At 73.1% G+C, this 89,630-nt stretch carries 88 protein-coding genes and 1 pseudogene; 49 read left to right on the top strand and 40 right to left on the bottom strand.

The window, feature by feature from the left end:
• The 3 genes from C3486_RS12945 to C3486_RS12935 form a co-directional block, all read left to right on the top strand.
• Positions 1 to 427 (top strand): ABC transporter ATP-binding protein (locus tag C3486_RS12945; RefSeq protein ID WP_146074992.1); only part of this gene is annotated, 427 nt, incomplete at its 5' end.
• A gap of 413 nt (positions 428 to 840) precedes the next feature.
• Positions 841 to 1,626 carry a metalloregulator ArsR/SmtB family transcription factor gene (locus tag C3486_RS12940; protein WP_103832789.1) on the top strand — a complete coding sequence of 262 codons (786 nt, stop codon included), beginning with the start codon at positions 841 to 843 and terminating at the stop codon, positions 1,624 to 1,626.
• Between the two features lie 121 nt (positions 1,627 to 1,747).
• Positions 1,748 to 2,380: a flavin reductase family protein gene (locus tag C3486_RS12935; protein ID WP_103832788.1), complete on the top strand. Its 633-nt coding sequence runs from the start codon at positions 1,748 to 1,750 to the stop codon at positions 2,378 to 2,380.
• A gap of 239 nt (positions 2,381 to 2,619) precedes the next feature.
• Here C3486_RS12935 and C3486_RS12930 read toward each other — a convergent pair whose 3' ends face one another.
• From C3486_RS12930 to C3486_RS12915, 4 genes are all read right to left on the bottom strand, one after another.
• Positions 2,620 to 2,838 carry a DUF2277 domain-containing protein gene (locus tag C3486_RS12930; RefSeq protein ID WP_103832787.1) on the bottom strand — a complete coding sequence of 73 codons (219 nt, stop codon included), beginning with the start codon at positions 2,836 to 2,838 and terminating at the stop codon, positions 2,620 to 2,622.
• 171 nt (positions 2,839 to 3,009) lie between these two features.
• A complete protein-coding gene (locus C3486_RS12925) occupies positions 3,010 to 3,195 on the bottom strand; it encodes a hypothetical protein (RefSeq protein ID WP_103832786.1) in 186 nt (61 codons plus the stop codon).
• Between the two features lie 135 nt (positions 3,196 to 3,330).
• A complete protein-coding gene (locus C3486_RS12920; protein WP_103832785.1) occupies positions 3,331 to 3,912 on the bottom strand; it encodes a sugar O-acetyltransferase in 582 nt (193 codons plus the stop codon).
• Between the two features lie 316 nt (positions 3,913 to 4,228).
• The gene (locus tag C3486_RS12915; protein WP_258052744.1) at positions 4,229 to 5,599 is read right to left on the bottom strand and encodes an MFS transporter; all 1,371 of its coding nucleotides are present in this window, start codon (positions 5,597 to 5,599) and stop codon (positions 4,229 to 4,231) included.
• A 181-nt stretch (positions 5,600 to 5,780) separates the two neighbouring features.
• Between C3486_RS12915 and C3486_RS12910 the strand changes: the two genes are divergently transcribed.
• The gene (locus tag C3486_RS12910; RefSeq protein WP_103832784.1) at positions 5,781 to 6,413 is read left to right on the top strand and encodes a CGNR zinc finger domain-containing protein; all 633 of its coding nucleotides are present in this window, start codon (positions 5,781 to 5,783) and stop codon (positions 6,411 to 6,413) included.
• 87 nt (positions 6,414 to 6,500) lie between these two features.
• Here the strand turns inward: C3486_RS12910 and C3486_RS12905 are convergent, their stop codons facing one another.
• From C3486_RS12905 to C3486_RS12895, 3 genes are all read right to left on the bottom strand, one after another.
• On the bottom strand, positions 6,501 to 7,373 hold the full coding sequence (locus C3486_RS12905) for an undecaprenyl-diphosphate phosphatase (RefSeq protein ID WP_103832783.1): 873 nt from the start codon (positions 7,371 to 7,373) through the stop codon (positions 6,501 to 6,503).
• 951 nt (positions 7,374 to 8,324) lie between these two features.
• A complete protein-coding gene (locus tag C3486_RS12900) occupies positions 8,325 to 8,912 on the bottom strand; it encodes a flavoprotein (protein ID WP_103832800.1) in 588 nt (195 codons plus the stop codon).
• Positions 8,913 to 9,103: 191 nt separating this feature from the next.
• Entirely contained in the window at positions 9,104 to 10,381 is a 1,278-nt protein-coding gene (locus C3486_RS12895) for a helix-turn-helix domain-containing protein (protein ID WP_103832782.1), read from the bottom strand.
• A 172-nt stretch (positions 10,382 to 10,553) separates the two neighbouring features.
• Between C3486_RS12895 and C3486_RS12890 the strand changes: the two genes are divergently transcribed.
• A complete protein-coding gene (locus C3486_RS12890; protein WP_103832781.1) occupies positions 10,554 to 11,024 on the top strand; it encodes an ATP-binding protein in 471 nt (156 codons plus the stop codon).
• Positions 11,025 to 11,530: 506 nt separating this feature from the next.
• Here C3486_RS12890 and C3486_RS12885 read toward each other — a convergent pair.
• On the bottom strand, positions 11,531 to 12,241 hold the full coding sequence (locus tag C3486_RS12885) for a TVP38/TMEM64 family protein (protein WP_103832780.1): 711 nt from the start codon (positions 12,239 to 12,241) through the stop codon (positions 11,531 to 11,533).
• 206 nt (positions 12,242 to 12,447) lie between these two features.
• Here C3486_RS12885 and C3486_RS37245 point away from each other — a divergent pair, with 206 nt between their 5' ends.
• The 4 genes from C3486_RS37245 (at position 12,448) to C3486_RS12870 (ending at position 16,554) form a co-directional block, all read left to right on the top strand.
• Positions 12,448 to 12,591, top strand: a complete 144-nt coding sequence (locus C3486_RS37245) for a hypothetical protein (RefSeq protein WP_181138526.1) — start codon at positions 12,448 to 12,450, stop codon at positions 12,589 to 12,591.
• Between the two features lie 143 nt (positions 12,592 to 12,734).
• Positions 12,735 to 13,982: an elongation factor Tu gene (gene tuf / locus C3486_RS12880; protein ID WP_374936857.1), complete on the top strand. Its 1,248-nt coding sequence runs from the start codon at positions 12,735 to 12,737 to the stop codon at positions 13,980 to 13,982.
• Positions 13,983 to 14,438: 456 nt separating this feature from the next.
• The gene (locus C3486_RS12875; protein ID WP_103832779.1) at positions 14,439 to 15,341 is read left to right on the top strand and encodes a patatin-like phospholipase family protein; all 903 of its coding nucleotides are present in this window, start codon (positions 14,439 to 14,441) and stop codon (positions 15,339 to 15,341) included.
• Positions 15,342 to 15,663: 322 nt separating this feature from the next.
• Positions 15,664 to 16,554, top strand: a complete 891-nt coding sequence (locus C3486_RS12870) for a spermidine synthase (protein ID WP_258052743.1) — start codon at positions 15,664 to 15,666, stop codon at positions 16,552 to 16,554.
• Positions 16,555 to 16,648: 94 nt separating this feature from the next.
• Here C3486_RS12870 and C3486_RS12865 read toward each other — a convergent pair whose 3' ends face one another.
• Together C3486_RS12865 and C3486_RS12860 are read right to left on the bottom strand one after the other, a co-directional pair.
• Positions 16,649 to 17,992 (bottom strand): MFS transporter, encoded by a 1,344-nt coding sequence (locus tag C3486_RS12865; RefSeq protein ID WP_103832797.1) that lies wholly within the window; start codon positions 17,990 to 17,992, stop codon positions 16,649 to 16,651.
• A gap of 86 nt (positions 17,993 to 18,078) precedes the next feature.
• Positions 18,079 to 19,104, bottom strand: a complete 1,026-nt coding sequence (locus C3486_RS12860) for a hypothetical protein (protein WP_103832778.1) — start codon at positions 19,102 to 19,104, stop codon at positions 18,079 to 18,081.
• Between the two features lie 117 nt (positions 19,105 to 19,221).
• Here C3486_RS12860 and C3486_RS12855 point away from each other — a divergent pair, with 117 nt between their 5' ends.
• The 3 genes from C3486_RS12855 (at position 19,222) to C3486_RS12845 (ending at position 21,359) form a co-directional block, all read left to right on the top strand.
• A complete protein-coding gene (locus C3486_RS12855; protein WP_103832777.1) occupies positions 19,222 to 19,677 on the top strand; it encodes a DUF4442 domain-containing protein in 456 nt (151 codons plus the stop codon).
• 319 nt (positions 19,678 to 19,996) lie between these two features.
• Positions 19,997 to 20,665 carry a DedA family protein gene (locus tag C3486_RS12850; protein WP_103832776.1) on the top strand — a complete coding sequence of 223 codons (669 nt, stop codon included), beginning with the start codon at positions 19,997 to 19,999 and terminating at the stop codon, positions 20,663 to 20,665.
• 154 nt (positions 20,666 to 20,819) lie between these two features.
• Positions 20,820 to 21,359, top strand: coding sequence for a gamma carbonic anhydrase family protein (locus C3486_RS12845; RefSeq protein WP_103832775.1), 540 nt, complete (start codon positions 20,820 to 20,822; stop codon positions 21,357 to 21,359).
• 176 nt (positions 21,360 to 21,535) lie between these two features.
• On the opposite strand, the gene C3486_RS12840 is transcribed toward C3486_RS12845, so the two are convergent.
• Positions 21,536 to 21,955, bottom strand: a complete 420-nt coding sequence (locus C3486_RS12840; protein WP_103832774.1) for a PPOX class F420-dependent oxidoreductase — start codon at positions 21,953 to 21,955, stop codon at positions 21,536 to 21,538.
• A gap of 356 nt (positions 21,956 to 22,311) precedes the next feature.
• On the opposite strand from C3486_RS12840, the gene C3486_RS12835 reads away from it, so the two are divergent.
• Positions 22,312 to 23,106, top strand: a complete 795-nt coding sequence (locus tag C3486_RS12835) for a DapH/DapD/GlmU-related protein (protein WP_103832773.1) — start codon at positions 22,312 to 22,314, stop codon at positions 23,104 to 23,106.
• Here C3486_RS12835 and C3486_RS12830 read toward each other — a convergent pair.
• On the bottom strand, positions 23,062 to 23,931 hold the full coding sequence (locus C3486_RS12830; RefSeq protein WP_103832772.1) for an EamA family transporter: 870 nt from the start codon (positions 23,929 to 23,931) through the stop codon (positions 23,062 to 23,064). The genes C3486_RS12835 and C3486_RS12830 overlap by 45 nt on opposite strands.
• 122 nt (positions 23,932 to 24,053) lie before the next feature.
• On the opposite strand from C3486_RS12830, the gene C3486_RS12825 reads away from it, so the two are divergent.
• Both C3486_RS12825 and C3486_RS12820 read left to right on the top strand, forming a co-directional pair.
• The gene (locus C3486_RS12825) at positions 24,054 to 24,626 is read left to right on the top strand and encodes a helix-turn-helix domain-containing protein (protein WP_103832771.1); all 573 of its coding nucleotides are present in this window, start codon (positions 24,054 to 24,056) and stop codon (positions 24,624 to 24,626) included.
• 182 nt (positions 24,627 to 24,808) lie between these two features.
• Positions 24,809 to 25,360, top strand: coding sequence for a YbaK/EbsC family protein (locus tag C3486_RS12820; RefSeq protein WP_103832770.1), 552 nt, complete (start codon positions 24,809 to 24,811; stop codon positions 25,358 to 25,360).
• A 67-nt stretch (positions 25,361 to 25,427) separates the two neighbouring features.
• Here the strand turns inward: C3486_RS12820 and C3486_RS12815 are convergent, their stop codons facing one another.
• Together C3486_RS12815 and C3486_RS12810 are read right to left on the bottom strand one after the other, a co-directional pair.
• Positions 25,428 to 26,675, bottom strand: coding sequence for a 4-hydroxybenzoate 3-monooxygenase (locus C3486_RS12815; protein ID WP_103832769.1), 1,248 nt, complete (start codon positions 26,673 to 26,675; stop codon positions 25,428 to 25,430).
• Between the two features lie 111 nt (positions 26,676 to 26,786).
• Positions 26,787 to 27,422 carry a GNAT family N-acetyltransferase gene (locus tag C3486_RS12810; RefSeq protein WP_103832768.1) on the bottom strand — a complete coding sequence of 212 codons (636 nt, stop codon included), beginning with the start codon at positions 27,420 to 27,422 and terminating at the stop codon, positions 26,787 to 26,789.
• A 173-nt stretch (positions 27,423 to 27,595) separates the two neighbouring features.
• Here C3486_RS12810 and C3486_RS12805 point away from each other — a divergent pair, with 173 nt between their 5' ends.
• Together C3486_RS12805 and C3486_RS12800 are read left to right on the top strand one after the other, a co-directional pair.
• Positions 27,596 to 27,808: a hypothetical protein gene (locus C3486_RS12805; protein ID WP_181138524.1), complete on the top strand. Its 213-nt coding sequence runs from the start codon at positions 27,596 to 27,598 to the stop codon at positions 27,806 to 27,808.
• 25 nt (positions 27,809 to 27,833) lie between these two features.
• Entirely contained in the window at positions 27,834 to 28,037 is a 204-nt protein-coding gene (locus C3486_RS12800; protein WP_103832766.1) for a hypothetical protein, read from the top strand.
• 30 nt (positions 28,038 to 28,067) lie between these two features.
• Here C3486_RS12800 and C3486_RS12795 read toward each other — a convergent pair whose 3' ends face one another.
• On the bottom strand, positions 28,068 to 28,475 hold the full coding sequence (locus tag C3486_RS12795; protein WP_103832765.1) for a CoA-binding protein: 408 nt from the start codon (positions 28,473 to 28,475) through the stop codon (positions 28,068 to 28,070).
• A gap of 86 nt (positions 28,476 to 28,561) precedes the next feature.
• On the opposite strand from C3486_RS12795, the gene C3486_RS12790 reads away from it, so the two are divergent.
• From C3486_RS12790 to C3486_RS12755, 8 genes and pseudogenes are all read left to right on the top strand, one after another.
• A complete protein-coding gene (locus tag C3486_RS12790) occupies positions 28,562 to 29,752 on the top strand; it encodes a Gfo/Idh/MocA family protein (protein ID WP_219822217.1) in 1,191 nt (396 codons plus the stop codon).
• The gene (locus C3486_RS12785; protein ID WP_103832796.1) at positions 29,749 to 30,528 is read left to right on the top strand and encodes an SDR family oxidoreductase; all 780 of its coding nucleotides are present in this window, start codon (positions 29,749 to 29,751) and stop codon (positions 30,526 to 30,528) included. The genes C3486_RS12790 and C3486_RS12785 overlap by 4 nt, the downstream gene beginning before the upstream one ends.
• Before the next feature lie 176 nt (positions 30,529 to 30,704).
• Entirely contained in the window at positions 30,705 to 31,430 is a 726-nt protein-coding gene (locus tag C3486_RS12780; protein ID WP_103832763.1) for a TetR/AcrR family transcriptional regulator, read from the top strand.
• Positions 31,431 to 31,463: 33 nt separating this feature from the next.
• Complete coding sequence (locus C3486_RS12775) at positions 31,464 to 32,759, top strand: cytochrome P450 (RefSeq protein ID WP_103832762.1); 1,296 nt, start codon at positions 31,464 to 31,466, stop codon at positions 32,757 to 32,759.
• Between the two features lie 139 nt (positions 32,760 to 32,898).
• Positions 32,899 to 33,599: pseudogene (locus tag C3486_RS12770) on the top strand (ferritin-like domain-containing protein); the annotation flags it as partial.
• A gap of 150 nt (positions 33,600 to 33,749) precedes the next feature.
• Complete coding sequence (locus C3486_RS12765) at positions 33,750 to 34,409, top strand: YigZ family protein (RefSeq protein ID WP_103832761.1); 660 nt, start codon at positions 33,750 to 33,752, stop codon at positions 34,407 to 34,409.
• Between the two features lie 127 nt (positions 34,410 to 34,536).
• Positions 34,537 to 34,749 carry a hypothetical protein gene (locus C3486_RS12760; RefSeq protein ID WP_103832760.1) on the top strand — a complete coding sequence of 71 codons (213 nt, stop codon included), beginning with the start codon at positions 34,537 to 34,539 and terminating at the stop codon, positions 34,747 to 34,749.
• 21 nt (positions 34,750 to 34,770) lie between these two features.
• The gene (locus C3486_RS12755) at positions 34,771 to 35,268 is read left to right on the top strand and encodes a DUF6328 family protein (protein WP_103832759.1); all 498 of its coding nucleotides are present in this window, start codon (positions 34,771 to 34,773) and stop codon (positions 35,266 to 35,268) included.
• A gap of 24 nt (positions 35,269 to 35,292) precedes the next feature.
• Here the strand turns inward: C3486_RS12755 and C3486_RS12750 are convergent, their stop codons facing one another.
• Positions 35,293 to 36,819 carry a M81 family metallopeptidase gene (locus C3486_RS12750; protein ID WP_103832758.1) on the bottom strand — a complete coding sequence of 509 codons (1,527 nt, stop codon included), beginning with the start codon at positions 36,817 to 36,819 and terminating at the stop codon, positions 35,293 to 35,295.
• 51 nt (positions 36,820 to 36,870) lie between these two features.
• Positions 36,871 to 38,019, bottom strand: a complete 1,149-nt coding sequence (locus C3486_RS12745) for an ROK family transcriptional regulator (protein WP_103832757.1) — start codon at positions 38,017 to 38,019, stop codon at positions 36,871 to 36,873.
• A gap of 179 nt (positions 38,020 to 38,198) precedes the next feature.
• On the opposite strand from C3486_RS12745, the gene C3486_RS12740 reads away from it, so the two are divergent.
• The 5 genes from C3486_RS12740 to C3486_RS12720 all read left to right on the top strand — a co-directional run bounded on the left by C3486_RS12740 (position 38,199) and on the right by C3486_RS12720 (position 44,997).
• Positions 38,199 to 40,025 (top strand): peptide ABC transporter substrate-binding protein, encoded by a 1,827-nt coding sequence (locus tag C3486_RS12740; protein ID WP_103832756.1) that lies wholly within the window; start codon positions 38,199 to 38,201, stop codon positions 40,023 to 40,025.
• A complete protein-coding gene (locus C3486_RS12735) occupies positions 40,022 to 40,972 on the top strand; it encodes an ABC transporter permease (protein ID WP_103832755.1) in 951 nt (316 codons plus the stop codon). The genes C3486_RS12740 and C3486_RS12735 overlap by 4 nt, the downstream gene beginning before the upstream one ends.
• Positions 40,969 to 41,871, top strand: coding sequence for an ABC transporter permease (locus C3486_RS12730; RefSeq protein WP_219822216.1), 903 nt, complete (start codon positions 40,969 to 40,971; stop codon positions 41,869 to 41,871). Before C3486_RS12735 ends, C3486_RS12730 begins: the two co-directional genes overlap by 4 nt.
• A 9-nt stretch (positions 41,872 to 41,880) precedes the next feature.
• Positions 41,881 to 43,971 carry an ABC transporter ATP-binding protein gene (locus C3486_RS12725; RefSeq protein WP_103832754.1) on the top strand — a complete coding sequence of 697 codons (2,091 nt, stop codon included), beginning with the start codon at positions 41,881 to 41,883 and terminating at the stop codon, positions 43,969 to 43,971.
• A gap of 249 nt (positions 43,972 to 44,220) precedes the next feature.
• Positions 44,221 to 44,997: a VOC family protein gene (locus C3486_RS12720; RefSeq protein ID WP_103832753.1), complete on the top strand. Its 777-nt coding sequence runs from the start codon at positions 44,221 to 44,223 to the stop codon at positions 44,995 to 44,997.
• A 59-nt stretch (positions 44,998 to 45,056) separates the two neighbouring features.
• Here the strand turns inward: C3486_RS12720 and C3486_RS12715 are convergent, their stop codons facing one another.
• On the bottom strand, positions 45,057 to 46,538 hold the full coding sequence (locus C3486_RS12715) for an aminotransferase class I/II-fold pyridoxal phosphate-dependent enzyme (protein ID WP_103832752.1): 1,482 nt from the start codon (positions 46,536 to 46,538) through the stop codon (positions 45,057 to 45,059).
• Between the two features lie 105 nt (positions 46,539 to 46,643).
• On the opposite strand from C3486_RS12715, the gene C3486_RS12710 reads away from it, so the two are divergent.
• Positions 46,644 to 47,309, top strand: a complete 666-nt coding sequence (locus tag C3486_RS12710; RefSeq protein WP_103832751.1) for a hypothetical protein — start codon at positions 46,644 to 46,646, stop codon at positions 47,307 to 47,309.
• Here C3486_RS12710 and C3486_RS12705 read toward each other — a convergent pair.
• Entirely contained in the window at positions 47,292 to 47,732 is a 441-nt protein-coding gene (locus C3486_RS12705) for an Lrp/AsnC family transcriptional regulator (protein WP_103832750.1), read from the bottom strand. The two genes, C3486_RS12710 and C3486_RS12705, sit on opposite strands and share 18 nt — an antisense overlap.
• Before the next feature lie 163 nt (positions 47,733 to 47,895).
• Between C3486_RS12705 and C3486_RS12700 the strand changes: the two genes are divergently transcribed.
• A complete protein-coding gene (locus C3486_RS12700) occupies positions 47,896 to 51,417 on the top strand; it encodes an indolepyruvate ferredoxin oxidoreductase family protein (protein ID WP_258052742.1) in 3,522 nt (1,173 codons plus the stop codon).
• Entirely contained in the window at positions 51,414 to 52,556 is a 1,143-nt protein-coding gene (locus C3486_RS12695) for an acyl-CoA dehydrogenase family protein (protein ID WP_103832748.1), read from the top strand. The genes C3486_RS12700 and C3486_RS12695 overlap by 4 nt, the downstream gene beginning before the upstream one ends.
• A 12-nt stretch (positions 52,557 to 52,568) precedes the next feature.
• On the opposite strand, the gene C3486_RS12690 is transcribed toward C3486_RS12695, so the two are convergent.
• Positions 52,569 to 52,796 carry a hypothetical protein gene (locus C3486_RS12690; RefSeq protein ID WP_103832794.1) on the bottom strand — a complete coding sequence of 76 codons (228 nt, stop codon included), beginning with the start codon at positions 52,794 to 52,796 and terminating at the stop codon, positions 52,569 to 52,571.
• A gap of 199 nt (positions 52,797 to 52,995) precedes the next feature.
• Between C3486_RS12690 and C3486_RS12685 the strand changes: the two genes are divergently transcribed.
• From C3486_RS12685 to C3486_RS12670, 4 genes are all read left to right on the top strand, one after another.
• A complete protein-coding gene (locus C3486_RS12685; RefSeq protein ID WP_374936859.1) occupies positions 52,996 to 54,384 on the top strand; it encodes an FAD-binding oxidoreductase in 1,389 nt (462 codons plus the stop codon).
• A 178-nt stretch (positions 54,385 to 54,562) separates the two neighbouring features.
• A complete protein-coding gene (locus tag C3486_RS12680) occupies positions 54,563 to 55,924 on the top strand; it encodes a serine/threonine-protein kinase (protein WP_103832746.1) in 1,362 nt (453 codons plus the stop codon).
• Positions 55,925 to 56,082: 158 nt separating this feature from the next.
• Positions 56,083 to 57,246, top strand: coding sequence for an exonuclease SbcCD subunit D (locus tag C3486_RS12675; protein WP_103832745.1), 1,164 nt, complete (start codon positions 56,083 to 56,085; stop codon positions 57,244 to 57,246).
• Entirely contained in the window at positions 57,243 to 60,338 is a 3,096-nt protein-coding gene (locus C3486_RS12670; protein WP_103832744.1) for an AAA family ATPase, read from the top strand. The genes C3486_RS12675 and C3486_RS12670 overlap by 4 nt, the downstream gene beginning before the upstream one ends.
• 6 nt (positions 60,339 to 60,344) lie before the next feature.
• Here C3486_RS12670 and C3486_RS12665 read toward each other — a convergent pair whose 3' ends face one another.
• Positions 60,345 to 60,986 (bottom strand): CatB-related O-acetyltransferase, encoded by a 642-nt coding sequence (locus C3486_RS12665; RefSeq protein ID WP_103832743.1) that lies wholly within the window; start codon positions 60,984 to 60,986, stop codon positions 60,345 to 60,347.
• Between the two features lie 86 nt (positions 60,987 to 61,072).
• Between C3486_RS12665 and C3486_RS12660 the strand changes: the two genes are divergently transcribed.
• Entirely contained in the window at positions 61,073 to 61,939 is an 867-nt protein-coding gene (locus C3486_RS12660) for an SDR family oxidoreductase (protein WP_103832742.1), read from the top strand.
• Here the strand turns inward: C3486_RS12660 and C3486_RS37985 are convergent.
• From C3486_RS37985 to C3486_RS12630, 6 genes are all read right to left on the bottom strand, one after another.
• Entirely contained in the window at positions 61,908 to 63,089 is a 1,182-nt protein-coding gene (locus C3486_RS37985) for a GNAT family N-acetyltransferase (RefSeq protein WP_258052741.1), read from the bottom strand. The genes C3486_RS12660 and C3486_RS37985 overlap by 32 nt on opposite strands.
• Before the next feature lie 57 nt (positions 63,090 to 63,146).
• The gene (locus C3486_RS12650) at positions 63,147 to 64,859 is read right to left on the bottom strand and encodes a DUF885 domain-containing protein (RefSeq protein WP_103832741.1); all 1,713 of its coding nucleotides are present in this window, start codon (positions 64,857 to 64,859) and stop codon (positions 63,147 to 63,149) included.
• 130 nt (positions 64,860 to 64,989) lie between these two features.
• Positions 64,990 to 66,423, bottom strand: coding sequence for an amino acid permease (locus C3486_RS12645; RefSeq protein WP_103832740.1), 1,434 nt, complete (start codon positions 66,421 to 66,423; stop codon positions 64,990 to 64,992).
• A gap of 284 nt (positions 66,424 to 66,707) precedes the next feature.
• Positions 66,708 to 67,424 (bottom strand): CatB-related O-acetyltransferase, encoded by a 717-nt coding sequence (locus C3486_RS12640; protein WP_103832739.1) that lies wholly within the window; start codon positions 67,422 to 67,424, stop codon positions 66,708 to 66,710.
• 95 nt (positions 67,425 to 67,519) lie between these two features.
• A complete protein-coding gene (locus tag C3486_RS12635; protein ID WP_103832738.1) occupies positions 67,520 to 68,773 on the bottom strand; it encodes an alginate lyase family protein in 1,254 nt (417 codons plus the stop codon).
• A gap of 134 nt (positions 68,774 to 68,907) precedes the next feature.
• Positions 68,908 to 70,341: an MFS transporter gene (locus C3486_RS12630; protein ID WP_219822215.1), complete on the bottom strand. Its 1,434-nt coding sequence runs from the start codon at positions 70,339 to 70,341 to the stop codon at positions 68,908 to 68,910.
• A gap of 65 nt (positions 70,342 to 70,406) precedes the next feature.
• Here C3486_RS12630 and C3486_RS12625 point away from each other — a divergent pair, with 65 nt between their 5' ends.
• The gene (locus C3486_RS12625) at positions 70,407 to 71,228 is read left to right on the top strand and encodes a helix-turn-helix transcriptional regulator (RefSeq protein ID WP_103832737.1); all 822 of its coding nucleotides are present in this window, start codon (positions 70,407 to 70,409) and stop codon (positions 71,226 to 71,228) included.
• Between the two features lie 76 nt (positions 71,229 to 71,304).
• On the opposite strand, the gene C3486_RS12620 is transcribed toward C3486_RS12625, so the two are convergent.
• The 3 genes from C3486_RS12620 to C3486_RS12610 form a co-directional block, all read right to left on the bottom strand.
• Positions 71,305 to 71,637: a DUF3140 domain-containing protein gene (locus C3486_RS12620; protein WP_219822214.1), complete on the bottom strand. Its 333-nt coding sequence runs from the start codon at positions 71,635 to 71,637 to the stop codon at positions 71,305 to 71,307.
• A 114-nt stretch (positions 71,638 to 71,751) separates the two neighbouring features.
• The gene (locus C3486_RS12615; protein WP_103832736.1) at positions 71,752 to 72,156 is read right to left on the bottom strand and encodes a nitroreductase family deazaflavin-dependent oxidoreductase; all 405 of its coding nucleotides are present in this window, start codon (positions 72,154 to 72,156) and stop codon (positions 71,752 to 71,754) included.
• Positions 72,157 to 72,298: 142 nt separating this feature from the next.
• A complete protein-coding gene (locus C3486_RS12610; protein WP_103832735.1) occupies positions 72,299 to 73,126 on the bottom strand; it encodes an SDR family oxidoreductase in 828 nt (275 codons plus the stop codon).
• Between the two features lie 298 nt (positions 73,127 to 73,424).
• Here C3486_RS12610 and C3486_RS12605 point away from each other — a divergent pair, with 298 nt between their 5' ends.
• Positions 73,425 to 73,766, top strand: a complete 342-nt coding sequence (locus C3486_RS12605; RefSeq protein WP_374936858.1) for a hypothetical protein — start codon at positions 73,425 to 73,427, stop codon at positions 73,764 to 73,766.
• A 155-nt stretch (positions 73,767 to 73,921) separates the two neighbouring features.
• Positions 73,922 to 74,173 carry a hypothetical protein gene (locus C3486_RS12600; RefSeq protein ID WP_103832733.1) on the top strand — a complete coding sequence of 84 codons (252 nt, stop codon included), beginning with the start codon at positions 73,922 to 73,924 and terminating at the stop codon, positions 74,171 to 74,173.
• Between the two features lie 75 nt (positions 74,174 to 74,248).
• Here the strand turns inward: C3486_RS12600 and C3486_RS12595 are convergent, their stop codons facing one another.
• The 3 genes from C3486_RS12595 to C3486_RS12585 form a co-directional block, all read right to left on the bottom strand.
• The gene (locus C3486_RS12595; RefSeq protein ID WP_103832732.1) at positions 74,249 to 74,473 is read right to left on the bottom strand and encodes a non-oxidative hydroxyarylic acid decarboxylases subunit D; all 225 of its coding nucleotides are present in this window, start codon (positions 74,471 to 74,473) and stop codon (positions 74,249 to 74,251) included.
• Between the two features lie 79 nt (positions 74,474 to 74,552).
• Positions 74,553 to 75,977 carry a non-oxidative hydroxyarylic acid decarboxylases subunit C gene (locus tag C3486_RS12590; RefSeq protein ID WP_103832731.1) on the bottom strand — a complete coding sequence of 475 codons (1,425 nt, stop codon included), beginning with the start codon at positions 75,975 to 75,977 and terminating at the stop codon, positions 74,553 to 74,555.
• A gap of 46 nt (positions 75,978 to 76,023) precedes the next feature.
• Positions 76,024 to 76,602: a non-oxidative hydroxyarylic acid decarboxylases subunit B gene (locus tag C3486_RS12585; RefSeq protein WP_103832730.1), complete on the bottom strand. Its 579-nt coding sequence runs from the start codon at positions 76,600 to 76,602 to the stop codon at positions 76,024 to 76,026.
• Between the two features lie 99 nt (positions 76,603 to 76,701).
• On the opposite strand from C3486_RS12585, the gene C3486_RS12580 reads away from it, so the two are divergent.
• Both C3486_RS12580 and C3486_RS12575 read left to right on the top strand, forming a co-directional pair.
• Complete coding sequence (locus tag C3486_RS12580; RefSeq protein WP_258052740.1) at positions 76,702 to 77,604, top strand: AraC family transcriptional regulator; 903 nt, start codon at positions 76,702 to 76,704, stop codon at positions 77,602 to 77,604.
• A 113-nt stretch (positions 77,605 to 77,717) separates the two neighbouring features.
• A complete protein-coding gene (locus tag C3486_RS12575; RefSeq protein WP_146074991.1) occupies positions 77,718 to 77,951 on the top strand; it encodes a hypothetical protein in 234 nt (77 codons plus the stop codon).
• 96 nt (positions 77,952 to 78,047) lie between these two features.
• On the opposite strand, the gene C3486_RS12570 is transcribed toward C3486_RS12575, so the two are convergent.
• Positions 78,048 to 79,280 carry an FAD-dependent monooxygenase gene (locus tag C3486_RS12570; protein ID WP_103832728.1) on the bottom strand — a complete coding sequence of 411 codons (1,233 nt, stop codon included), beginning with the start codon at positions 79,278 to 79,280 and terminating at the stop codon, positions 78,048 to 78,050.
• Positions 79,281 to 79,373: 93 nt separating this feature from the next.
• On the opposite strand from C3486_RS12570, the gene C3486_RS12565 reads away from it, so the two are divergent.
• A complete protein-coding gene (locus C3486_RS12565; RefSeq protein ID WP_103832727.1) occupies positions 79,374 to 79,943 on the top strand; it encodes a TetR/AcrR family transcriptional regulator in 570 nt (189 codons plus the stop codon).
• A gap of 18 nt (positions 79,944 to 79,961) precedes the next feature.
• Here the strand turns inward: C3486_RS12565 and C3486_RS12560 are convergent, their stop codons facing one another.
• A complete protein-coding gene (locus C3486_RS12560) occupies positions 79,962 to 80,933 on the bottom strand; it encodes a YafY family protein (RefSeq protein ID WP_103832726.1) in 972 nt (323 codons plus the stop codon).
• Between the two features lie 100 nt (positions 80,934 to 81,033).
• Here C3486_RS12560 and C3486_RS12555 point away from each other — a divergent pair, with 100 nt between their 5' ends.
• Positions 81,034 to 81,441, top strand: coding sequence for a DUF3224 domain-containing protein (locus C3486_RS12555; protein WP_103832725.1), 408 nt, complete (start codon positions 81,034 to 81,036; stop codon positions 81,439 to 81,441).
• A gap of 87 nt (positions 81,442 to 81,528) precedes the next feature.
• Here the strand turns inward: C3486_RS12555 and C3486_RS38765 are convergent, their stop codons facing one another.
• A complete protein-coding gene (locus C3486_RS38765) occupies positions 81,529 to 81,606 on the bottom strand; it encodes a 50S ribosomal protein bL37 (protein ID WP_370443954.1) in 78 nt (25 codons plus the stop codon).
• Positions 81,607 to 81,886: 280 nt separating this feature from the next.
• Between C3486_RS38765 and C3486_RS12550 the strand changes: the two genes are divergently transcribed.
• The 3 genes from C3486_RS12550 (at position 81,887) to C3486_RS12540 (ending at position 83,467) form a co-directional block, all read left to right on the top strand.
• Positions 81,887 to 82,243, top strand: coding sequence for a hypothetical protein (locus C3486_RS12550; RefSeq protein WP_146074990.1), 357 nt, complete (start codon positions 81,887 to 81,889; stop codon positions 82,241 to 82,243).
• A gap of 278 nt (positions 82,244 to 82,521) precedes the next feature.
• Complete coding sequence (locus C3486_RS12545) at positions 82,522 to 83,205, top strand: TNT domain-containing protein (protein ID WP_103832723.1); 684 nt, start codon at positions 82,522 to 82,524, stop codon at positions 83,203 to 83,205.
• A 28-nt stretch (positions 83,206 to 83,233) separates the two neighbouring features.
• Complete coding sequence (locus C3486_RS12540; RefSeq protein ID WP_103832722.1) at positions 83,234 to 83,467, top strand: hypothetical protein; 234 nt, start codon at positions 83,234 to 83,236, stop codon at positions 83,465 to 83,467.
• A 44-nt stretch (positions 83,468 to 83,511) separates the two neighbouring features.
• Here the strand turns inward: C3486_RS12540 and C3486_RS12535 are convergent, their stop codons facing one another.
• The 4 genes from C3486_RS12535 to C3486_RS12520 are packed head-to-tail and all read right to left on the bottom strand — an operon-like array spanning position 83,512 to position 88,243.
• Complete coding sequence (locus tag C3486_RS12535) at positions 83,512 to 85,029, bottom strand: GH1 family beta-glucosidase (RefSeq protein ID WP_103832721.1); 1,518 nt, start codon at positions 85,027 to 85,029, stop codon at positions 83,512 to 83,514.
• Positions 85,026 to 85,958: a carbohydrate ABC transporter permease gene (locus tag C3486_RS12530; RefSeq protein WP_103832720.1), complete on the bottom strand. Its 933-nt coding sequence runs from the start codon at positions 85,956 to 85,958 to the stop codon at positions 85,026 to 85,028. The genes C3486_RS12535 and C3486_RS12530 overlap by 4 nt, the downstream gene beginning before the upstream one ends.
• Positions 85,955 to 86,923: a carbohydrate ABC transporter permease gene (locus C3486_RS12525; RefSeq protein WP_103832719.1), complete on the bottom strand. Its 969-nt coding sequence runs from the start codon at positions 86,921 to 86,923 to the stop codon at positions 85,955 to 85,957. The genes C3486_RS12530 and C3486_RS12525 overlap by 4 nt, the downstream gene beginning before the upstream one ends.
• Before the next feature lie 27 nt (positions 86,924 to 86,950).
• Positions 86,951 to 88,243 carry an ABC transporter substrate-binding protein gene (locus C3486_RS12520; RefSeq protein WP_181138523.1) on the bottom strand — a complete coding sequence of 431 codons (1,293 nt, stop codon included), beginning with the start codon at positions 88,241 to 88,243 and terminating at the stop codon, positions 86,951 to 86,953.
• 264 nt (positions 88,244 to 88,507) lie between these two features.
• Between C3486_RS12520 and C3486_RS12515 the strand changes: the two genes are divergently transcribed.
• Complete coding sequence (locus tag C3486_RS12515) at positions 88,508 to 89,524, top strand: LacI family DNA-binding transcriptional regulator (RefSeq protein ID WP_103832717.1); 1,017 nt, start codon at positions 88,508 to 88,510, stop codon at positions 89,522 to 89,524.
• The last annotated feature ends 106 nt before the right edge of the window (positions 89,525 to 89,630 follow it).

Here is an 89,630-nt window from a genome sequence, read left to right as displayed (position 1 = left end):
ATGCTACCTGCGGCCGGACGCCACGGAAGAGGAGCTGGCCGCCACCCTCGACGCGCTGGACCTGCACCGGCTGGTGGACGGACTCGGCGGGCCGTCGGCGCCCGTGGACCCGCACCGCCTCTCCCTGGGCGAGCGCCAGCTCCTCGCCCTCGCCCGCGCCCACCTCTCCCCGGCCCCGCTGCTTCTCCTCGACGAAGCGACCTGTCATCTGTCCCCGCGCGAGGAGGACCGCGCGGAGGCAGCGCTGGCCGCGCGGCCGGGCACACTGATCGTGGTGGCCCACCGGCTCTCCTCGGCCCGTCGCGCCGACCGCGTGCTGATACTGGACGGCACTCGGCCCACGCTCGGCACTCACGACGAGCTGCTGATCCGCTCCCCGCTCTACCGCGACCTGGTCGGGGTGTGGCACGGCGGCACGGTCCGCTGAACACCAGAAGCCGGCCCGCGCGAAGTCGTCGGTTGCCCGGACCGGCCGGCCGCAGTCGGCGGGGCACAGGACGATCGGGGTGACGGACGGGACGCGGTGACGGACGGGCTACCGCCGAGGGCCGTGCCGTTCGTCGCCGTGCACACAGCGGACGAGGTGGCGGCGCCGAGCAGGGCGATGTCCCGCGCCGTGCGCGGTGGCTCGTCGCGGCGCTTCCCACCGGCGGTAGGCCGCTCGTCATGCGGAGGAGTGAGTGATCTCCGCATCGACCCGGAAATGCAGGCCGTCGTACTGCCCCCGTGCCCGTGCCCGTGCTCGTGCCCGTTGCCCGTTGACCGAGTGCGTGCGGCTTTCTGCCCGCTTTGACATGCAACCAAATGGTTGCCATTCTGATGGTGAGGGGGTTGGATGGCATGGACGAGGTGTTCAAAGCGCTCGCGGACGCGAGCCGCAGGCGGCTGCTGGACCGGCTGAACGAGCGGAACGGGCAGAGTCTGCGCGAGCTCTCCGCGGGGCTGGAGATGACCAGACAGGCGGTGTCCAAGCACCTGGCGATCCTGGAGGCGGCGGGCCTGGTCACGGCCGTCCGGCGTGGCCGGGAGAGGCTCCACTACCTCAACCCCGTACCCATCCATGAGATCGCCGACCGCTGGATCGGCCAGTACGAGCGAGGCCGGATGACCGCGCTCAGCAACCTGAAGCACGCCCTGGAAGGAACGGCGATGACCAAGCCCGAGTACGTCTACACGATCTACATCCACACCACGCCCGAGAAGCTCTGGGAGGGACTGACCAGCCCGGAGTTCCTGAAGCAGTACCACGGCGGCTGGGCGCCCTCCTCCGACTGGAAGGTCGGCTCGAAGGTGCTGTGGCCGGTCGAGGACGGGGGTGAGCCGCAGGACCTCGGGCAGGTCGTCACCGAGTCGGAGCCCGGCAAGCGGCTGGCCTACACCTGGCACACGCTGCAGCCGATGCACCAGGAGATGTTCGGCATGAGCGACGCGGAGTTCGCCGAGGCGGCCAAGGAACGCTCGAAGGTCGCCTTCGACATCGAGCCGGCCGAGGATCCGGAGCTGGGCGTGAAGCTGACCATCACCCACGACGGCTTCACGTCGGCCGACTCCAAGATGCTCGAGGGCGTCAGCGGCGGCTGGACCATGATGATGTCGGAGCTGAAGACGATTCTGGAGAGGGCCTGAGCCGCTTTCCGGTAGGCCGCTGTCAGCGGAGCGGCCATCGCTGTCTGCCGAGAACAGGGGCTGGGCGATGCCGCCGAGCTGCGGTTAGCCTGCCGGGCTGCCTGTGGGGATACTGGCGATCATGCGTATCGAGATCGATCCCCAGAAGGTGTCCCGCAACGACTTCTACCGGCTGCTGACGGCGACGGTGGTGCCGCGGCCGATCGCGTGGGTCTCCACGATCGCGGCGGACGGCGGCGCCGCGAACCTGGCCCCGCATTCGTTCTTCACCATTTCCGCCGTTTCGCCGCCGGTCGTGCAGTTCACGTCGGTGGGGCGGAAGGACTCGCTGCTGAACGTCGAAGCGAGCGGAGAGTTCGTCGTCAACCTCGCGCCCGAGGAGCTGTTCGAGCAGATCAACGACACGGCGACGGACTTTCCGCACGGCGTGAGCGAGTTCGACGCGGTGGGCATCGCCACGGAGCCGAGCCGGTTCGTGAAGCCGCCGCGCGTTGCCGCCTCGCCCGTGGCGCTGGAGTGCGAGCTGCACAGCACGCTCCGGATCGGTGACTCCACGATCGTCTTCGGGCGGGTCGTGCACGCGGCGGTGTCCGAGGACGTCATGACGGACGGGCACCCCGACATTCACCGGCTGCGCCCCCTCTCCCGGCTGGGCAAGGACGAGTGGGGAACGGTGGGGGAGGTCCGGGAGATCTCCCGCATCCGGTACGCGGACTGGGAAGGGCCTTCGGGGGCGGAGAGCGCGGGTAACTGAACTCAGCGGCTCGCCGGTAGTGGGCGCCTGCGGGGCTGGCCTTGCGGCCGGTGGAGGGTGGTGGTTGCCGTAGCCGGTCGGGCGGCGACCGGGGCGACCGGCTGCTCGCCTCGTCGCCCGCGCGCACGTCGCACGTCGCACGCCAAGATCACCGTCTTCTCGGAGCACGGCCAGCCCCGAGTGATCACCTGTCGGTGCAGACGGTGCTGGAGGGATAGCGGACCGGAGTCAGGGCGAAGTCAGGACGACGTGCGGCCTCGTACGTGGAGGCCCGCGAGGAGGTCGCTGGTCGCGGCGGTGATCGCCTCAACGGCCTGGTCGAACACCTCGCGGTTGTGCGCGGCGGGCGCACGGAACCCGGAGACCTTGCGTACGTACTGCAAGGCCGCCGCGCGGATGTCCTCCTGTGTCACGTCGGGGGTGGTCGGCGGGCGGAGAGTCTTGATGCTGCGGCACATGAGGCCAGTCTGCCTCGCCGTACGGCCGGACGCGCGGCACGGCTTGCGGCACGCATGTACGGCGTGCCCCTCGTGATCGGCGCTGTCCCGCCTCCCCTCCGACGTCGCTTCGCCTCACCTGCCGACTCGCCTCGCTTCGCCTCCCGACCCTTGCCTTGTTTCGTCCTCCGCTCAGGCCGCCGTGACGACCTCGTCCCGCATCGCCGACGTCCAGTCCGCGAGCAGGCGGGCGTACTCCGCGCGGTCCTCAGGCGTCCAGGCACAGCCCCGCCGAGCCTGGACGAAGCTCCGTATGGAGTCGTTCACTTCGGCGGCAGAAGGGCGGACTTGGCCCGGAAGAGGCTGAGTTGCGGACATGAGACACATAGTAGGGGGAGGCACTGACAATCGGCCGAGAGTTATGGCCCGCCACCCCAGCCACTCCTGTCTGACCTGCTCGGTTGCGTCGCGACGTTCCACGCTCCCGTCGCGGCGGCGCCGTCGGTCTCGTGCTTACTGCGGCTCGTCCAGCTTGCGCAGCACGCGGGCGGGGTTGCCGACCGCGAGAACGCCCGCCGGCAGGTCCTTGGTGACCACCGAACCGGCCCCCACCACGGTGTTCTCGCCGATGGTCACGCCGGGGCAGACGATCACCCCGCCACCGAGCCAGACGTTGTCGCCGATGGTGATCGGTACCGCCTTCTCCCAGCCGGCCCGGCGGCGCTCCGCGTCCAGTTCATGGGTCGGGGTGAGGAGTTGCACGTTGGGTCCGATCTGCACGTGCGCGCCGATGGTGATGGGCGCGGCGTCCAGGAAGACCGCCCCGAAGTTGATGAACGTGCCGGAGCCGATGCTGATCAGGTACCCGAAGTCGCAGTGGAAGGGCGGCCGGATCCGTACGTCCGCGCCCACCGAGCCGAGCAGTTGACGCAGCAGCGCGTCCCGCCGGGCCGGGTCGTACGTGCCGGGCGTGTGTCCGCCGGCGGCGTTGAAGGCCGCGCAGAGTTCGATACGGCGCTCGGTGTCCGCGAGGAGTTCGGGATCGTCGGCGATGTACCAGTCACCGGCCAGCATGCGGTCCTTGTTCTCGCCCACGGTGCTCCTTCGAGGTCGGAGGTCGGTTCGGTTGGTGTGGTCGGTGCAGTCGGCCCGGCCGGCTCGGTCGTTCCGGTCGGTTCGGTCGTTCCGGCCGGCTCGGGTGGTCACGGTTCCCGAGCGGGGCCGGGCCGTCAAGGAACGCGGGAGGGCGCTGTGTTCACTCGTACGGGCGAATTGCTTGCGGTCGGCGGGAGGGAAGCGCAGGTGAGCGGGACGGGCCGGGTGAGCGGAAACGGTCCGTCGCTGATCGGCCGACGGCGATTGTCAGTGGCCCCCGCTACGGTGAGCAATGTTCCTATCCGAGCTGCTGGCGCTACTCGGACCGGCCCCGCTCCCTGACAGCGCGGGGAGCGGGGCCACCAGGGACGAACGATTTCCGAGCCGGGCGGGCGTGCGCTCGGACGACGGCGTACAACAGGGCAGCAGACAGCTGGAGGGCAGCGATGATCAGGAGGAGGACCGGGGCGGTCAGCGCGGTCGCCGCGCCGGTCAGCGCCGCCCCGCAGGCCGCCGCGGAAATCTTCAGCCCCGCTCCCAGCGTGAAGACCTGGGCGCGGACCGACGGGGGTGCGTGGTCGGCGCGAATACGCAAGGTGGCGCTCAGCAGCGGGCCGTCGAACAGCCCTGCCACCGTGAAGAGCAGCGCGCTCGCCGTGAAGGAGGGCAGCGCGGCCGCGGCAGCGAGGGCGAGGCCGGTGCCGACCAGGCCGTAGGCGACGAGACGCCGCGGCGGCACGGCCGACTTCCGCCGGGCGAGGAACAGGGACCCGGCCAGGGCGCCGATCGCGAAGACGGTCATCAGCAGGCCGCCGCCCTCGGGGTGCCCTCGGCGTTCGGCGAGCAGTACTGCCGTGGTGGTCAGGCCGCCGACACCGACGAAGGCGAGCGACGTCGCAGCGGTGATGGCGCGTAGCTCGGGGATGAGCCACAGCGCTGCGACGCCGGTGGTGAGGGCCGGGCTCCGGCGTCCGTCCGGTGACGGCGGTGATTGGTCGCGGGGTGGCCGGGCTGGACAGGGCGGTTGGGACGCTGAGGTGGTACTGGACTGACGTCTTGGTGCCGGTGCCGGTGCCGGTCCTGACTCTGGTCCTGGTGACAGTGCCGGGGACGGGCGGCTCTTGCGAGGCGTACGGGATGGGCGTGGCAGGGGGAGGGCGGTGGTCAGGCTCGCGGCGGTTGCAGCCGTCGCGGCGAGGAGGAGCGTCGCGGTAACGGGGGAGGAGGTGGTGGCCAGCAGGCTCACGACGGCCGGGCCGGTCACCGATGCCGCGTTGTACACGGCGGCGTCGAGTGCGTACGCACGGGACCGTGCGCCGTCGTCGGGTGCCAAGGTGGCGACGAGGCTCGACAGGCCGCCGGACACGACCGGTCCGCAGCTTCCGCCGACGAGGGCGATCGCGAGCGCCAGGGGGCCCGGTGCCCGGCCGACCGTGAGCGCCAGCCCGCCGATCGCCAGGGCGAAGCCGGCCAGCGCGCCGACGTAGAAGAGGCGGGGGCTCCGCATCCGGGCCGCGAGGGCACCGGTCAGTGGTGCGGCGAGGGCGTGAGGTGCCAACCATGCGGTGAGGAGGAAGGCGCCGTGGGCCGCGCTTCCCGTGCGTTGCAGGGTGAGGAGGACGAGCGCTACGGCCATGCCCTCCTCGGCCAGCCGCGCGCCGAACGCGGTCATCAGGTACAGCCGCACGCCACTGCCCCCTGTCCACCTGCCTACTTACCTGGCTGCCCGTCCGCCCGCCTGCTTGGCCGGCTTGCGAGTGGCTGATGCGGCGACCAGGAGGGTAACGGCTTACACGGTAATGCCGTTACGGTAACAGGGTTCGATGAGGAGTGGATGGCTGCAGACCAGGAAAGGCGGCGGGAGGCGCATGGGTGCGGAGGAAGGGCGTGGGTTTCGGCCCGCGCATCGGCTGCTGGAGCTGGCCAATGCCGTACGTGAGGATCCGGACCTGCCGCGTGCGGAGCTGGCTGCACTGCTCGCCCGGCACGGGGAGTCCGCGGAGGACCTGTCCGAGGAGGCCTTTTCGGAGGGCGATGCGGAGGAGCTGCGGGGCGCGGTCGGGCGGTTGATCGACATCCTGGCCGCGTCACCGAATGACGACGGATCGGATGGCGACGCGGGTGCTGATCGGGCGGCTTTGGCGATCAATGCGTTGCTGGAGGAGTGCGGGGCGCGGCCTCGGCTGTCGCGGCACGGCGGGCACGTCTGGCACCTGCACGTGGATCGCGGAGACGACGCCTCGTGGGCCGAGTGGTTCACGGCGACCAGTGCGCTCGCGCTGGCGCAGATCTTCTCCGAGCACGGCCGGCCGGCCTGGGGCGAGTGCACGGCTGTCGGCTGCAGGCGCCTGTATCTGTCGACCGGGCCCGGTTCGCCCCGCCGGTTCTGCTCCACGGCGTGCGCGACGCGTACGCGAGTGGCCGCGCACCGCCGTCGTAAGAAGGCTGAGAAGGGCGGGGGAGCGAGGACGCTGAACGGCCCCGGTCCGTTGCGTCCGTGAGGGGATGCGCTGGTCCGGGGCGTGAGAGGCGCGGAGGGCGCGGCGGTCGGGCGCCGTCGGACGGCGACCGCGCCGTGGTGTTCGGTGTCAGCCCGCCGATTCGCCGGCGTGCGGGCTGAGGACGCCCATTCCGACCAGTACGAACAGGGCTGCGCCCAGCAGGACGCGGTAGATGACGAAGGGCATGAAGGACTTCGTGGTGATGAACTTCATGAACCATGCGATGACCGCATAGCCGACGACGAAGGCGATGAGCGTCGCGAAGATCGTCGGGGGCCAGGAGACGTGGCCCTCGCCGGCGTCCTTCAGCTCGAAGACGCCGGAGGCCAGTACCGCGGGGATCGCGAGCAGGAAGGAGTACCGCGCAGCGGCCTCTCGTGTGTACCCCATGAACAGACCGCCGCTGATCGTGGCGCCCGAGCGCGAGACGCCCGGGATCAGGGCCATCGCCTGGCAGAAGCCGAAGAGCAGGCCGTCCTTGACGCCGAGGTCGGTGAGCGTCTTGCGCTGCTTGGCGGCGCGGTGCCGGCCGCCGCTCTCGTCGCGCGCCGCCAGGCGGTCGGCGAAGCCGAGGACGATGCCCAGCACGATGAGGGTGGTGGCGATCAGGCGGAGGTCGCGGAACGGGCCCTCGATCGCGTCCTTGAGCGTGATGCCGAGGACGCCGATCGGGATGGAGCCGACGATCACCAGCCAGCCCATCTGGGCGTCGTGGTCCTGACGCATCTCCTTGTTCACGAGGGAGCGGCCCCAGGCCGAGATGATCCGGACGATGTCCTTCCGGAAGTAGATCAGTACGGCAGCCTCGGTACCGATCTGTGTGATCGCGGTGAACGCGGCGCCGGGGTCGTGCCAGCCGGCGAAGGCCGCGGTCAGGCGCAGATGCGCACTGGACGAGATCGGAAGGAATTCGGTCAGACCTTGGACAAGCCCAAGGATGAATGATTCAAACCAAGACATGGGTTGTACGCCATCCGGAAGGTGATCGTGCCGTGACCGGCGAGTGTGCAGGCCGGCGGGGAATTCGGGGTGGCGGCCGTCATGCGTGCGGCCGCGGTGCGTGCCGGTTCAGGGGAGTAGTGAGTCGTGGTGGTGGTCGTCGTCCTCGGGCTGGCCTTTGCTGCTCGCTGGACTGATGACGCATCAGGCGGCCTGGGCGCGCAGCGCGGGACGCGGGGCGCGTGCGCGTGCAGACGCACGTGCGGGTCACTGATGGCACAACTGGTGTCCGGGTGGCTCGTGGGCGGGGTGCGGCGCGATCTTGCGCCGATCGTAAGGCAGCGTAGCGTCCCGAAGTGACAGGCAGGAGATCGGCCCGGTCGAGGCCACCGGGACCTCGGGCGGGGTGCCTCGCAGGCCACCGTTTGGCGTGCGTCCCGGGCCACCTCCGGGGCCGGCCAGAGGGCCGACCCGGGAGGTGGGCCGGGGCGCGGACGGGGCGCGGACGGGGCGCGGACGGGGACGCGGCCCGTGCATGGCCGGTGCGGGACCGACGAGTGCGGAGGCGGCCCCCCCCGAGTACGGAGGCCCCTGAGCGCGGAGGCCCCCGAGCGCGGAGGGCTGCCGAGCACCGGGGCCCCGAGCACCGAGGACCGCCGTCCATGGGCCCCGAGCACGGAGCTTGGCCGAGTACGCAGGGCCGGCAGGTACGCGGGGCCGCCAGTCATGCACGGCCGTCAGTCATGCACGGCCGTCAGTCATGCGAGGCGCGAGTCAAGGCGCCCGTTACGCACGGCCTCCGGATATGCAGGGCCGCCGGGTATGCATGCCCGACGAGTACCGTGCCGGGCAGTGACTACCGTCCGTCGCCGTCCTGCCGGCCCCGCCGTCCTGCCGGCCCCCACCGTCCTACTGGCCCCCGCTGTCCTGCCGACCCCACCGTCCTGCCGGCCCCGGCCCGTTCCCGCGGACCTAGCGCCGTTCCAGCACCGGGGCCAGGAGGTCGAGGGCCTGTTCCCAGCGGAAGCGGCGGCGGCCGCCGCCCGTGCGGGGCGGGTGCGGGACGTAGTCGCCGAGCAGGACGCCCATGCGGCGCAGCCGGGCCAGGCTCTGGGCGTACGCGGGATGCGCGGCCTGGGCGGCGTTCAGGTAGGGGAGCGCCGCGGTGGGGGTACCGAAGCCGTGCGCCTCGCAGAGGATGCCCAGTGCGAGGGTGTCGGCGATGCCCTGCGCCCACTTGTTGATCGTGTTGAACGTCGCAGGGGCGACCGCGATCGCGTCGGCGGGCGGCAGCGGACGCGGCTCGCCCGGCACGCGCCAGGCGGACCGTACGGGATATCCGGTCAGCGCCTCGATGGCGGCGGTGTCCACGCACTCCCGGCCGCGTGGCGTCGCGATGACGCCGACGCGCCAGGTGCGTTGCTGCGCGTTCCTGATCAGCTTGCCCACGTCGTTGGCGATGCCAGCGGCGCAGAGGACGACGTACAGGAACGGCTTCCGGTCCGTCCCCGTTCCCGTCCTCGTCTCCCTGCTCACCGGCGTCCCCGTGCCCGTGCCCATTTCCGCGTCCGCTTCCGCGTCCTTGTCCGTGACCGCGGCCGAGAGGGGCGGGGCGGCGCAGCCCGTCGCCGGCCCACTCACGCCGCGTGCGGCCGTGCCGCTGCCGTTCCCCCTGCCGTTACCGCTGCCGCTGTCACTGCTGTCCTTGCCTCCTTCGTCACTGGAACCCCTTCCGCCGCTGTCCTGTCCGGTCACGCCGGTGCTCCCAGGCGGCGACTGAACTGGTGCAGCTCGGGGAGGGCGCGGTGGCGGTCGCGGGCGGCCATGTCGGCGACCATCTCGCGTACCGCGGGCCGGCGGATGTCCTGGGACGCGCAGCGCTCCGCGATCCGCAGCGCCTGGAACGCGTCGGCGAGCTTGCTCTGCTGGCTGTACGCGCGGGCCACGTCCACCCACAGGCCGGCGCGGCGCTCCGGTACGGGGATGGGCCGGCGCATGAGGGGGCGCGCGGCCTCCAGCGCCTGCCCCGCATCGCCGAGCGAGACGGACGCGCTGACGGTGTGCAGTTCCACGTTCGTGGGGCTGAAGTTGGCCCAGGCGTCCGGCTGGTCCTGGGAGACGAACCGGGCGACCTCGCGCGCCTCGCCGAGCAGTTCGCGGGTCGCCGCCCGGTCGCCGCTGCTGCTGGCCGCGGTGACGCCGCGCAGCAACATCAGCCCGACGGCGGCCAGATACTGCTTGGAGCGCTTGTCGTAGGAGCCGCAGAGCTGGTCGGCGGTGTGGCGGACGATCGCGACGGCCTGCGAGGCGTGCTTCTCGCGTACCAGGACGTGGGCGTGGACGCGGACGCTCGACGCGAGCACCACGGGGTCGCCCGAGCGCTCGGCCTCGGCCATCGCGCGGCCGACCGCGAGCCAGGCGTTCCCGTGGTCGCTCTGCTTGAGCAGCAGCCCGGCCGCCGTCTGGTACGCGGTGGCAAGCAGGCCGGAAAGCAGCGAAACCTCGGCCGATTTGTGGTCGGCGGCGTTCCGGAGGTCGGCGATGACGTCGGGGAGCGTGCCCTCCAGCTCCTTGTAGCTGCAGGTGCAGAACAGCCGGCGGACGTTGGCCACCCGGTCCTTCAGTTCCGCGAGTTTCAGCACCGGCCTGGTGGACTCCTTGCCCGGGCCGGGGAGTAGCGAACGGACCAGGTCGTCGTGGGCGACGGGGGCCGGTACGTCGGGCGCGGCGAGCGCAGCGATGCTCGCGGCGAGGAAGGTGCGGCGGTACATGTCTTCTGCCTCAGGGTCGGTGGTGCTTGCATCCGGGGAGGCAGCGAGGCCAAGACTGTCCAGCGGAATACCGAGTACCTGTGCGACTTCGCGCAGCAAGCGGGTGTCCTCGGTGCCCCGGCCGCCTTCCAGGCGGCTCACCTTCGACTGGTGATAGCCAAGGGCCTTGGCGACATCCGCTTGCGAGAGCTTCTTCAGCACTCGCGCCCGGCGGATCACCTCGCCCAGCCGCTTCGCTTCACTTTGTGCGTCGACCATGTGTGCCACGGCCCCTTTGCCGTCGCCGATCCTGACTGTTGAACCGAGCGTAATGAAACCATAATCGAGAGTGATGCAACTCCTGCATAATTCATGCAGCGGCGACGTCCGTTCTGGCCAGGAGGTCGCATCTTTGCTTGCCTGAGTTGCCCACTCAGTCAGGAGGCCACTCATGCAAGCGCACGGGCTCAGCTTCTCCGTGCCTGGTACGCCCGCCGCCGCAGCAGCAGCGCGGCGCCGGGTAATGAGCGACTTACGGAGCTGGAGCGTGCAGTTCGACGCCCAGTCACTCCATAACGTCGAACTGGTAACCAGCGAATTGATCACCAACGCGGTCCAGCACGCGGGGGGTGACGACGTCACCGTCAGCGCCCGGTTGCACGGCGAGGCCCTGCTGATCGAGGTGCGCGACGCCAGTACGGAGTTGCCGAGTGCGGGCCTCGCGGACCTGGACGACGAGGGCGGGCGCGGGCTGTTCCTCGTAGCGGCGCTCTCCATCGACCACGGTGCCGAGCGGACGCCGACGGGCAAGCGGTGCTGGGCGGAGATCGCGGTCAACCGGTCAGCGCCTACGGCCGCTTCGCCGGGCGGCGGCTCCTCGACGCAGCTGGCCGGTGCCCGGGTCCCGCTGCGCTGCGTCTGAGGAAGCGGTGGAGGGCGCACCGAGACGGCGGTGGAGGGGCCGGCCGGCGGGACGCGGGCCGTAAAGGGGAATGGCTCGTACCGCGTCGGCAATTGACCGGAACTGAATGGGGATTCATGAGATCCGTTCGGTAACGGTCATGGATGACGGGATTGCTGACTCATTGCGGCGGCGGCCTTCACGGATTGCCGAACGTGAGGCGTTGCCGCCGACCGGAATGGGTGGTGACAGTCGGCGTGCGGTATTCGGCGTGATATTCGAAGGTGCATGGTCATCTGCATCGACAATTGCACTCACCCGTGCTTATGAAGGTGCGGACGTCGATGCGAATGCAAGTGCAGATTCCCGTGCGTGCGGTCCCGGTCGCGGTGGCACGGGGACGGGTGCGACCCAGAGACCGACCGATGCGACCCGGAGGCCGGCCGATGCGACCCGGAGGCCGGCCGGTGCAGAGGACAGGCCGACCGGTGCAGAGCGCGGACCGGCCGATGGAGAGGGCAGGGGCGTCAGGCGTCCGAACTGCCGCGCAGCGCGCCCCGCTTGCACCACGCCACGACGACGGCCGCCAGCCCCGTGACGGCGATGAAGCCCATCGAGATCAGGAACGCGGGCGAGGTGGGGGTGGACGCCTGGGCGCCGGCCACGACGTACGCGGCGGTGTTCGGGATGCTGCCCAGCGCGGTCGCGAGCAGGAACGCGGGCCACCGCATACGGGACACGGCGGCGCAGTAGTTCGTGGCCGCGAAGGGCAGGCCGGGGAACAGCCGGATGGCCAGCATGGAGCGGAAGCCGTACCGGCTCAGCTGGCGGTCGGCCGCGGTCAGCCAGCGGGCACGCAGCAGCGGCCGGAGCGCGTCCTGCCCCAGCAGCCGGCCGAGCCCGAAGGCGAGCCCCGAGCCGAGCACCGTGCCCAGCAGCGCCGCCGGCGTGCCGATCTGGGCGCCGAAGAGGGCGCCCGCCGCGGCGTTGAGCACGGGGCGGGGCACGAACGCCGTGGTGCACAGGCCGTAGGCGACCGTGAAGAGCACCACGGCCGTGCCGCCGGACAGTTCTGGCGGCCACCCGTGCGCGAGCATCCGCTGCGGCTGCCATACGAGCATGGCGGTCGCGGCGCACGCGAGCAGGACGACGAGCAGGCCCAGGCGGGACCACGGCGACAGGAGAAGCCGCGTACAGCGCACGGCGAAGGCGTCGGGCGGGGTAGCGGGATCGAGCATCAGGGGAGCGTAACCGAAGCGGGTGTCAGAACGGTGTAATAAGTGTGTACGCGGAACCGTACGTGAGGGAAGTGCGGCGGAACCGGTGCCGTAGCCCGGCCTGCCCTGCCCAAGCCTCCCAGCCCGCACCGGCCCATGACGGCCCCTCGGTCCGCCGCGCCGTAAATCGGTCGACGTGCGCCCGTCAGCGCGCGATCCTTTGTGCCATGACCCGGTTCGCCTTCCTCGCGCTCAGGTCCGCCGTCGCGGACCCGCCGAAGGCTGCCGTCCTCTCCGTCGTTTCCTCCCTCGCTGCCGCCGAGCCCGCTGCGGCCACTGCCTGCGCCGCACTGGACGGCGTCCGAAGCTGACCCTTCCCGGATCGTCCGGCGGGCCCCGCAGGGGGAGGGTCGGCCAGGCCAAGGGGGTCCGTACGGCGGCCGAGCCGCCGTCTCACCGCAGCACCGCGCCACGCAGCGCCGTCATGCCTGCCCGGGCGCGAGGAGACCACACCATGTCCCGTACCCCTGCCCACACCCACGCGCACGGCCGGGTGCCCGGCGGCAAGCCGGCCTACCTGCGGACGAAGCCGCACCTCAACATCGGCACGATCGGCCATGTCGACCACGGCAAGACCACCCTGACCGCCGCCCTCACCAAGGTCCTCAGCGAGCGCGGCGGCGGTACGTACGTGCCGTTCGACCGCATCGACCGGGCCCCGGAGGAGAGCGCCCGCGGCATCACCATCAACATCGCGCACGTCGAGTACGAGACGAGCACCCGGCACTACGCGCACGTGGACATGCCCGGCCACGCCGACTTCATCAAGAACATGGTCACCGGCGCAGCCCAGCTCGACGGCGCGATCCTCGTCGTCTCCGCGCTCGACGGGGTCATGCCGCAGACCGGCGAGCACGTCCTGCTGGCCCGTCAGGTCGGGGTACGCCACCTCGTCGTCGCCCTCAACAAGGCGGACGCCGGGGACCCCGAGCTCACCGACCTGGTGGAGCTGGAGGTCCGCGAGCTGCTGTCCGCGCACGGGTACGACGGCGAGCACGTACCGGTCGTCCGGGTCTCCGGGCTGCGCGCCCTGGAGGGCGACCCGCGCTGGACCGCGGCCATCGAGGCGCTGCTGGACGCGGTGGACACGTATGTGCCGGTTCCCGAGCGCTACGTGGACGCGCCGTTCCTCCTCCCGGTGGAGAACGTCCTGACGATCACCGGGCGGGGCACGGTCGTCACCGGCGCCGTCGAGCGGGGCAGCGTACGCACCGGCGACCGGGTGGAGATCGTGAGCCCGGCGGGCGCGGGCACGGTCACCGTGGTCACCGGCCTGGAGACGTTCGGCAAGCCGATGGAGCACGCGGAGGCGGGCGACAACGTGGCGCTGCTGCTCCGCGGCGTGGCCCGCGACGCGGTCCGCCGCGGCCAGGTGGTCGCCGCGCCGGGCAGCGTCACCCCGTACCGCGCGTTCACCGCCGACGTGTACGTGCTGTCCGCGGAGGAGGGCGGCCGCCGGACGCCGCTGTCGACGGGGTACCGGCCGCAGTTCTACCTCCGCACGGACGACGTGGTCGGCGAGCTGGACCTCGGGGAGCGCGGTACCGCCCGCCCCGGGGAGACGGTCGGCGTCACCGTACGGCTGGGCCGCGGCGTTCCCGTGGAGCCGGGCCTCGGCTTCGCCATCCGCGAGGGCGGCCGCACGGTGGGCGCCGGAACGGTCCGCGGCGTGGTGACGACCGAGCCGGACCCGGTGGGCTAGGGCTCGGACAGGGGCGCGGGACGGTTCGGGGGCGCCGGAACGGTTCGGGGGTGCCGGGAGCCGTCCCGGCGCCCCCTCGTGCACTGCCGCGAGGGCGGTCTCCGGACGCCTCCGCGTCCCCCTCGATGCCTGCCCCTCGACGCGTTCCGCTCGTGCGTGCACACGTGCAGCTGCACACCCCTGTTCACGTGCAGTTTCTTGTGCGCGAGCGTGGATTTCCCGGAGTGCGGGCCGGGTCCGTTTGGGGCCTGTCGGTGGCGCGTTCCCGATGGAAGACTGCACGACCGGCGGACCCTTGGAGTACTCCGAGTACTTGGAGTACATGGAGTACTCGCTCGGAGTGCTCGTAGCGCTCGGAGTACTCGGAGTGCTCGGCGTGTGCGGAGTACTTGGCATACGGGTCACGCCGGGGCATCGAGCAATGTCGGACCATCGACGAACGGGAGAGCGGCACGCATGGCGGGTACGGCGTTGGTGCTGGGCGGTGGCGGGCTGACGGGCATCGGCTGGGAGATCGGAATGCTCGCCGGACTGGCCGATGCGGGGGTGAACCTCTGCACGGCCGACGTCGTCATCGGCACGTCAGCGGGGTCCCTGGTCGGCGCGCATCTCACCTCCGGGCAGCTGACGTTGGAGGAACTGTACGAGCGGCAGCTGGCCGGCCCCTCGGGCGGCCCGTCGGTCGGTGCATCCGCAGGCGCCGTCGGCATCGCACAGGGCGGGGGCGCGCCGGCCCGGATGGGCGCCTTGTCGATGGCACGGTTCGCGGCCATCGCGCTGCGGTCGCGGGACGCGGTGACCTTCGGCGCGCGGATGGGCCGGCTGGCGCTGGCCGCCCGTACGGGGCCGGAGAACACCCAGCGCGCGGTCATCGCCGGGCGGTTGCTCTCGCAGGAGTGGCCGGCCAGGCGGCTGATGATCACGGCGGTGGACGCGTACTCGGGGGAGCGCAGCGTCTTCGACGGCGGCAGCGGCGTGAAGCTCGCCGACGCGGTCGCCGCGAGCTGCGCGGTGCCCGGCGTCTGGCCGCCGGTGACGATCGGGGACCGGCGGTGGATCGACGGCGGCGTCCACTCGTGCGCGAACGTCGACCTGGCCGCGGGGTACGGACGCGTCGTCGTGATCGCCCCGATGGCGTCGGGCGGCGGGCCCGTCGCCACGCCCCGCTCGCAGGCGGAACGGCTCGCGGCGGAGGGCGCCGAGGTCCTGGTCATCACCCCGGACCGGGCCGCGCGGGCCGCCTTCGGGCGCAACGTCCTGGACCCGTCCAAGCGCGCCGCCGCGGCCCGCGCCGGCCGCATCCAGGCCGCCGCCCATGCGGCGGACGCGGCCCGGGTGTGGAGCGGGACAGGGGAATGAGGGGGGCAGGGGGATGAGGTGGGCCCGGCGAGCCGGGCAGCGAGCCCAGGGCGGCGAGCTGGGCGGCGCGCCGGATGACGCCGGGGGCAAGCCGGGTGACGCGTCGGACGGCAAACCGGGTGACGGTCCATGGCTCACCAGCCGCAGACGAAGGTGCAATCGCCGACGCAGGCGGAAGGCCGGTTGCGCAGGCGGAAGGCCGGTTGCGCAGGCGGAAGGCCGGTGGCGCGGTCGGCAGATGCCGGGCTCCTCGCGGCCGAACTCCCGGTATGGCGGGCGGCGGACGGCAGGAGGGCCGCCCCGCGCACCGCACAATAGGACGGTGGCAGACCTGAACGACGCTCCGCCGGCCGCCGGCGATCCGATACCCGCCTTCCCCGTGCCCGTCACGCGGGAAGTGGACTGCGGCACGGCCAAGTTGCTGCCGGACGTGGACCGGCCGCGTGCCGTGCTGCTGACCGTGGACGGTGCTCCGCAGTCGTATGTGGACCTGGACGAGCCCACGTACCTGGAGTTCGAGTACGCCCGCCGGATCGCGCACGTCCTGGACGCGCTGGCGGCGCCCGGCGACCCGCTGGACGCGCTGCACCTCGGTGGCGGCGCGCTGGCACTGCCGCGCTACCTCGCCGCGACCCGGCCCGCCTCCCGGCAACAGGTGATCGAGGCCGACCGCGGCCTGCTCGACCTCGTACGCGAACACCTCCCGCTGCCACCGGACAGCGGCATCGAGGTGCACGCCGCCGACGCCCGTACGGCGCTGGAAGCGGCACCCGAGGCGTCCGTCGACGTCGTCGTGGCGGACGTCTTCGGCGGGTCACGGGTGCCGGCACACCTGACCTCGGCGGAGTACGCAGGTGCCGCGGCGCGTGCGCTGCGCCCCGGAGGCTGCTACGTGGCGAACCTGGCCGACAGCGCGCCCTTCACCTTCCTCCGCGGCCAGCTCGCCAACTACGCGGCCGTGTTCGACCGGCTCTGCCTGATCGCGGAGCCGTCGATGCTGCGCGGCCGGCGGTTCGGCAACGCCGTCCTGGTGGCGTCCCAGGAGGAGCTGCCGCTGGCCGAGATCGCCCGGCGGGTGGCGGCCGACGCCTTCCCCGCCCGGGTCGAACACGGCCCGCGGCTGCGCCAGCTGATCGGCGACGCGCAGCTGGTGCGGGACGTGGACGCGGTCCCCTCGCCCGAACCGCCGACGGGCGCGTTCAGCGTGGGCTGAGGTGCGGGGGAGGCGGCCGCTGACCAGAGTGGGCTGAGGCGCAGGACGAGGGGGCGGACGCCTCCCGTCGGCCGTGGCTTCCCGGCGCGCAGCCTCAGCGCGGAGTGATGTCGTCCGTCGCGGCGGAGCCCGGGAGGCCGGTCACCGGGACCTGGCCGGGCGCCTCGGCCGAAGCATGATCGGTACCGGCACCGGTACCGGCGGCCGCGGAGTCCGTCGGCGCCGCCTCCGTACGCCGCGTCAGCCGCCGTACGTCCCGTACGCACAGCACGGCCGCCGTCAGCAGCGCGATCAGTGCCGAGCACGCCCACAGTGCGGTCGTGCGGCCGATGAGGTCCTGCACCGGCCCCGCCAGGGCCGTGGCCAGCGGGACCATGGCGAGCGAGCCGAGCCAGTCGTACGACGAGACCCGGGAGAACTTCTCCTCCGGGATCTCCTGATGCAGCGCCATCATCCACGTCACCGCGAACACCTCGACCGAGATGCCCGCGACGAACATCACGCCCGTCAGCGCCCCGGCCGGCACCGGAACGGCCAGCGCGGCGGACGGCAGGGCCAGCGGAAAGACGCACAGCGCGCCCACGCGCAGCAGGTACCGCGGCTTGTACCGGGTCATCAGCAGCGCGCCGACGACCGTCCCCGCGCCGAACGCCGCCAGCGCCAGACCCCACGGACCCGGCCCGCCCAGGTGCTCACGCGCGACCAGCGGTCCGTACACCGCCTCGGCGGCCGCCACGACCGCGTTGACGATGGCGAACTGCAGGACGATCGACCACAGCCACGGCCGCGAGATCACCTCCCGCCAGCCGTCCCGGAGGTCGGCGATCAGGCCGTGCCCCGGTTCCCGCGGCGGCACGTCCCGTACGTCGAGGAACGCGCGCAACAGCCCGGCCAGCGCGAACGCGACGGCGTCCACCGCCAGCACCCAGCCGGGACCGACCGCGGCGATCAGCGCGCCGCCCAGCGCGGCACCGCCGATGTTCGCGCCGTTCATGCCCATACGGAAGACGGCGAAGGCGCGCCCCGAATGCGCGCCGGAAACGCTGGCCAGCACCATGCCCTCGGCCGCCGGCGCGAAGAACGCCTGGCCCGTGCCGCCGAGCGCCGACAGCAGCGCCATCTGCCAGAGCCGGGGCTCCCCGCCGAGCACCAGCAGCGCGAAGACGCCCTGGGACACACAGTTCAGTACGTTGGCGGCGACCATCACGCGGTGCCGCGGCAGCCGGTCGGCGATCGCCCCTCCGATGAGGAGGAAGATCACCAGAGGGACCGTACGGGCCGCTGCGACCAGCCCGACGTCGGTCGCCGAGCCGCCGGCTCCGAGCACGGCGAACGCCGCCGCGATCAGGGCCCCGGAACTTCCGAGACCGGTGACCACGGCGGCGGCCGTCAGCAGCGTGTAATTGCGCCCCGCCCACGCGGGGCGCTCCATCTTCATCACAACAGCATCGCGTTCTTGCCCGGAGGCGTCACTTCATTTCCCGAGGCGTCACTTCATGCGTCGGGCGGACGGCCCGGCGCCCGTCAGTCGAGCGGCCGGAGGGAGCTCATGATCTTCTTGATCGTGGCCTCGTCGAGCTCACCCTTGACGTCCTTCGCCGCGTAGAGGACCCACGTCGCGTACTCGCCGGTGGTGTCGGTGTACGTGACCGCGTACGCCTTGCCGTCCGAGTCGCACTTGTCGTCCTTCTTCACGCCGGTCACGGTCGCCGTGGACAGCTTGCCGGTGATGCCGTGATCGCTCTTGAAGGGCTTGGCCTTGGTGCCCTTGAACGTGCCGGTCTTCTTCTGGTCGTAACCGGCCCAGACCCAGTTCAGCGCCTCGTTCTGGGCGGCCTCGGCCTGGCTCTTGGCGCCCTGGGCGCCCTTCACGCCGGTGCCGGCCAGCGACGTGGTCGACTCACCGCCGCCCTTCTGCTTGATCGTGCACCATTCTTCCTTGTAGTAGGCCGGTGCCGTCATCGAGATGAGGGTCTTGGGGAAGCCGGACTTGTCCTTCTCGTCCTGGAACCCGGTGTAGGTGTCGGCCGAGGTGGTCTTCCAGTCCTTGGTCGGGACGTCGAACGCCACGTGCCGCTTGGAGTTGACCACCGTCTGCCAGCCCTTGATGACCGGCTGGTCGGGCGCGTCCGGGTCGCCGCCGGGCCCGCCGCCCGTGCTCCCGCTGCTCGCCGGCTCGGACGGCTCGGCGGTGGCCGGCTGGGACCGGGTGGGCTTCGGGTCGCCCTTGGCCACGGCCTTCTTGTCGTCCTTGAGGACGAAGACGCCGGTGACCACGGCGGCCGCCACGACCGCGACCGCCGCGACGATGGCGATCGTCACGGTGGTCTTCTTCTCGTTGTTGCCGCCGCCCTTGGGCGGCTGCGGCCCGCCCGGCCCCTGCCACTGCGGCTGCGTCGGGTACCCCTGGTAGGGGTTGGGCTGCTGGTAACCCGGCTGCTGATAACCCTGCTGCTGGTACGGATTCGGTTGCTGGTACCCCGGCTGCTGATAAGGGTTCTGGTCCTGCGGGTTCTGCTCGCCCCCGGGCGGCTGCTGTCCTGGCCACATGGGCGCTAACGATAAAGGGCCGAGGTGGGAGGTGTCACAGCTGCCCCGGAGAGCGTGACACAACCCTGACGTTCACAGTCCTTCACAGCGGAAGCTACTCGTAGGTAACATGACGCCATGTCCTCCGAGACCATGCCGACGATCGGCGAGATGATGGCGGCCTCCGTGCCGATGGCCCGCACCCTGAACCTGGAGTTCGCCGAGACCACCGCCGAGCGCGCCGTGGTCCGGCTGCCCGACCAGGCCGAGTACCACAACCACGTCGGCGGCCCGCACGCCGGCGCGATGTTCACGCTCGCCGAGTCCGCGAGCGGCGCGATCGTGATGGCGGCGTTCGGCAGCCAGCTCTCCCGCGCCGTGCCGCTCGCCGTGCGCGCGGAGATCGGTTACAAGAAGCTGGCGATGGGGCCGGTCACCGCCACCGCCGAGCTGGGCCGGCCGGTCGACGAGGTGATCGCCGAGCTGGACGAGGGCAAGCGCCCCGAGTTCCCGGTGAACGTCGCGATCACCCGCGAGGACGGCGCGGTCACCGGCGAGATGACGATCATCTGGACCCTCCGCCCCAACAGCTGAGAAACGGCTGACGCGACGCGCACGGCCGGCTCGACCGAGACCCCGCCCGGCTCAGCTCGGCTGAGCCCGGCGCTCGGCCGAGCCGGCCGTTGTCGTTGTCCTGGCCGTGCCGGTCAGGTAATTCACGGCGAGCGCGGGCAACTAATGGGCCCCACGTTGCGTCCCACCATCTGAATGAACAGCGGCTGACCATTGCCGATCGCTCCGCGCGACGGCTGCGGCCGTGACCAGCAAATCGAGTACGCTTTTTCGACGTGCGGTTTCGCGCGTCAGGGGGCGGCCCGCGCGGCGGGCCCGTTACGAGGTGGAGGAAGGCGCGTTGCACGTCCAGGAGTGGCTCGAGTCCGTACCAGCGGTGAGCGTCTATCTCCTGGTGGGGGTGGTCATCGGGGTGGAGAGCCTGGGCATCCCGCTGCCGGGCGAGATCGTGCTCGTCAGCGCCTCGTTGCTGGCCGCGACCCAGGACCACATCAACCCGTTCGTGCTGGGCGCGTGCGCGACGGTCGGCGCGATCGTCGGCGACTCCATCGGGTATCTCATCGGCCGCAAGGGCGGGCAGCCGCTGCTGGACTGGGCCGGGCGGAAGTTCCCGCGCCACTTCGGGCCCGAGCACGTCGCGATGGCCGAGGAGAAGTTCGACAAGTGGGGTATGTGGGCGGTCTTCTTCGGCCGCTTCATCGCGCTGCTGCGGATCTTCGCCGGGCCGCTGTCGGGTGTGCTGCGCATGCCGTACTGGAAGTTCCTGATCGCCAACGTGCTGGGCGGCATCGTCTGGGCGGGCGGCACCACCGCGCTGATCTACAGCGTGGGCATCGTGGCCGAGCCCTGGCTGAAGCGCTTCTCCTGGCTGGGTCTGCTCGCCGCCGTCCTCTTCGGCCTCGGCTCGCTGGTCGTCATGAAGCGCCGGGCCGCGAAGGCCGCCGCCGCGCATGACGAGCAGCAGGCGGCGAAGGACGAGCAGAAAACGGCGACGGCGGCCGCCGAGTAGTGACATGACTCGGGGGCGGCGGGGCCATCGCCATGACGGCCCCGCCGCCCCCTCTTTGTGATCTTCGCCCCAGCGGGCCGGCTTCCCTCCGTGCGTCGCCTACGGTGCTGTCGTCGTCACGACCGTGGCGACCGGATCTTGCGAGGAGACGGTGATGGCGGGACAGGCATTGATTTCCGGGGTCGGCGGGCCGGAGCCGAAGATCGCTCCCGAGGCGTTCACCGCCCCCACCTCCGTCGTGCTGGGCGAGGTGACCATGGCTCCCGGTTCGAGCGTCTGGTACCAGACCGTGCTGCGGGCCGACGGCGGCCCGATCGTCCTCGGTGCGGACAGCAACATCCAGGACAACTGCACCGTGCACGTCGACCCCGGCTTCCCGGTGACGGTCGGCGAGCGGGTGTCGGTCGGGCACAACGCGGTACTGCACGGCTGCATCATCGAGGACGACGTCCTGGTCGGCATGGGCGCCACGGTCCTGAACGGTGCCCGGATCGGCGCCGGTTCCCTGGTCGCCGCGCAGGCGCTGGTCCCGCAGGGGATGCAGGTACCGCCCGGCTCGCTGGTCGCCGGCGTACCGGCCAAGGTCAAGCGTGAGCTGACCGACGAAGAGCGCGAGTCGATCAGGCTCAACGCCGAGGTGTACGTCGACCTCGCCACCCGCCACAAGGAAACCGTGCAGCGGGGCGACGCGTGAGGCGCGGCTGACCCGCAGCGGGTACGGATCCGCGCGCCGAGGGGGCGGCGGCCGCGTCCCGGGCGCAGTCGAGGACCGCGTTCGGCCCCCGCCGCTTCTCCGCTTCCCCGTACCCCCAGGTCCCTTCGGCTTCGGCGTACGCCGAGGAGACCTGAGGGGGGCACGGCATGCCGCGATCAGCCCGGCTGGCTGTTGTCCTTGAGCGTGCCCCAGCCGTGCCAGCGGTCGATCTCGATCCAGGCGCTGACCCGCTTGCGGTCCCGCTGCGGGTACTCCTTGCCCATGTAGTGCTGGGCCAGCCGGTCGATGTCGGCCAGGCCCTCGTCGTCACGCAGTTCGGTGACGCGCCCGATGATGCTGATGTGGGTGTACCAGCTGCTCTCGTCCAGCACGGTGAGGGTGACCCGCGGGTCCTTGCGCACATGGTTCAGCCGCTTGCGGCCCTCGTCCATGTTGACCAGCACCCGGCCGTCGTCCCAGAGGTACCAGGTGGCCGTGGACACCGGCTGGCCGTCGGACCGGAGAGTGGTGATGACGGCCGGATTCGGCTTCTTCAGCATCTCGACAGCGGCCTCGGGAAGCGGCGGGTTCGACATGGACTCTTCTCCTTCTCGTTGTGCTTGTCCCCACGTCGTACGGTCCGGTCACCGGAACCGGCCCCGCACGGAGCGCCGTACGGACGGGTAACCGGACCGGACCACGCGACGCACCTGCACCGTGCCACATCCCGGCCGCCGCATCCCGTACCGACCCCCGCGAGCTTCGCCCAATGGCCTGCCGACACCCTGGCGAGCCCTGCCGTACGGCCTGTCGGCCCTCTTCCCCCGGAAACCCTCTCTCCGGGCGCGCTCCCGGCCCGGGACGGCCGGCGTGACCGTCACCGGGGGCCGTGGGGTGAAGATCACAGGACGCGGCGGGGTGCGGTCGGCTTACTGGTGAGTACGGTAAGCGGGTGCGTGCGAAGAAGAACGTGTTCTCATCCGTCGGGGCCTGGCGGCGCCGGGCCGCGTCCTGGGCCGTGCACCGGGGCACGCGCTGGGTGCGGGAGGCCGGCGCGGTGACCGCCGAGCGTCCCGGTCCCTACCGCTTCCGCCGGATCGGAGACGGTACCCGGCTGGCGTTCCCGCAGGGCACGGTCTTCGGCGAGCAGTGGATCGAGCTCGGTGAACACTGCATCATCGGCGAGCAGGTCACGCTGACCGCCGGGATGATGCCGGGCCTCGACCTCGGCCCGGAGTCCGTACTGCGGCTGGGCAACGGAGTCGTGCTCGGCCGCGGCAGCCATGTCGTCGCCTCGCAGACCGTCACCATCGGCGACGAGGTCTACTGCGGCCCGTACGTCTACGTCACCAGCGACAACCATTCGTACGACGATCCGGCGCAGCCCGTGGGCAAGCAGTGGCCGCGGACCGCGCCCGTCGAGATCGGCACCGGTTCCTGGCTGGGTGCGGGCGCGGTGATCCTGCCGGGTGCGCGACTGGGGCGGAACGTCGTGGTCGCGGCGGGCGCGGTGGTCCGCGGCGAGGTGCCCGACCACGCCGTCGTGGCAGGGGCGCCCGCCAAGGTCGTCCGCACCTGGGACCCGGCGGCGGGCTGGCAGCCGCCGCTGCGTACGCCGCCGCCGGTGCCGATTCCCGAGGGCGTCACCCCCGAGCAGTTGCTCGCGCTCGCCGAGTGGGAGGCGGCGGCGCAGGTTCCGGCGTCAGCCGCTGGCGGCGAGCAGCGCCGAACCCGCGAGGGCCAGTGAGGCGCCTGCCGTCTGGACGGCGCGCAGCCGCTCCTTGAGCAGACCCATCGCGGCGACCGCGGTGACGACGGGGTAGAGCGAGGCGAGCACGGCGGCGACGGTGACGGGCCCGCTCTGCGTGGCGAGCGCGTACGTACCGTTGGCCGCGACATCGGCGATGCCGACGAACGCCAGCGCCGGGAGGGCGGCGCGGACGGCGGCCATGCCGCCTTCGGGCAGCGCGGGCGTGCCGCGCCGGGTGGCCGCGAAGAGGGCGGCGCCGCCGACCAGGACGTTGCACAGGCGCTGCACGAACAGGGCGAGGAACAGGCCGGTCACGGACGTGGACGCCGCCGAGATGAAGGCCATCACCGCGCCGAAGCCGAAGGCCGCGACGAGGGTGAGGAGGATCGCCTCGCGGGTGACGGAGCCGCCGCCGCGCTGCGGCCCGCCGGCCAGCACGACCCCGATGACGGCCACGATCATGCCCGCGACCTGCGTCGGTCCGGGGCGCTCGCCGAGGGCGAAGCCGACGCCGAGCGGTACGAGCACGGTGCCGAGCGAGGCGAGGGGCGAGACCACGCCCATCGGGCCGAGCGCGAGCGCGCGGTAGAAGCAGAGCATCGCCGCCGGGCCGACGACGCCGGCCGCGACGGCGAACCACAGCCGCGGCTCCGCCGTGTGCCAGGCGCCGGTGGCGACGACGATCACGCCGAGCACGGCCGCGGCGATCGTCTGGGAGACCACCACGACGGTCAGCGCCCGCATGCGTCGGGTGAGCAGTCCCCCGCCGAAGTCGGCGGCTCCCCACAGAAGACTGGTGGCCAGCGCGAATATCGCGGTCATGGTGTGCGCCTCGCAAGTACAGTGTGCTGAACGATGGAGTGCAGCAGAGAGTAGTACAGCAAGCTGTACTGTGGAATCGAATATATTGGTCGGCCTGGCTGCCGGACTGGACTGGATGGAACGTGACGGATCTCGATCAGCTCACGCAGTCGCTCGCGCGCAACGTCAAGCACTGGCGCAACGACAGGGGCTACACGCTCGACGCCCTGGCCGCCCGTGCGGGCGTGAGCCGCGGCATGATCATTCAGATCGAGCAGGCCCGGACGAACCCGAGCGTGGGGACGACCGTGAAGATCGCCGACGCGCTCGGGGTCAGCATCACCACGCTCCTCGAGTACGACCAGGGGCCGCAGGTTCGCATGGTCGCGCCCGGCGACGCCGTACGGATGTGGTCGACCGAGGCCGGCAGTTACACGTCGCTGCTCGTCGGCACGGAGGCGCCCGGCCCGTTCGAGCTGTGGGACTGGCGGCTGATGCCGGGGGAGCGCAGCGAGTCCGATCCCCATCCGTCGGGGACGCAGGAGCTGCTTCATGTGCGCACGGGCGAGCTGACGCTCGTGCTGGACGGCGTCGAGCATGCCGTACCGGCGGGCGGCTCGGCCACGTTCGAGGCCTCGGCCCCGCACGCGTACTGCAACAACGGTACGGAGACGGTGGAGATGACGATGGCGGTGGCCGTTCCGCCGGGACGCTGAACGCGTGGGCGCGTAAGTCCGTGAGCCCGTGCGTCCGTGCGTCCGTGCGTCCGTGCGTCCGTGCGTCTCTGAGTCCGAGCGTCGAGACAGCCGTCAAACAGGCCGACGACCCTGTTAGCTTGACGGGTATGCCGACATCAGAGCCTTCTCCCGCGCCCTCCTCGTCGTCCACGGCCACGCCCATGGACGCCTTCGAAGACGTGCGGCCGGCCGTCGAGTGCCTGGAGCTGCTGCCCGAGCCCGTCGCCGCCGCGCTCCGCGACTGGCAGGGGCCGGTGGACGTCCAGCAGCTGTTCCACGTGGACACCGACCCGGCCATCGCCGACACCGCGCTGCTCGTCGAGCACTACGGTTCCTGGCTGCTCGAACAGTCGGCGAACTGTGTGGTGGTGGCGGGCAAGCGCGGGGACACCGTCACGCTCGCCGGCTGCGTCGTACTCTCCACCACCCGCGTGGACGTGAACGGTGTGGTGCGGCGTGAGCTCGGTGCGCGCAAGGCGTCGTTCGCGCCCATGGACACCGCGGTCGGACGCAGTGGCATGGAGTACGGCGGCATCACCCCCATCGGGCTGCCCGCCGACTGGCCGCTGCTGGTGGACGCGGCCGTCGCCGATACGCCGTACGTGCTGATCGGAAGCGGTGCCCGGCGCGGCAAGCTCATCGTGCCGGGGAAGGCGCTCGCGTCGCTGCCGGGCGCGCGTGTCCTGGAGGGGCTGGGACGCGCGGCGGGCTGACGCGCGAATGCGGGGGCGGGGCCGACGCCCCCGGCCCGGCGCCCGCTCAGCGCCCCGGAGCACCCCCTCACAGCACCTCAACGTCCGTTCGTGAGCCCAGGTACGTTTCGCCGAAGGCCTCGGCTGCCGCGTCCGAGGTGAAGAGTCGCCGCAGTCGGGCGGCTGCCGTGCCCGCGCGGAACGGGTCGCCGGACGAGGCGCCGTGCATCACCTCGGACAGCCACTGGGAGAACTCCTGGTACTGCCAGACCTTCTCCAGGCAGGCGGCCGAGTAGCCGCCGAGCGCGCTCTCGTCCCCCTTCACGCAGGCCGCGACGAGCGCCCTGGCGAGCAGCAGCGCGTCGTGGATCGCCAGGTTCATGCCCTTGGCGGCGATCGGGGCGACCAGGTGGGCCGATTCGCCCGCCAGGTACAGCCGGCCGTAACCCATCGGCTCGACCACGTAGTTGTGCATGTCCAGGACCGTCTTCTCGATGATCCGGCCCTCGGTGACCGGCTGGGCACCGGTCGCCGCGAGACGCGTGCGCAGCTCGCTCCAGATCCGGTCGTGCGGCCAGTTCGCCGGGTCGTCGCCCGGCGGGCACTCCAGGTAGTAGCGGGTGACCTCGGGGGTGCGGGCCATATGGGCGCTGAAACCCCGTTCGTGCAGCCCGAAGACGACACCCTCGGCGGACGGCGGGGCCTCCGCGAGCAGCGCGAGCCAGCCGATGCCGTAGTCCAGCCGGGAGATGCGGAGTTCATCGACGGGTATCGCGGCGCGTGCCACGCTGCGCGCGCCGTCACAACCGGCTATGTAAGTGCACTCGATGCGGTGCCGTACGCCCGTCTCCGGGTCGGTGTACGAGACGGAGGGCCGGTCGGTGTCGATGCCGGCGGGGCGTACGTCCCGTACGCCGAAGCGGATGTCGCCGCCGGCCGCGTCCGCGTACGCGGCCACCAGGTCGGTCACCAACAGCGGCTGCGGATAGACGAAGTGGCTCTGCCCGGAGAACCGGCCCGGCTCCACCACGTGCCGCCGACCGTCCCAGCGGAACTCGAACGTCCGCTGCCGCTCGGCCCGTTCCAGCAGTCCGCCGGCCAGACCGTGCCGGTCCAGCGCGCGGACGGCCCACTCCTCGATGAACCCGGCACGCGGCCGCCGCTCGATGAACTCCCGGCTCTCCGCCTCCAGTACGACGCAGCCGACGCCGGCGGCGTGCAGGACGTTCGCGAGCGTCAGCCCGGCGGGGCCGGCGCCGATGACGACGACGGAGGTGCGGTGTGTCGCGTCGGCGCCAGGGGCGGGGGAGGAGGCGGGGGCGGCGGCGTCGGCCACGGCGGCGGTTCCCTTCGTGCGGGGACAGAACCGGGTGCAGTGTATGGCCGAAGTCCCAGGTCAGGAGGTGGGGGTGGGGGCCGTGTGCCGTTTGTCGCGGGCGAAGGACCGCTATGCGCCGGTGTGTTCCGCGGGGGCGGGACGGCCGGTGTGTTCCGTGGCGGTGGGGCGGCCGGTGGGTTCCGGTGCCGGGCGGCGGAACGTGCGGGCGTCGAGGGAGAGCGCGGTCGAGTGCTCGGTGAAGCCGAGGCTGCGGTACAGCGCCTCCGCCTCGTCCGTTGCGTGCAGGTCGACACGGGACACGCCCTGGGCGGCCAGCCAGTCCAGCAGTGCTTCGGTGGTCGCGCGGGCGTAGCCGCGTCCGCGGTACTCCGGGTCGGTGCACACGTTGAAGATGAAGGCGAACCGGCCCGTGGGGTGCTGCGGTGCGGGGAGCCGCTGCTCGACGGTGCCCACGGCGCAGGCGGCGAGCCGGCGGGCCGTTCCGCTCCCCGCAGTGCCGACGTCGGCCATTCCGTCGTCGGCCGTTCCGTCGTGCGTCGCGGTGTCGCCCGCCGCACTGTCGGCGTCGATGACGAAGGCGCCCAGTACGGGATCGGGGCCCGACAGCTGCCGGCGGGCCACCTTCGTGGCTTCCGCTTCCCAGGCTCCCGGCCGGTCCGTGCCGTCCATCGCCGCGAACATCAGCCGACGCAGCCGTACCAGTTCCTCGGCGTCCTCGGGGCCCGCCTGTCGTATCTCGACCATGGCCGGACGCTAGCGCACGGGCGACGCCGCCGGTGCGGAATTTCCGTGGCTGGGCCATGTACCGGGGAGCAGTGGCCCGACCACGTACCGGGGGAGTCGTGGCCCGTTAGCGGCTTTTTGGTCGTTTTGGGAGGCTGGGAGAGGACAACCGGTTCAGTGGAGGTGTGAACATCATGCCCGAACCAGGCAGCAAGAAGTTCGACAGGCGGCGGGCACAGCTCCGCCGGGAAGCCGAGGACCAGGGGATTCCCGACAAGCACGCGAACGAGGACGCCAAGGAGCGGCTGGAGGACGATCCGCACTGGCAGACCCACGGCCCACGGACCGAGCGCGGGCTGGGCCCGAAGGGGCAGCGCAACGAGCGCGACGACCAGCACGAATCGTGAAGCGTGAGCGACCGAGGAGGACTCCGTGAGCAGCAAGAACCCGCAGTCGAACGAACTCCGCCGGAGCGGCAAGAGCGCCGCCGTCCAGGACGCGGCCGAGGCCAAGGCGAACTCCGACCGCAAGGTCGGCCCCGGCGGCGCCGAGCACGCGCACGGCACCGACAAGGGGAAGAAGGGCGGCGGCCCGGGCGGCGGAGTGCCGGCCGACCAGCGCCCCGACCACCCGTAGCCACTGCGGCCACTTCGGTGGCCGCCCCGGTCAGCCCAGCCGGGGAATCTCGATCGCGGGGCAGCGGTCCATGACCATGTCCAGCCCGGCGGCGCGCGTCCGGTCGTACGCGGCCTCGTCGACGACGCCGAGCTGGAACCAGACGGCCTTGGCGCCGATGGCCACGGCCTCGTCGGCGACCTGCCCCGCCAGCGCGCTGTTCACGAAGACGTCGACCACGTCGACCTCGAAGGGAATGGCGTCGAGGGAGGGATAACCCTGCTCCCCGTGCACCGTCTCGGCCTTCGGGTGCACGGGGACGATCCGCTTGCCGAACCGCTGCAGCACGTCCGCGACGCCGTACGCGGCACGCTGCTGGTTCGAGGACAGTCCCACCACGGCCCAGGTGTCGCCGAGTTCCGTCAGGATCTTGCGGATGGTCGCGGGATCGCCGTACATCGATTCAGCCTCCTGTGATGTTCCTGCTCCCCACGGTATGCCCCCGGCCGGGCCCGGCGCGGTGCAGGCCCGCAGGGTGCGGGGAAATGTGGTTGCGGCGGTGCGGGACGGCCCGAAAGGGTGGCACGGTGAGAGTCGGTGTCGTGGGATTGCGACGGGGGCTCCAGCTCGCGGTCTGGTGCCGCCGGCTGGGGATCGAGGTGGCCGCGGTGTGCGACATCGTGGCCGAGCGGCGCGCGGCGGGGCGGGAGGCGTTCCCGCGGGCGTTCGTGGCCGCGCGCTGGGAGGAGTTGCTGGAGCAGCCCCTGGACGCGGTGGTCCTCGCCCATGACTTCGATGCCCACGCACCGCCCGCCGTGGCCTTCCTGGAGCGTGGGGTGCACGTGCTCTCCGAGACCGCGGCCTGCGTGGACGCGGCGGAGGGCCGCGAGCTGATCGCGGCCGCTGAACGCTCGCGGGCGACGTACTCCTTCGCCGAGAACTACGTGGCGCACCCGCACGTCCGCCTCCTGCGGCAGGCGGCCGACGCCGGTGAGCTGGGCCGGATCAGCCTGATCGAGGCGGATTACCTGCACGGCATGGCGCCGTCGGCGGTGCAGGAGCTGACCGGTGACCCCGCGCACTGGCGCGGCCGGATCGCGGCGACCGCCTACTGCACCCATACGCTCTCTCCCGTCCTCGCCCTCACCGGCGCGTGGCCCGTCGAGGTCACGGCGTTCCCGGTGGACCTGGCCGAGGCCCGTGGCGCCGTCGTCATGGCGGTGCGCCTGTCCAGCGGTGCGCTGGCCCTCACCCGGCACGGCTTCCTCCAGGGCGAGCCGGACAGCCACTGGAGCTGGGTGTCCGTACGGGGCACCCGCGCGCTGGCCGAATCGGTGCGCGCGCCGGGCGACCGGGCCTGGTCGGTACGGGTCAGGACCGAGGCATGGGCCGCGTCGGACGGCCGCCCGCACGAGGTGGAACGCACCCCGCCGGCCCTGGTCCTGGAAGGGGAGGGAGCGGCCGTCGCGCGGGGCGAGGAGGGCACCGCGCTGATCCTGCGGGCGTTCCGGGAGACGGTGGAGCTGGGCACGGAGCCACTGGTCGGCGTGCGGCAGGCCGTCGCGGCCTCGCTGGTCGGCACGGCGGGGGCCGAGTCCCTGCGGAACGGCTCCCGGCCGGTACCACTGCCCGACTTCTCGGGCGGCGAGGTGCCGGCCCGAGGGGACGTCGAGCGGAGCGGCGGCGCGTACGCCCCGTGTGCCGGACCGTCGCCCGGGGCACAGTGCCCACCATGAACACCGCAGATCGTGACAGTGGACAGCAGGCCCTGAGCGGGAGTGTCGCGCTGGTGACCGGCGCCTCCAGCGGGATCGGGGCAGCGACGGCGCTGGCCCTCGCGGAGCAGGGGTGCGCCCTCGCCCTGGTCGCCCGCCGGGCCGAACGGCTGGCGGAACTGGCCGCGCGGATCGGGAAGACGGGCGGCCACGAACCGCTCGTCCTCGGCGCCGACCTGAGCGAGGCCGACCGGGCCGAGCGCGTCGTGGCCGAGGCCGTCGGCCACTTCGGGCGGCTGGACGTGCTGGTCAACAACGCCGGGTACGGGGCGCGCAGCCGGTTCGAGGACAGCGATCCCGAGGACTGGGACCGCATGCTCGACCTGAACGTGAAGGCGCTGCTGCGGATGTCGCACGCCGCGCTGCCGCACCTGCTGCGCGCGGCGGCTGACGGCCCGCGCGGCGTCGCCGACCTGGTGAACGTCAGCTCGGTCGCCGGCCGCGTGCCGCGCAAGGACAACAGCGTCTACTCGGCGAGCAAGCACGCGGTGTGCAGCTTCAGCGAGGCACTGCGGCAGGAGGTGACCGGCCGCGGCGTACGGGTCGGGCTGGTCGAGCCGGGGGTGGTGGTGACGGAGATGACCGCCGGCAGTCAGGCGTCCTCGGCCCGCGGGCTGCCGCGGGAGGACTGGCTGGTGGCGGAGGACATCGCGCGGTGCGTCGGCTTCATGGTGACGCAGCCGGCCCACATGGCCGTCAACGAGATCACGGTACGGCCCACTGCCCAGGAGCACTGAGCACAGAGCACAGCCCACCGCCCAGGAGCACTGAGCGCTTCCCATCCGGTACTCCGGCGCGCCCCCGGCGGGCGGTGCGCCTGGCCGGAAACCGCCTTACGGCGCCCCCTCGGCAGTCCTACTTTGACTCCGTGACCAGATGTCGAAATTGGTCACGAAGTCAGAGAGGGGGACGTGTGGAGCGCGGTGAGCGGATTCTGGAAGCGGCGGGGGAGCTGCTGGTCGCCTGGGGGTACCGGCGCGTCACCATCGATGAGATCGCCCGCCGTGCGGGGGTCGGCAAGGGCACGGTCTACCTGCACTGGAAGACCAAGGACGCGCTCTTCCTGGCCGTCGTCCTGCGCTCCAAGCTCCGCAGCCATCACGCCCAGCTCGCCCGCATGCGCGCCGAGCCGCTGGACGTACTGCCCAGCCGCCTGATGAGCGGCGCCTACCAGGACTTCCTGAAGGACCCCGTGCTGCGCGCGCTGTACCACGACGACACCGACGTCCTCGGCCGGTTCACCGACATCGCCAAGAAGGAGCTGGCCGAGCTCTCCGCGTACAGCGACGAGGTGGTGCGCCGCTACCTCGAAGTGCTGCGCGCGCACGGACTGGTCCGCACGGACATGACCGTCGAGCAGCAGCAGTACGCGCTGCTGGCGACGGCCTCCGGGTTCTTCCTGTCCGAAGCCCTGCTCCACGACCGGGCCCCGCAGAGCGCGGCGGAACGGTCCCGCATTCTCGCCCGTACGGTCCGGGGCGCGCTGGAGACCTCAGCCGCCGGCCCCGGTCCGGACGACGGTCCGGCGACGGCCCGCACCCGCGAGGCCGCTGCCGCCGCCGCGGCGCAGGTCATCCCCCTCTACGAGCGTCTCGCGGAGCTCAGCGAGCGGGAGATGGGCCGGCAGCTGCGGCAGTGACGTTCCGCCCCCACGACCTGGAGGAAGCGCACGATGACCGAAGCACCCGCCACCCCGCCCGCGCCGTTCGCCGCACACGTCGGCAAGCACCCGGGCGAGCCGAACGTCGCCGACCCCGCGCTCCTCGCCGACCCCTTCGGCGGCTACGGCGCGCTGCGCGAGCAGGGCCCCCTCGTCCGCGGCCGCTTCATGGACGACTCGCCCGTCTGGTTCGTGACCCGCTTCGAGGAGGTGCGCGCGATCCTGCGGGACCAGCGGTTCGTGAACAACCCGGCGGCCGCTGCGGCCGGCGGGACGGGCCAGGACCCGCTGACCCGGCTGCTGGACATGCTGGGCATGCCCGAGCACCTGCACGTCTACATGCGCGGCTCCATCCTCAACAACGACGCGCCCGACCACACCCGGCTGCGCCGCCTGGTCTCCCGCGCCTTCACGGCACGCAGGATCAACGACCTGCGGCCGCGGGTCGAGCAGATAGCCGAAGAGCTGCTGTCCCGGCTCCCCGAGCACACCGAGGACGGCGTCGTCGACCTCCTGCCGCACTTCGCGTACCCGCTGCCGATCACCGTCATCTGCGAGCTGGTCGGCATCGCCGAGGAGGACCGGCCGCAGTGGCGGGCCTGGGGCGCCGACCTCGTCACGATGGAGCCGGAGCGGCTGGCCAGGACGTTCCCCGCCATGATCGAGCACATACACGAGCTGGTCGGGCAGCGGCGCGGTGCGCTCACCGACGACCTCCTCAGCGAGCTGATCCGCGCCCACGACGAGGACGGCGACCGGCTCAGCGACGTCGAGATGGTCACCATGATCCTCACCCTGGTCCTGGCCGGACACGAGACCACCGCACACCTCATCACCAACGGCACGGCAGCGCTGCTCACCCACCCCGGCCAGCTGGCCCTGCTGCGCAAGGACCCGGCGCTGCTGCCGTCCGCCGTCCACGAGCTGATGCGCTGGGCCGGCCCTGTGCACATGACCCAGCTGCGGTACGCGGCGGAGGACGTCGAGATCGCCGGGACCCGCATCCGCAAGGGCGAGGCCGTGCAGCTGCTGCTGGTCGCCGCCAACCGCGACCCCCGCCACTACACCGACCCCGAACGGCTCGACCTGACCCGCCACCCCGCGGGGCGCGCCGAGGACCACGTCGGCTTCGGCCACGGCATGCACTACTGCCTGGGCGCCTCGCTCGCCCGCCAGGAGGGCGAGGTCGCGTTCGGCCGGCTGTTCGCGCGGTATCCGGGGCTGTCCCTGGCCGTCGACCCGGACGACCTGCAGCGCGCGGCGATGCCTGGGAGCTGGCGGCTGACCGCGCTGCCGGTGCGCCTGTAGCCGGGCCGTACGGCCCACGGGCCTGAAGTCGGCACACTCCCGGACGGCTGGTGCATCGGGTACTACTGTGGCGCCTGATGCACCAGCGCCGGGGGACGGGCGGGCCGGTGCGGCGGATACGGGAACGGGGGACCGGCCGATGGGGACCAGCGAATTCGCCGAGTGGAGACGGCACTTCGAGGCGGAGGCGGAGTGGCGGCGGCGCACCGGGCGACCCGGGACTGGGGCCGGGGCGCCCGGGCGCCGGAGTCCGTATGGCGCAGCCTCCAGCGCTTCCAGGTGGGCGAGAACGGCGACGGCGCCAACCTGATCGGCAAGGCCGACGCGGCGCGCGACGCCGCATACGCCGCCGCGGTACGGCTGTTCGTCGCCGAGGAGCAGAACCACGCACGGCTGCTGGCCCGCCTGCTCGCCGCCGGAGGCAGGCCGACCCTCACGACGTGCTGGAGCGACCGGGTCTTCGTCCGGCTGCGGCGGCTGCTCGGACTCCGTACCGAACTGCTGGTCCTGATGGTCGCCGAACTGGTGGCCGTGCGGTACTACACGGCGGTGCGGGACGGCGCGAAGGACCCGCTGGTCGCCGAGGTCGCGGGCCGGATACTGGCCGACGAGCGGCGGCACATCCCGTTCCACTGCCGGCGGCTGCGCGCCTCGCTGCGGGAGCTGCCCGGGCGGCCGCTGAGGGCGCTGACGATGGCGGGCTGGCGCGCGCTGATGCTCGGCGCGACGGCGTTCGTGGCGCTGGACCACGGTGCCGCGCTGCGCCGCCTGGGCGTACGGCGGTCCCGTTTCGTCGCCGAGGCGATGGCGCTGACCGGCCCGGTCGTGGCCGACGTGCTCGACGGGACGCGGCCGCTGCCCGTCCCGCCCGCGGGCCGGGGCCCGGCAGGCACCGCGGGCGGCGGCGCGCCGGCTGCCGGCACCGGTCACCGGCGCCCGGTCGCGGGCGCCGCGGGGAGCGGCGGTCCGGCCGGCGATTAGGGTGGCGGGATGCAGGAGCAGTACCGCACCCTCGCCGCTGAAGGCGTCCACGAGATCGAGATCAACAAGTCTCGCTTCATCTGCGCGCTCGCGCCGGTGGCGACCGAGGCCGAGGCGCAGGAGTTCATCGCGCGCATCCGCAAGGAGCACCCCACCGCCCGGCACAACTGCTTCGCGTACGTCCTGGGCGCCGACGGCGAGATTCAGAAGGCGAGCGACGACGGCGAGCCGGGCGGCACGGCGGGCGTCCCGATGCTCCAGATGCTGGTCCGGCGCGAGATGCGGTACGTCGTCGCCGTCGTCACCCGCTACTTCGGCGGCATCAAGCTCGGCGCGGGCGGCCTGATCAGGGCGTACGGCGGCGTGGTCGGGGAGGCCCTGGACACGCTGGGCACCGTCACCCGGCGCCGCTTCCGGCTGGCCACCGTCACCGTCGACCACCAGCGCGCCGGCAAGGTCGAGAACGACCTGCGGGCCACCGGGCGGGACGTCCGCGACGTCCGCTACGCCGAGGCCGTCACCATCGAGATCGGCCTCCCCGAGGGCGAGATCCCGGCCTTCCGCGCCTGGCTCGCCGACGCCACCGCCGGCACGGCCGTACTGGAGCTGGGCGGCGAGGCGTACGGCGCCGGCCAGCCGTCCGGCGGCCCCGGAGGCCGTCCTGATTGAGCCCCGTGGTGCGGGGTAACCGGTCACAGACGGGGCGAGCGGTGACGTCCGTTTGCGCTGTGGTCATCGGCTGCCGTCCGCACGGCGCCGGTGGCCGGTACCGCCACCCATGCGTGAAGGAGGTGCGATGACCAGCACCGCTGCACCGAATTCCGGCTACGGGCCCGCGCCCGGGTCCGCCCCGCGCGATCCCCAGCCCGTACCGCGCGACCCCGACCCGCCCGAGGAGACGCCCGAAGAACCGGAGCCCGCCACTCCAGGACCCGCGGGGCCCGACGCGCCCCCGGAAGAACAGCCGGAGACCCCGCCCGGCACCCCGGCGCCGGAGCCGCCCGACTGACCGACCACCGCGGAGGGACCGATGAGCGACCTGGCGCGCGGCAGGCACGAGACGGCCGAGGAACGCGCGGACCGGCGGTGGGGAGAGCTGCTCCAGGAGCTGCGCGTCGCACAGACCGGCGTCCAGATCCTCTTCGGTTTCCTGCTCACCGTCGTCTTCCAGCCCGGCTTCGAGAAGCTGGACGGCCCCGGCCGGCACATCTACGTCGCCACCGTCGTGCTGGGCGCCGCCACGACCGGCGCGCTCGTCGGCCCGGTCTCGCTGCACCGCCTGGTCACGGGGCGCCGGCTCAAGCCGCAGACCGTGACCTGGGCCTCCCGGCTCACCGTCCTCGGACTGGTGCTGCTGCTGTGCACCATGGCGTCGGCCATGCTGCTCATCATGCGCGTGGCACTGCGCGGCAGCGGCGCGCTGTGGCTCGTCGCCGGGATGCTCCTGTGGTTCGTCCTCTGCTGGTTCGTGCTGCCCCTGTACGCGCGCCACCGCGCCGCCCGGGACGACGGCGGCGGCGATTCCTGACCGCCGCGCGCCTTCGGCCCCCTCTTACCGCAGCAGGACCGGCGTGAGGTCCGGGTCCTCGAAGCCCTCGTCGTCGAAGGGGTAGAGGGGCCGCTCGACGCGGTGGTGGCCCAGCCGCAGCAGGTCCTGGTCGACACCGCCGGGCGTCAGGGCCAGCAGCCAGTCGGCGGCCATCTCGTACAGCTCCGGCTCCAGATAGCCGATCTTCACCACGACCAGGTCGTACGCCGTCGGATCGAGCGTGCCGAAGTCGGCACGGGTGTGGAACGGCGTGCGGCGCTCGGTCAGCACGACGGTGACCCCGCCGCGGGTCACGGCAGCGCGCCGGCCACCGCCCTCGTACGCCGGATTGCCCCGCGGCGCGCCGCCCGGCGCGGCACCCGGGTCCTCCAACGCCGTGACCGTGCCGGTCAGTTCGTACGGCGTGGCGTGCGGCCCGGTGCCCGCGCTGAAGCGGCCGCCCACCGACAGCGTCACCTCCGCACCCACGCCCGCCGCGAAGCACGCCGCGACCGCGTCCGGATCGGTGATCCCCGGGTGCAGCGCGGTGGCCCGGCCGCTCGCCAGGTCCTCGTTCGCGAGCAGCCGGCCGAGCATGTACGCGAGGTCACCGGCCCCGCCCGCCGTCGGATTGTCACCGGAGTCGCTGATCAGGAACGGGCGCGCCGCCGAGGCCACGGCGCGCCGGACGCAGCCGTCCGCGTCGTCGGTGGGACCGACGAAGACGAAGTCGCGGCGGACGTCCCAGTACTGCCGGGCGAGCGACCCGGCCTGGTCGAGGGCGAGGTCCGGATCGTCGGCGGTCACCACGACGGCCGCCCGGCAGCGGGGCTCGTCGGCCCAGGCGTAGCCGACCCAGACCGCCGCGTCCACGACGCCGTCCAGCGCCTCGACCGCGGCGAGCCGCCCGTACAGGGACCGTGCGGGCTCCAGCCGGGTGCTGGTCTTCTCGCCCGGCAGCAGCACGGGGACCTGCACCCACGCGCGGTGCGGGCGGCCGAGGCCGGCCGTGAGCCGTTCGACGAGCTTGCGTGCCGCGCGCTCGCGGGTCTCCCAGGCGTCCTCGTGCGGGGCGAGGCGGTGCGCGGTGAGCAGGTCCAGCGGCTCGGCGAAGGCGCGGGAGACATTGCCGTGCAGGTCCATCGCCGCGGAGATCAGCGCGTCCGGGCCGAGCGCGGCGCGGACGGCGGCCGTCAGGTCGGCCTCGGCGTCGTCCAGACCGGTCACGCTCATCGCGCCGTGGATGTCGTAGACCAGCCCGTCGAGCGGTTCCGCCTCCCGGATACGGTCCGTCAGCTCAGTCTTGATGCGGTCGTACGTGGCCCGCTCGACCGGGCCGCCGGGCAGCGCGACGGCGTGCACCAGCGGCACCCACTCGACCAGGTCGGCGAGATCGCTCTCGGGCTGCGTCCACGTGTAGCGGTCCAGCAGCTCGCCGTCGCGGGTGACGCGGAAGTCCTCGTACGCGGTGCGGTGCGGGCAGAACTGGCTGGACTCGATGGCCATGCCGCCGATGCCGATGCGCAGCCGGCGGCCGGTCGGGGTGAGCATGCTGACTCGCTTTCTGTGCGGCGGCGGAGGACAGAGGGCGGGGAGAGGTGGTCAGGAGCCGGCCGGCACGGCCTGCAGGGCGGCCAGGCCGGCGCCCGTGAGACCGGCGTCCGGGCCGCCGACGGCCGCGGTGATGGTCAGTTCGCTGGACGCCATCGGCAGGCAGCGCTCGTACAGGACGCCGCGCACCGCCGCGACCAGCGGCTCGGCTCCCGACAGCGCGCCACCCAGCACCACCGCCTCGGGATTGAAGAAGTTGACGACGACGGAGAGCACCGCGCCGATGTGCCGGCCGGCCTGCCTGACCAGCGTCGTCGCGTGCGGCTCGCCGTGCTCGACCAGCCGCAGGATGTCGGTGGCGGAGTCCGCCTCGATGCCGTCGGCGCGGAGCGCGGCGGCGATCGCCGCGCCGCTGGCGACGGTCTCCAGGCAGCCGACGTTCCCGCACGAGCAGGGCCGCCCGTCGGCCGCCTCGACCCGTACGTGGCTGATGTCCCCGGCGCAGCCGCGCGCTCCCCGGTAGAGCCGCCCGTGGCTGACGACGCCGGAGCCGATGCCGCGGCCCGCCTTGACGACGACGAGGTGGCGGAGTGAGGCGTGCGCCGCGCGGTGTTCGCCCAGGGCCAGCGCGTTCGCGTCGTTGTCGACGACGACGGGGAGCCCGAGCCGGGCCGCGAGGACGTCGCGCAGCTCGTACAGGTGCCAGCCGGGCATCCGGGACGGTGCGACGACCCGGCCGGTGTCCGGGTCGACCGGGCCGGGGAAGCCGATGCCCGCGCCGCGCACCGCACGGCCCGCGGCGCGCTGCCGCTCGGCGAGGGCCGACAGGCGCTCCACGATCAGTTCGACGGCGGGCTCCGGCCCCGCCGTCAGGTCGTGCGCCCGCTCCTCGACGTCGAAGGCCGCGCCGGTCAGGCCCACGGCGCCGCAGCGGACGTGGTGGCTGCCGAGGTCGGCGGCGAGCGCGACGGCCCCGCTCTCCGGGACGCGCAGCAGGCGCGGGCGGCGGCCGCCGCGGGATGCGCCCTCGCCGTCCTCGGTCAGCAGGCCCGCGTCGACCAGTTCCTGCACCCGGGCCGAGACGGTCGAGGCGGCGAGCCCCAGCTCCCGTACGAGGTCGGCGCGGGAGGCGGCGGAGCCGTTCGCGACGAGTTCGAGGACGTGCGCGGCGGAGCCGGGCTGTTCCTCGGCGGCGGTCATGATGAGCGGCCTTTCGGTGGAGACGGCGGGGACTTCCTTCGGTGGTCGAAAGAAGCGTGGGAAGCAACTGCGGGACAGTGAACAGCAGTTACCGGTGTGACGCCAGACCCTTGACTTCTTTTCGCGGCCGTCCGTACTTTGCTCGTCATCTTCGGCCGGCCGACCACAGCGGAGGCAGCATGGGACCGCGCACCACCCGAAGACCGCGCAGGGCCCGGATCCGCGGGCCGCTGGCGGCAGTCGGGGCCGCCCTCACCGCCGCGGCGGTCCTCGCCGGCTGCGCCCCGAACGCCGACCGGATCACCGACGTCGGCGCCACGGGCGGCACCAGGGTCGAGGGCGGCACCGCGACCATGGCGCTGCCGCCCGCCGCCACACCCAACTGGATTTTCCCGATCCCCGCCCCCGGCTACCTGGCGTCCTACAACAGCGCCATTCAGAACCTGCTGTTCCTGCCGCTCTACACGCCCGAGCCGAAGGGCGACGCGCTCACCATGGACAGCCCGCGCAACCTCGCGCGGCAGCCCCGGTACAGCGACGGCAACAAGACGGTGACCATCACCCTGAAGCCGGGGTACGAATGGTCCGACGGCAAACCCGTCACCGCACGCGACGTGGCCTTCTGGTTCGAGCTGATCAAGCACAACAAGAAGGAGTGGGCCGGCTACTCGCCCGGCCTGCTGCCGGACGACGTGCAGCGGTTCGAGGTCGTCGGGGAGCGCACCTTCCGGCTCCGGCTCTCCCGCGCGTACAACCCCGCCTGGTTCACCGCCAACGAGCTGCAGAACTTCACCGCACTGCCCGAACACGCCTGGAACCCCCGGCACGAGGACCCGAAGACGGTCTTCGCGCGGCTCGTCCGGCACGCCAAGCGGTTGTCGGCGTTCGCCACCGACCCGCTCTGGAAGACCGTCAACGGCCCCTGGACCATCGAGAAGTGGAACACCTCGGGCCAGGTCGCGCTGGTGCCCAACAGGAAGTACCGGGGCCCCGACAGGCCGCACCTCGACCGCGTCGTCCTCAAGCCCTTCACCACCGCCGACTCCGAGTTCAACGTGCTGCGCGCCGGCGGCGTCGACTACGGCTACATCCCGCCCTCGGTGATGGCACAGGCCACCAAGTTCAAGGAGCTGGGCTACCGGATCGACCCCTGGGAAGGCTGGGCGATCACCTACCTCGTGCTCAACTTCCACCACCCCGTCGCCGGGCCGATGCTCCGTCAGGACTACCTCCGCCAGGCCCTGCAGCACCTCATCGACCAGGAGTCCATCTCCCGCGTCCTCTGGCACGGCAGCGCCGACCCCACCCTCGGCCCCGTTCCCGCGAGCCTGCTGGACCGCAACCCGTACCCGTACGACCCGAAGGCCGCCGAGCGGCTGCTCGCCCGGCACGGCTGGCGGGCACCGGCGTCCGACCCCGGCGGAGTACTGCGCTGCGTACGGCCCGGTACGGGACCGGGGGAGTGCGGCAAGGGCATCCCGCGCGGCCGGCAGCTCCGGCTCGAACTGCTCTCCCAGTCCGGCTCGACCGAGACCTCCAACACCATGCAGGAGATCAAGTCCTCCTTCGGCAGGGCGGGCGTCGCCCTCGACATCCGCCAGCAGCCGCTGAACACTGTCCTGGGCACCACCGTCCCCTGCAAGACCGGCGAACCCGTCTGCTCGGCCTGGCAGCTGGGCTTCTTCGGCACCCAGGGCAGCTGGTACTTCCCGGTGAACCCCAGCGGCGAGCAGCTCTTCGCCACCGGAGCCCCCTCCAACATGGGCAACTGGTCCGACCCCGGGACGGACCGGCTGATCAAGGCCACCGAGTACTCCGACGACCCGGGAGCGCTGCGCGATTACGCGCGGCGGGTCGCGCGGCAGCTGCCGGTGCTCTGGACGCCCAACCCCGCCTACCAGGTCTCCGTCATCCGCAACGACCTGCGCGGCATCGACCAGAACCCCACCCTCACCCTCGCGCCCCAGGACTGGTACTTCGTGCGGAAGGGGGGCCGGGAGAAGTGACCCGCTTCCTCCTCAAACGCTGCGCGCAGGCCGCCGTCGTGCTGCTGCTCGTCTCCGTCATCGTCTTCGTCCTGCTGCACATGCTGCCCGGCGGCCCGGCCCGCGCCATCCTCGGCGTGCACGCCACCCCGCAGGCCGTGGCGCACTTCAACCACCAGCAGGGCTACGACCGTTCGCTGCCCGAGCAGTACGTCATCTACCTCGGGCGGCTCCTCACCGGCGACCTCGGCGAGTCCTACAAGCTCAACCAGTCCGTCGCCTCGCTGCTCGGCGAGCGGCTGCCCCGCACCGCACTGCTGGCCGGGCTGGCGATCGCACTCGCCGCGGTCCTCGCCGTACCGCTCGGCATCCTCCAGGCCGTACGCCGCGGCAAGGCCGCCGACCACCTCCTCACCGGTGCCGCCTTCCTCGCCTACGCCACCCCCGTCTTCTTCCTCGGCCTGGTGCTGATCCTGCTCTTCAGCCAGCAGTTCCCGGTCTTCCCCGCGCAGGCACCGCAGGCGGACACCGTGGGCGGCATCCTCGCCGAGCCACGCGCGCTCGTCCTGCCGGTCGTGACCACGGCACTCGGCATCGTCGCCGCGTTCAGCCGCTACATGCGCTCGGCCGTCCTGGACAACCTCAGCGAGGAGTACGTCCGCACCGCACGCGCCAAGGGCCAGTCCGGCGCCCGGATCATGGCCCGGCACGTGCTGCGCAACGCCCTCATCCCACTCGCCACGCTCCTCGGGCTCTACCTCCCGACCCTCTTCAGCGGCACCCTCGTCGTCGAGTCCATGTTCAACTACCCCGGCATGGGCCTGCTGTTCTGGAACGCCGCACAGGGCAGCGACTTCCCGGTCCTGCTCGGCGTCACCCTCGTCGTCGGCGTCGCGACCGTCCTCGGCTCGCTGCTCACCGACATCGCGTACGCCGTACTCGACCCGCGCATCAGGAGCGTCGCATGACCGCCGCCGGAATGCCCGTGGCCGGCGGGAGCGGCACCGCCGCCGGCACCCCCGGCCTCGTCCGCCGCACCGCCGCCGTCTTCGCCCGCAACAAGCTCGCGCTCCTCGGCACCGTCATCCTCGCCGGGCTGCTCGCGCTCTGCTTCCTCGGCCCGCTGCTCCACCCCACCGACCAGGTGCACACCGACCTCTCGCAGGCCAACCTGGCGCCCGGCACCGGCGGCCACCTCCTCGGCACCACCGACCTGGGGTACGACATGCTCGGCCGGCTCATGCACGGCGGCCGGACCTCGCTGGAGGTCGGGCTCGCTGCCGGGCTGCTCGCCACGCTCTTCGGCACCGTCTACGGCGCGGTCGCCGGCTACTTCGGCGGCTGGCTCGACGCCGCGATGATGCGCATCACCGACGCGGCGCTCGCCATCCCCGCACTGTTCCTGCTGGTCGTCGTCGCCGCCATCGTCACGCCCAGCAAACCCGTCCTCGTCCTCATCATCGCCTCCGTCGCCTGGCTCTCCCCGGCCCGGCTCATCCGCGGCGAGGCACTGGCCCTGCGCAGCCGCGATTACGTGCACGCCATGCGCCTGATGGGCGGCGGTGGCACCCGTGCGGTCTTCCGGCACATCGTGCCCAACGCCCTCGGCACCGTCATCGTCAACGCCACCTTCCAGATCGCCGACGCCATCCTCTACGTCGCCTACCTGTCCTTCCTGGGCCTGTCGATCCCGCCGCCCGCCGCCGACTGGGGCTCGATGCTCTCCGCCGGCATCACCTACACCCAGGTCGGCCACTGGTGGCTGATCTTCCCGCCGGGCATCGCCATCGTCCTCGTCGTCGCCGCCTTCAACTTCATCGGCGACGGCCTGCGCGACGCCTTCGACGTGCGACTCCAGAAGAACTGAGGAACCGTCATGAGACCTGAGGCCCCCGGCCCGCTGCTCGCCATCGAGGACCTGCACGTCGAGATCGCCGGGCGGCGCGGCCGTACCGTGCACGCCCTGGACGGCGTCTCCCTCGACCTCGCGCCCGGCGAGGCCCTGGGCATCGTCGGCGAGTCCGGCTGCGGCAAGACCATGACCGCCCTGTCCGTCCTCGGACTGCTCCCCGGCGGCGGCCGGATCACCGCTGGACACATCCGCTTCGACGGCCACGACCTCGCCACCGCCCCCGAACCGGTGCTCCGCGACGTCCGCGGCCACACCATCGGCATGGTCTTCCAGGACCCGCTCACCTCCCTGAACCCCACCATGACCATCGGCGCCCAGGTCGCCGAGCCGCTGCTGCTGCACACCGGGGCGAGCCGCGCCGAGGCGCGGGAGCGGGCCGAGGAGATGCTGCGGCTCGTCGGGATGCCCCGCCCGGCCGAACGGATGACGAACTACCCGCACCAGCTCAGCGGCGGCATGCGGCAGCGCGTCGCCATCGCCATGGCGCTGATCTGTGAGCCCCGGCTGCTGATCGCCGACGAACCCACCACGGCCCTGGACGTCACCACCCAGGCCCAGATCCTGGAGCTCATCGACGAGCTGCGGGACCGCCTCGGCATGGCGCTCATCCTGGTCACCCACGACCTCGGGGTGATCGCCCGGCGGGTGGACCGGGTCGCGGTCATGTACGGCGGCAAGGTCGCCGAGCAGGCCGCCGTGCACGACCTCTTCGCCGCGCCCCGGCACCGCTACACCCGGGCGCTGCTGGCCGCCCTGCCCGAGCGGGCCGCCGGCGCCGGGCAGCCGCTCGCCACCATCCCGGGGCTGCCGCCCGCCCTGGACACCCCGCCCGCCGGCTGCCGCTTCGCGCCCCGCTGCGGCTTCGCCACCGACGCCTGCCGCACGGCCGAACCGGAGCTGAGCGGCGGCCCGGGCACCGCACCGGGCCACCTCTTCGCGTGCTTCCACCCCGCCGAAGCCGACGACACCGGGGACCCCACCGGACCCGCCGCCGCGGTCACGGCCCGGACCCCGGCCCCCGGCGGTGAGCGGCCGGCCGAGCCCGAGACCCTGCTGCGCCTGACCGACGTGGTGAAGGAGTACGCGCTGCGGGCCGGCCCCTTCGCCCGGCGGGGCACCGGGCGCGGCGCCCGGCAGGTCAGCGCCGTGGCCGGGATCTCGCTGACCGTACGGCGCGGCGAGACGTACGGCATCGTGGGCGAGTCCGGCTGCGGCAAGTCCACCCTCGGCCGGCTGGTCGTCGGCCTGGAGGCGCCCACCTCGGGCACCGTCCGCTTCGCCGGGCGCGACGTGGCGAACCTCCGCGGGCGGGAGCTGCGGGCCCACCGCCGCGACGTCCAGCTGATGTTCCAGGACTCCTACGCCGCGATGGACCCGCGGATGCGGGTCGGCGCCCTCCTGCGGGAACCGCTCGCGATCCAGGGCATCGGCGACCGCGCGGCGCAGCGCGAGCGGACCGGCCGGCTGCTGGACGACGTGGGGCTGCCGCGCGCCGCCGCCGACCGCTATCCGCACGAGTTCTCCGGAGGGCAGCGCCAGCGGCTCGGCCTGGCCCGTGCCCTCGCGCTCGACCCGGCCCTGATCGTCGCCGACGAGCCGGTCTCCGCGCTCGACGTCTCCGTACAGGCCCAGATCCTCAACCTCATGCGCGACCTCCAGCGGGAGAAGGGCATCGGCTACCTCTTCATCTCCCACGACCTGGCCGTCGTCCGGCACCTGGCGGACACGGTCGGCGTGATGTACCTCGGCAAGCTCGTGGAGACCGGTCCCGCGGAGGCCGTGCTCGCACGCCCGCTGCACCCGTACACGCGCGGCCTGCTCGACACGGTCAACGTGCCCGACCCCCGTGCCGGTGGCGGCGCGGCGGCGCTCGGCGGCGAGACCCCGTCGGCGGCCGAACCGCCCTCCGGCTGCCGGTTCCGCACCCGCTGCCCCCGCGCGCGGGAGGTGTGCGCGACGACCGAGCCGCCGCCCGCCGAGCCGGCGACGCCAGGGCACCGCGTGGCCTGCCACTTCCCGCTGTCGGAGGTAGCCTCGGGAGTGCCCGTGAGCTGAGGCGCGGGGGCCGCGCCGAGTCCCGGTCCGCACTTCCGACGGTTTCGGAGGGAGACCGGGGTGTCGTCCCCCTGTGTCCCCGGCCGACGGATGACACTGTGGGGCGAGTGGATGGATCAGGCCGGCCCGGACCTCGCGCGGCCGATCGTGCGGAGCGCCGTGACGTCGGCGCGCGCACCGCACGCCGTGCGTCGCACGGCGGGTCCGGTGCGGGAAAGCCCGGCCGTTGCGAAAGGAGTGACGTCCAGCATGGCGTCGACCGAACCTGTGCCAGGAGTTCCGTGCTGGGTCAGCCTGAGCGCGCGCGACCTGAAGGGGGCCGAGGAGTTCTACGGTGCGGTACTGGGCTGGTCCTTCCGGCCCGGCGCGCTGGGCGAGGAGTTCTCCGTCGCCTATGTGGACGGCAATCCGGTCGCGGGCCTCGGTGAGCTCGCGAGCACCCTGCACGTCGCCGTCGCCTGGACGCCCTTCTTCGCCGTCGGGAGCGCCGACGAGGCCGCGGCCCGGATCAGGGAGCGCGGCGGCACGGTCGCCGTCGGCCCCCGCGCCTTCGGGCCCGGCCGCGCGGCGATCTCCGCCGACCGGGACGGCGCCAGCTTCGGGATCTGGGAGGGCCGCGTGCCCGCCGGCTGGTCGGTCGGGCAGGGCAGCGCGCCGGCCTGGCTGGAGCTGCGCACCCGCGACGCGTTCGACGCCGCCATGTTCTACGCGGAGGTCCTGCACTGGGCGACCGCCGACGGGCAGGGCTGCGACGTGGCGTACGAGCAGGAGCGGGTGATCGTACGCGAGGGCGACCACACCGTGGCCGAGCTGCGCGGGGGAGCGGTGGAGGCCGCGCCGGACCCGCACGTCCGGCCCCGCTGGCACGTGCACTTCTGCGTACCGGACGTGAAGGCGGCGGCCGAGGCTGCCGAGGCCACCGGCGGCGCCGTGGTCTCCCCGCCGGTGGAGACCGAGGGCGGCGGCCATCGCTGTGCCCTGCGCGACCCGGACGGCGGCCTCTTCACGGTCACCGAAGGGATCTGACCGCACCGCCGTCGAGCGCACCCGCCGGCGGACCGGCCACCGCTATGGGCGGGCCGCCGCTACGGGTGGGTCTCCTCGACCAGCACCCGGACCGTGCCGAGCGTGGTGTCCGTGGCGTCGGGCAGGTTCATGCCCGCCTCGATGCCGGACCGCAGGTAGTCCAGTACGGGTCCGTTGAGGCGTTCGCCGGGCAGCGCGGCCGGGATGCCGGGCGGGTACGGCGTCAGCATCTCCGCCGAGATGCGGCCGGCCGCCCGGGACACCGGCACGTCCTCCGTCGCGCCGAAGAACCCGTCCCGCGGCAGGCAGCTCTGCTGCAGCCGCAGCTGGGCCGGCGGCGGGATGTCCACCGCCGGCGCCGGGCGCAGCTCGGGGGCCGCCCGGGACAGGTCGCGCAGCGCGGCGAGCAGCCGGTCGGCCGTGCCGCGGTCGTCGCCGTGCGTGAGCTGCGCGCTGATCCGGCGGTGGTCGGAGAGGTGCGCGTCGACGGCCCGGTGCGCGCGCAGCCAGTCCGCCGCCGCGTACCCCGTCGTGCCCAGCCCGCTGACGTCGATGACCACGGGCAGCGGGTCGAAGTCGTGCCCGAGTCCGGGGCCGCAGAAGTCGGCCCGGTCGTTCACGTGCAGCCCGTCGATCTTCTCGATCTCGGTCCGCACCTCGGCAGCCAGCTGCAGCGCGTGCCCGAGCAGTGCCTTGCCGTGCAGCACCATCTGCCGCCGCCAGCCGTCCATGCCCGCGTAGAGCAGCACCGAGGGGCTGGTCGTGCCGAGCAGGTCGGCGCGGGACTTCAGCAGCGCCGGATCGATCAGGTCGCCGCCCAGGTGGAAGACCGAGCCCTGCTCCAGGCCGCTGCCCATCTTGTGGATGCTGGTCACGCAGACGTCGGCGCCCGCGTCCATGGCCCAGGAGGGCAGGTCGGGGTGGAAGGGCAGGTGCGCGCCCCACGCCTCGTCCACGATCAGCGGCCGGCCGCGCCGGTGGCAGACCTCGGCGATGGCCGCGATGTCGGCGCAGCTGCCGTACGGCGTGGGGCTGGTGACCAGCGCGCCGCGGGCGTCCGGGCAGGCGTCGAAGGCCGCTTCGTACGCCTCGGGCGAGGGGGCGTGCGCGAGATGGCGGTCGGCGTCCCACTGGGGATCGACCCAGACCGGGTTCACGCCCGAGAGGATCAGCCCGGAGACGACGGACTTGTGCGCGTCCCGCCCGATGAGGAGCTTCTCGTGCGGCCCCGCGACGGCCAGCATCGCCGCCTTGACGGACAGGGAGCTGCCGCAGGTGGAGAAGAAGGTGTGCGAGGCGTGCACGGCGTCGGCCATCAGGTTCTCGGCGCGCTCCAGCACCCGGCCCGTGGTCCGCCGGTCGTCCAGGCCACCGCTGGCCAGTACGTCACCGTGGAAGACGGCGTCGCCGAGCACCTCGCGGACCTGGGGATCGGCGCCGCGTGCCTGCTTGTGTCCGGGCGGCGTGAAGGAGATCCGTCCGAGCTCGCGGTAGTCGGCGAGCGCCTGGAGGACCGGGGCCTGCGTGTGATCCTGTGCCATGACACACGGCTTCCCGGAGGCGGGTGGGGCCAATCAGTACGAATGGGTCGTCCCCGTGGCGGGAGCGTGTCCCTTCCGTACGGCGCGGCGGCGCATACTGTCGGCATGGGAAGCGAGCTGCCGGACGAGGAGGGCGTAGCCCCGGAGAACGGGCGCGACCGCCTCGCCGACGAGCGGGAAAGCGCCGCCGACCACCGCGATCGGCTGGCCGACGAGCGGGAGCGGCTCGCCGACCGGCGGGAGCGGCTGGCGGACGAGCGGGAGCGGCTGGCCGACGAGCGGTCGGAGCGGCTGGATGCGTGGGAGGCCCGGCTCGACGACCGGACCCGCACGGCGGGGACCGGCGGCCCGGTGGGCGAGGCCCGACAGCGGGCGGACGAGCGGATACGGCGATCGCGTGCCGCCCTGGAAGCCGCCACCGCCCGGCTCGACAGGGCCGAGGAGGAGCTGACCCGCCGGGACGAGAGCGACGCCCGGGAGCAGCAGGCCGTCGACCGGGAGCTCGCGGCGAGCGAGCGGCTGGCCGCCGAGGGGGCCGGCCGGCTGCCGCTGGCGACCGCGGACGAGCGGCTGGCCCGGGTGCGGGCGCGGTTCCTCGAGGTGGCGGCCGATCTGGCCTGCGTCGCCGAGGAGCGGGTCCGCCACTACGACCGGCTCGGGGCGGAGGAGCCGGAACGGGCGGAGGCGCACCGGCGCCGGGCCGACGGGGCCCGCGAGGCGGCAGGGTGCGCCCGCGAGGTGCTGGACCGGCTCTCAGGTGCGGCTCCATGAGCCCAGCACCATCAGCGTCTTGGTGCCGGTGACCCGGCCGGCGCTGCGCAGGCCGTCGATGACCTGCTGGAGGTGGGCGATGTCGCGCACCCGCACCTGGATCAGCGCGTCCGGATCGCCGGCGATGGTGAAGACGGCCTGTACTTCGGGGACGTTGTAGGCCGACCGCACGATTTCGTTGACCCGGGTCGTACCGGCGTACCGCAGCTCGACGAACGCCTCGATGCCCCAGCCGAGCTTGCTCTGGTCGATCTGCGCGGCGAAGCCGGTGATCACCCCGATGTCCCTGAGCCGGTCCACGCGCCGCTTGACCGCCGCCACCGACAGGCCCACCTCGGCGGACATCTCGGAGAACGTACGGCGACCGTCCTCGCGCAGCAGGCGCAGCAGGCGGTGATCGATCTCGTCGACGGCCTCAGGCATGCAAAGGAATGTACGTCGACTCGCCCTGTACGTAAATAGTTTGCGCGTTGCCGCGGATTTCCCTGCGGATGCTTGTGCGTTCCGCTTCTCGTTGCTGTGCTGTGTGCCGTTCGTCACCACCCCCCACCCCAAGTTCCTTCACAACGATGTCGAGGAGGCTTGCGTGAGCACCCCACCCGCCGCGGTGTCGCTCGACGACAAGTACACGGCCACCGACGGCCGGGCGCTGATCTCGGGCGTCCAGGCCCTGGTCCGGCTGACGCTGGAGCAGCGCCGACTGGACGAGGCACGCGGGCTCGACACCCGGGCCTTCGTGAGCGGTTACCAGGGGTCGCCGCTGGGCGGGGTCGACCTGGAAATGGGCCGCGCCGCCCGCTTCCTGGACGAGGCCGGCGTGGTCTTCAAGGCCGGCGTCAACGAGGAGCTGGCCGCCACGGCGGTGGCCGGCACCCAGATGCTCGGCCAGGTGCCGGGCCGCCGGCACGAGGGCGTCACCGGGTACTGGTACGGCAAGAACCCCGGCCTGGACCGCGCCGCCGACGCCATCCGGCACGGCAACCTCGCCGGCACCGCGCCGCTCGGCGGAGCCGTCGCCTGGATCGGCGACGACCCCGGCTGCAAGTCCTCCACCGTGCCCAGCTCCTGCGAGCGGATGTGCCAGAGCCTGGCGATGCCCGTGCTCGCGCCCGGATCCGTCGCGGAGATCATCGAGTTCGGGCTGCACGCCGTCGCGCTGTCCCGCGCCACCGGCCTGTGGACCGGCCTGAAGATCGTCGCCGACATCGCCGACGCCTCAGCGACCGTGGACTTCGAAGCGCTGCGCCAGGGCATCCCGGAGCCGGACCGCAGCGCACGCGCCGCCTCGCCCGCGCTGGTCGGCCCCGCTGCCCTCGACGCCGAGCACGACATGCTCACCCGCCGTCTCGACCTGGCCCGCATGTACGCCCGTACGGCCGGGCTCAACAAGGTCACCTTCAGCGCCCGCCGCGCCACCCTCGGCATCCTCGCCTCCGGCACCTCCTACGCCGTCGTCCAGCGCGCCCTGGACGACCTCGGCCTGGACGAGGCGGCCATGGAGGAGCTGGGCCTGCGGCTGATCCGCATCGGCATGCCCTTCCCCGTGGCCGAGGAGGACCTGGTCGCCATGACCGGCGACCTGGAGCAGGTGCTCGTCGTGGAGGACAAGGTGGCGTTCCTCGAAGGAGCGCTGAAGGAGGCGCTGTACCGCACGGCGGAGGCGCCCGTCGTCGTCGGCCGCCGCGACGAGACCGGCCGCCCGCTGCTCACCGCCCGCGCCACGCTGGGCGCCGAGGACGTCGCCCGCGCACTGGCCCGCAGGATCGGCGCCGACCGGCTGCCCGAGCGGGCGACCGCCCACCTCGAAGCACTCGCCCCGGCCCGGCCCGCGCGCATCACCCTGCCCACCGTCGCGGCCCGCACCCCGTACTTCTGCTCCGGCTGCCCGCACAACACCTCCACCCGCACCGCCGACTCCACGCTGGTCGGCGTCGGCATCGGCTGCCACGCGATGATCGCGCTGGACGGCGCGGGACGCGGCACCCAGGTGGGCCTGACGCAGATGGGCGGCGAGGGCGCCCAGTGGATCGGCCTCGCGCCGTTCACCGACGACCCGCACTTCGTGCAGAACCTCGGCGACGGCACGTTTCACCACTCCGGCTCGCTCGCCGTGCGCGCCGCCGTCGCGGCCGGCGTCACCATGACGTACAAGCTGCTCTACAACGACGCCGTCGCCATGACCGGCGGCCAGCGCGCCGAGGGCCGCCTCGACATCCCCGCGGTCATCCGGCTGCTCGCCATCGAGGGCGTACGCAAGGTCGTCGTCACCACCGCGGAACCCGAGAGCTACCGCGGCGTCCGCCTGGACCCGGTCGCGACGGTCCGGCACCGCGACGAACTCCCCGACGTGGAGCGGGAACTGGCCGCCACCGAAGGCGTCACGGTCCTGCTGCACGACGACCGCTGCGCCGCCGAGGAGCGGCGGCTGCGCAAGCGCGGCCAGCTCCCCACCCCGGTGGAGAAGGTCGCGATCAACGAGCGGGTCTGCGAGGGCTGCGGGGACTGCGGCGACAAGTCGACATGTCTGTCCGTGCAGCCCGTGGAGACCGAGTTCGGCCGCAAGACCCGTATCCACCAGGCGTCCTGCAACACCGACCTCAGCTGCCTCAAGGGCGACTGCCCGTCCTTCCTGCTCGTCGAGCCGGGCCGCAAGGAGCCGCGGAAGGTCCCGGAACTGCCGGTCGCGCTGACCGAACCGGAACGCCGCTTCGGCCCGGACGGCACGCTGCTGCGGATGCCCGGCGTCGGCGGCACCGGCGTGGTCACCGTCTCCCAGATCCTGCAGATGGCCGCCCGGCTGGACGGCCTGTACGCCGCCGGGCTGGAGCAGACCGGACTCGCGCAGAAGGGCGGCCCCGTCCTCAGCGACCTGCGGATCGCCAAGTCCCCGGTCACCGGCGCGCTCCGGGCCTCCCGCGGCACCGCCGACGTCCTGATCGGCTTCGACCTGCTCGGCGCCGCCGCCGACACCAACATGGCCGTCGCCCGCGCCGGCCACACCGTCGCCGTGGTCAACACCGCCGTCCTGCCGACCGCCGCCATGGTCACCGGACGCGTCGTCCTGCCCGGCTCGCCCGACGACGCCCTGGAGCGCGTCGAATCGGTCACCCGCCGCGAGGACAACCTCTACCTCGACGCGCAGGGCCTGTCCGAAGCGCTCTTCGCCGACCACATGCCGGCGAACATGGTGCTCATCGGCGCCGCCTACCAGCACGGCTGCCTCCCCCTCAGCGCCGAGGCCATCGAGGACGCGATCCGCCTCAACGGCGCCGCCGTGCAGAAGAACCTCGCCGCCTTCCGCTGGGGCCGCGCCGCGGTCCTGGACCGCGCGGCCGTCACCGCGGCGCTGGCCGCGCCCGAACGCCCGGTCGTCGAGGTCACCCCGGTCGCCCGGGCCATCGCCGGCGAGCACACCGCCGACGAGGAACTGCGCGCCGCCGTCGCCACCCGCGCCGCCGACCTCATCGGCTACCAGAACGAGCGGTACGCCCGCCGGTACGCCGAGGACGTCGCCCGCGTCGCTGACCTCGCAGGCCGCCGCGGCGGCACGGAGGCCGGCTCCGCCATCGCCCTCGCCTACGCCCGCGGCCTGCACAAGCTCATGGCGTACAAGGACGAGTACGAGGTCGCCAGGCTCCACCTGGACGCCACCGAACAGGACAGGCTGCGCGACGAGTTCGGCGCGGGCTCCGCCGTCTCCGTCCTCCTCCACCCGCCCGTCCTGCGCGCCCTCGGCATGAAGCGCAAGATCCGGCTGCGCCGCACGGCCCCGGCCGCCTTCCGCGTCCTGCGCGCGGGCCGCGTGCTGCGCGGCACCTCCCTGGACGTCTTCGGGTACGCCGAGGTCCGCCGCGTCGAGCGTGCCCTGATCGGCGAGTACCGGCAGCTGGTGCGCGGCGCGCTCGCCCACCTCACCCCGGAAAACGCCGACGCCGTACGCGCCGTCGTCGAACTCCCCGACCTCGTCCGCGGCTACGAGGACATCAAGCTCGCCCGGGTCGCGGAGTTCCGCGCGCAGGCCCGCACCGCGCTCGCGGGCCTCGGCAGCACCACCACGAGCACCACCCGCACCACCAGCACTCTGAGCACCGCCACGGAGGCACGATGACCGTCGACCGGCTGCTGCCGACCCGGGAGGCCGAGGACCTGCTCGCCCTCACCCGCGAGATCGCCGACAAGGAACTCGCCCCCCGCGTCGACAAGCACGAGCGCGAAGAGCTGTACCCCGAGGGCCTTTTCAAGACCCTGGGCGAGGCCGGGCTGCTCGGCCTGCCCTACCCGGAGGAGTACGACGGCGGAGGCCAGCCGTACGAGGTGTACCTCCAGGTCATCGAGGAGCTGGCGGCCCGCTGGGCGGCCGTCGCCGTGGCCACCAGCGTGCACACCATGTCGGCGTACGCCCTGATGACGTACGGCACCGAGGAGCAGCGGCAGCGCTGGGCGCCGGACATCCTCGGCGGCGGCCTGGTCGGCGGCTACAGCCTCTCCGAGCCGCAGGCCGGCTCCGACGCCGCAGCGCTGACCTGCAAGGCGGTGCGCGAGACGGCCGGCTACCGGATCACCGGCAGCAAGGCGTGGATCACCCACGGCGGCAAGGCCGACTTCTACACCCTCTTCGCGCGCACCTCCGCCGGCAGCCGCGGCATCTCCTGCTTCCTCGCGCCCGGCGCCACCGAAGGACTCACCTTCGGCCGGCCCGAGGAGAAGATGGGCCTGCACGCCATCCCGACCACGGCGGCCCACTGGGACGGCGCGCTCATCGAGGCCGACCGGCTGATCGGCAGCGAGGGCCAGGGCCTCCAGATCGCGCTCTCCGCGCTGGACTCCGGCCGGCTGGGCATCGCCGCCTGCGCCACCGGTGTCGCCCAGGCGGCCCTGGACGCGGCCGTGGCGTACGCCAACGAGCGCACCGCCTTCGGCCGGAAGATCATCGACCACCAGGGCCTGGGCTTCGTCCTCGCCGACATGGCCGCCGCCGTCGACTCGGCCCGCGCCACCTACCTCGACGCGGCCCGCCGCCGCGACGCGGGCCGCCCGTACGGCCGCCAGGCCAGCGTCGCCAAGCTCATCGCCACCGACGCCGCCATGAAGGTCACCACGGACGCGGTACAGGTGTACGGCGGGTACGGCTACACCCGCGACTTCCCGGTCGAGCGCTACATGCGCGAGGCCAAGATCATGCAGATTTTCGAGGGCACGAACCAGATCCAGCGACTGGTGATCAGCAGACAGCTGTCGCGGCCGTGACACTCGTGCCGGTCACGCGCTGCTGACGCTGGGGCCGCCGTAGTCGTGCGGCGGGGCGCCGCGCCACTCGACCCACGCCGGATCGTCCAGCAGCGGTTCGGCGTCGGGCAGGCCGCTCCGCCGCAGGAACTCCACGACGTCCATGTCGCTCTGCGCGAGGCCGAGGTTCTCCCCGTCGACGTGCACGTGCCGCCCGCCGGCGGCGGAGGGCGGCTGGATGACGATGCGGGCAGTGCTCATGCACACCACCGTGCCGCCTGCCGCGCCGACGCGCATCCGAGGGCGCGCGTACGGACCGCGCAGGGCCGGTGCGTACGGGGGCGCGGCGAGCGGGGCCCTTCGAGGGGCGGTGATCACTGTCCCCCGAAGGGCGGATACCGTGCGGACATGGCAGACGTGTTCGAGAAAGTGCAGGTGATCGCGCGTGCTGATCGATGAGCTGCGGCAGGAACTGCCCGAAGGACGGCTGGTCGAGGACCCCGAGATCGCCGCGGGCTTCGTCCACGACGAGGCGGAGTGGGCGCCGCACGGCACGCCCCTCGTCGTGGTCCGGCCGCACACGGCACAGGAAGTGCGCACCGTGGTGCGCGCCTGCCTGCGGCACGGCGTCCCGCTCGTCACGCGCGGCGCAGGCACCGGCCTCTCCGGCGGCGCCAACGCCGTCGAGGGCGGCGTCCTGCTCTCCACCGAGCACATGAACGCCCTCCACGAGATCGACCCCGTGGAGCGCCTCGCGGTCGTCGGCCCCGGCGTCGTCAACGACGACCTCCGGGCCGCCTGCGCGGAGCACGGCCTCTGGTACCCGCCGGACCCGGCCAGCGCCCCGTGGTCCACCATCGGCGGCAACGTCGCCACCAACGCCGGCGGACTGTGCTGCGTGAAGTACGGGGTCACCCGGGACTACGTCCTCGGCCTCGAGGTCGTCACCGGCACCGGCGAGCTGGTCCGGCTGGGACGGCGGACCGCCAAGGGCGTCGCCGGGTACGACCTCGCCGGGCTGATGGTCGGCTCCGAGGGCACGCTCGGCGTGATCACCGAGATCACCGTGCGGCTGCGGCCGCTGCGCGAGCCGGAGCGCACGGTCGCCGGGTACTTCTCCTCCGTCGTGGACGCGGGCCGCGCCGTGGCCGCCGTCGGCGCCGCCGGGCTCACCCCCTCGGCGCTGGAGCTGATCGACCGGCACTGCCTGGCCGCCGTCGACAAGTGGAAGAACATGGGCCTCTCCGTCGACGCCGACGTGGTGCTCCTCGGCCGTACGGACGCACCCGGCGCCGCCGGTGAGCAGGAGGCGGCGCGCATGCTGGCCTGCTTCGAGGAGGCCGGCGCCACCTGGGCGGCGCAGTCCACCGACCAGGAGGAGGCCGACGCGCTGTTCGACGCCCGGCGCCTCGCCTACCCGGCACTCGAACGCCTCGGCCCGGTCCTCACCGAGGACGTCTGCGTCCCCAAGGCCGCCGTGCCCGAGATGCTCGCCCGCATCGAGCGCGCCGCCGCCCGGCACGACACCCTCATCGCCAACATCGCGCACGCCGGCGACGGCAACCTGCACCCGCTGCTGATCACCCCGCCCGGCGACAGCGCGGCACGGGAGCGTGCCCAGGCCGCCTTCCACGAGATCATCGCGGACGCGATCGCGCTCGGCGGCACGGTCACCGGCGAGCACGGCGTCGGCCTGCTCAAGCGCGACGGGCTGGCCCAGGAGCTGTCCCCGGCCGTGCTGGACATGCACCACGCGGTGAAGAGCGCCCTGGACCCGCAGGGCATCCTCAACCCCGGCAAGGTCGTGCCGGTACGCGCCCGCGAGGAGGGCGCCGGCCGGCCGGAGTGACGCAGGCGCGGGCCTCCCGGTCCACCGTCCGTACGCGGGTACGTCCGCCGTCCGTACGCGGGTACGGTCCCCCCTGCCCGCGTACGGACGTCCGGCCTCTACGCTGCTGATCATTCGTTGGTCGGCGCGGGCCGCCGGGCAGAGCAGGACAAGAGGGACGAGGGGGACGAACATTTCCATGCACGGTCTCGAACCCGCGGATCCGCCGGCCCTGGGCGGCTATCCGCTGCTCGCCAGGCTCGGCGCGGGCGGCATGGGGCAGGTGTACCTGTCCCGCACGGCGGCCGGACGGCCGCTGGCGCTGAAGACGGTCCGCTCCGACCTCGGCGCCGAGCAGGGCTTCGAAGCCCGCTTCGACCGGGAGATCCGCAACAGCGACCGGGTCCGCTCCCCGTGGTCCGTCGCCGTCGTCGACCACAGCGCCCCCGGACAGCGGCCGCAGTGGCTCGCCACCGAGTACGTCCCCGCGCCCTCGCTCGGCGACTGGGTCGAGCGGCACGGACCGCTCCCCGAAGCGGCCCTGCTCGCCCTGGCCGCCGAGCTGTGCGGCGCGCTCGGCGCGGTGCACGGCACCGGACTCGCGCACCGGGACGTCAAGCCCGGCAACGTCCTGCTGGCCGGCGACCACCCGCGGCTGATCGACTTCGGCATCGCGCGCGCCGCCGACGACTCCCGGCACACCCACACCGGCGGAATGATCGGCTCGCCCGGCTTCCTCGCGCCCGAGCAGGCCACCGGCACCGGGACCGCGGCGCCCGCCGACGTCTTCTCGCTGGCCGCCGTCCTGGCGCACGCCGCGACCGGCCGCGGCCCCTTCGCACGTCCCGAGGAGAACGCCTCGGCCCCCGTACTGCTGTACCGCATCGTCCACGAGGAGCCCGACCTCGACGGCGTACCGGACGCGCTGCGTCCGCTGCTGGCCGCCTGCCTGGTCAAACAGCCGGAGGAACGGCCGACGGCCAGCGCGCTCGGCGAGCGGCTGGCGGACATCGGCGCCCACGGGCACCAGTGGCAGCAGGCGGTACCGGCCGCGCTCGCGGCGGACCTCGCCGCCCGCGAACGGTCGCTGCGCGCGCTGGCCGACGGCACGCCCCCGCCGCGGCAGGAGCCCGGCCCCGGCACCGCCGGCACTCCGGGTTTCGGCCCGCCGCCCACCATGCCCCCGGCCCCGGCCCCACCGGCCTCCGTACCGCTGCCGGCCGCCGCGCAGCCGGCGGCGTACGCACAGCCGCAGGTCGCCGTACAGCCGCAGTTCTCCGTACAGCCACCGGTTTCCGCGCAGCCGCCGGTCGCCGTGCAGTCGGCCTTTCCGGCGCCCGCTCCGGGCGGGGCTCCGCAGGTCCCCGTCCCGCCCGTGCGGAAGCGGCTGTCGAACCGCATGCTCGTCAGCCTCGTCCTGCTGGTGCTCGTGCTCTCGCCCGTCCTCAGCCGGACGATGCGGGAGCCGGTCTTCTTCCTCGTGGTGGCCGCCCCGTTCGTCCTGGCCGGCTTCCTGATCCGCCGGGCCGTCGTCCGGCGCCGCGGACGCCGGGGCCGCTGACCGCCCTCGTGCCGCCGCCCCCGCGACGAAAAACCGAGGTCCGTGGGAAACCGGGGACCCGGGGACGCTAGCGTGGTGCCTGCCGTTGACCACCGGCCGCGGGCCGTACGCGGGCACAGCACGGGGAGGAAGGAAAGCATGCAGGTCGGAGCCGTCTGTTGAGAATCTTGCACACCTCCGACTGGCACCTGGGCCGCTCGTTCCACCGCGTGAACATGCTCGGACACCAGCGCGCCTTCCTCGACCACCTCGTCGAGACCGTACGGACGCACCGGGTCGACGCCGTGCTCGTCGCCGGTGACGTGTACGACCGCGCCGTACCGCCGCTCGCCGCCGTCGAGCTCTTCGACGAGGCGCTGCACCGCCTCGCCGACCTCGGCGTGCCGACCGTCATGATCTCCGGCAACCACGACTCGGCCCGCCGGCTCGGCGTCGGCGCCGGCCTCATGGAGAAGGCCGGCATCCACCTGCGCACCGACCCGGCCGGCTGCGGCACGCCCGTACTGCTCGCCGACGACCACGGCGACGTGGCCTTCTACGGCCTGCCGTACCTCGAGCCGGCCCTGGTCCGCGACACCCTCGGCGCCGAGAAGGCCCGCCACGCCCAGGTGCTCGGCGCCGCCATGGACCGGGTACGGGCCGACCTCGCGGCGCGCCCCGCCGGCACCCGCTCCGTCGTCCTCGCGCACGCCTTCGTCACCGGCGGAGCGCCCAGCGACAGCGAGCGCGACATCACCATCGGCGGCGTCGCCTCCGTACCGGCCGAGGTCTTCGACGGCGTGGACTACGTGGCGCTGGGCCACCTGCACGGCTGCCAGCAGATCACCGAGCGGGTGCGGTACTCCGGCTCCCCGCTCGCGTACTCCTTCTCCGAGGCCCGCCACCGCAAGTCCATGTGGCTCGTCGACCTGGACGCCGACGGCGGCCTCACGGCCGAACGGCTGCCCTGCCCGGTGCCCCGGCCGCTCGCCCGCCTCCGCGGCCGCCTGGAGGAGCTGCTCGCCGACCCCGGCCTCACCCGGCACGAGGAGTCCTGGGTCGAGGCCACTCTCACCGACCCCGCACGCCCGCACGAACCGATGGCCCGGCTCACCGAGCGCTTCCCGCACACCCTCGCCCTCGCCTTCGAACCCGAGGCGCGGGACGGCGGCCCCGGCGGCTCCTACGCACAGCGGCTGCGCGGCCGCAGCGACCAGGAGATCGCCGAGGACTTCGTGGCACACGTACGGCCGGGCCGGGCCGCCGACGCCGCCGAACGGGCCGTGCTGCGCACCGCGATCGAGGACGTACGGGCGGACGAGGCGGCGAGGGAGACGGCGTGAAACTGCACAAGCTGACACTGGCCGCCTTCGGGCCGTTCGGCGGCGTCCAGACCGTCGACTTCGACCGGCTCTCCGGCGCCGGCCTGTTCCTGCTGCACGGCCCGACCGGCGCCGGCAAGACCTCCGTCCTGGACGCCGTCTGCTTCGCGCTGTACGGCTCCGTCCCCGGCGCCCGCCCCGGCGGCCAGTCGCTGCGCAGCGCGCTCGCCGCGCCCGGCACGGCCACCGAGGTCGTCCTCGACCTCACCGTCGCCGACCGCCGGCTGGAGATCACCCGGCGGCCCGAACAGCCACGCGCCAAGAAGCGCGGCACCGGCACCACGATGGAGAAGCCGTACAGCGCGCTGCGCGAGTACGACCCGGCGGCGGGGGAGTGGCGGGCGCTCAGCCGCTCCCACCAGGAGATCGGCGAGGAGATCCAGCAGCTGCTCGGCATGAGCAAGGAGCAGTTCTGCCAGGTCGTGCTGTTGCCGCAGGGCGAGTTCGCGCGCTTCCTGCGGGCCGACGCCGAGGCCCGCGCCAAGCTGCTCGGCCGGCTCTTCGACACCCGCAGGTTCGCGGCGCTGGAGGAGCGGCTCGCCGTGGTCCGCAAGACGGCGGCCGACCGGGTCACCGCGGCCGACGACCGGCTCCTCGCGCTCGCGCACCGGATGGCCCAGGCGGCGGGCGACACCCCGGACCTCACCGACGGCTCCGTACCGGCACCGGGCAGCGCCGAGGAGTCCGCCACCGGTCCCCGCAAGGGGACGCGTAGCCGTACGAAGAAGGCGGCGGGACGCACGGCGCCCGCGCCCGGCGAGCCCGGCTTCGCCGCCACCGTCCTGGCCTGGGCCGCGGTCGCCAGGGCCGGTGCCCGCGAGCGGCTGGACATCGCCGCCGCGGCCGCCGCCCAGGCGGAGAGGGCCGCCGCCGAGGCCGCCCGCGCGCTGGAGGACACCCTCGAACGCGCCCGGCTCCAGCAGCGGCACGCCGAGGCCCGCCGCCGTGCCGCCGCCCTCGACGCGCAGGCCGCCGACCGCGACCGCGCCCGGCAGCGGCTGGACCGCGCCCGCAAGGCCCAGCGCGTCGAGCCGGCGCTCGCCCTCCGCGAGGCCGCCTGGCGCGACCACGAGGCGGCCCGTGCCACCGAACGCCGCTGCCGCGACCTGCTCCGTCCCGACCTCGTGGAGGCCGGTGGCGACCAACTCGCCGCGCTGGAACACCGGCTGCGCGGCGAACTGGGCTCCCTGGAGGCCGCCCGTCGCGACGAGCGGCGCGCCGCCGAGATCGCCACCGAGCGCACCGCGCTGGAGCGCGAGGCCCGCGACGACGAGCAGACCCTCCTGGACGCCCAGGACTGGCTGGCCGGCTGGGACGCCAACCGCGCCGCCCACCAGCACCGCATCGACGCAGCCCAGGAAGCGGCGGCCCGCGCCGAACAGCTCGCCGCGCGCATCGAACCCGCCGAGGCCCGGCTCGCCGCCGCCCGCCGCCGCGACCACGCCGCCGCCGGCCTGGCCGACGCCGAGCAGGCGGTGCTCAGCGCCCAGGAGGCGGCCAACGCGGCGCACGAGGAGTGGCTGAGGCTCAAGGAAGCCCGGCTGCACGGCATCGCCGCCGAACTCGCCAAGGACCTCAAGGACGGCGAGCCCTGCGCCGTGTGCGGCGCGACCGGCCACCCGGCCCCCGCCCGCACGGAGGCCGGCCATGTGGGCCGCGACCAGGAGGAGGCCGCGTTCGCCGGGTACGAGCGCGCCCTGGCAGCACGCGAAGAGGCCGAGCGGGCCCGGCAGTCGGTGAAGGAGGAGCTGGCCGCCGCCACAGCGGGCGCCGGTGACGCACCGGTCGACGCACTCGCCCGGGAACTGGAGACGCTGCGCGCCGAGCACGCCGAGGCCCACGCGGCCGGTGCCGCGCTGCACGCCGCACGCGAAGCCCTCGCCCACGCCGAGCGCGAGTACGAACAGCGCCGTGCCGAACAGCAGGCGGCCCAGCAGCGCACCGCGGCCCGCGACTCCCGCCGTGACGCCCTGGACCGCGAGGAACAGTCGCTCGCCGAGGGACTGCGCCGGGCACGGGGCGACAGCGCGAGCGTCGCCGACCGCGCCCGCCGCCTGGAGCGGCAGGTCGAGCTGCTGGCCGAGGCGGTCACCGCGGTACGGGCCGGCGAGACCGCCGCCGACCGGCTCAAGGAAGCCGACGCGGCCCTCGCCGACGCCGCGTACAAGGCGGGCTTCGACACCCCGCGGGAGGCCGCCGCCGCCCTGCTGAGCGACGACGAGTGGCGCCGCGTCCAGGCGCAGCTGGACCACTGGCAGGCGGAGGAGACCGCGGTCCGCGCCGAGCTGGCCGACCCGCGCATCGCCGACGCCGCCGCCCTGCCGCCCGCCGACACCGACCGGGCACGCGCCGCCTCGGAGGCCGCGGCGCGCAGGCTGCGCGAGGCCGCCACCGCGCACACCACGGCACGCGAACGCTGCGCCGAACTCGACCGGCTCTCCGCGCGCGCCGAGGCCGACGCGCGCGAACTGGCCCCGCTGCGCGAGGAGTACGACCGGGTGGCCCGGCTCGCCTCCCTCACCGCGGGCACGTCCGCCGACAACGCGCGCAAGATGCGGCTGGAGTCCTACGTCCTCGCCGCCCGCCTCGAACAGGTCGCGGCCGCCGCCAGCGCCCGCCTCACCCGTATGTCGGCGGGCCGCTACACGCTCGTGCACTCCGACGAACGGGCCGGCGGCGCCCGCCGCTCCGGCCTCGGCCTGCACGTCGTCGACGCGTGGACCGGGCAGGAGCGCGACACCGCCGGACTCTCCGGCGGCGAGACCTTCTTCGCCTCGCTCTCCCTGGCCCTCGGCCTCGCCGACGTGGTCACCGACGAGGCCGGCGGCACCCGGCTGGACACCCTCTTCATCGACGAGGGCTTCGGCAGCCTGGACGAGCAGACCCTCGACGAGGTGCTGGACGTCCTGGACTCCCTGCGCGAACGGGACCGCAGCGTCGGCATCGTCAGCCACGTCGCCGACCTGCGCCAGCGCATCCCGGCCCAGCTGGAGGTCGTCAAGAAGCGGTCGGGTTCGTCCGTGCGCCTCCGGGTCGCCGACGGCCTCGGCTGACGGCCGTCAGGGGGCCGCCGCCGCCAGTTCGTCGAGGGTGCCGGACATGACCGTACGGACATGGCGGGTGAGGTGGTCCAGCGGCCAGTCCCACCAGGCGATGTCCAGGAGCCGGGCGACGTCGGCCTCGTCGTACCGGCGGCGTACCAGCCGGGCGGGGTTGCCCCCGACGATCCCGTAATCGGGCACGTCGTCCACGACGACCGACCCCGAGGCGATGACCGCGCCGTGGCCGATGCGGACGCCCGGCATCACCGTGGACCGGTAGCCGAACCACACGTCGTTGCCGACCACCGTGTCGCCCCGCCCCGGCAGTCCGGTGATCAGGTCGAAGTGCTCGGCCCACGAGCCGCCCATGATGGGGAACGGGAAGGTCGAAGGCCCGTCCATGCGGTGGTTGGCGCCGTTCATCAGGAAGCGCACCCCCGTGCCCAGCGCGCAGAACTTCCCGATGACCAGCCGTTCCGGGCCGTAGTGGTACAGCACGTTCCGGGTCTCGAAGGCGGTCGGGTCGTCCGGGTCGTCGTAGTACGAGAACTCGCCCACCTCGATCAGCGCCGAGGTGACCAGCGGCTTGAGCAGCACGACGCGCGGCTGGCCGGGAACCGGGTGCAGCACCGTCGGATCGGCGGGAAGGAGCGGCGGCATGACGGGTACCTCTTTCTGACGTTGCGTGAGGAGCTACAGGAAAAAGGGGATGACAGCAGGCGCCCCGGCGGCCAGGCTGGTCGGCCATGACCAACGATCACGACCGGCACCCCGGAGCTCCCGAACCGTCGCCGCCCGTGGCCGACCTGCGCCGCGCCCCCCACCCGCTGCGCGGCCGGACGGCGCTGGTCACCGGCGCCAGCCGGCGCGGCGGCATCGGTTACGCCGTGGCCCGCCGGCTGGCCGCGTACGGCGCTGACGTCTACCTCCACCACCATGTGCCGCACGACGCGCGGCAGCCGTGGGGCGCCGACCCCGGCGGACCCGAGGCGGTCGCCGCGGGCGTACGCGAAGCGGCCCTGCCCGGCGCCGTGGTGGCACACGGACCCGCCGACCTCGCCGACCCCGAAGCCCCGGCCGCCCTCCTCGGCACCGCGGCCGAGGCGCTCGGCGGGCGCGTGGACATCCTCGTCGCCAACCACGCGCTCAGCGGCTCCGACGGCACCCTCGACACCATCGACGCGGCCATGCTGGACGCGCACTGGGCGACCGACACCCGCTCGGTGATCCTGCTGGCCCAGGCGTACGCCCGGCACCGCACCGCGGAGCAGCCCGGCGGCCGGATCGTCATGCTGACGTCCGGTCAGGACCAGGGCGGCGGCATGCCGGGGGAGGTGGCCTACGGGCTGGCCAAGGGCGCGCTGGCCTCGGCCACCCGGACGCTCGCCACGACCTTCGCGCCGCTCGGCGTCACGGTGAACACCGTCAACCCCGGCCCCGTGGACACCGGTTACGCGGTCGGCGAGCTCCGCGAGTGGGTCGCCCGGCGCTTCCCCGGCGGCGCCTGGGGCGCGCCCGACGACCCGGCCCGGCTCATCGCCTGGCTCGCCACGGACGAGGCGGGCTGGGTCACGGGCCAGGTCATCCACTCGGAGGGCGGGTTCCAGCACTGAGCGGGGTGCCTCCGGCGGCGGGGCCGCCCGCCGCCACCGCTTCCTCCGCACCGGCCGCCGCACCGCTTCCGGCGTAGCCGAAGACGTACATGCCGGAATCCTCGCCGGTACGGAGGAAGCCGGCACGGGCCAGTACGCGCTGCGAGGGCAGGTTCGCCGGTTCCGTGGTGGCCCGCAGCGCCCGGATCTCGGGCCGGGCCACGGCCCACGAGGCGAGCAGCCGCACGGCCTCCGTCGCCCAGCCGGCGCCGCGTGCCGAGGGAGACAGGTCGTAGCCCAGCTCGGCAGTGCCGGTCTCGTCGGGCGGCCCGTGGAAGCCGATGCCGCCCAGGGCCACGCCGTCCTCGGCACGAGTGATGGCGTACGTGCCCCAGCCCGGCCGGTACAGCCCGCCCGCCGCCAGCTGCACCATGATCCCGGCGCCCTCCACCGTGCCCTCGGGCGGCATGCCGTCCACCCACGCCAGCCCGGCCGTCCCGCCGTCCGCGAGCCGGGCGCACTCGGCCGGGGGCAGCGCCCGCAGCGTCAGCCGGCCGGCGGTGAGCGCGAGCGGGAAGCCGGATCCGGCGGCGGTCAGCGCCTCGAAGAGCCGCGCGGTACCGGACTCCGTGGCGGACCCGAGGTCCGCGGTCTGCCCGTCGGCCACGGTCAGAATCCGCCAGGACCCGGCCTCCGGGACGAGATCGGTCGCCACGAAGCGGCAGTCCATCTCCCGCACGGAGCGGGCCACATCGTGCAGATCCGCCACGGAGCAATCCCCGGCCTCCGCGTCCGGGAGCAGCGAGGTGGTCAGGACGGGGACGCCGTCCACCCACCACACCCGTACCGACGGCGCGGCGTCCGCGGGGGCGAGCCCGGGCTCCCGGTACCGCTCCGGCCCGGTGAGCAGCGTACGGCCGCGGTCCGCCAGTGCCGCCGCCAGCTCGGCGTAGCGGGCAGCGGGCAGCGGACGGCCGCGGTACCAGACGGGGCCGTCACCGGCCGGCACGCCGGCGACGGCCGACGCCGCGTCGCCCGCGAGCAGCGCGCCGAGGTCCGCCGCCGCGACGTGTGCCCCGGCCGCACGGGCGGCCCGCGCCTCCCGTGCGAAGTCCGGGCCCGTGCCGCCCTGTTGCGGCGGATCGTCGGGCAGGAGGAAGAGGAGGGTCATGGGGCTGGACCCTACGGACCGTCCGCCCCGCCCGCCACGGCTTTTCCGGGGCCGCCGCTACAGCGCCGACAGCTCGCTCTCCAGGTCGTCCAGGCCCAGCGAGCCCTGGGACAGCGCCGCCATGTGCCACTTCTTGGGGTCGAAGGCGGCACCGTGGCGGCGGCGGGCCGCCGCGCGGCCGTTCAGCCAGGCGCGCTCGCCCAGCTTGTAGCCGATCGCCTGCCCGGCCATGCCCTGGTACCGGATGATCTCGCTCTCCACGAACTCGGAGGACCGGCTGCAGTGCGTGTCCATGAACTCCTGGGCCAGCTCCGGCGTCCAGCGCTCGCCCGGGTGGAACGGCGAGTCCTTCGGGATCTCCAGCTCCAGGTGCATGCCGATGTCGATGATCACCCGGATCGCGCGCATCATCTGCGCGTCCAGGTACCCCAGCCGCCGCTCGGCGTCGGTGAGGTAGCCCAGCTCGTCCATCAGCCGCTCGGCGTAGAGCGCCCAGCCCTCGGCGTTGGCGCTGACCATGCCCACCGTGGTCTGGTAGCGGGAGAGTTCGTCGGCGACGTGCGCCCACTGCGCGAGCTGCAGGTGGTGGCCCGGCACGCCCTCGTGGTACCAGGTGGACACCAGGTCGTACACGGGGAAGCTGGTCTGGCCCATGGTCGGCAGCCAGGTGCGGCCCGGACGCGAGAAGTCCAGCGAGGGGCCGGTGTAGTACGGCGCGGCGGCGGAGCCCGCGGGCGCTATCCGCGACTCCACGCGCTTGACGCGCTCGGCCAGTTCGAAGTGCGTGCCGTCCAGGTCCTCGATGGCCTGGTCCATCAGCGACTGGAGCCAGCGCTGCGTCTCCTCGACGCCCTCGACCTTCGCGCCGTGCTCGTCCAGCCAGGCCAGCGCCTCCCACGGGGTCTTCGCGCCCGGCAGGACCTTCGCCGCTTCCGTCTCCATCTCGGCGAGCAGCCGGTGGAACTCCGCCCAGCCGTACGCGTACGCCTCGTCCAGGTCCAGGTCGCTGCCGTTGTAGTAGCGGGCGAGACGGGCATAGCGCTCGCGGCCCACCACGTCGGGAGCGCCCTCGACGGCCGGCGCGTAGGTGTCGCGCAGCCAGTCGCGCAGCTCGGCCAGGGCCGCGGTGGCGAACCTGGCCGCCTCGTCCAGCTCGGTGCGCAGGCTGTCCGGGCCGGCGGCGGCGAAACCGGCGAACCAGCCGCCGTCCTCACCGATCCACTCGGCGAGCTGCCCGAGCACCGTCCGCACCTGCCGCGGCCCGGCCGGCAGCCCGCGCCGCAGCCCCTCGGCGAGCGCGGCGCGGTAGCCCTCCAGGGCGCCCGGGACGGCGCGCAGCCGCTGGGCGACGGCCGTCCAGTCCTCGTCCGTCTCGGTCGGCATGATCGTGAAGACCTGGCGCACGGAGTGCAGCGGCGAGCTGAGGTTGCTGACGGCCCGCAGGCCCTCGCCGGCCTCGTGGACGGCGAGCTCGGCGGTCAGCCGCTCGCGCAGCAGCCGGGCGCAGCGCCGCTCGTTGCCGCTGTCGGCGCCGGGCCGGGCCTCGGCGGCGGTCAGCCGGTCGAGCGTGGTGCGGGCCAGCTGGGCCAGCGCCTCCTGCCCCGTGGGGGAGAAGTCGGGCAGTTTGCCGGAGCTCTCCGGTACGCCGAGGAACGTACCGGTGATGGGGTCGAGGGCGATCAGGGCATCGACGTACTCGTCGGCGACCCGGCGGGGCAGCGGCTCCGCGGCGGAGCCGGCCTGACCGGTGGGAACGTTGGCATCGGACATGGGCCCATCCTGGTACGGAAGGGCCCACCGCGTCACCAGCAATCCTGGTTACGTCCCTGTCCGGCGGCTTTCTTCGCCCTCCGCTGAATCGGACGGGCCGGCCGCGGCGCCGTGCTGTCCCCGCAGCGGGTCAGGCGGAGACCCGCTTCGCGCGCAGCCGGTCCCGCACCAGCGCGATCCCCACCACCAGCGCGGCGGCCAGCAGCGACAGCGTGACCTGCTGCCGCCCGTCGGGGTCGGTGAGCATGTAGACCAGCACGAAGGAGATCACGCCGATGGCCGCCCAGGTCAGGTACGGGAACAGCCACATCTTCACGACCAGCTTCGACGGGTCGTCCCGCAGGATCATCCCGCGCATCCGCAGCTGCGCGAAACAGATGACCAGCCACACGAAGAGCGCGACGGCACCGGAGGAGTTCAGCAGGAAGGCGAAGACGGTGTCGGGCCACTCGTAGTTGAAGAACACCGCGACGAAGCCGAAGAGGACGGAGGAGAGGATCGCGGCGCGCGGCACGCCGCGTGCGCTGGTCCGCGCGAACGCCTTCGGCGCGTCCCCGCGCTCGCCGAGCGAGAAGGCCATGCGGGACGCGGTGTAGAGCCCGGAGTTCAGGCAGGACAGCACCGCCGTCAGCACGATCACGTTCATGACCTCACCGGCGTGCGGGATGCCGATCGCGTTCAGGGCCGCGACGTAGCTGCCGTCCTTGACGATCGAGGGGTCGTTCCACGGCAGCAGGCTGACCACGATGAAGATCGAGCCGAGGTAGAAGACCGCGATCCGCCAGATGACGCTGTTGGTCGCTTTGGTGACCGCGCGCTGCGGGTTCGCGGACTCGCCCGCCGCGAGCGTGACGATCTCGCTGCCCATGAAGGAGAAGACCACCATCAGCACGCCGGTGAGGATCGACCCCGGACCGTGCGGCAGGAACCCGCCGTGCGCGGTGAGGTTGGCGATCCCCGCGGTGTCGCCGTGCGCGCCGGGCAGGACGCCGAAGACGGCCAGCAGGCCGATCACGACGAAGGCGGCGATGGCGACGACCTTGATCCCCGCGAACCAGAACTCGAACTCGCCGTACGAGGCGACGGACGCCAGGTTCGTGGCCGTGAGCACCAGCATCACGATCAGGGCCCAGCCCCACTGCGGCACGGCCGGTACCCAGCCCGCGAGGATCTTGGCGCCCGCCGTGGCTTCGACGGCCAGCACCACGACCCAGAAGAACCAGTACAGCCAGCCGATGGAGAAGCCGGCCCAGCGGCCGAGCGCCCGGTCGGCGTAGGCCGAGAACGAACCGGAGCTGGGGTAGGCGGCGGCCATCTCGCCCAGCATCCGCATCACGCACACGACCAGCGCGCCGACCAGCGCGTACGAGAGGAGGATGGCGGGTCCGGCGGCGGCGATGCCGGAGCCGGACCCGACGAACAGGCCGGCGCCGATCACTCCGCCGATGGCGATCATGGACAGGTGGCGGTTTTTGAGCCCGGCCTTCAGGCCGTCCGACGGGCCCGGGCCGTCACCGGGGGCGGAGGGCGGCGGCGCCACGTCGGTCGTCGGTTGCGTGCTCATACGGTCCTCGGCATTCGGTGGATTCCATCCCTGCGGGGCAGGGCTGCGCGCCGCTGGTGCGGCGGGCCGCGATGAGGGAGCGTCGCGTGGGGAGGCGGGGAGCCGGCGGCGCTGCGGGCGGACGCCCGGCGTCCGGGATGTCCCCGGGGCGCCGGGGATCACCCGGCGGCCACGAGGGTTCGATCTTGCGTTACGCAGACGCTAGGAAGAATTCGCCCGCCCCACCATGTACAGATGTCACACCCTCTCCGCCGGGCCTTTCGACATCTGCACAAAACCGCAGGTCAGAGGTGGCGTGGCAGGGCGCTGTCACCGGTCAGCGTGATCGGGTCGGGATCGTCGGCGACGTCCTCCGGCGCGAGCCCGGCGTACCGCGCGAGGTCCGCTACGCTCCGCCCCTGGAGCAGTGGGAGCGCTTCCGCGATCCGCTCGTCGCTCCAGTTCCACCAGCCGGTCCGCCACAGCAGCTTGCGGCGCAGCGGGTCGAAGCGGTGCCGGACGACCCGGTTGTCGCCGACCACCACGGAGTAGGGGGCGACGTCCTTGGCGACGACGGTGCGCGCCCCGATGACCGCGCCGGTCCCGATGCGGACCCCGGGCATGACGACCGTCTCGTACCCGAGCCACACCTCGTGCCCGATGACGGTGTCGCCGGCCGGCGCCCAGGCGTCGTGCTCGTGCGCGAAGAAGTTGAAGCCGTACGGCGTCACCGCGTCGGGGTGGGTGTCGTGCCCGTGGTTGCCGCCCAGCAGGAAGGTGACGCCCGAGGCGAACTGGCAGAAGTTCCCGATCCGCAGCCGGTCGAGCGGCACCCCGCTCGCCCCGTACTCGGTCCGGTCGTCGAACGCGTACCGCAGCCGTGCGGCGAAGCCGTCCCGGTGGTGGTAGCCGCTGTACCAGCTGTGCCGGCCCGCCTCCAGCGCGATGAGCGGGTGCGCGGCCACCTCGGGATCGGTGTCGATGCGCTGTACTTCGGTGAAGTCCTTGAAGATCTCGGTCATGGGCGCGGACGCTAACAGCGCGCGGGCGGCGCGGCCCCCGAATTTCCCGGTGCCGCGGACCGCGCGGTGCGGCCAGCGGCACCGGAGATCGCGGCTTACCGGGGGTTCTCCGCGTGCGTGAGCGTCTCCCAGGCGACGAAGAGGTTGTTGGAGCCGGCCGGGCGGTTCCGCTCGGTGAGCTTCTGCGTGTTCGTCATGGCCTGGCCGAGCCGGCCGTGCAGCGCGTTGAAGCCGACCTCGGTGACCGGGCCCAGGCCGCGCTTGACGCTGCCGCCGCACAGCCAGTTCGGCGGCGCCTCGCCCAGCTCGTACCTGGCCTGGAAGCCCAGTGCGTACCGCAGCCGCTCGCCGACGTCCGTGCCGTACAGGTCCTGGCCCTGGATGCGGCTGGTCTCGGCGATGTGCGAGATCGCGGAGATGCCGTACCCGGTGTGGGTGAAATCGCGGCAGGTCTCCTGCGTGAGGCCGTTCACGAACGTGGACTGGCCCTGCCAGTACTTGATGACCTTGTCGCGAGTGTCGAGCCCGCTGCCCGGCACGGTCTTCGGCAGGTCGCCGTCCTTGGTCAGGTACACGTACGCCGGTACCCGGGCGCGGAACTTCGCCATCGCCTTGTCGTACGACGCCTTGTCGTCGAGGAAGACGGAGATGCCGACTGCGGCCTCCATCATGCTCAGCTCCCAGTTGCCGTTGGAGTGCGAGCCCTTGAGGACCGTGGGGAGGTAGACGTCGCGCAGCATGGTCTTGAAGCGGTCGGCCTTGTCCTGCGCCCAGCCGTCGTAGGTGTACCGGATGATCTCGGCGGCCCGCGGCCAGGACGAGCCCGCCCAGCCGGTCTGCAGCGGGGCGTTGGAGTTGGTGTGGTCCTCGATCGTGCCCGACCAGGCGTCCATGAGTGCGATCGCCTTCTTGGCGTACCGCTCGTCCCGGCTGACGTACCAGATCAGCGCGTCGGTGTACGCGGCGAGCGCGTCCTCGCGCTCGTCGGTGCAGCCGTAATCGGGGTCGGAGTAGGAGCCGCACTCCACCACGGCACGGGGCTTGGGCGTGCGGTCCAGCGCGGCGTACTTGCTCGCCTTCATCCGGTCGTACGCGCTCTTCCAGGGCTCGGCCCCGGAGTTGACCTTTTCCCGGACGAAGTCGAGCTGGCCGCGGGAGACCAGGACGCCGGGGTGGGTGAAGGCGGCCGGTGCCGCCGCCCCGGCGTGACCGGCGCGCGGGGCTGCGGCGGCACCGGCGGCCGGGCCGGTGGTGAGCGTGGTGACGAGGGTGGCCGCCAGGGCGGTGGCGGCGAGGAGCGCGGTGCCGGTGGTGCGGGCCGCGCGGTGGGGGCGTCTCTGCACGGGCATGTGGGGGTTCCGTCCTTGTATGTGAACGGTGGTCGCCTCTATGGACAGGCGCGATGGTCGGTGAACCTAAAGGTCTGAACCAGCGGTGTCAACCCTCCGCACCGGGGCGGTACTTCGGGGGCGCCGCGCACCCCTCAGCCCTCCGTGTGCCGCCGCCCGACCACGGTCCACACGCCGAGTGCCGTCAGCCACAGGGCAGTTCCGACCCAGGCCAGCACGTGGACGCGGGTGAGGAACGCGGCCGCCGGAGCGGCCGGGCCGCTGATCGCGCCGTACAGGGCGACCCCCAGTGCCGTACCGGCCTGCCGCGCGGTGTTGTTGGCGCCCCCGGCCACCCCCTTGCGGTCGGCGGGCGCGTCCCCCATCGCGACCGAGACGGCGGCCGTGGTCAGCAGCCCGTCACCGACGCCCAGCCCGACCAGTGCGGGCAGCAGCAGCGGATAGCCGCCGCCCGAGCCCGCGGCCAGCAGCCCCAGCGCCCCGGCCACCGCGCACCCGATGCCCGCGGTGACGACCGGACCGGGGCCGTAACGCGCCGTCAGCCGGCCGCTGACCGGTGCGAGCAGCACCAGCGGCAGCGCGAGCGGCAGCAGCATCAGGCCGGCCGTCCGCGCGGAGTACCCGTGCACCTGCTGGAGCAGCAACGTGACCACGAACAGCGTCCCGTTGGTCACCAGGTTCATGATCAGGCAGACCGTGTTGGCCCGCCGCGCGTCGGGCCGGGCCAGCAGGTCACGGGGGAGGAGCGGGGCCGTGGCCCGGCGCTCGACGGCCGTCAGCGCCACGCCCGCGAGGACCGCCGTCACCGCGGCCGCCACCGCACCGCGCACCTGCCCGTGGCCCGCGCAGATCGCCGTCCACACCCCGGCCCCCAGCGCCACCGGCGCCAGCACCAGACCGGGCAGGTCCAGGGGCGCCGCCGTGCGCTGCCCGGCCGGTTCCCGTACGAGGACGGCCACCAGCACCGCTGCCAGCCCGGCCAGCGGTACGTTCAGCAGGAACAGCCAGCGCCAGCCGACACCGTCCACGACCAGGCCGCCCAGCACCGGCCCCGCGGGCAGCGCCGTGGACGACACCGCGGCCCAAGTGCCCAGCGCCCGGGCCTGCTCGGCGCGGCCCGGATACCACGTGGTGATCATCGCCATGCTGCCCGGCAGCAGGAGCGCCGCGCCCGCGCCCTGTACGACGCGTGCGGCCACGAGCGCGGTGGCGCCCGGCGCCAGCCCGCAGGCCAGCGACGCGACGGCGAACAGCGTGAAGCCGATCAGCACCAGCCGGCGGTGCCCGATCCGGTCCCCGATGGCACCGCCCCCGAGCAGCAGCCCGGCGACCGCCACCGCGTAACCGTCGACCACCCCCTGCAGGCCGGGCAGTCCGGTGCCGAGCGCGCGGCCGATGCCGGGCAGGGCCACGTTCACCACCGTCACGTCCAGCAGGACGAGGAACATCCCGGCACACAGCACCACCAGCATCGCGGCGCGCCGCCGCGGCGGTTCCGGAGGCGCGGCGGGCGGCGGTGTCGGGGAGCCGGCGGAGGCGGAAGGGCCGGGCAGGCGCTGGGTCGTCATGGGGCCAGCATGGCTCCGGAACGTTTCAGGGGGTCCCTGAAACGATGCTGCGCGAGACTGGGGGCATGACCACCCGAACCGCTCCCGCGCCCGCCGGCCGGACCGCCTCGGCACCCGGCGGCGAGGCCGACGTCGCGCCCGTCGCTGCCCTGCTGGCCGAGCCGACCCGGGCCCGGCTGCTGATCGCGCTGCTGGACGGCCGGGCACTGCCCGCCGGGGTGCTCGCCCGGGAGGCGGGCGTCTCCGCACAGACCGCCAGCGGCCAGCTGGCCCGGCTGCTGGCCGGCGGACTGCTCACCGTCGAGCCGTCCGGGCGCCGCCGCTACTACCGCCTCGCCGGGCCGGACGTCGCAGCCGCCGTCGAGGCGCTGGCCCGCCTCGCCCCGACCGCGCCCGTCACGTCACTGCGGGCCGGCACCCGCGCGCAGGCGCTGCGGCAGGCCCGTACGTGCTACGACCATCTCGCGGGCCGGCTCGGCGTGGCCGTCACCGAGGCGCTGCTCGCACACGGTGCGCTGGTCGCGGCCGACGGGACCGCCGGCACCGCGCGCCGGCCGGGCGACCCGCTGGCCGCACCGCTGCCGGACCATCCCTACACGCTGGGGCCGAAGGCCGAGGAGGTCTGCGCGGCCTTCGGCGTCGATCTGCCGGCCGTCCAGCAGGCACGGACGCGCCGCCCCCTGCTGCGGTTCTGCGTCGACTGGACCGAGCAGCGGCACCACCTGGCCGGCCGGCTGGGCGCCGCGTTCACCGAAGCGCTGCTCGCCCAGGGCTGGCTGGAACGGGCACGTACGCACCGCGCGCTGCGCCTCACCGAGAGCGGCGCCGAGCGGCTGGCCGCGCTGGACGCACTGCCGCCGCCCGGCCCGGACGGCACGTCTTCCTGAGGCACGCCCCGCCCGCCCGCGCGGTACGACGGGCCGGGCAGGAGGGGCAGGAGGCGGGAGCGAGCGGGCAGCGGGGTCAGGCGGGCTTGAGCGGGTCGTGGCCGATGTTCATCAGCCCGTGACGCCAGTCGGAGCCGCCCGCCTGCGGGTCGCGGCGGTCGGCGCGCTGCGACTCCACGATCTCGCACACCCGCCGCATGACCTGCGCGTCGTCCTCGGTGAGGTCGGTACGGCGCTTGCCCAGGATCTCCAGGACGTGCCGGCCGAGCGGCGCACCGGCCTGGTCGGGGACCACCTCGGACTCCTGTCCTGCTGCCTGGACGCTCAGCCACTCCTGCAGCTCGCGCGACGTCATGTTGACGGCGGAGTGGAAGGCGTCCCACAACTCGGTGCTGACCTGTGCTGTCACGGCGTACCTCCGCAGGCTCTCGGATCCGGGCCGGTGAGCGCCCGGAATCACCCGGATTGTTCGCCGCACAGGTATCCCACGACCCACCTGGGCAAACCCCGCTTCACCGGGCCGTCAGGACGTGCGCTCCAGCACCACGACCGGGATCTCCCGGTCGGTCTTCTGCTGGTACTCGTCGTACTGCGGCCAGGCCGCCGCCATCGTCCGCCACATCGCCGGCTTCTCCTCCGCCGTCGCCGTCCGGGCGCGGGCGGTGAAGCGGTCCCCCTTCACCTGCACCTCGACCTCCGGGTCGGCCTGCAGGTTGAGGTACCACAGCGGCGGCGTGTCCGACCCGCCCTTGGACGCCACCACCAGCAGGTCGTCACCGAAGCGCTGGTAGATCAGCGGCGTGCTGCGCCGTTCGCCGCTCCTGCGTCCGGTGGTGGTGAGGATCAGCGTCGTGGTGCCTTGCCAGTCGTGCCCTTCCGCGCCGTCGGTCTCGACGTACCGCTTCACGTGCTCCTTGCCGAACAGCATCGGCAGGCTCCTTCGTCCGGAGGAACAGGGACAGGGCAAACCTGCCATCCCGGAGCGCGGAGTACACCTCCGTACGGCGCCATTTCCCGCCGGTCCGTGCTCCGGGGCGTGCCACCGGAACCGCACGCCCGCCGGCCACCGGTCATTCCCGGGGAATGCCCCGCATCCCCGCCTCGGCGGCGACCAGCCGGTCCAGCGCCTCGTCCGGGTCCGCCAGCCCGGGCACGCACACCACGTCGCCGCGCCGCAGCGCCTCCAGCGAGGCCGTCACCACCTCGTCCACCGGCATTCCGCCCTCCGCGTGAACCTGCTGCGCGAGACCGCCGACCGGCTCCTCGCCCGTCGTGAGGTGGAACTCGGTGGCGGTGAGCCCCGGGCACAGCACCTGGATGCGCAGCGGGGTGTCCGCCAGTTCGGCCGCCAGCGTCCGGGTGAAGGTGACCACGTACCCCTTCGTACCGCCGTACACGGCGCGCCGGGGGAGCGGGTCCGGCGGCAGCGAGCCGGCGAACGCCAGCCGGGAGGCGACATTGACCAGCGCGCCCCGGCCGCGCTCCAGCATCCCGGGGACGGCGGCCCGGCTCAGAACGGTCAGCGCCGTGACGTTGACGCTCAGCACCCGCGTCAGCAGCGCGGGGTCGACCTCGGTGAAGTACCCGTAGCCGTTGATGCCCGCGTTGTTCACCAGCAGCGCCACGTCCTCCGCCTCGACCCGCCCGGCCGTACGCGCCAGGTCCTCCGGCACGGCCAGGTCGGCGACCAGCGTCTCGACGGCGACCCCGGCCGACTCCCGAAGCCGGCCCGCCAGCTCCTCCAGGCGTTGCGCCCGCCGGGCCACCAGCACCAGGTCCCAGCCGGCCTCGGCCAGCCGCTCGGCGTACCGGGTGCCGATCCCGGACGAGGCCCCGGTGACCACGGCCGTCCCCGGCCCGTCCGCCGTACGCGCGCTCCCGCCTCCGGTGGTCGTCATCCCGCACTCCCTCACTGATCGACATGGGCGCCGGCACGCCGTCCGGCGCTCGGCAGGCAACCGGAAGACCGTACTCCGGCCGGTGCCGACGGGATGTCAACACCCCGTCAGCGCGCGGCCGTCACTCACTCAGCGTCACGATCTCCCTGGTTTTCCGCCGCGGGGCGGGTGGGAGCCATTCCTGGCACGCGACCGGCACCCCGCACCGCCTCCGGTGCGCGGGCCGGCCCGAGAACGTCCAGGAGAGACCATGAAGCCGACGCCCACAGGCGTGAAGACCGCGGCCGCCGTCGCCGTCATGCTGGCCGCGCCGGCCATCCCGGCCGCCACCGCTTCCCCGTCCGCCACCGCGTACGCGTCCACCGCGCACGCGGCCCCGGCCCGCGCCACCGCGCCAGCGGCCGTGCCGCCCGGTCTGTCCTGCGACACCGGCAAGCACGCCAACGACGAGTACACCGGCTACGCGCTCTGCAAGAACGACGGCGGCGCACCGCAGACCTTCTGGGTGCACCTGGTCTGCGGCTGGGCGCCCGACGTGGACGGCGACCACGTCACGCTCGCGCCCGGGCAGTCCGGCCAGTCGACGGCGCACTGCGGCCGCATCGGCACCGGCATCGGGGAGATCCAGGTGCAGCCGTAGGGCACGGGACCGGTCGTCGAGTACGGGGCCGGGGGAGGGGCGGGGGCCTGCCGTTCGAGTGGGAGCACGTGTGTTGCTTTGGCGACTCGGCTACTCATCGACCCAGAGGCGGTGAAGTGAGCCGCCGCCTCCCGTGGCAACCGATGGAGGAATCGATGTTCCGCACCGCCCTGCGCCTGACCGCGGTCGCAGTCCCCGTAACGGCTCTGGTCCTGGCCGCCGGCGGCACCGCGTCCGCGCACGACCACGACGACGACGACTTCCTGAAGAGCAGGATCATCATCACGCAGACGCACCACCACGGCAGCGGCGCCGGGCACGACGGCGCCTACGCCTACGGCGGGGGCTCGACCTCGGTCCTCATCGAGACCGGCATGGGCGAGGACCTCGAGTTCGACGGCGACTGACCGGTACGCACGGCCGCCCGGGCCCCGCCTCCCCGTCATGGGGAAGCGGGGCCCGGGCGCGTGCCGGGACGGCACTCAGGCGGTCAGCGGCGGTACCGCCGGGACCTCGATGGCGTTGTCGATGTCCTCCTGGGTGAGGCGGAACTGCTCCGGGTAGGACTCGCGCCGGGTGCGGCGGTCCGGTTCGGTGGTGCGCCAGGTGTAGAGGCAGCGGGTGCACTGGAGCACGTCCCAGACGCCGGGGACGGGGGAGTGGGCGAGGGTGTCGAGCGCGTCGTGCGCACAGCGGGGGCAGATCATGAGCGTTCCAAGTCGGTAGGTCTCTTGGGCGAGATGCGGGTAAGTCGATGAAGCGACACGCGCGGCGGGGCGCCGCGCCTCAGCGCTTCGCCAGCATCGACGTCAGCCGGCCGATCCACTCCTTGGTCTCCGGCAGGTCGCGGACCGGGGTGCTGAAGTTGCCGCGGTTGTCCGGGGAGACCGGCGTGGTCGCGTCGATGATCATCTTGCTGGTGATGCCGGCCGGGGTGGCGGCGGGCGCCAGCTCCAGGACGGACAGGTTCGGAATGATCACGACGTCGTCCTTCGGGTTCACCTTCGACGACATCGCCCACATCACCTGCGGCAGGTCGAACGGGTCCACGTCCTCGTCCACCAGGATCACCTGGGCGACATAGCCGAGGCCGTGCGGCGTGGTCATCGCCCGCATGCCGACCGCCTTGGCGAAGCCGCCGTACCGCTTCTTCGTCGAGATGATCACGGACAGGCCGTGCGTGTACATCGCGTTGACCGCCTGCACCTCGGGGAACTCCGCACGCAGCTGCTTCAGCAGCGGCACACAGGTGTTGGGCCCGACGAGGTAGTCCACCTCGGTCCACGGCATGCCCAGGTACAGCGACTCGAAGACCGGGTTCGTCCGGTACGAGATGCGGTCGATGCGGACCACCGGCATCCGGCGGCCGCCGGAGTAGTGGCCGGTGAACTCGCCGAACGGCCCCTCGATCTGCCGCTTGCGCCCCTCGATCACGCCCTCGATGACGACCTCCGAGCCCCAGGGCACGTCGAAGCCGGTGAGCGGCGCGGTGGCGATCGGCGCGGGCGCACCGCGCAGCGCGCCGGCCATCTCGTACTCGGAGCGGTCGTACCCCATCGGCATGCCGGCCACGATCGTCGTCACCGGGTCGTTGCCCAGCGTGATCGCGATGGGCAGGTCCTCGCCGCGGCTCTCCGCCGCCTTCAGGTGCAGCGCCACGTCGTGCACGGGAACGGGCTGGATGGCGAGCCGGTTGCGGCCGATGACCTCCAGCCGGTACGTGCCGACGTTCTGCTTGCCGAAGTGGTCCGGGTCGTCGGGATCCCGGGAGACGACCGCGGCCTTGTCGAGGTAGAAGCCGCCGTCGCCGTCGTTGAGGCGGAAGAGCGGCAGCACGTCGAAGAGGTCGACGTCCGCGCCCTCCCGCGTGTTCTCGCGCCACGGGGCGTCCTCGCGGCGCTCGGGGGCGACGGGGAACGCGTCCCAGCGCCGCGCGAACTCCTCGACCTGGTCCTTCACCGAGGTGGCAGCGGGCAGGCCGAGCGCGAGGGCGTGGTTGCGCCAGGAACCGTGCACGTTCAGCGCGATCCGGGCGTCGGTGAAGCCCTTGACGTTGTCGAAGTAGAGGGCGGGCGCGCCTTCGCCGATGCGGCCGGCGGCGTTGGCGGCGGCGCCCAGGTCCGGCTCGGGCAGCACCTCGTCGGTGATCCGCAGCAGCTGGCCCTCCTTGTCGAGGGTGTCCAGGAAACTGCGCAGGTCGTCGTAGGGCATGGGTACTCCTGTGGTGAAAAAGGGGCGGGGGAGGGGAGGGGCGGCGTCAGGCGGCGCGTGCCGCGCGCATGCCCTCCCACCGCTTCGCGGCCGGGGCCGGCAGGTCGAACTGGTCGATCACGCGGGCCGTGATGTGGTCGACGATGTCGTCGACCGTGGCGGGGTGGTTGTAGAAGGCGGGCATCGGCGGCACGATCTGCACGCCCATCCGGGCCAGCGCCAGCATGTTCTCCAGGTGGATCTCGCTGAGCGGCGTCTCCCGCGGGACGATCACCAGCTTGCGGCGCTCCTTGAGCACGACGTCGGCGGCGCGGCCGACCAGTCCGTCGGCGTAACCGGCCCGGATGCCGGCCAGCGTCTTCATCGAGCAGGGCACGATGATCATGCCGTCGGTGCGGAACGAGCCGGACGAGATGGACGCGCCCTGGTCCTCGGGGCTGTGCACGACGTCGGCCAGCTCCGCGACCTCCCGGACGCTCCGCCCGGTCTCCAGCTCCATCGTGGACCGGGCCCAGCGGCTCAGCACCAGATGGGTCTCCACCTCCGGCAGCTCGGCCAGGTGCTCCAGCACCCGGATACCGAAGATGGCCCCGGTCGCCCCGGTCATGCCCACGATCAGCCGCACGTCACACCTCTGCTTCCCGGCGGCTTCCGGCTCGTCGCCGCCTCTTCTGCGACCGTAGGAGGGAGGAAGCGGAAGACAGCGGTACGCTACGGACTCGGTATGGGGAAAAACGGACAGCTCTCGATCACGGACGTCGCCTACCGGCCGACTCTCGGGGCACCCCTCGGCATGGACGTCCTGGACTTCGCCGAACTGCGCATCCGCGGCGACCGCCGCGGCATCGACCTCGCGGCGCCCCAGCGCCCCGACTTCCACCACCTGATCCACGTCGGCGCGGGCACCCTGCGGCACACCGTGGACTTCTCGGAGCACGTGCTGGGCCCCGGCAGCTGGCTGTGGGTACGGTCGGGCCAGGTGCACCAGTACACGCCGGAGGACCTGGCGGCGGCGCGCGGCACCCTCGTCATCTGGAAACCCGGCTTCGTCGACGCCGAGGTCCCCTTCGAGCAGGGCCCGCTCGTCCCGGAGGGGCCGCACGCGCGCGCCGCCCAGCTCGCCCTGCGCCACCTCACCCACGAATACGCCGACCTGTCGTCGATCCCCCTCCAGGCGCACATCGAGACGCTGCGCCTGCTGCTCACCGTGCTGCTGCTGCGGCTCGCGCACGCCCGCCCCGACGCGCCCGCGACCCACCGGCCCGGCGGCACCTTCGCGCACTACCACGCCGCCGTCGAGCGGGACTTCGCCGACACCCACCGCGTCGCCGACTACGCCGCGGCGCTGGGCTACAACACCCGTACCCTCACCCGCGCCACGCTGGCCGCGACCGGCATGACCGCGAAGCAGTACCTCGACGCGCGCATCCTCCTGGAGGCCAAGCGCCTGCTGGTGCACACCGACGCGCCGGCGGCCGAGATCTCCCGCCGGCTCGGTTTCCGCGAGCCCGGCGACTTCTCCAAGTTCTTCCGCAAGCGGGACGGGCGTACGCCGCAGTGGTTCCGGGCGGTGGCGCGGGGCGCGACCCGGGCGGCCGAATCCACTGAAAATCCGACGACTCGGTGACCTGATGGACCTCGGTCGGCCATCAGGGGCAATTGCCCGAGCGTCGCGCGTGGGGAAACGGGCGGGAGGTGAAGCATGGCAGCGATCAACCCACCTACCTGAAGAGGTAAGACATGCGCAAGATTGTTGCCCGCACCGCTGTGTCCCTCGCCCTGGCCTCCGCCGCCATCGTTCCGCTGAGCGGCATCGCCTCCGCGCACGACCACGACAGCATCAGCGGCATGCTGAGCGGCTCCGCGACCAGCGCCACCAGCGTCGGTGGGCACGACGGCGTCACCACCTTCGGCAACGCCGAGGCCGCCGCGTACTGGATGGGCCAGGTCGGCATGTACGGCACGGGCTACTGACCGGACCGGCCGACGGCTGACCTGTCGCACGGACCGGCGGCGGTGCCGCACCGATACGGGTGCGGCACCGCCGCTTTGCGCTCTGTTGACGATGCGTCAGGCAACAGCGGGCGCCATGGCCCGCTGTGCGTCGTGCGCGTGGATCCACCCGAAGTCCGCCGGGACCGCGGCCAGCTTCCGGTCCCGCCGCTCGGCCGCCGGCCCGTCGGGCAGATGCAGCAGCGCCGAGGTCACCCAGGAACTGCGCTGTATCTGACGGGTGCGGACCCGGCGCAGTCGCTCGTACCGCCGCAGGGCCGCGTCGTACGCGCCGGACCCGCCGGCGTCGCGCGCTTCGGCCAGGCAGTCCGCCAGCGTCACCGCGTCCTCGATGGTCTGGTTGGCGCCCTGCCCGTGGTGCGGCAGCATCGCGTGCGCCGCGTCCCCGACCAGGACCGCCCGGCCCCGGCTCCAGCGCCGCAGCGGCGCCTGCCCGAACAGCCCCCACCGCGCGCTCTGCGGCGCGCCGGACAGCATCTCGGTGATCGCCGGGTGCCAGCCCTCGAACGCGGCCGGCAGCTCACCGGGCGCGGCCTCCGTCCGCCAGCCGTCCGTGGTCCACTGCGCGGGACCCTCCACCACCGCGAGGAAGTTGACCGTGCCGGTGCTGTCGATGGGGTAGTGCAGCACGTGCGCACCGGGGCCCATCCAGAACTGGATGGCGTCCGGGTCGGGCAGCGAGGGCATCGCGGCCGCCGGCACGAGACCGCGGAAGCCGCTGGTGCCGGAGTACGCCGTGACGTCCTCGGCGGTGATCCGGCGGCGCACGGCGGAGTGCACGCCGTCCGCGCCCACGACCAGGTCGGCCCGCGTGCTGCGGCCGTCGGCGAAGTCCAGCCGCACCGCGCCCCCGGCCCCGTCCGCGCGAGCCCCGTCCGCCGGGTCCTCGTGCACGTCGCTGACCGCCGTACCGAGGTGCAGCCGCTCGTTGCCCCAGGCGTCCCCGAGGATGCGCTGGAAGGCGGCCCGGTGCACGCCGAGGTAGGGGCCGCCGAACTGCTCGCGGTACGCAGCGCCGACCGGATGCGCGGCGATCCGGCGGCCGTCCTTCCAGTGCCGGTAGACCAGTTCCGTCGGCTGGGCGCCGGCCGCCGTCAGCCGCTCGTCCAGGCCCAGCCGGGCGAGCAGCCGGGTGGCGTTGGCCGAGAGCGCGACGGCGGCGCCGACCTCGCGCAGCTCGGGTGCCTGCTCGTGGATCTCCGCGTCGATGCCGCGGGCCCGCAGGGCGAGTGCCAGGGTGAGCCCGCCGATTCCGGCACCCACGATCGCGATGTTCGGGCCGCTTGCCATGCCCTGCCTCCTGGTCCGTGCGCTGTTGATGTACCGATCGGTACATCGCGGAATGCGTTGGACTGTAGGCGTACCGATCGGTACGGTCAAGGGGTGCCTCGTGCGACTGACTCCGGGAAACGGACCGAACTGCTGGACAAGGTGGTGCGCCACCTCGAACACCACGGGCTGGCCGGCCTGTCCCTGAGCCCCCTCGCGGAGGCGGTGGGCACCAGCAAACGCATGCTGCTCTACTACTTCGGCAGCCGGGAGAACCTCCTCGCGCAGGCCCTCGCCGCGAGCCGGCCCGACGCCGAGGCCATGTTCGGCACCGTCCACGACGCGGCCGGACTGCACGCCGCCGCCCACGCGCTGTGGGAGGCGATCACGGTCGGCAAGCAGCGCGGCCTGGTCCGCATGCTGCTCCAGCTGCTCAGCCTGTCGACCACCCAGCCCGAGCCGTACGGCGCGCTGGCCGCCGACGCGGTCGAGGTGATGGTCGGCCCGATCGCCGCCGCGTACGGACGACTCGGCCACGACGCGCAGGACGCCAGGGTCCGGGCCACGCTCCTGGTCTCCGGGCTGCGCGGACTCTGCCAGGACCGGCTGGTCACCGGCGACACCGCACGCATCGACGCCGCGGCCCACCGGCTCATCGCGGACGCCACGAGCCCGGCCGGCTGAACCGCCCCGCCCGCGCGGTCAGGACGTGTCCGCGTACCGCCGCGCCAGTGCGGTGGCGGTACGGGCGACGGCGGCCCGCAGCTCCGGCGGGCCGAGCACCTCCGCCTCCGTGCCGAGCCGGAGCAGATCGCCGACCGCGACGGCCTCTCCCTCGACCGCCATCTCCACCACCGCCCAGCCCTCGTCGTCGGGCGGCCCGGCCGCCTCCAGGGCACGCGTGCCCGCGGCGCCGAAGTGCATCGGGAGCAGCTTCCTGGCGCGCGGCGAGATCCGCAGCCGGGCGGTGCCCCGGTACAGCGCGGCCTCCAGGCGGCGCGCCGACTCCGCCCAGTACCCGGCCAGGTCGAAGCCGTCGGGCCGCTCGAAGGGCTCGCCGGTGGTCTCCGCCGTCACCAGCCGCGATATCCGGTAGGTGCGGATCGCTTCACCGGCCCGCGCGACCACGTACCAGATGCCGCCCTTGAGTACGAGGCCGAGCGGGTGCAGTGTCCGGCGGCCCTCGCCGTGCCACCGCCGGTAGTGGACGTCCAGCGCCCGCTGTTCCCACACCGCACGGGCGACGGTCGCCAGGCGCGGCACCGGGTCGGCGTCCCGGAACCAGGCCGGCGCGTCGAGGTGGAAGCGCTCCTGGATGCGCCGGGCGCGGTCAGCGAGCGCGGCGGGCAGGGCGGCTTCCAGCTTCAGCTGGGCGGTGGCGAGGACCGCGCCGAGGCCCAGTTCACGTGCCGCGCCGGGCGCGCCGGCGAGGAACAGCGAGTCGGCCTCCGCGTCGGTGAGCCCGGTCAGCCGGGTGCGGTACCCGTCCATCAGGCGGTAGCCGCCGGCCGGGCCGCGGTCGGCGCACACCGGGACGCCCGAGGCGCCGAGCGCCTCGATGTCCCGGTAGACGGTGCGTACCGACACCTCCAGCTCGGCGGCCAGTTCGGGCGCCGTCATCCGCCCGCGGTTCTGGAGCAGCAGGAGCAGGGAGAGAAGCCGGTCGGCACGCATGGGCTCATTGTGGCCGTACCTGACAGGAGGTGTCAGGTACGGGCGCGAAGCTGGGCGCAGACCGCGCGGACGAGCCGTGCGACCGATCGAGAGGGCGGCCATGCCCGTACAGACCTCCGGCCACTTCACCTACGCCGACTGGGAGGAGCGCACCGTCAGTCCGGGCGAGGCACACCCGAAGCTCGCGCACGCCTCCGTCACCAACTCCTTCTCCGGCGGCATCAGCGCCGCGGGGACGACGTGCGAGTACACCATCGTCTACGGGACGGAGAAGACCGGGACGTTCACGGGGATGGAGGTGCTGACCGGCAGCCTCGACGGCCGGGAGGGCACCTTCGTCGTGGAGGAGCGCGGCTCGTTCGACGCCGACGGGACCGTGCACTGCACCTTCGAGGTCGTGCCGGGGACCGCCACCGGCGAGCTGGCCGGGCTGCGCGGCACCGGCGGCTTCACCGCCGTGCACGGGGCGCGGTCCGTCCCGTACACCTTCGCGTACGTGCTGGACTGACCTCGGGGCCGGCCGTCGCCGGCCCCGGACATGCGGAAAGGCCGGTGGACCATGGCGCCACCGGCCTTCCTCGCGCGTTCCCGTCCTTCAGGACTGGGGACGGCTGCCGTGGTTGGCACCGTTCTTGCGACGTGCCTTCTTCTTGCGGCGGCGCTTGGACGACATGGCGGCTCCTTTCGGTGTTGCGTTTCGCCGAGATTCCACCCTTTCATACCGGTATCCCGCTCGGCGATCTCGGGGCCTCGTACCCAGCCCCACGCGGCCGATGCCCCCTCTTTCCCGTGAGCCACCTCACGCACCCTCATGGCTCAACGACCCGTCGCCACCTCGGTCACCGTGCGATTCAGTGACCCGCCGTCCGGTAGTCGGGTGAAGCTCCGTTAGCCATGCGGCGCGGCGCGGAAGGACGGACACGTCACATCCATGATGCGAGGGAGAGAGCACCGTGCGTACCCGACTCGCGGCAGGTGCGGCAGCCGCCGCCTCCATGATCGTCCTCTTCGGCGCCCCGCTGGCCGCCGCTCACGCGCCGGCCTCCGGCGCCGGCACCGTCCAGTCCGCCGACATCGGTGACGAGGACCCCGTCAACGCCCCGGCGAGCGTCCCGGGTGACCCGCAGCCACAGCCGCAGGGCCCTGCCCAGGGTGAGGACCCGAACGGCATGCCGGGTCTCCAGCCCGGCCAGGGCGGCATGCCGCAGGACGACGCGACCAAGGGCGAGACCCCGCAGAAGGGCAACAGCGGTCTCCTCGGTGGCGGCGGCAAGGGCGGCCTCCTCGGACTGGGGCTGCTGGGCCTCTGACCCTCCCGGCCACGGCCGGACGGGGAACGCCCGTACGAAACGCACCACCCCCACGGCAGGGGGCCGACCGGACGGCGGCCCCCTGCCGGCATGCGTACCGGCCCCGGCGGTGGCCGGAAATCGGCCCGGCCCGCTACCGCTCCGCGTGACCGAACGGTTACCGTGCGGAAAGCCCAGAGCTGATGGCGTATCAGCAGCCGGCCGGCGGCGTGCGACCCCGCGTGCCGCCGGCCGGCGCGCCCTCGGCACGCACCAGGTCCGCACGAGGAGAACCCTGAGTGAACCGTCTTCGTACCGTGCTCGCCGCACTCGGCCTCGCCGCCGGGCTGGCGGCGGCCCCCGCCGCGAGCGCGGCACCGCAGCAGCAGGACAAGGAGCGCCCGGCCGCCTCCGCCGCCCGCCATCAGCCCTGCACCGGCAAGTTCCAGGGTGACGCGCGGCTCGGCCCCCAGTGGCTGCCGAACAAGCGGCTGGCGCCGGTGGGCCCGCTGCTCAAGGGGTACCAGCGGACCGGTTCCCTCTCGCCCGGCGCCTTCCTCAAGAAGTACTGGCAGGGCCCCGCGGACTCCGGCGGCTGGAAGTACCCGCCCAACGACGGCTTCGCCCAGGTCAACGGCGAGGTGGACAAGGAGCCCACGAAGCTGCGCACCGGCCAGCGGCTGGACCGCTTCGGCTCCGAGTTCGGCGGCTACCTGGCGCCGGCCGGCGACCCGTACGCCGAGCGGGCCCTGCCCCCGCAGAACCTCAACACCCGCGAGCCGGCCGCGCCCTGCGACTACCACACGTACAAGGTGATCAAGCCGTTCTGGGTGTGGCAGGGCAGCATCGCACCCTGGTTCGAACAGCCCGGCGGCGGCCAGCAGATCAAGCTGGACGCGGTGTTCCTCGACCCGGGCCAGGGCCAGCGGCTCAACGTCAAGTGGCTGGTCGACCACCGGTACCTCGCGCGCAGCGACGCGTAGCCCGGACAGGACCGCCGGAGGGGACGCCATGGACCGGCGAGAACTGCGGTCGGCGCTGCGCGCCGCCGGGGTCGCCGACGGCCACTACTACATCGAAGGCGTCCACGAGCCGGCCCCCACGCCCCCCGACTTCCTGTACCTGCGCAGGACGCCGGACGGGGCGTGGGAGACCGGCACGTACGAACGCGGCAGGTACGAGCCCCTCGCCCGGCACCCGGACGAGGCGGCCGCCTGCGCGCATCTGCTCACGCTGCTGACCTGAGGGCCCGTGCCGTGGTGACGCCACGGGCCCCGGCGCGCCGCGAGTCAGTCCTCCGCCCCGGCCTCCTCCGGGAGCGCGTTCGCGCGGGCCACGTCCGCGTACCAGTGAGCGCTCGCCTTCGGGATGCGTCGGCCCGTCGGATAGTCCACGTACACCGCGCCGAACCGCTTGCTGTAGCCGTACCCCCACTCGAAGTTGTCCAGCAGCGACCACAGGAAGTAGCCGCGCACGTCGACACCGGCCTCGATCGCGCGGTGCACGGCCGCCAGGTGGCCGTGCAGGTACGCGATCCGGTCCGGGTCGCGCACCGTGCCGCCGGGGTCGGCGTAGTCGTCGCACGCCACGCCGTTCTCCGTGATCATCAGCGGCAGGTCGGGCACGTCCCCCTTCACCCGCAGCAGCAGGTCGTACAGGCCGCTCGGATCGACCGCCCAGCCCATCGCCGTCGTCCGCCCCGGCGGCCGGTGGAAGACCACGTCGTCGGCGCCCGGCCACGGGCTGTGCCCACTGGCGCCGTGACCGTCGAAGGAGTGGTCCGCCGTCGTCCCGTCCGCCGCTGACACCAGCGTCGGCGTGTAGTAGTTGACGCCGAGGAAGTCCAGCGGCTGGCGGATCACCGCGGTGTCACCGTCCCGCACGAAGGACCAGTCCGTCAGCCGCGCCGTGTCGGCCAGCAGGTCGGCGGGGTAGGCACCGTGCAGCAGCGGCCCGGTGAACACCCGGTTGGCCAGCGCGTCGATGCGGCGCGCCGCGTCCGCGTCCCGCGGGCCGTCGGTACGGGCACGCACATGGTGCAGGTTGAGCGTGATCGAGACGTCCGCCTCGTCCGGCAGCCCGGCCCGCAGCGCCTGGACGGCCTTGCCGTGCGCGAGGTTGAGGTGGTGTGCGGCCCGCAGCGCGGCCACCGGGTCGGTACGGCCCGGCGCGTGCACCCCGGAGGCGTGGCCGAGGAACGCGCTGCACCACGGCTCGTTGAGCGTGGTCCAGGTGCGGACCCGGTCGCCCAGCGCCTCCACGGCCAGTGCCGCGTACTCCGCGAACCGGTCGGTGGTGGCCCGCTCCGGCCAGCCGCCCGCGTCCTCCAGCTCCTGCGGCAGGTCCCAGTGGTACAGCGTGACGACCGGCTGGATGCCCTTCTCCAGCAGCTCGTCGGTGAGCCGCCGGTAGAAGTCCAGGCCCTTCTGCACGGCCGGTCCGCGCCCGGTGGGCTGCACCCGGGGCCAGGACAGCGAGAAGCGGTACGCGCCCACGCCCAGGTCCGCCATGAGCGCGACGTCCTCGCGCCAGCGGTGGTAGTGGTCCGTGGCGATGTCACCGGTGTCGCCGTTGCGCACCTTGCCCGGCGTGCGCGCGAAGGTGTCCCAGATGGACGGCGTCCGGCCGTCCTCCGCCGCCGCGCCCTCGATCTGGTAGGCGGCGGTGGCCGTGCCCCACAGGAAGCCGGGCGGGAACGTACGGGCGGCCGCGGGCCGCGCTTCGGTGGCGACGGTGTGCGATGCGGTGGTCAAGGGGGTCCTTTCCGGTACGGATACGGAAGCGGGGGAGTCGGAAGGAGCGGTCATCCCTTCACCGCGCCCTGCATGATGCCGCCCACGATCTGGCGGCCGAAGACGACGAACATCGCCAGCAGGGGCAGCGTGCCGAGCAGCGCGCCCGCCATGATCAGCGACTGGTCGCGGACGTAGCCGGCGCTGAGCTGGGTCAGCGCCACCGGGACCGTCGGATTGGTCATGTCCAGCGCGATGAACGGCCAGAAGAAGTCGTTCCACGCGTGCACGAACGTGATCATGAAGAGGACCGCCATCGCGGGCCGGGCGACCGGCAGCACGATGCTCCAGAAGATGCGGAGCGAGTGCGCGCCGTCCACCCGGCCGGCCTCGACCAGCTCGTCCGGCAGCGCCTCCGCCAGGTACTGCCGCATGAAGAACACGCCGACCGCGCTGACCAGGGTGGGGAAGATGACCGCCGGCAGCTGCTGGCCCCAGCCCAGGTCGCTCATCATCATGAACAGCGGTACGACGCCCAGCTGCGGCGGCACCATCATCGTGCCGATCACCAGCATGAGCAGGACGTTGCGCCCCCGGAAGCGGAGCTTGGCGAAGGCGAAGCCGGCCAGGGTCGCGAACAGCACGGTGGACAGCGCGATGACGCCGGCCACGATCAGGCTGTTCGTCATGGCCTTGCCCAGCGCCGCGTCCCGCCACGCCTTGCCCAGGTTCTCGAAGAGGTGCGGGCCCGGCAGGAACGGCGGCGGGGTCTGCGAGACCCGGGTGTTGTCGCTGGAGGCCGCCACCATCGTCCAGTACAGCGGGAACAGCGAGGCGAGGGTGGCGATGCCCAGCAGGACGTAGGCGACGGGCCCGGCGTGGTGCTGGCGCCCGGCGGCGGGCCGCAGGGACAGCCGGCGGCGCGCGGGAGGACGCGTACGGCCCGCCGGTGCTGCGGGGCGCCGCCCCGCCGCCGGGACCTGGAGACTGTCGGTGGTGGTCACGTGCCGCTCCTGGACAGGACGGGCCGGGCAGCGGCCGCACGGGAGGTCAGGCGCCGGACGACGCGCTGGCCGAGGAAAATCAGGACCAGCAGCAGGAACATCGCCCAGGCGATGGTCGCCGCGCGCCCCATCTGGTAGTTCTTCCAGCCCTCCTCGTACAGAAGCAGACCCAGCGTCTGGTACTGGTTGTCGGCGCCGCCCGTGATGCCGTTCGGGCCCTGGCCGAAGATCAGCGGCTCACCGAAGAGCTGGGTCGCGCCGATCGTGGACAGCACGATGGTGAAGACGACGGTGGACCGGATGCCGGGCACCGTGACCATGCGGAACTGCTGCCAGCGCGAGGCGCCGTCCAGCGCCGCCGCCTCGTACCGCTCCGCCGGCACGGCCTGCATCGCCGCCAGGTACAGCAGCGCGTTGTAGCCCGTCCAGCGCCAGATGACGATCGAGGAGATGGCGAGCTGCGCCGCCCACTTGTCGTTCTCCCAGTTGACCGGGTCCAGACCGACCAGCCCCAGCAGCCAGTTGATCATGCCGAAGTCGCGCTCGAAGAGCATCGTGAACACCAGCGCCGCCGCGCCCACCGACGTCGCGTACGGCGTCAGCGCCGCGACCCGGAAGAACACCGAGCCGCGCAGCCGGTAGTGGAGCAGGTGCGCCAGCCCCAGCGCCATCAGCAGCTGCGGGACGGTGGAGACCACGCCGAGCGTGAAGGTGTTGGCGAGCGCGTTCCAGAAGCGCTCGTCCTGCCACAGCGCCACGTAGTTGTCGAAGCCCACCCACTCCATGAGGTCCAGCGAGGACAGCTCCACCCGGTGCAGCGAGATCCACGCGGTGTAGAGCAGGGGATAGAAGCTGAACGCGGCGAAGACGACGAAGAACGGGGCGACGAACGCGTACGGCGCGCCGCGCACGTCCAGCCGGTGCCAGAACGTGTGCCGCCGGAAGGTCTGCAGGGCCACCGGGATCCTCCTGTGTCGGTCGGTGCCCGGCGGTCAGCCGGCGGCCTTCTGGATGCGGTCGGTGGTGGTCTTCCAGGCCGCTTCCTTGCTCTTGCCCTGTGCCTCGACGAGCGACAGGCCCTGCTGGAAGATGTCCTTGATCGTGCCGTCCTTGCGGCCGAGCACCTGCTTGTCGGGGATCTCCCGGGCGGCCGCGCCGAAGATCTTCCCGATGGGCGCCCCGCTGAAGTACTCGGACTTGGCGCCGGCCACCTCGGACGCCTTCAGCGCCTTCTCCGAGGACGGGAAGTTGCCGAGCTTCTCGAAGAGGTACGCCTGCTGCTCCGGTGCCGTGAGCCAGGCGACCAGCTTCTTCGCCTCCTCCTTGACCGGGCTCTGCTCCATCACGCCGAGGAACGAACCGCCCCAGTTGGCGCCCTTGGGGGCCTTGGCCACGTCCCACTTGCCCTTGTTCTGCGGGCCCGCCTTCTCGCTGATGTGGGCCAGCATCCACGCCGGGCACACCGTCGTGGCGAACGTGCTGTTGGCCAGGCCGGGGTCCCAGCCGGGCTGGAACTGGCGCAGCTTGGCGGTCAGCCCCGCGGAACCGGCCTTCGCCGCCAGGTCCCAGGCGCCGGTGACCACCGGGTTGTCCTGGTAGATCAGCTCGCCCTTCGTGTCGTAGAACTGCTGCGGGCTGCCGTAGATCATGGCGTTGAACAGGCCGCTGGCGGTGTCCATGAAGGCCACGCCCTTGCCCTTGTAGCCGGCCTTGAACTTCCGCCCCGCCTCGACGTACTTCGACCAGTCGCCCGCCCACAGCGCGGCGACCTTCTCGCGGTCGGTGGGCAGCCCCGCCTTGGCGAACATGTCCTTGCGGTAGCAGACGGCCATCGGGCCGATGTCCGTGCCGAGGCCGATGACCTTCTTGTCGGCGGTGGTGACCTGGTTCTGCTTCCAGGGCAGGAAATGACCGGTTCCGGGGACCTTGGAGAGGTCGGCGAACTTGTCGGCCCGGGTGTCCACGAGCTCCTTGGCGCGCCCCACTTCGATGCCCTGGATGTCCTTCAGGCCGCTGCCCGCCGCGAGATGGGTCTGCAGCGCGGTGTAGTAGGTCTGCTCGTCACCGGCTATCTCCGCCTTGATGGTGACGTTCGGGTGGTCCTTCTCGTAGCGCTCCAGCAGGCCGGTCTCCTTGAAGCCCATGACGCCGTACAGGCCCATGGTGATGGTGACCTTGCCGTCCTTCACGCCGCCGCCGGTGCCGCCGTCGTCGCTGCTGCCGCAGCCGGCGACCAGGGCCAGCGCGGCCGTGGCCGCCACCACGGCCACGGATCTCCTTGCCATCGTTTTCCGAACGCTCACCGTTATTCCCCTCCCGGGTCCATGGCGAAGTGGGTACGTTCCCATTCGCGGCAGCCAGCCACTGGGAACGTGCCCACCGGTGTTCCGGAAGAGTGGCCGCAGCCGGGGCCCGTGTCAATGACTTGAACACATAAGGCAGTTGGCACTCCGCTCCCGGTCCGCCCGAAACCCGGCCGGGCACCCCGCGGGGTCTGGCACAATGCGCTGGTGAAGGGCGCGGGGACGGGACACGGCGGGGGAGGCGCGATGGCGGGCGGACAGCGGCCGACCATAAAGACCGTGGCGGCGCGCGCCGGCGTCGGCCGCACCACGGTCTCCCGGGTCATCAACGGTTCCACGCTCGTCAGCGACGAGGCCAGGGCCGCCGTCCTCGCCGCGATCGCCGAGCTGAAGTACGTACCGAACTCCGTCGCCCGCGGCCTGGTCACCAGCAGGACCAACTCCATCGCGCTGGTGATCCCGGAGTCGGAGTCCCGGCTGGGCGCCGAGCCGTACTTCGCGGCCGTCATCCGCGGCGTCAGCACCGGGCTCGCGGACACCAGGACCCAGCTCCAGCTGATCCTCGTCCGTGACCAGGGTGAGCGCGACCGGCTCACCGAGTCCGTCGCCGAGCGCCGGGTGGACGGCGTGCTGGTGGCCTCGGTGCACGAGCACGACCCGCTGCCGGCACTGCTGGAGGGCATGGGCCTGCCCACCGTGCTGGCCGGCCGCCGCAGCCCCGAGGAGTCGCTCAGCCACGCACACGCCGACAACGTGGGCGGTGCCCGCGCCGCCGTACGGCACCTGCTGGAGCGGGGCCGCACCACCATCGCGACGGTGACCGGGCCGATGGACATGGACGTCGGGCGTGGCCGGCTCCAGGGCTGGCAGGAGGCGCTGCGGGAGGCCGGGGCGCGGCCGGACGAGCGCCTGGTGGCCCGGTCGGACTTCACCGAGGAGGGCGGCCGGACCGCCGTACGCGAGCTCCTGGCGCGCGTGCCCGGCCTCGACGCACTCTTCGTCGCCTCCGACGTGATGGCGGTGGGCGCCCTGGCCGAGCTGCGGGCACACGGACGGCGCGTCCCCGAGGACGTGGCGGTCGTCGGCTTCGACGACTCCTTCATCGCCCGGCACACCAGCCCGCCGCTGACGACCGTCCGCCAGCCCGTCGAGGAGCTGGGCACCACCATCGCGCGGGTGCTGCTGCGCGAGATCGCCGACCCGGACAGCCCGCGGCAGCACATCACCCTGCCCACCGAGCTGGTGGTGCGCGAGTCCTCCTGACCGCCATGCACGACGGCCCCGAGGCGGCCGGTCAGTCGTGCTCGACGGGTCCGATGCGCTTGTGGGAGACGGCGAACGCGGCGAAGTCGGCGTAGTCCGACTCCGG

This window comes from Streptomyces sp. Ru73 (assembly GCF_002920575.1).
Taxonomy (GTDB): domain Bacteria; phylum Actinomycetota; class Actinomycetes; order Streptomycetales; family Streptomycetaceae; genus Streptomyces.
This window is presented reverse-complemented; position numbering and strand designations above follow the sequence as displayed.

What these genes read in the sequence shown, in the direction of transcription:
- C3486_RS12940 (WP_103832789.1), top strand. Translation starts at nt 841, where the DNA reads ATGGACGAGGTGTTCAAAGCGCTCGCGGACGCGAGCCGCAGGCGGCTG.
- C3486_RS12935 (WP_103832788.1), top strand. Translation starts at nt 1,748, where the DNA reads ATGCGTATCGAGATCGATCCCCAGAAGGTGTCCCGCAACGACTTCTAC.
- C3486_RS12930 (WP_103832787.1), bottom strand. Translation starts at nt 2,838, where the DNA reads ATGTGCCGCAGCATCAAGACTCTCCGCCCGCCGACCACCCCCGACGTG.
- C3486_RS12925 (WP_103832786.1), bottom strand. Translation starts at nt 3,195, where the DNA reads ATGTCCGCAACTCAGCCTCTTCCGGGCCAAGTCCGCCCTTCTGCCGCC.
- C3486_RS12910 (WP_103832784.1), top strand. Translation starts at nt 5,781, where the DNA reads ATGGGTGCGGAGGAAGGGCGTGGGTTTCGGCCCGCGCATCGGCTGCTG.
- C3486_RS12905 (WP_103832783.1), bottom strand. Translation starts at nt 7,373, where the DNA reads ATGTCTTGGTTTGAATCATTCATCCTTGGGCTTGTCCAAGGTCTGACC.
- C3486_RS12900 (WP_103832800.1), bottom strand. Translation starts at nt 8,912, where the DNA reads ATGGGCACGGGCACGGGGACGCCGGTGAGCAGGGAGACGAGGACGGGA.
- C3486_RS12895 (WP_103832782.1), bottom strand. Translation starts at nt 10,381, where the DNA reads ATGGTCGACGCACAAAGTGAAGCGAAGCGGCTGGGCGAGGTGATCCGC.
- C3486_RS12890 (WP_103832781.1), top strand. Translation starts at nt 10,554, where the DNA reads ATGCAAGCGCACGGGCTCAGCTTCTCCGTGCCTGGTACGCCCGCCGCC.
- C3486_RS12885 (WP_103832780.1), bottom strand. Translation starts at nt 12,241, where the DNA reads ATGCTCGATCCCGCTACCCCGCCCGACGCCTTCGCCGTGCGCTGTACG.
- C3486_RS37245 (WP_181138526.1), top strand. Translation starts at nt 12,448, where the DNA reads ATGACCCGGTTCGCCTTCCTCGCGCTCAGGTCCGCCGTCGCGGACCCG.
- tuf (WP_374936857.1), top strand. Translation starts at nt 12,735, where the DNA reads ATGTCCCGTACCCCTGCCCACACCCACGCGCACGGCCGGGTGCCCGGC.
- C3486_RS12875 (WP_103832779.1), top strand. Translation starts at nt 14,439, where the DNA reads ATGGCGGGTACGGCGTTGGTGCTGGGCGGTGGCGGGCTGACGGGCATC.
- C3486_RS12865 (WP_103832797.1), bottom strand. Translation starts at nt 17,992, where the DNA reads ATGAAGATGGAGCGCCCCGCGTGGGCGGGGCGCAATTACACGCTGCTG.
- C3486_RS12860 (WP_103832778.1), bottom strand. Translation starts at nt 19,104, where the DNA reads ATGTGGCCAGGACAGCAGCCGCCCGGGGGCGAGCAGAACCCGCAGGAC.
- C3486_RS12855 (WP_103832777.1), top strand. Translation starts at nt 19,222, where the DNA reads ATGTCCTCCGAGACCATGCCGACGATCGGCGAGATGATGGCGGCCTCC.
- C3486_RS12845 (WP_103832775.1), top strand. Translation starts at nt 20,820, where the DNA reads ATGGCGGGACAGGCATTGATTTCCGGGGTCGGCGGGCCGGAGCCGAAG.
- C3486_RS12840 (WP_103832774.1), bottom strand. Translation starts at nt 21,955, where the DNA reads ATGTCGAACCCGCCGCTTCCCGAGGCCGCTGTCGAGATGCTGAAGAAG.
- C3486_RS12830 (WP_103832772.1), bottom strand. Translation starts at nt 23,931, where the DNA reads ATGACCGCGATATTCGCGCTGGCCACCAGTCTTCTGTGGGGAGCCGCC.
- C3486_RS12820 (WP_103832770.1), top strand. Translation starts at nt 24,809, where the DNA reads ATGGACGCCTTCGAAGACGTGCGGCCGGCCGTCGAGTGCCTGGAGCTG.
- C3486_RS12810 (WP_103832768.1), bottom strand. Translation starts at nt 27,422, where the DNA reads ATGGTCGAGATACGACAGGCGGGCCCCGAGGACGCCGAGGAACTGGTA.
- C3486_RS12805 (WP_181138524.1), top strand. Translation starts at nt 27,596, where the DNA reads ATGCCCGAACCAGGCAGCAAGAAGTTCGACAGGCGGCGGGCACAGCTC.
- C3486_RS12795 (WP_103832765.1), bottom strand. Translation starts at nt 28,475, where the DNA reads ATGTACGGCGATCCCGCGACCATCCGCAAGATCCTGACGGAACTCGGC.
- C3486_RS12790 (WP_219822217.1), top strand. Translation starts at nt 28,562, where the DNA reads ATGTGGTTGCGGCGGTGCGGGACGGCCCGAAAGGGTGGCACGGTGAGA.
- C3486_RS12785 (WP_103832796.1), top strand. Translation starts at nt 29,749, where the DNA reads ATGAACACCGCAGATCGTGACAGTGGACAGCAGGCCCTGAGCGGGAGT.
- C3486_RS12775 (WP_103832762.1), top strand. Translation starts at nt 31,464, where the DNA reads ATGACCGAAGCACCCGCCACCCCGCCCGCGCCGTTCGCCGCACACGTC.
- C3486_RS12765 (WP_103832761.1), top strand. Translation starts at nt 33,750, where the DNA reads ATGCAGGAGCAGTACCGCACCCTCGCCGCTGAAGGCGTCCACGAGATC.
- C3486_RS12760 (WP_103832760.1), top strand. Translation starts at nt 34,537, where the DNA reads ATGACCAGCACCGCTGCACCGAATTCCGGCTACGGGCCCGCGCCCGGG.
- C3486_RS12755 (WP_103832759.1), top strand. Translation starts at nt 34,771, where the DNA reads ATGAGCGACCTGGCGCGCGGCAGGCACGAGACGGCCGAGGAACGCGCG.
- C3486_RS12750 (WP_103832758.1), bottom strand. Translation starts at nt 36,819, where the DNA reads ATGCTCACCCCGACCGGCCGCCGGCTGCGCATCGGCATCGGCGGCATG.
- C3486_RS12745 (WP_103832757.1), bottom strand. Translation starts at nt 38,019, where the DNA reads ATGACCGCCGCCGAGGAACAGCCCGGCTCCGCCGCGCACGTCCTCGAA.
- C3486_RS12740 (WP_103832756.1), top strand. Translation starts at nt 38,199, where the DNA reads ATGGGACCGCGCACCACCCGAAGACCGCGCAGGGCCCGGATCCGCGGG.
- C3486_RS12730 (WP_219822216.1), top strand. Translation starts at nt 40,969, where the DNA reads ATGACCGCCGCCGGAATGCCCGTGGCCGGCGGGAGCGGCACCGCCGCC.
- C3486_RS12725 (WP_103832754.1), top strand. Translation starts at nt 41,881, where the DNA reads ATGAGACCTGAGGCCCCCGGCCCGCTGCTCGCCATCGAGGACCTGCAC.
- C3486_RS12720 (WP_103832753.1), top strand. Translation starts at nt 44,221, where the DNA reads ATGGCGTCGACCGAACCTGTGCCAGGAGTTCCGTGCTGGGTCAGCCTG.
- C3486_RS12715 (WP_103832752.1), bottom strand. Translation starts at nt 46,538, where the DNA reads ATGGCACAGGATCACACGCAGGCCCCGGTCCTCCAGGCGCTCGCCGAC.
- C3486_RS12710 (WP_103832751.1), top strand. Translation starts at nt 46,644, where the DNA reads ATGGGAAGCGAGCTGCCGGACGAGGAGGGCGTAGCCCCGGAGAACGGG.
- C3486_RS12705 (WP_103832750.1), bottom strand. Translation starts at nt 47,732, where the DNA reads ATGCCTGAGGCCGTCGACGAGATCGATCACCGCCTGCTGCGCCTGCTG.
- C3486_RS12695 (WP_103832748.1), top strand. Translation starts at nt 51,414, where the DNA reads ATGACCGTCGACCGGCTGCTGCCGACCCGGGAGGCCGAGGACCTGCTC.
- C3486_RS12690 (WP_103832794.1), bottom strand. Translation starts at nt 52,796, where the DNA reads ATGAGCACTGCCCGCATCGTCATCCAGCCGCCCTCCGCCGCCGGCGGG.
- C3486_RS12680 (WP_103832746.1), top strand. Translation starts at nt 54,563, where the DNA reads ATGCACGGTCTCGAACCCGCGGATCCGCCGGCCCTGGGCGGCTATCCG.
- C3486_RS12665 (WP_103832743.1), bottom strand. Translation starts at nt 60,986, where the DNA reads ATGCCGCCGCTCCTTCCCGCCGATCCGACGGTGCTGCACCCGGTTCCC.
- C3486_RS12660 (WP_103832742.1), top strand. Translation starts at nt 61,073, where the DNA reads ATGACCAACGATCACGACCGGCACCCCGGAGCTCCCGAACCGTCGCCG.
- C3486_RS37985 (WP_258052741.1), bottom strand. Translation starts at nt 63,089, where the DNA reads ATGACCCTCCTCTTCCTCCTGCCCGACGATCCGCCGCAACAGGGCGGC.
- C3486_RS12650 (WP_103832741.1), bottom strand. Translation starts at nt 64,859, where the DNA reads ATGTCCGATGCCAACGTTCCCACCGGTCAGGCCGGCTCCGCCGCGGAG.
- C3486_RS12645 (WP_103832740.1), bottom strand. Translation starts at nt 66,423, where the DNA reads ATGAGCACGCAACCGACGACCGACGTGGCGCCGCCGCCCTCCGCCCCC.
- C3486_RS12640 (WP_103832739.1), bottom strand. Translation starts at nt 67,424, where the DNA reads ATGACCGAGATCTTCAAGGACTTCACCGAAGTACAGCGCATCGACACC.
- C3486_RS12635 (WP_103832738.1), bottom strand. Translation starts at nt 68,773, where the DNA reads ATGCCCGTGCAGAGACGCCCCCACCGCGCGGCCCGCACCACCGGCACC.
- C3486_RS12630 (WP_219822215.1), bottom strand. Translation starts at nt 70,341, where the DNA reads ATGACGACCCAGCGCCTGCCCGGCCCTTCCGCCTCCGCCGGCTCCCCG.
- C3486_RS12625 (WP_103832737.1), top strand. Translation starts at nt 70,407, where the DNA reads ATGACCACCCGAACCGCTCCCGCGCCCGCCGGCCGGACCGCCTCGGCA.
- C3486_RS12615 (WP_103832736.1), bottom strand. Translation starts at nt 72,156, where the DNA reads ATGCTGTTCGGCAAGGAGCACGTGAAGCGGTACGTCGAGACCGACGGC.
- C3486_RS12610 (WP_103832735.1), bottom strand. Translation starts at nt 73,126, where the DNA reads ATGACGACCACCGGAGGCGGGAGCGCGCGTACGGCGGACGGGCCGGGG.
- C3486_RS12605 (WP_374936858.1), top strand. Translation starts at nt 73,425, where the DNA reads ATGCTGGCCGCGCCGGCCATCCCGGCCGCCACCGCTTCCCCGTCCGCC.
- C3486_RS12600 (WP_103832733.1), top strand. Translation starts at nt 73,922, where the DNA reads ATGTTCCGCACCGCCCTGCGCCTGACCGCGGTCGCAGTCCCCGTAACG.
- C3486_RS12595 (WP_103832732.1), bottom strand. Translation starts at nt 74,473, where the DNA reads ATGATCTGCCCCCGCTGTGCGCACGACGCGCTCGACACCCTCGCCCAC.
- C3486_RS12590 (WP_103832731.1), bottom strand. Translation starts at nt 75,977, where the DNA reads ATGCCCTACGACGACCTGCGCAGTTTCCTGGACACCCTCGACAAGGAG.
- C3486_RS12580 (WP_258052740.1), top strand. Translation starts at nt 76,702, where the DNA reads ATGGGGAAAAACGGACAGCTCTCGATCACGGACGTCGCCTACCGGCCG.
- C3486_RS12575 (WP_146074991.1), top strand. Translation starts at nt 77,718, where the DNA reads ATGCGCAAGATTGTTGCCCGCACCGCTGTGTCCCTCGCCCTGGCCTCC.
- C3486_RS12570 (WP_103832728.1), bottom strand. Translation starts at nt 79,280, where the DNA reads ATGGCAAGCGGCCCGAACATCGCGATCGTGGGTGCCGGAATCGGCGGG.
- C3486_RS12560 (WP_103832726.1), bottom strand. Translation starts at nt 80,933, where the DNA reads ATGCGTGCCGACCGGCTTCTCTCCCTGCTCCTGCTGCTCCAGAACCGC.
- C3486_RS12555 (WP_103832725.1), top strand. Translation starts at nt 81,034, where the DNA reads ATGCCCGTACAGACCTCCGGCCACTTCACCTACGCCGACTGGGAGGAG.
- C3486_RS38765 (WP_370443954.1), bottom strand. Translation starts at nt 81,606, where the DNA reads ATGTCGTCCAAGCGCCGCCGCAAGAAGAAGGCACGTCGCAAGAACGGT.
- C3486_RS12540 (WP_103832722.1), top strand. Translation starts at nt 83,234, where the DNA reads ATGGACCGGCGAGAACTGCGGTCGGCGCTGCGCGCCGCCGGGGTCGCC.
- C3486_RS12535 (WP_103832721.1), bottom strand. Translation starts at nt 85,029, where the DNA reads ATGACCGCTCCTTCCGACTCCCCCGCTTCCGTATCCGTACCGGAAAGG.
- C3486_RS12520 (WP_181138523.1), bottom strand. Translation starts at nt 88,243, where the DNA reads ATGGCAAGGAGATCCGTGGCCGTGGTGGCGGCCACGGCCGCGCTGGCC.
- C3486_RS12515 (WP_103832717.1), top strand. Translation starts at nt 88,508, where the DNA reads ATGGCGGGCGGACAGCGGCCGACCATAAAGACCGTGGCGGCGCGCGCC.